Origin of the sequence: Lysinibacillus sp. GJ-1, from assembly GCF_021166035.1 — a bacterium.
GTDB lineage: Bacteria > Bacillota > Bacilli > Bacillales_A > Planococcaceae > Lysinibacillus > Lysinibacillus sphaericus.
This window is the reverse complement of sequence record NZ_CP088912.1, coordinates 2,249,185-2,364,527: the sequence shown is the minus strand read 5'-3', so window position 1 is coordinate 2,364,527 and position 115,343 is coordinate 2,249,185. Positions and strand designations below refer to the sequence as shown.

Below are 115,343 nucleotides of genomic sequence, written 5' to 3'. Positions count from 1 at the left end.
AAAAGGCGAAGCAGAATTCGCAAGTTTTACAAATGGGGTACCGTTTAAAGACGATTGGGTCTTTACTGAGTCTGAAGAGGACCTAGAGAAACTTCAGCGCTATGCATTACCAATTTCACCATATTCAGAACTGCAACCTAAAGAAACATATAAAAATAAATTGGAACTGGTAGACATGGGACTAAGTGATTTACGTTTTATGTTTGATCAATCTTTTAGTTTTGAACATTTTTTATTTGGTTCAGGCTATGATGATGCTTGGATTATTGAGCAGCCAGAATCACGTTTTCCTGTCGAGCAATATGAGACAGTTGAATTAACATATGAACAGGTTCAGGCATTAAAAGAAGCTGACCGTACAAGACCTCAAAATAAAATGCATAATTTCCGATTTGTAGATCGTACCTTCCCTGATAAAGTGAAAGAAATTAGGGGAGCACAATAAATTTAAAATTTATCATTTTTTACAAGGATTCACCAAAAACGGTGAGTCTTTTTTATTTTCATAGCTAAGGTTAGAAATAATGAAGGGAGGAGCCGATAATGGATGATAATGAAATTATTGAGAAGCATAAGATACTTGATTCAATCCTGCATCAAAGTGACGGCTTTCTTTGGCAAGATATATTTAGAGCTTTAGGAAGTGGCATCGTCATTACACTGGGTTGGTTGAATCAGTTACTAGAAGACATAGTAACGAAAATTATTACACTTAATGATTTTTACTCTACTGGTGCAGTAGGTGAATTTATGGATAAAGCGCGACCATTGATATGGGTCGTTTTTTTTATTGCTTTAATTATATTGGGCTTCCAGTTCATGACGAATAAAATTGAAAAACGTAATGAAGTACTACTGAATATTATTATGGCTGTTTGTTTTATTGTTGTGATTCCAGATTTAATGTCCAATATGGATGAAATCATAGATGTAGGGATCGAACAAATGAATCCTGAAAAGCAAACCCTTGCTAGTAATATGGTTAAAAGTAACGTAGCAGATATTCTTTATTATGCTGAACATGATTTTCAATTTTCGAGTAGTACACGTGGAGATGAAAATAGCCCTCCACGCCCTGCTAGTAAAGAAGATAGCTCGATTGGAACAACCGATTATACTTATGCAAACCGTTTTTCTAATACTTCAGCTTTACATGTACCTTTCATGCAAAAACTTGACCTACATGAAGATGACGGATGGCTCTTTAAAGAAGATTGGGTGAAGCAATTAAGCGATGACGCAAAAGAAGTTTTATCTACAAAATCTGTTCCAACAGGCGTTGGAGATGGCTATCAAGTAGAGGAGCTACAAAAGAATGCTGTACCAATGACGAAAATTGGCCGTGAAACCTACTATCGTTATCATGTAAATTGGTTGCCTTTAATTGTGTCATTGTTGGTTACTTCGATTGCTTTAGGGATCACAGTGATTAAAATTGGACGAGCTATTTTTGATTTAGCTTTTCATCAAATTTTTGGCATGTTCATTGCTGCTAGTGACATCACAGGTGGGCAGCGAACGAAGAAAGTTTTAGTGGAAATGCTTAATACCTTTGTTGTGATATTTATTATGACCATGTTACTCCAACTATTTATCTTATTTGTAAATTGGACAAATGGTTTGAAAGCTGAAATAGGGATGCTTGGTGTGATTCTATTAATGATTGCTGGAGCCTGGGCATTGATAGATGCCCCTGATATTGTACAGCGCATGCTTGGAATCGATGCAGGATTGCGTAATGGCTGGCAAGCTATGATGGGAACATATGCAGGAGGCAAGGCATTGAGTGCTGGCGCTGGCGCAGTTAAAAAAGGTTTAGAATCAGTTGGAGCTGCCACAGTAGGGGGTGCCAATATGATGAAGAGAGCTGTCGAAGGAGTGAGTTCAGAAACACCGGAAGAGCTAAGGAATAAGCAAGGAAGTCGAGTTGCTGTGCCAGAAATGCCTGGTAATACAAATGGAAATGATATTCAGAAAGCTGAAACACAGGGGCAAATTGGTGATTTAGGTGAATCGTTAGAGCCTTTACCGCCTTTCAATGAGGCATATTCGAATCAGGTAGCTGCAACAATGCAAGATTCTGAACCAATCCCATCTACCATTAGTGAACCTGCTTCAGAAGGTATAAATACAAGAGCAGGACAAGTAGAATCTCAACAAACAGGTATTCCAAGTCAAGGAAGTCATGGAACGAATCTAAATAGCAACCAACTTCAAAGGGGAGATTTATCGTCTCAAATGAATCCATCTGAAAAAGGTGCTACACAATCTCATGGAGATGTTCAATCAGGAGTAATTTCTCGTCAAGAAAGTAATCCTATAGCAGCAAATGGTGAACCTAGTCCATTGAGCAGCTCATCAACAAGTCAAAGTGGAAATGTTCAACAAGGAACAATACAACGACAAGAAAGTGAGTCAATTCCAGCTAGTGGTGCTCCTATTCAGTCAAGTACACCAGGAGTGATAACACCATCAAGTACAGGAAATGGTCAAACAAGACCGACACCGCGCCAAGAAAGCGAACGAATTTCAACAAGTGGAGTTCCAACTCGTGAAAGTACACCAGGGGTGACACCGCCATTAAATACAGAAAGTGTTCAGCAAAAAGGACCGGTACCACCGCCATTAAGTACAGGAAATGTTCAGACAGGTTCGACACCGCGCCAAGAAAGTGAACCAATTCCACCAGGGGTGACGCCGCCATTAAATACAGAAAGTGTTCAGCAAAAAGGACCGGCACCAGCGCCATCAAGTATAGGAAATGGTCAAACAGGGACGTCACAACGCCAAGTAAGTGAACCAGTTCCAACAAGTGGAGTTCCAAATCGGCAAGACAGTATAATCATTCCGTCAAATACTTCTGGAATGACGTCAGCAAGTCAAGAAAGTGTAACACAACGTCCTGGATCTGGATTGAATAGTTCTAGTGGACCAACAAGTGGTACAAATACAGTCCGACAAGAAGCGAGAGTGCCAGTAGCAACTGACGCAGGAGCCGTACAAGTTAATTCAACACCAAAAATTGAACGAGCTAGTTACGGACATAAACAAACGGTCCATCCAAATACAATTGTTGGTGGAAATCCATCTGTACAGCGGTTGAGAGAGCAAGTCACAAGAGCAGGTAATAGTGGTTTTACACTTGGGCAAAACATTAGACGTGTGGCTAACTCTGTTAAACCTTCTGATAAAAAAGAAAAAAGAAATAATCAAGGGAGTGATCATAAATAATGTATGAAATCCCAAAAGAGATAAAGTCAAAACCTCAAATTGTTGGATTAGAAATAAAGGAGTTAATCATTTTATTGGTTAGCTTCTTTCTTTTTTTTACGGTATTACGAGATTTAGTGCATGGCATTTTAGTAATTCCGTATTTACTGGTCGCTGGTAGTGCATTGTTTTGGATGGTAATGCCCTCTAGGAATAATCCACGCCTTAAAAATTACATGTCTCTTTATTTGTATTTTAAACAGAACAAATACACCTATCATGCGATAGATAGCAAAAAGATAATCAATGATTACTTATATAGAGAGGAGGAATAACGTGAGTAAAGAGGAGATTAAGCCTATTATTGTGCCCTCCTATACAGAGGAGAAAAAAAGTGAAAAAAGCCTTTTAGGAAAAGTACCCTTTCTTCAAAAGAAGAAAAAATCAAAGAAAAAAACTGTGAAAAAAGAACAGGTTTTACGCAAAACACCTATGGTTATGCCATTTATTGATATAACAGAGGATTATATAGTCCAAAAAAACTGCGTCATGGACATTCTTAAAATCACACCAAAAGATGAACATTCTTTAACAGATTTAGATTTACAGCGTCTAGTTTTAGAAAAAGTTCGCTTTTATCGAAGCTACTTTACAGCGCATAAAGTTGTAGGATTAAATTTCCCATCGAACACAGAAAAGCAAAGACGATATTGGATAACAAGAAAGGAAAAAACCACAGATCCACTGCGTCTACGCTTTATTAATCGAAAAATATTTGAACTAGAATTTGTGGAGCGTGAACGAGCGAATCGTGAGTTCTTCTTGTTTATTTATGCTGAATCCCCGCAAATTTTAGAGGATGAGAAAAAACAAGTAATAAGAGGGCTACGACAATCCTTCCCCTTAGAAAAATTATCAATTGAGAAGAGACAAGATATTTTATTTATAATGGCCAATCAAAATTCAAAATTATAAGTGAGAGGAGGAAATTTGATAATGAAGTTACTGGATCGTGTTAAGAGAGATAAACAGTCAGATACGCTGAAAATCAATAAGCAAGAAAAAAAATTTAATCCAGCCTTTTTAGCAGCTATACAGCCTCAAGGTGGTATTCAGTTCAAGGATAAATACATCCAAAAAGGAGATGGCTATGAAGCTTGTATCCACATTTGGGACTTCCCAACTTCTGTGTCAAAGCTATGGTTAGAAAAAATATTCTCCATGCGCGATGTAATTGTGATAATGGATACTGGAACAATGCCTAAAGATGAGACAGTGAGTGCCATCAATAAGAGTATGTTAGAGCAGACTGTCCGTTTTTCAAGTAGTAAGCAACAATCTCAGAAATTGGATGCACAAAATAGTTACCAAGAGCTAGAGAGACTCTATCAAGAAATTTCACAAATGGGTGAGGTTGTAAAGCTTGTTGACATTCGTTTGTTTGTACATGCAAAAACCATTCATGAGCTGGATCAAAAAGTACAGACAGTTCAAACAGATTTAATATCGTATGGATTTAAAGGGGGCTTTTTCCTAAACGAATCAAGTTGGGAGTGGCAATCCCTTTTTGTTTCTTATGAGGAGCAACAAACGTTTCCTAATAAGCGAGAAGGGAAAGGCATACCAGCGCTGACGTTAGCAGCTGGCCTTCCGTTTCATTTTTCTGAGCTAAATGATCCGAGAGGTAGTTATTTAGGGACAACATTTAGTGGGGGGAATGTGATTTTTGACATTTTTCATCATGATAAAAAACGTCGTTTTTACAATGCAGTAGTTGCTGGAACGATGGGGGCTGGGAAGTCAACATTACTTAAAAAGCTCACAATGGATAATGCTTGTCGAGCTAATTATATTCGAGGCTTTGATGTAACTGGTGAATTTAAAGTATTAGTGGATGAGGCTTTAAGTGGTCATTACATTAGCTTGGATGGCAGTCAAGGAATTATTAATCCATTGCAAATTTATCGTGTGAAGGATGGGGATGATCAAAAAAGTGAAGAGCTAAGTTTTATGCAACATCTTTCAAAAGTATCAATATTTTATCAATATTTAGCTGGTTATCCATCTAGTGAAGACCTTGAAGAATTTAAAAAAGTATTACGTTCATTTTATGTATCATTAGGATTTGAAGAAAAAATGGAAACGACAGGTGTTACACAATTGTCAAATGAAGAGTATCCAATCTTCAGTGATTTTTTACATTTTATACGAGAAGAATTGTATGAAAATATTCAAAAACGTATTATACGGTCAGAACTTTCCATGACTAGGGCCTATCGTTTAGAAAAAATTGAATTAGTAATTGATAACTTAGTTAACAGCTATGCCTATCTTTTTAATGGTCATACATCCATTCCATCATTCACAGATGAACAGGTTATCTTTTTCTCTGTACGTAACCTCATTGTATAGAAAAGAATATTTTTAATGCTCAGATGTACAGTGCATTAACATTAATTTGGGATAATTTAATTCAAATTGGAACACCACAGATGAAAGCACTTTATGATGACCCGAATTTCAATGAAGATGATGTATCAAATTTCTTTCTAGTATTAGATGAATCTCATACATTTATTAATTCTGAAAATTTATTAGCTGTAGATTTTATTACAAGGTATGAACGTGAAGCAAGAAAATATTTTGGTGGTATTGTACTTGCAAGTCAGTCTATACGTGATTATGTTCCAGAGCATGCTGATACAGAAACAGTTGCAAAGATTCGAACTTTATTTGAGTTGACACAATACAAGTTCATTATGCAGCAGGATGCTAACACATTAGATGCTTTACGAACAATTTTTGAAAAACAAATTAGTGAAAGCGAATTGGCAGAGATTCCGCAATTTGGACAAGGAGATTGTTTATTGTCCATCAATGGCGTTGGTAACTTAATGTTTACTGTCGAAGCATCAGATGAAGAAGTGGCCATGTTTAGAGGAGGAAGGTAACATGCAGCGTTCTACAAAATCGAAATTTGTTTTATTACTACTGGTTGGTTTGGTCATGTTAGCATTCATCATTAAAATGTTCTTACATGATGATAAGGATAAAGATGATCCTGGTTTTGAAGGAGATAAAGACTATATTTATACAAGCCCTATAGAGGGTGATAAGCCACAATCGGAGGCCGAAACGAACAAAGAGCAAAATGTACCGGTTGGGAATACAGAAGTGGATTACGAGGCCTAATACACGACAAAATTTGGAGAACAAAAGATAAATGAAGCAAAGCAATTAGCTGAAAAAGTGATGCGTGCTTGGCTAGAAAATAATACAGACATGGAGATGTGGGAGGAAATTTCTACAGCTCCATTTTTTATTGTAGCGAAAAATGAGTTGCTTGCCCCAAAGGATCAATTGACAAGAAAGGTGAATTCACAGGAAGTATCCGCGACAAAACCTTCAAGTAATAGTGACATGAAATTGATGATTTTTGTAACGTGGGATTTGCTATCGGATGGCAATAAAGTAAAAGAACAATCCAACATGTACGAATTAACATTAACTCTTTCGGAATCTGGAAAGTGGTTAATAAAAGAGTTGAATCGAGCATGAAGCAACTAATAAATTATTTTGGCAAGCAGGTTGGTAAAAAAATTTTAATATGGATAACAAGCTCATTAGGGCTTACTTTCTTTGTAGTTGTAGGTGTTATTTTGGTGGCAATTATCATGATAATTGGTGCCGTTGGCGGTTCAGTCAATCATTCATCGATAGGTGGAAATGGTTTATCTGCTTGTTCGGTGACAGGAGAAATTGATGAAGCTAGTTGGAATGCAGCCTTTGCTAATGCAGGGGCTTTTACTGGAAAAGGCGATTTATTTATTGAACTTGCACAACAAAATGGCATCGATCCTGTGCTTGCAGCTGCTATTGCATTTCATGAAACTGGTCGAGGAACTTCAAATGCAGTCGTTAATAAAAACAATCCTGGAGGCATTATGGACCCAAGTACAGGATGGTCAAGATTAATGCATTTCGCCACGCTAGAAGAAGGTTTGGCGTACACAATGGCTAATTTAAAGCGTCGTATCATTGATGATGGATTATCTACAATTGAAGATTTGGGCGCAGTCTATGCGCCTATAGGGGCTGCAAATGATCCAAATGGATTGAACGCACATTGGGTTCCTACCGTTATGAAATTTGCAAGTGAGCTTGGTGGATTAACAATGAATTGCTCTCCGGTAGGCTCACAAGTTGTAGGGAATGAAGTATTCAAAACGATATTAAATGAGATGTTAAAGTACGAAGGTTGGCCATATGTTTGGGGTGGTTACAATCCAAATATGGGCTTTGATTGTTCAGGATTAATGCAATGGGGATACGCAAAAGCAGGTATCAAATTGCCACGTACAGCGTACACACAATATAAATTTGCTCAACCAATTACTCGCAATCAATTACAACCAGGCGATTTAATTTTCTTTAAAAGTGCCTATTACGCTCCAGTAACTCACGTTGGTATATATGTAGGGAACGGAAAAATGTTTAACTCACAAAATGCAGGCGTACGTTATGACGACGCGTTAACTGGCTATTGGGGTTCAGTCATTGTTGGTTATGGGAGAGTAGCAGATTTCTCTGATACTAGCAAATAAGGGGGTATCAATTAAGGTGAAACTAAAAATAAATAAAGGTATGGAAAATAAATTTTATTTTAGCTTGATGCTCTTTTTGATCATCAGCTTTTTGTTTTTTTTCACATCTAAATGGTGGATGTATGATGACAATCCATTAAAACAAACTCCATTTTTTAAAGAGATAACCGGCTTAGATCAAACAACACTCATCCTAAATAAATGGAGTTACAATCCAAAAACGCAGTTAATGGAAGTGATGTTTGAGACAAATCATAAAGGTACAGATACGGTAAAACCTACATTTGCATTTGCAGCAAAAGCATCTAAGTCGTTAGAAAGTTATCCGGTGAAAATTGTTTACGAGCAGGATAATCAGTATGTCGTGCATATTCAGAATGTACCGGAAAAATATAAGGTTATTGGTCTGTTTGTTAAAGAAATACGTGATCAAAAGTTACTTGAAAGTGAAGCCAGGGACAAGTTGATTGCTGAAAAAGGAAGTCAAACTGCAACAGATAAACTAGATATACCTAAGCCGAAAGAGAAAATTTTAGTGGGTGATTATCGCAAAATCTCTGTTAATCGCTCATTAAAACAACAATCCAATGTAGACTATCAAATAGCATTTGTCGAACTGGAAATGAAGCAAATCGCGAAACAAATTATGACATTAGAGAAGGATCAATTACCACTCCAAGATGAAATCATCAAAAACATTCGAGGAGAAATACAGCAGTTAGAGAGTGAGCTTGTTTACAAAACGGAAGCCGAAAAGCAAGATGTTCGTCGTCAAATTGCACAAAAAGAAACCTCTATTGAAAAAATAAAAGAGAAGCAACAGCATTACAAAGAACGCATTCAGGAGTTGCAAACAAAGCAAGAAAAGTTAGTTGAAAAAATCACGAAAATTAAGCAAACGAAGCATTAACAGTACGTTTAAAATAAGATAATTTCATTTTTTTATTAAAAAGTGTTCATTTTTCGAAGAAAAAAATGTACGGCAAATGTATGACATATGTATGGCAAATGTACGGCAAACTACTTTTTTATGGGAACAACGAAATACTAGGCTCTGCCTAGTCTATCACCCCAAGTGATAGCAGATTTCCCTTATGCTCTTTCATTCAATAGCCTGCAGCTGCAGGCTATTTTCAGTTTCGTCTCTGAAAGAGACGAAACCTTTTGTACCCTGATGATTTGAAGTAAAGGAGAGATCTTGAAATGGCCGAGATAAAGGTTCGTGTAGATCCAGCAATGAAGAAAAAAATAACGAGCATGGCCAATAAAAAGAACATGACACAAAATGCTTTTATGAATCTTCATTTAGAACGTATAGCTAATCAAAATTTGTTTCAAGAAGAACGAAATCGATATGAGGAGATTCTAGGAATATATGCGAATGTGTTTGCAACTTTTGCTAGTTCGAATGATGAATTACTACAAAGGCTCATTGCTATTGAACAGTTGCTTCATCGTGAAATGAAAAAACTTTCGAGAAAGGAGACATGAATGATGGGAGATATTTTGATTCGTGACGTAGATGATTTAGCGATTGCTAAAATTGATAGCGCTGCTAAGAAAGCAAAAGAATCGCGCCAGGTGCACTTAAAATCAATGATTGAACGCTTGGCACATTATGACGTGTTTCTTGAAGAGAAAAACAATTTGAAAAAATACTGATCACATCTCAACAACAAACGGAAAGGTATTTACAACAACAACAATTGTTATTTGAAAAGTTGCAAAGAATTGAGATGTTGTTTCAACTATTCTTCGATGTAGATATTGACGAAGCTGAACATTTCTTAACAGTGTTTAGTAAAGGAGGTGTTGAAGAGTAACCATGACTAGAGAAAATAAGATTAAAAAACATATCGCTTGGCTCCAGATACTATTAAAAAAATTGAACAGTTAGCAGATGAAAAAGGCATGACTCTTGGAGGTGTAATTGATTATCTGGTTCTCCAACACTTTGAACATGAATCTACACAAAATCAAGCAATTTTAATAGCCATTGAAGGGGTGATGCAGCAATATTTACAAAGTATTTTTGAACCACTTACAGAGGGTTTAAATCGAGTGCGTGTGACATCTAATGTGATTGATCGTAATACTCAAATGTTGCTTGAATTTTGGAATCACTATTTTATTATGACAGATGCAAAAAAATTAGGTTCAACTCAACGTTATAAAACTATACCTTTTGAAGAGGCAGAGGCATTAGTGAAAGAACGTATTGCAAATAATCGCCAAAAGAAATTAGATTGGGAAGCTAAAAGAAAGCCTTCAGATAATCAGGATAAATAGGGGTGTTACATTTTAGTTAATCAACTCACAAAGATTATTGAGCAAAAATACTAGAAAAGATTCTCTACTTGTAGAATTGAAATAAAGTTGCGATGTTTATAAAAAAGGTACGATGTTTAAAATAACATTACGAAGAAACACTCCTTTAGATTATTTTGGGCAAAATGTATTTAAAGAAAAACTATGTTGAACAAGCAATTTAAAACAATATGATGCACATCGTCAAAAACGTATTCAAGATTTATATAAGCAGTGCTGGCAACCAAGAGATGAATAAAATTATCTGAAGCAATCGCCCCCTTGAAACCTAATAAGAGAGCAACATTTCAAATAATGTTCCATGATATATTTTTCTATGTAATATAACCATGTTTGAACAGGGAGATGGAAGCATGAGTAAGTTAGCAGGAAAAATCGCTTTAGTTACAGGATCAAGTCGAGGAATTGGACGCAGTATTGCATTGCGTCTAGCACAAGAGGGAGCCTTTGTAGTTGTTCATTACGGGAAAAGACGTAATGAGGCAGAAGCAGTTGTTCACCAGATCGAGCAAAGCGGAGGAAATGCTTGCGCGATTGGTGCTGACCTTAGTACTCTTGATGGGATTCAACATTTATTTACTACTTTGGATGATACTATTCGGGAATATATGGGCGGTGACGGATTCGATATTCTTGTCAACAATGCTGGAATTGGTCAAATTATCAGTTTAGAAGAGACGACGGAAGAATCATTTGACGAGGTAATGAAGATTAATGTCAAAGCATCACTTTTTGTTACTCAGCAAGCTTTGCCACGCTTAAAAGATGGAGGACGTATTATTAATATTTCATCTTTTGTGACACGTGCAGCTTCTCCAAGTGTCTTCACGTACAGTATGTCCAAAGGTGCTATCGACACATTTACGCGTCTTCTAGCCAAACAACTAGGGAGCCGTAATATTACGGTAAACGCCATCCAGCCTGGAATCATTAATACAGAGATGAATGCTGAGACTTTAGAAAACCTTGATGGACAAAAGTATGCGGCTGGTCTTTCAATCTTCAACAGATGGGGAGAACCCGAGGATGTGGCTGATATTGCCGCCTTTCTCGCTTCCTCAGACAGCCGTTGGGTAACTGGCCAATTGCTCGATGCAAGTGGCGGATCTCATCTATAGAACCTGTAAGGTCTTCCGCAATCGGGCGCGATTGTGAAGGAATACAGATAGAAAACGATCAAACTTTTTTATAAAACCAATATTTAAATCTTTGTATAAGTATTCATTTTGAACAATCTTTTTTCAAAATGGATACTTTTTATTTTCGTTAAATACTGTTTTATGAGGTATTTATAATCAAACTTTATTTCAAAGCAACACTACTTACAGGTGAGTTTTTTTCTTTAGAAGGAGCATGATGAAATTGGTTGGTTCTCCAGGAGTAGTTTTGAAAAGCCGATTTGTTATGCCGTCAAGCGATGAATATAAGGATTTTATTAATTATATTGATCGTGACGATGCGAAAGTGACAGAGAACATTATTGTTGATGAAAATGATTCTTTTTCTGTTTTTTATCAGTATATGGACTATATGGGAGATGAAAATAAACAAGGCGCTTTGTTTACGTGTACTGAAGATTTTGTCAATGTGGAACAAAAAAGTTCATTAAAGGATTTGTTTCAACAAGCGCAAGAAAATGGATCACCACTTTGGCAAGATGTCATTAGTTTTGATAATAGCTTTCTACAAAAGTATGGACTAATGGATGAAAAAAGTGGTCAAGTCAACGAAGTTAAAATGAAAAATGTCGTACGTGCTGCAGTGGACGAAATGTTAAAAGCAGAGAACATGATGGATAGTGCAGTATGGTCAGCAGCGATTCATTATAATACTGACAATATTCATGTCCATATTGCTACCGTAGAACCTATACCTTCAAGGGCTAAAAGGTGGTTTATGAATCAGGAAACTGGCAAGTGGGAAGAACAAGTCCGAGCGAAACGTAAACAAAGTTCATTGGATAAAATGAAGTCAAAAATAGCCAATCTTATTATGGATCGCACAATCGAACAAAATCTTATTACAGATTTGATTCGAGGTAGTGTGCAAATGAAAAAAGATAACGGCATTGATTTGTCTACACTTCGTCAATCTAAAAGGCTATTTCAAAAGGCACTTCAACGTTTACCACCAGATCGGTCACAGTGGCGATACGGCTATCAATCTATTGATGAAGCTAGGCCATATATCGATCAAATCGTAGAAATTTATTTAAATCGTTACTATAAAATTGAACTGACAGAGCTTCATAGACTACTTGATGAAGAAGTCGAAGTTATGAAGGAAAAGTACGGTGAAGGCAGCAAGTATCAAAATTACAAACAAACAAAATTAGATGATTTAAAAAAACGCATGGGTAATGCGGTCTTAACTGAAATGCGTGAGTATCAAAAAGAAGCTGATCATCGTTTATATGAATTATCTAAATCCAAAAAGAAGTACCAGGCTTCTATGTATCGTCAAAATTTACAGGCTTCTAGAGAATTAAATCGAGCACTAAATAATTTAAATTATCGGTTACGAAAAACGTACCATGACTTTAGAAAAGAACGTAACATGGAAGAGTTTGACCGCATGTTAGATGGATATGAATAGTAAATAATGCTCGATTCTAAGAAATTAATCTAACGTATAAAAAGAAGAAGGTTTGTTATATATGAACTATCAAGTTAAATGTAAAACATGCAATAAGGTACTTGATCAAGTGACAGAGCCTTATATAGAAGTAGAATGTATGTCATGTATTGAAAATAATCTAGATATAGAGGTAGTAACAGTACCTAAAGAAATTGGGTTCTTTACTATGGAAAATAAATGGACTGTTCCTCATAACTATCTCATTGAAAATTTAAATGGACAACAATTGCTCGTGTGTTATCCAGGGAAGAGGCTGAATCATTAATTAAGAACATTTGGAAATCTTTCAATGACACCAATAATAAAAAGGATGGTAATTAGGAATGGAGAATTTTACACAGGCATTTATCAAGGATCTAAAGGAAAACATGTTGTTATTACATGTAAATGGAAAGGATGTGGAAGTTGAATTGACAGCTGAAGAAGCTCAACAAATTTACATGGCCGTTGATCATGGAACCTTTATTGTTTTGTATGATTTGGGGCGTCAAGAAATTGTATCCAATATAACCGAAGCTCAACTTCTAAAGCAATTTCCAGAAACACAATTAGATGAATTCAAAGATGCACATATCACACCTGCGGACTGGCAATAAATGATGATAGGAGAAAAATCGAATGGCTATTAAACAAAAAAAATATACAGCAAAAACAGCAGAAGAAAAGCAGAAAGAGATTGAAGAATTATCAAATAAAATGACCAATCAACTAAGCTCCTATTTTGTATCGGAGGATGCACTAAAAGAGCATCTAGCTTTTATGTCAATTTTTTATAATTATTCCTTGCGTAACATGGCTTTAATTCAAAATCAATTCCGAGGTGCTCGTGCAGTTGGTTCATTTAAGTTTTGGCAGGACAAGGGCGCATCAGTTAAAAAAGGTGAAAAGGGGATTCAAATATTTGTTCCCACGCCTGTGACTTACTTTAATCGAGGTGGAGAGTGGATACAAGTTCAACACGCCGATCCAAGAGAGAAAATACAAATTAAAAATGGAGCGTTAGAAACTCAACAAAAGTTATTTTTCAAAATTGGGCACGTGTTTGAATATACTCAAACGGATGCAAGGGAGAAAGGGATGCCCGTCTCTGAAATTTTTGGGCAGTACTATCAGGATGGAGTAATAGAGAATCAGGATGAGATGTTAGCAGCTATGCATAAAGTTTCTAAAAACTTAGGATTTGAAATATTGTCTGAACCTCCACGTGAATTAGGAACAGCGAAAGGTGTTGCGTATCCAAATGAAAAAAAGATTGCTCTTAATCCACGAAATACAGCATATGAGAATGTCACTACATTACTTCATGAATTAGCGCATGCAAGATTACATACACCTGATGTTCGAGATAGTTTTACTAAAGCAGAACGTGAATTTCAAGCAGAAATGGTGTCCTATGTCGTGGCTAGTCGATACGGCATCGATACTGAGAATTTTAGTCTTTCCTATTTAGCTGGTTGGACACAACAGGGTAAAGAATTAAAAGATAAAGAAATACTACTTAATGGTGTCAGAACAGCAGCATGTGAATTTATCGAAATTATTGATACACATTTTCAAGAAATAGAGCATTCCAAAGATGTAAAAGAACCCACACAGTCAGCGCAAGAACAGGAAGCTACATCTTACCAGCATCTGCATCATGCTGAATATCATCAAAATGAAAACTTTAGTGATATGCATTTAAATGAAGTACTTCCCTTTAGCCATTGTTATGAACAAGGTAAAGGTCGAAGAAGAAAAATATCTAGTGAATATGAACGCTAAAAAAGCATAGTTAACGCAGTCAAAAGACTAGCGTTATTTTTTATGTCTAAAATACCAAGCGTTTGGGAATTTACCTCAAATAAAATGGATATTTATGTTACATTCAGAGATATTATGAAATGATAAACTTAAAGTAATCGGAAAAAAATTCAAAATTGAAGTGTCATAGTAGCACGCTCCCTTAATTTGATAGTTTAAGTTTACAAGTCCTTACTTTATCTGTCCAACTATGGTCTACCAAAGAAGTAGATGTAATAAGAAGGCTTAATTAAATATTCTGTTAATGAGGTGAAGAGGAGAAAAATTAAAAAAGGATATCAGTAGGACTAGCATTAAATAAATTGTTTCGGAAATTTATACATTTGTATCTATGTGATTTTTGATTAAATATATAATATTTCATATTTGGATATTTATGCTAATATATTATATAAAGATATGATGTTATACCTTAAACTAACAGCTACGATAGAGAAAGGGAATTGAATATGAATCAAATAGCGAAATTTTTAGAGGAAGTACATTTTGAAGGTTATCATAATTATGAATCTGAAATTCGAAAATTTCAAGATGCAGAAAACTATCACTATGAAACTATGGCATTTCAGTTTGCAATTAAACAGGATGTTGAAAATGGTTATGATTATGGCATCGGAAGTTATTTTAAACCATTTTATGAGTTTGCAGATACTATATATCCAAGTTTAACTGATATCACTTGTGAGACTCTTAAATATTGGCAGAAACGAAGTGAAGAATCAAGAAGCCAATATCTTATTGCCAGATATTCCGATTTAGTATGGAATTTTTCAAAATTACACAGAGACTGTATAAAAAATCCATTCACATATGCAATTAAGGCTATTGATAATTATTTATTATTCCAAAGTGAAAGTATTAATGATAGAACAGATTTAGATATTAAACATTCAATTATTAGAGCTTTAAATTTAGCTAAGACTTTAAATCAACGAGAAAAATTAGAGCAAATTGCTCGGAAAATGATTGAGATTGAAAATGTTATGGAAGATAAACTAATTGGATTGTGGGGATTTTCTTACGATGAAATAATTGAAGGTGGTTTAGATATTTCTTTAGAATTTGAAGAAGAAATAATTGAATCTATGCTTCAAAGAGTCAATAGACTTATCCAAGAGGAAATAGAAAATAAAACTGATAATTTTCATGCAATCGAGTACGGGATAAGTAAATTGACAAAATATTATTTTAAAAAAGATCAAATAACAGATGTAAGAAAATTACTCACAAAAATTGAAGGGGTCATTAATAATTCTAAACAATCGCAGTTGAAGGAATTTAGATATAATAAACTTTTAGATTTATATCATGCTGTTCAAATTCATGAAGCTGATAACAGAATAATTAGAAAGATATCTGAGACCGCACAAAACAATGTTGAGATAATGAAGGAAACTACTTTTACAAAGTCAATAGATAGAGAAAAATACGAAACTTATATAAATAGCTACTATACACAAAACTTAGAGTTTGATTTAAAAATGCTTGCAGGAAGATTTATTCCTGATATAGACGATAATTTAAAAATGATTGAAGAAAGAAGAAAAAAGGGAATTGGTTTATTAAGCGAGTTAATCTCGCATGTGAAAATTAATAAAGATGGTATGCCTATTACTTCTTTAGATTTATCGAATGAACAAGATTGTTTAGCAAATCAACTAGAAATCACTATAGGAGTACAATCTTCATTTTTCAATGATATATTCAAGAAATTAATTCAAAAATATGAGTTAGATGCAAAAAAACTAGGAGATATTTTATCTACGTCACCTATTTTAATTGAAGAAAATCATCCAATTCTATTTTCAGGTTTAGAAAGTTATTTTAATGAAAATTATATTGCGTTTATTCATATTATGGTGCCATATATTGAATCTACTTTAAGAAATGTAATACATCTCACAGGGGATAGTATTTATAAATTAAATAAAAGTGGAGGATATGATGCACTTTTACTAGGAGATATTTTAGCAAAAGATTATCTAGAAAACATAATGCATAAAAATATTGTATACTATTTGAAATTCCTATATAACGACAAAAAAGGATTTAATATTAGAAATGTCATTGCACATGGTCTAGCACATCCTAGTCTTTTTAATAAGGCAAATGCTGATTTAATAATGCATACTTTATTGATATTCTTCATATTTGAAAAACAAGTTAATGATTAAAAAAATAATATATTTTTTGTTTATAATAAAACAGCTTGCGATAATAAAAATGAACAAGCTGTTTTTATTCTTGCTTATACCTATTAAAGATTTCTTATAAATATTTAATAACATTTATATTTCTTCTTCATGATTTGTAATAGTTCTTCTCTTACATTTTAAGTATCTGAATCGAATCAGTTTTCCGAGATTAGTACACTTCCTGCATAAATTTAATGCATCTGATATTTTAGTTAAAGTTAGCAATAATGATGGTCATGTTTCAAATTTACCTTAAATTCCTGAAAATCCTTTTAAAGTAATGATTACTATTGCGTCTATATGTAAAAACAAGTAAGAAGTAATATAATTAAGTTATAGATTAAAATAAAAACAAACGCGGGGGTGTTTGCTTGAAATCAAGAACACTAGGATATGTACTTGCTCTTTTTTTAGGTGGGATTGGGGCACATGCATTTTACTATAGAAGATATGTAAGAGGAAGCTTATACCTCCTTTTTTGTTGGACCTATATCCCTGTTTTACTAGGATGGATTGATATTTTGTTCATAAATCGATGGCACAATAGAATTCAGGAAGATGGCTTTATCAACAAAATAGGAGAGGAAATACATACGAAAGGTACTAGCACTAAACAAACGAATCAAGAGAAGAAAATAAATATGAGTGGAATAGTGGAGGTGAAAAGTGAAAATTCGACACTCAGTTCAGAAGCAAAAATATTAAAAGAGGGTTCAAAAGATCTATTTTACAACGAAAAGAAGATCATTCTAACAAAATATAACCGTATCCAAACTCCAAAAGAGATTGTCAAAGAGATAGAAGAAATAAATAATCCAAAAACAAACTCAGTTGATGGAGTTAATATTACCATATCATTTTCCAATACAGGCACAATTTTAGCAAAGGATTCAATTAAGTACGCCAATAAAAAAGGAAGAAATGTGAGGCAGTTCCTTTGTTTGCTTATTGGACTACTTTTGAGAAATTAGATGGAAGTCAAAAAAAATGGTATTTCTACTGGAGAGAACAAGTATTAAATGGAAAGTATCCTGATACAGATTTAAGCTACGTTATTTTATTTATGTACGAACTAATGAATTATACCTTTAATCAAAGTAGCGCCTTTAATATCAGCATGATGGTTCGGTTACATGGGGCGTATCAAGAGAATCCCTAAATTAAGTAATTATTCAGTAAGATGGATTGCAGATATACTTTACGAAGTAAAAGAAGAAAAACTTGCCCATGAATGGGATGTTGAAAAGATTCATTTGCCAACCTTGTATCAGAAACTACAAGTACAAAAAGAAGAATTAGAGAAGATATCTATTACGGTATGGAAACCGTACATCCAAAGTAATAGGGAAACTGAGTTTTTTAAAAAGCATCGAGATAAAATATATAAGAAATTTAAAAGTAGCATCCCCTTATTGCAAGATATTTACCAAACAGAAAATATAGAATTGATAGATCGTTGGTTTATATTGGAGAAGAGTATGGAATCAAGATATTTATTTCAATCAGTTGTACTTGGGAGAAATAATCCTATAGTACAAGCAGAAGTCGTAAGAATTAAGCCAACTAAGGAATTGTATGAAGAAGTCACAGCATTATATAAACTTTCAGAAAATGTAGTGCGGATATTACATAATGAAAAAAGGGAAATAAAAACGAATGAAGAGGCTCTTCCGAAGGGGTTTAAAGAAACGATGCTAAATCATAAACGCTTTAAGGTTGTTCATCAGTCAAATCAACAGGAAAAGGGAGAACTTATTCCACCAGCACCACAAGAAGAACAGAAGAAAAAAACAAAATCAATGATTAATTTTGATGACGAAATCATAAAAGGACAAGAACAAGAAATGGAAGAAATTATCAAGCTTTTCAATGTTGATAATGATACTGAAGAAAAAATAAGATTATCAAAGGCAATAGTAGAGGTTACAGAACCAAAAGGGAAGACAGAAGAGAGAAGAGAAGGACTAGAATTTGAAACAATTGAGTATTCCTTTGTTGATATCCCTTTTCTCCAGAGTGGGATAAGTAAAAAAGGAGAGGAAAAGTTCTTAGAAACCTTGACTGATATACAAAAAGAGTTTTTAGCTCTATTTGAAAAGAGAAGCCTTTCAGAAATAATAGCCAACTCATTTGTAAAGAAAAAAGGCTTTATGTTAGGGACTTTTATGAGTGATTTAAATGAAAAAGCATACGAATATATAGGAGATAATTTGCTAGAACACCTAAATGGAGAAATTATGGTGTATGAAGAATACGAACAGATACTAACAAAAGTAAAGGAGATTAGCTTATGAATATAAAAAAGAGAGACTCATCCTCTATATTGAATTCGCTTTCAGGAGGGGTAGTACCAAATCGAGGGCTACAATACATTATGGTTGGACGGACAGAAGAAACTAAACAAATCCTAAGTGATCTTAATAATATTAAAAAAGGCTCCTCATTTATGAAATTATTTATTGGACCTTTCGGAAGTGGAAAGAGCTTTATCCAAGCTCTTATTCAGCAAGTAGCCTTTAGTGAAAAATTTGTTGTCGCAAAGGCGGATTTTACACCAGAAAGAAGATTATACGGTAGTGATGGAAAGGCAGTACTTTTTACGGAACTGATGAAGAACCTATCAACTGCTACGGTTCCAGATGGGGGCGTTACCAACCATTTTAGATAAATGGATTAGTGAAGTACAAATGAAGGTGGTGCGGGAGAAAGGATACGGTTCAGTAGAGTTTGATAATCCTGATTTTGTAAAAGATGTAGAACAGGAAATCAATTCTGTCGTTTCCAAAATGGATGAATTAGTTGGAGGTTATGACTTTGCACGGATTTTAACGCTCTACTTTAAAGGTTTTGTAGAAGATAATAATGAGTTGCAAAGATGTACCTTGAGATGGTTAAGAGGGGAATATAGCACAAAAACAGAGGCAAAACAAGATCTAGGGGTACGAGAGATAATATCCGATCAAAACTATTACGAATATATTAAGGTCTTGTCACAATTCGTTCGACAGATTGGGTATTCAGGTCTTGTCATTAACATGGATGAAGCCATTAATTTATATAAGATTACCCACCATCAAACAAGAGATAAGAACTATGAGACGATTTTAAAAGTCTACAACGATACCTTACAAGGAAATATAGAAGGGCTTTATATTACCGTTGGAGGTACACCTGAATTTCTAGTAGACGAAAGAAAGGGACTGTTTAGTTATGGGGCATTAAAAAGGCGATTGCAATCTAATCGTTTTGAAACCCATGAATTTAGAGATTTATCTCAACCTGTAATTAATTTAGCGCCTTTGAAACACAACGAGACCTTTGTATTGTTAAAAAAAATTCGGGACATTCATGCGATTCACTATGGGTATGATTCCATTGTACGGGATGAAGAGATAAAGAGTTTCATTCAAGAAGAGTACAGTCGCCCAGGGGCAGAAGAGAATCTAACAGTTGGAGACGTGATTCGTAATTTCATTGGAGCTTTGAATATTCTCCATCAAAACACAAGTTATGATCGCTCCAAATTATTTGGCCAACCAAACGAAAATGAGAGAAATGCAGAAACAATTATTAGTTCTCGTTTCTCTCGTTCAGAGGGATAGATGCATATGAGTTCATTTAATTTACTATCAAAATCCATGCAGAAAAAAGTTTGGGATATGAGATGGGAACGGTTAACGCTAATTCAAGAAAAAACCATACCTGTAGTGATAGGCACTACAAAAGATTTAATCTTGGCATCAGGAACTGCTTCTGGTAAAACAGAAGCAGCTTTTTTACCCATTTTGTCACGAATTGAAAATAGAGCAGAGAACCAATTAAAAGTGTTATATGTTTCGCCATTAAAAGCCTTAATTAACAATCAATTTGAGCGCATTGAAAAACTGTGTGAAAATAGTCGTATTCCTATTCATAAGTGGCATGGAGATGTAACCCAAAGTAAGAAAAAGAAATTCGTCCAGCATCCCTCAGGAATACTTCAAATTACACCTGAGTCCCTTGAAAGCTTATTTATTAATCGAACGGAACATATTAAAAACTTATTCAAAAGTCTTGATTTTATCGTCATTGATGAAATCCATTCTTTTATTAATACAGAAAGAGGTGTTCAATTACGTTCGCTTCTTTCTAGAATAGAAAACTATACAGAGGAACACCCTCGAATCGTTGGGTTATCTGCTACTATTGATAACTTTGACTTAGTAAAGAAATGGGTTAATTACCGTAAACCTGACCATGTAGAAATCCTTCAAGAGGAAGGTAGCGATAAAAATCTCTTGTATTATCTAATGCATTTTCAAACAGGAGAGGACCAAAAGAAACCGGTGGAATTATATGAGGATATATGGGAGTTGACCAAAGAACAAAAATCCATCATCTTTTGTAATAGCAGAGGAGAGGTAGAGGAGGCAACTGTCTTCCTTAATCGGTTAGCAGAAAAAAACATGGTAGGAGAAACTTATTATGCCCACCACTCATCCATCGATAAAAAAGAAAGAGAATATGTTGAAAAAACGATGATGGAATCGGATATGCCAAAAAGTGTAATTGCAACGAGTTCTTTAGAACTTGGAATTGATATAGGAGACGTAGATATTGTTATCCAAATTAACAATACTTTTACCGTTTCATCCTTAAAACAAAGGTTGGGGAGATCTGGCAGGAAAAGAAATTCAGATCAGATGTTACAGTTGTATTCCACTGAAGAGGATAGCTTAATCCAGTCACTAGCTGTTATGGAATTGATTCTTGAAAAATGGATTGAACCAGCAGAAGGATACTTGGCTCCATATGATGTTCTTTTTCATCAAACTATCTCGATTTGCCATGAAATGAACGGAATTACTAAAGATGCCTTAATGTCTCTAATAAAAGAAAACCATATCTTATTCATTTTAGATAGCAAGAAAGTAGAAATAATGATTGAGCATATGATAGAAAATGACCATTTAGAAAAGATAAAAGGCTCTAATGAAATAATTGTGGGCATTGAGGGAGAACGCATTCTTCGAAGTAAAGGCTTCTACGCTGTGTTTAAAACACCTGAAGAACTTACTGTACTAGAGGGAGTGAAAAAAATTGGAACACTGGATAAATCGCTTATGTTAAGTCAAGGGGATAACATCATTTTGGCAGGTAAGCTTTGGACAATCCACGATATTGATTTTTATAAGAATAAAGTCTATGTAAAGAAAGCAATAAATGGAAAACCTCCAAGATATACAGGAGGAAGAGTAAAAATTCATAAAAGAATCGGCGAAAAAATGATGGGAATTTTATTATCAAAGCAGGAATTTGAATATATTGATGAGACAGCTAAACAAACATTGTTGGATAAAAGAAAGCCTTATCATCAGTATGGCATTAAAGAGTCGGAACGGGTAATATGGGTGGAAAGAGAAGAGGCTGTTTTTGAAACATACACTAGCACGACCATAGCGAGAAATCTAAGTTGGGCTTTACGTACCTTAGGTGTTCAAATCAAACACATTGATGGAGCTGGGAGAATTATTATAGGTGGAGTTTCTGAAAAAGTAGAGAACATATTAAAGGAATTAAAAGAACGGGAATGGGACTCTAATGACTTACTGGAACATACTTTGGAGCAGGAATTTTTTAAGACCAAATATTCTCCTTATTTGCCTAAAGAGTTGCAAACAGAAATACATATTGCTCATGAAATAAATATTGAAGAAATGATGGAATATTTGAAAACATACTCTTTTAGAGTTATCAAATCAGATCGATAAAAAGAGTGTATTGATAATATTTTTTTAAAATTACTAATTATATTGATGAAATTTCAGTTCAAAATCGAAAAATGAACAAATCTCTTGTTCGTTAAAATATAGCCCTATACCGTTGGAAATATTAGATTCAGTAGGATAAAGCATATGCCTTCTAAGCATATGGTAAGGAGCGAATCCCCCTTGAGTACGGCTAATTAATTCAAAATAATTTCAACACATCTACAAAAAATGGTGTAAATCCAAAGGTGGATGGATAATTAGTCTTTCAGAAGTAATGGCGAAACATAAAAAACATAGGCTTTAATAAAACATAAGAAGGCCACTTCAAAATGGGTGGTCTCTAATAATGTTTAACAATGTGTTCATATCTAATCATATATTCTAAATAGAGGTGCAAAATGAGCGACGATTTGTTAAAAGAATTGATACAAGAGAATGATTATATTGAGTATTTACATGAATTTAGCAAAGAACTTGAAGGTCAAAGTGATAGGGGTGTTGTAGTTCTATCTGTTTCAATACTCGAGGAGGTTCTTAAGAAAGTATTAGAAGCAGCAGTCCTAGATGATAAAAGTCTATTTAAAAAATTGACGAATATAAATGGGGCATTTGGCAATTTTGATAATAATATTCATATTTGTAGAGCTTTTAATTTAATTTCAAAGACAGACTTTGAGTTGTTATTATCGACACAAAAAATAAGAAATAAATTTGCACATCAGGTACGTAGTATTTCTTTTGAAAATCAGGCTATTAGTCAATTGTGTAATAATATGAGTCTTCCGAAGAATGTATATCTACCAGATAATTTCAAAAAAGAATTAACATATGAATCTATTAATCCTATTACACAAAATACATCTAATCGAGAAAAATTTATTATGGTTTTTAAGTATCTATTTATTCAATTAGGTTTAAGAAGTATGATTCAAGAAATAAAAAAACTTTTCCCCGAACTATCTTATCTAGAAGGAATGGAGACTCTAGATTTAAACGTTTTAATAGATTGTTTTGAAAAGATTAATGATATATTTAGTTCCTTAAATAACGTAAATCAAATAGCCGATATTGAAGGAATAGAAGACTATAAAATTGTATTAAATCTCTTATTAGAACCAATTAAAGAAATGCAAAATAAAATTGACACAGTGAAAAATAGCTAATCAACATCCTATATATAAGATGAACTTTTTATGAGGATTTCCAAGCTTAAATAAATGCTTTTAATAGTGGATAGGCAATACTCCTGTAACTGCTTTCAAAGATGAAAAAGCAACTAAAAATTCAGAAGAGATACCAGCTGATAAACAAAACCAATTTTTGGAAATCTATATGAAGTGGCAAAATCGGAAAATTAAGAGCCAATTGATGGATTGAAATAATTTTAACTATGTAGAGTTCACTAAAGATGAAACTACCGGAAGAGCAGTTTTTTTTGGGTAGAAAATAAAAGTATTATTAATTCGTTTTAAGGAGCGATGATTATGAACGATTTAGAGGCTTTATTAGATAAAGTTTTGGACGCAGGTGCAAATACTATATGGGGAGAATTAAACAATTTAAAAGGAGCGTCTCCAGAAGAAATAGCAGCAGCTAGCAAAAGATGGATTTGGGAACTGATTCAAAATGCTTCAGATTGTGCTAGTAAAGATAAAAGTGTGAACATATTTATCAATTATAATAAGGTACCATTTTGGAGTTTGCTCATGATGGAGAAGTTTTTACATATAAAAATTTGTTAGATTTGATTACTCAGATTTCTTCGAAACAAAGTTCTGAAGAAGAAAAAACGGGGAAATTTGGGACTGGCTTTATTTCTACTCACTTATTATCAGAGAAAATTGTACTAAATAGTTTTTTCTCTAATGGAAGTGGTTACTGCACACCATTAGAAATAACTCTAGATAGAAGTGGTAAAACATATGAGGAAATAAAATTAAATATCGAAAAAGAGTTATCTTATATAGAAGAACTTAAAACAAAAGCACTAGATTTAAAAGAAGATGAGATTGCACGCATAACCCGCTTTAATTATGATTTAAAGGGTTCATTAGATTCACAATTAGCTGTAGATAGAGGAATAGATAATTTACTTGAAACTATCCCTTATTTACTATCATTTAATGCCAATATAAAATCTATAACATATAACGGAAATTGTTATAGAGTTAAGGATATTAAAGAAATAGGTGTGTATAAAGTAATTGAAATAGTTAATAGTAATAACGAAGAATTTCATATAATAATATTTAATAAAGGTAAAACTGAAGTAGCTTTCAAGGTACGTATGGGGCCAAAGTTTGAAATAGATAAGTTAAATAAAGGGGTATCTAAGATATTTTGTAAATTCCCATTAGTTGGTACTGAAAGTTTTAGTTTCCCTCTTATAATAAATAATCCTGAACTGGATGTTCTAAGAGATAGAAATGGAATACATGAGGGAGCAGACAAGAATATTCAAATATTAGAGGACGCTAAAGAGGTATATGCCTATATCTTAAACTTTGTAAGTAAAGAGGGTTGGAAACAACTATATAACTTATGTATTACACCAAATAATAAACAAACAAAATTGAATGAAAATTTATATGATCAAATAAAAAACTTATTTGAATATATCCCATTGATTGAAACAAACGTAAATGGTGTCTATTGTGGTTTGAAAAAGTACAAAGGTGATACAGAATCAGAAAATGTTGTAATCCCTTATCATGAAAATAAAGAATTAAGAGATGATTTATGGGTTTTAGCAAATGATATAGTCAAATTTCCAATTCCAACATTTGAGGAGTATAAAGAGTGGGCTAACATTTTAACAAGTAAAATTGATTTAAATGATTTAAATGAAAAATTGTTAAATGGCAACAAAAATATGGAAACACTTTTGCAAAAATACAATAAAACACAGGTAGAACTATTTGATTGGTTAAATAAATTTTACGATCTGTGGGATAGAAGTTACTATGAGATTGATAAAATTGAAAAAGTATATGTATTGAATCAAAATTTAGAGTTTAAGATAGCGAATAGTATTTTTAAAGATGCTAATTTAGATGAAAGATTAATAGAAGTTCTTACTGAATTAGGAACAGACATAAAAAATAAGTTATTAAGCAAAGATTTAATTATAAGTGAGAACATTATTAAGGAAGGTCTAGAAAATAAGGATATTGCAAAGAAAATAGAAAGATTAGTAGATGATATTTTAAGTGAGGAAAGTGTAAAGGATAATAAGAGAGATTCTGAAACGCAAATAAAGTTTAATAAATTAACTAATTGGTTTATAGAATATCCAGAAGAAAGTAAGCAATTATTTGAGAAGTTATATAATAGACGAACGTTACTATCATCACTAGAACAAACTATATATAGATTTAAAATTGCTGAAAAAGTAGAATCAAACAATATTGAAATTGAAGAATTAGATGCTATTATTAGCAATCACAAAAAAATTTCAGAAATTCTTAGTAATATTGGAGAAATTACTGATGTGGAAATTCTTAAAGAATTAAAACATCATTCTGTAAGCAATATCGATTACTACCGTTTTTTTGAAGAGAAATACGAGAGATCTAAGGAAAGAATTTATAGCTATTTGAAATCTAATCCGAAGTATGAAGTTCCTGATAGTATTGAAATTTGGGAAAACGAAAAGTATTCAAAAACAGTTTTTCCAGCAAAGAAAGATAATGTCGAAATTAATATTATTATACGACCTAGTGATGGGGACAAAATTATTATTCATGATGATGCAGAGTTTGACGTATTAGATAGCAGAAATTATGAGCTATGGACTGATAATGGAATAGATACGCCAAGGGATATTACGCTTGGAGATATTTTGAAAACAACAGGTATGAATGTTATTCCGCTAAGAAATATATTTGAAAAATATTGAGGATGATACAAATGGAACGTATAGTGCGACAACTGATAGAAAATAATACGAGAGATAATGTAATATACTATGACTCTGCTGTTAGTGCTGAAAAATTAGCTAAACTCATCGCAGGATTTGCAAATAATAATGGCGGATACATAATTTTAGGGGTATATGATGATGGTTTAAACTTATATATAAAAAATTATTTGTTTAATATCAATGAAGGTGCTATAGAGAATTTTCTATGCAAAAAATTATCTTATAAAATTGAATATATTAAACTTGATGATAAAAAACTAATATTCATTAGCATTGAAGCGAGTTCCAATCTAATAAAAATTGAGAATATAGCATATTTTATTAATGGGAATGGTGTACTAGATGAAATTGTAGAAAAAACTATTTTCTTATCTTATACACATAATGAATCAAATATTGCTTCTATTATAGAAAATGGATTAGTTGAGAAGTGTGGGATGTTTATAAAAATATCAAGGGATATAAATAGGTTAAGGTATAAAGATAGTATAAGAGAGTATATGGAAACTATAAAAAAACATGATTTTGTATTAACTATAATTAGTGATAAATATTTGAAATCTCGTGCTTGTATGTTTGAAGTACTTGAATTGATGAGAGATAGAGAATATTATGAAAAACTATTATTTACCATTGTTTCTGAAAAAGACGAACAAGATTATTTCACAGAAAACGAATTACCTGTAAAACCAGAGGTATATGGAACTGGTAGGTTTAATTATATTTCATACTGGCAATCAGAATTACAGAAGTTGAAAGAATTAGATAGTTCTATAATTAACCCCGCTCACAAAGCAGAGTTAGTTGATGAAATAAGGGAAACAGAATTAATTGCTATTCATATTGGAGAATTTCTTGAAAAATTAAAGGACGGAATAGGTACAAGTATTTCGAATTTAGTAGAGACTGAATTTCAAGAATTTTATGAGATAATAATAGATTTTTAATTGCATGAAGGCATTAATATTAAAACAATAACATAAAGAATAAATAATGTTCTTTGTTATTTAGTCAATCAATCTTAATTTATATAGTTATAAAAAAGGCTACTGAGTGTTTAATTACTACTTCGTAGCCTTTTAAGTCACATCTTCTATATTCAACCTTCTTATATTCAATTTATTGGTAATAATTTTCGGAATTTAGGAGGGAGTTCTCTATCTACACCAATTTTTATCGAACGCTGGAGGTAATTGTTTTTTCGAGTAAATGATAAACTTAATCAAAGTTATGGAAGATTAGTTTGTGAAACTAAAGCTACAATTATGGATGGAGCATAGGGCTAGCGAGAATTAAACATCATTATATTGAGAAAGCCGGAAGTACTTTAAATGTACCTTTCAAGCGTTTCATTAGAGCAACAGCTACCAAGTTATATAGTGAAGGCTTTTACCCAAGTATTGGGAAACTCAAAGAGCGACCAACACCACAAAATAGAGAACGAATATTCATTGTCGCACATCTTTAGAGGAACAAGTACCCGAAAAGTATTTCCTAACGGACGAGAAAGTGAAGGTTCTGATAGCAAATCAAAAATAATAATTTAATAATCTTTGGTGGTACACAAAAGAATCATCAAGCATAAAGTCAACGAGAATTAGTATATAATTCTAAAGCAATAATAGGTTCTCTATTAGCATCGGATGCAAAGAACCCAAAACAAATTGTAATTCGTACAGTAGGTAAGCTACCTGGTAAACATGAGCAAAACAATCGTGTGTATCACGTTAAAGGGTTTAGTCCAACCGATACCCAACCCCCTGTACAGAAAATATGTTTACCAATCCTTACACCAGATCGGGTAGAGAAAAGGGAAAATGGTAGACGTGTCAAAGGACCAGACGAACCTATGTTTACAATCACTGTCACAAGATCGTCATGGCGTAGCTATTGGAAGCTACTACAAAAGGATATGATATAGCTCACCCAGGAGATGGTGTAAATTACAGTGTACCTAACTCGAAAACTCGTAGAGGGCGTGTAGGAAAAGGGATTGCGAATACATTAGATACTAGTTGCCAACAAGGAGTGTTAACAGAAGAATTTCGAATTAGAAGGCTGGCACCGAAAGAGTGTTTAAGATTACAGGACTTTCCAGATGAAGCATTTGAGAAAGCTACAACTGTTAACTCATACTCGCAACTATACAAGCAAGCAGGAAATAGTGTAACCATTAATGTAATACAGGCAATTGCGAAAGAATTTTGCTGATCATATATTGCACGGAGAAGGACGAGAGATAATTAAAATGATAAATGAAGAAAAAATAAATTCTAGAATTATTTGGAGGTATAGGAGCACCGAGAAAAGCACTTATCAATTTATGAAGGACTTAATCAAGAAATAACAGATGAAAGCATGTTGTTACAGTATCAGAAACGGATATACGGAAGAGATACATTTACAGGCAACCTAGTTTATAAATCCCAAAAGTATCTTTCAACAATTGCTCGTGTGTCATCCAGGGAAGAGGCTGAATCAATAATTTAGAACATTTGGAAAGCTTTACTGACATGTAATCAATTTTATATGGTGCCTGTTTTATGTAATATCTAAACTAAACTATTAAAATTATCAACCCGAATTTAACACAAGAAGAGCATGTCTTGTTTATTTTTTTCAAAACATGCTCTTTTCTTTGGTTCATATATTCAGACTAATAACATTATTTCAATATACTTTATTTTTAAAATACATTATCTATTCCCATTTATACGCTGCCAAGCAATATTTTTAGCCCCAATTCAGCCCCAAATCGCCCCAAAACAAAGCATTAATATGCTATATCTTGCACAGTTCAAAAATATGAAAAAACCTGTAGAAGGTTGATGTTATGGGATTTCCGTCCTAGCTGTTGTTATACTTTGCATCGTTTTCACAGTATATCATGAAATATGTTCCATAGTCTATAAACATTATGACAGCAACGTTTATCGTTCATTGATTTAGTGATTAGCCCTGTTGCTGCCCCAACTACTTCTAAACTGTTACTAAATAAATATACATTCATACCTCGATTTAATAAGATTGTGCAATGAGTATGTCGTAAACTATGCAAAGTAATTTTGTGAAGTGAAGTTTAAGCAGAAAAGGAGATTTTACCTATTAACTGAGGAATTGGAACAACAAACGTTATCTCTGTTTTAAATGAATTGTAATGGAGGATATCACAGATTGTAACTTGATACACTTAATTAAACCAAAATTGGTGAGAATTATTGATAAAGTTAGTTATTTGGCAATTTGCCCTATAAGTAAATATAAAAAAGCCCCGTTTCTCGCATTAAAATTGAGAAATTAGGCTTTTCTCGTAACTCTAGAAAAGCGCACGATTGTGGAAAATCATAACCATATTTCTTCTTAAACTAAAGCCTTCGTTCGTTTAAAAAGAAAGGCAAATCTATAAAGAATAGTACATAATTATGATACGGTTCACCTTAATATAGTTAGTTTCCATTATATATATATATATGTGTTTACCAGCGATTCATCGCTATTTTCACCAAGACAATGTATAATAAGAAAAGCAGAAGAAGAATTCATTTTTCCTCTAGTGAAAAAAAGAGGTGCACTCACTTGAAACAATTTGAAACAGCATTACCTGAGCAGTATGAAACATTAAAAAAACAGGCCTATTATACGTCTAGCTGGCGAGAGCGTTTAGCCGCAGTCGAAATATTATCGGCTTATCAACATGACAAAATCATAGATATATTAAAAAATCGTATGGAACATGATACTGTCAACAAGGTCCAATTAGCAGCCTATGAAGCACTTGTGGCGCTTGGCGAGGACGTAGAGAAACCATCACCTGCACGTTTTGATATTATCAAAGGAACAGACAAAATTTTCCTACGGGTTAAAAAGAGCTTGCCAAAGGACCATACAGTGGCAGATTTTGCGGATAAACTAAAACGTATGCGTTTAGATGTCTTTGATGCGTATGAAGGCGACAAAGGTGCAGAATTTATGAACTGGTTAGAGGAACGTTGGGCAAAATTGTAACAATAGTTTTACGACTTATGAAAGCAAGTCATTCTCTCCGATTGTGGAGGGAATGGCTTTTTCTTATCTTACGCTGCGGTTCATCGAAACTAATATTAAATTGAATTACTTCTTCTATTGATTATCCTTCTTATTTAATGATAAAACAAACAACTTATTAACTTAACCTGCTCCTTTATTTTAAGTAAAAATCTGCACAATTTCTTAGCTCCATAACGATTTTCTTTAAATGTGTTACTCAAGAAAATGGCCCGATTGCAGAACAAGAACAATCCTGTCTATCAACCTCTGTTCCAAAACTTGTAATAATCGTTTACATAACAACTGAAAAAAGCATTAACAAGGGTAGGAACAATCCTTATAGTTAATGCATTTATGAATCATTTATAGCTAAACAATGACATGATTTGCATAGCGCACTGTTGCAACATAATCCATAATTAAACTAACATCTTTTCTTAAAAATAGATTTCTATGAATTTAAAGCTGAGCCCTGTGTTTTAATGAGTCAGCTTTTGCAGTATAAAGATTTGATTTTATTCTAATAATACATTATTGAACAATTAAATCGGTAGTGCTATACTTTAATTTGTAATTTCATACAATAATTGCTAGGAGAGCTGGTGTTGCCAGCTGAGAGTAGAGCCGTAAGCTCATGATCCTTTTACCTGATCTAGATTATGCTGGCGTAGGGAAGCAGATAGGATATTGTCTATTATACAAGTCCTTGTTTCCTTATTGTGGAAGCAAGGGCTTTTTTATCTTTCATTAACGGGCTGTATAACCCTCATCTAAAGATTGAGAGAAGCGAAGAAGAAAGATGGGGGATAACTGCCTGTAAGAGCCGATTGGTTCGACTAACCATCAAGTGGGGATGAAGAAGTCCCGCTTGATGGAAGTTTCACTTTATTTGCTATAACATTTTAATTGAATATTGAAAAGACCACTAGGGGTGCACGGATGTGCTGAGAGAGGAAACTCAACTCTTTGAACCTGATCTAGATCATACTAGCGAAGGGAAGTGGCTTACTTTTTGTACTTCAATGTACAAGATTTATAGCCACTTCTCTATGCTTGAGGGGTGGCTTTTTGTATGGAATTATAATGAAAGGAAGTGAACAACAACTTAATTTCTATTTTAGATATGAAAGAATAGGATGATTTAAGAAATGAATAAAAAAATAGCGCTCCATATCATTACAGATGGCCAGCATTCACTACATGAAGTGGTCCATTTTGTAACTAAGTTTGAACCCTATATAAGCTATTTGCATATTCGTGAGCCAAGTTGCACTGCTTCTGAACTCTTTGATTGTATAAGAAAATTAAAATATGCAGGCTTTCCATTACAAAAGATTGTGATTAATGATCGAATCGATGTTGCACTTGCTGCGGATGTTTCTCATGTGCAAATAGGTTATCGTAGTATTCCTGTAGCTATCGCAAGTGAGAAGTTCTCAAATCTTAAAATTGGTGCATCTATTCACTCTCTTGAAGAGGCTACAAATACAAAAGTAGATTGGTTACTCTATGGACATATTTTTGATACAGAAAGTAAGAAAGGAATCGCTTGTCGTGGAACAAAATTATTACAACAGCTTGTAAGCACTGTATCTATTCCTGTGATTGCTATCGGTGGAATCACTCCGCAAAATACAAAAGAAGTATGTGCGTCAGGAGTTTCAGGAATTGCAGTGATGTCAGGAATTTGGCAGGCAAATGACCCTATTGAAAAGGTAAAAGAATATGCTCGTCAACTTAAGGAGTGGGAAGATGAAAAGTTTCGATAGTATGATCATCATCGGTAGTACAATCGCACATTGACTTGCTGAACGCGTTTTACACGTAGTAATTCTTGAGAAAAAGGTAATTGCAGAGGGTGCTTCACATGTAGCTGCTGGATTACTAGGGGTTCAGCACAATGGGATGACGATCTTTTGTATGAAATGGTAAGAAAAAGTCGAACATTATTTCCAAAAGTAGCCGAAAAAATCCGTGCAAAAACAGGTATTGATATAGGGTACAAAGTGAAAGGAATATACAGGATTGCAAATTCAGAAGAAGAATTTGAACGTATCAACAAATTCGCTTTTGGCAAGTATCAGCTGGAGAAGAAACATTGTTGCTTTTTTCAGAAGAATTAAGAAATTTTGAACCAAATGGAAGTGATTTCCTTAAAAAGTAATTGCCCATTACTTAATGCTCCTATATTTTTAAAACGATTTTATATTGTATCAAAACGTTATAGTAAATACGTCACTGGTGCAACGATAGAGCCAAATTCATATCAAGAGATGTTAAAGCAATGAGTATTGTAGACATATTACAAAAGGCATTTTCTATTGTTTCAGCCCTACAAGATGCGAGTTGGGACCGAACATGGGCAGGATTTCGAAATGGAGGCAGAAGTTATATGGAAGTACATTCGACAATTCAAGGGCAATTTGTATCAACAGGACATTATCGTTATAGCATATTGCTAAGCCCATTCGTAGGAGAATATATGTCAGATTTAATGGTGAAACACTATGTTTATTAATGGAAATAGGATGGAAGTTCCAGACCATGTGAAAACAATTGAGAGCTTATTGATTCACTTAGGGCTTCAGGAAAAAATAGTTGTTGTCGAACAAAACGGCGTAATTTTGAAAAAAGAAAATTATTCGACAGTGGTTAAGTCTACTGATTCTATTGAGATTGTTACATTTGTCGGAGGGGGTTAACATGTATCAAATTGGACCATATACATTTACTTCAAGATTATTACTAGGAACAGGGAAATTTTCAGATTTTGATATTCAAAAAGGAGCAATAGAAGCATCAGAAGCTGAAATTTTAACATTTGCTGTGCGTCGTATGAATATTTTTGAACCATCCCAGCCTAATTTGCTAGATAAAATAGATTTATCAAACTATCGATTATTACCAAATACTGCTGGTGCGAAAACAGCTGAGGAAGCAGTACGTATTGCTAAACTAGCAAAAGCATCTGGGTTATGCGATATGGTGAAAGTTGAAATAATCGGGTGTGATGATACATTATTGCCTGATCCATTAGAAACATATCGTGCATGTGAAATGCTTTTAGCAAAAGGGTTTATTGTACTACCGTATACTTCAGATGATGTCGTTCTTACTCGGAAATTACAAGAACTTGGGGTTCATGCCATTATGCCAGGTGCGTCGCCAATTGGTTCAGGACAAGGAATTTTAAATCCATATAATTTACAAGTTATCATTGAACAAGCGACAGTACCTGTTATTGTAGACGCAGGTATAGGTACTCCGTCTGATGCAGCACTTGCTCTTGAACTAGGTGCGGATGCAGTCTTGCTAAATTCAGCAGTTTCTGGTGCGAAGAATCCAGTGCAGATGGCAGAAGCTATGAAACTAGCAATTCATGCAGGTAGACTAGGTTTTGAAGCAGGAATTATAGAGAAAAAAGAGCGGGCTCAAGCTAGTAGTCCTTCACAGGGGATGAGTATTATTGATTAATCGCTATTCAAGACAAGAACTATTTTCATTTATAGGACAAGTTGAAAAAAATTCAACAAAAACACGTACTTATTGTTGGAGCAGGAGCATTAGGTAGTAGCAATGCCGAAATACTTGTACGTGCTGGAATAGGTAAGTTATCCATAGTGGACCGAGATTATGTAGATTGGTCAAATTTACAACGCCAACAACTATACAGTGAAGAAGATGTGTTTCAACATTTGCCAAAAGCTGTTGCTGCAAAACAAAGATTAGAGAAAATTAATCGTGATGTGCTGATTGAAGCGTTTGTTCTAGACATTTCGTCATCTGAACTTTTTGCGTTTCAAGATGTAGATCTAATCATCGATGCAACAGATAATTTTGAAACACGTTTCTTACTAAATGATTTTGCAGTCAAGTATGAAATTCCATGGATTTACGGAGCATGTGTAGGTAGCTATGGTATTACATATACCATTTTGCCGCATGAAACACCTTGCCTACACTGTTTGATGGAAATCATTCCTTTATTCGGAGGGACAACTTGTGATACTGTAGGAATTATTGCACCTACAGTTACGCAAGTTGTGTCACATCAAATGGTAGAAGCATTGAAAATCTTAGTGGAAGATTGGGAAGCAATCCGAAAAGAATTATTGGCATTTGATTTGTGGAAAAACGAGCAAACAAAGATCAATGTAAAAAGTTTAAAAAAGTCTACATGTTTGACTTGTGGATTAAACCCAACCTATCCATATTTAACGAAAGAATCAATAACCAAGGTTGCAGTACTATGCGGTCGTAATACGGTTCAAATTCGTCCTGCAAAACCAAAGTTAGTTAATATTATTGAGTTTGAAAAGAACCTGGCTCCACATGTTCAACATTTGAAGTCAAATCCATTTTTAATTCATTTTCAAGTTAATCAAAATCAGATTATTCTTTTTCGGGATGGACGTGTATTAATTCATGGAACGAATGATATTGTAGAAGCGAAGAAAATCTATCATCAATATTTTGGATGAGGATAGGTATAAAATGTTCCATATTTCCGAGGGCAAGTACGATTTCGTGTAATGGACCTCATTTTCAAGATTTACCTGACCAAGAAAACTATCGTTTAATAGCAAAAGTAGATAATGCAATAATTGGTACGAACGTGAAAATTGTTGATGAGTTAGGCGATGAAGTATCACATGATAGCATATCTATTGGGGAAGTCATCGTCAGAGATAATATTGGGATGAAGGGCTATTGAAAAAACGAACAAGCAACAATATTGTCGATAAAAGATGAAAGACGGCGACCTTAGCCGTGTATTTAAGCTAGTTTAAATTATTTTTAATACCTCTTTTAAGTTAGTATAAAAATGAAAACTTAGAGGAGGTTTTTTTATGTACAATCAACACATTTTGTATTTCAACGTTTTCAACCTAATAATTTCGAACAGCTAGCGAGGGACAGGTCAATTGAACAAATGCTAATAAAGCATATCCATTTACTCTTTCAATCATATCAGCAGTATTGCTAAGGATAATAATCCAGCAAGCGAGAGAAGATACAAACATGGTAAACTTTTATATGTACTACCCGATAAAATATTTTTGAAGTGGTAGGGCGCAATTTAATGCTCGAGGAGCGAAAATCCATAACTTCGCTCTGAAGGAAGGTGAGTATTTGTATAAAATTATGATTGTTGAAGATGACAAGGCATTGTCAAATGGTATTGCTCTTGCTTTGCAAGGGAGTGAAATGGATGTTCTGCCATTTCACAGTATTCAATCGGCAAAAATGCAGTTATCTAATACTAACTTTGATTTGTTGATATTGGACATTAATTTGCCTGATGGGAACGGACTAGACTTGCTGTGCGAAGTGAAAAGAAACAGTACTATACCCGTAATCATGCTCACAGCAAACGATATGGAAACAGACATTGTGGCAGGACTTGAAATGGGAGCAGATGATTACATTACTAAACCATTTAGCCTTGCCGTGTTGCGTGCAAGAGTAAATACGCAGCTCAGAAAACAAGTGGTCACAAAAGGAAATCAATTTAAACAAGATCACTTTGTTTTTGACTTTGACCGCATGGAATATTTTAAAAACGGAAAGGTAGTTGAGCTGAGTAAAACCGAGCAAAAACTGCTAAAAATTTTAACAGCCAACAAAGGCGTTACTTTAGAACGCAGCGTATTGGTTGAACGTATTTGGAGCGATGGCGCACATTATGTGGACGAAAATGCTTTGTCTGTTACGCTAAAGAGATTACGGGACAAGCTTGAGGATAACCCTACAAAACCCGTATATATAAAAACAGTGTATGGTATAGGTTATTTATGGGCGGTGAAATAAATGGCGTTTTTTAAAGCAAATAAGGTCATTGATCGATTAAACAAAATGATTGATAATGCGATAGAGGGAAGACCAATTGAAAATGGATTTGATGAAAGCAAGCTGTCTGCGCTGGAAACTAAATTATCCCACTACCTTACAGCAAACAGTGCCACAAAAATACAGCTAGCTGACGAAAAATCACAAATCAATCAACTGATTTCCGATATATCTCATCAAACGAAAACGCCTCTTGCTAATATTCTGCTCTATACTCAACTTTTAGCGGAAAGTGAGCTGTCTGACTATGATCAAAACTGTGTGGCAGCTTTAACGCAGCAGGCAGAAAAATTAAACTTTCTTATTTCTTCTCTTGTAAAAGCATCTCGGCTTGAAACGGGAATTATTACAGTTACCCCTACAAACAACAACGTAGCGAACATGCTTGAAACGGTTATAGAGCAGGCTACACCGAAAGCTATAGGAAAAAACATTGCTTTAACGGTAGATAGTAGGGATGTAGAGGCAGTCTTTGATCCAAAATGGACAGTGGAGGCACTATACAACATCGTAGATAATGCCATTAAATATACACCAAGTGGCAGAAGTGTCCAGTTATCTGTCACTCCGTATCAGCTTTTTTGCAGGATTGATGTGGCCGATACAGGACTCGGTATTTCAGAGGATGAAACGGCAAAGATTTTTTCTCGTTTTTATCGTTCACAGGAGGTAACCGACAAAGAAGGCGTCGGCCTTGGTCTTTACCTTGCGAGAGAAATCATTACAGCCCAAGGCGGATATATAAAGGTCAAGTCTAGGTTGGGAGTTGGCTCTGTTTTCTCGGTGTTTCTTCCAATAAAAAATTGAATTCTTTCAGCACTGTTAGATTTGATTTTGCTTCAGAAAGATTCTCGAAAGATTCGAAGTTTATAATATGAATTGCAGAGATGGAAGACATATTTTTTTGGAGGAAATTTAAATGATTATACTTGAAACAAAGGATTTAATGAAAATTTACGGGAAAGGGGATACTGCCGTTCATGCATTGGATGGCGTCAGTATGAAAGTGGAGAACGGTGAGTTTGTTTCGATTGTAGGTACTTCCGGTAGCGGCAAATCCACATTGCTTCATATGCTTGGCGGTCTTGATCGCCCGACTAGCGGAAGGGTGATTGTGGATGGTCAAGAACTTTTTAAGTTAAAGGATGAAGAACTTACGATTTTCCGCCGCCGAAAAATCGGCTTCGTTTTTCAAAATTATAATCTTGTCCCTACTTTAAATGTCTATGAAAACATTGTTCTTCCTATTGGCTTAGATGGCAATACGCCTGATAAAGCATATGTGGATGCCATTATTCACACGCTTGGTCTTGAGCGTAAACTTCAAAATATGCCCAATAATTTATCTGGAGGGCAGCAGCAGCGCGTTGCTATTGCTAGAGCTTTGGCATCAAAGCCTGCCATTATTTTAGCCGATGAGCCAACGGGAAACTTGGATACTAAAACCAGTCAAGATGTTCTGTCTTTATTTAAAGTAACAAGTAGACAATTCAAGCAAACGATTGTCATGATTACCCATGATGAGGAAATCGCACAGCTTGCAGACAGAATTGTCCGTATAGAAGACGGACAGATTGTAGATGGTGGTATCCATGCTTAAAGTAAATAGTAAAAGAACCATTCATTTGCTTGCAAAAAGTTCGTTCAAAGCAAGTAGAATGAGAAACTTATTTGCTATCGTTGCAATTATTTTGACTTCGGTCATGTTTTCGGGGCTATTTACAGTAGCTACAAGCCTTGTTGCATCGATTGAGGAAAGTACTATGCGACAGGTGGGCGGCAGTGCACATGGTAGCTTTAAATATCTGTCAAAAGCGCAATATGACGCGCTGAAAACGCATCCTGATATTAAAGATATTTCTTTCTCTGTCGTTTTGGGCGTGGGTGAAAATAAGGAGCTAGCCAAACACCCTACTGAAATTCGATACACTAGCGGTGAAAACAATGCAAAGGGTATGTTTTCTATGCCGACAACAGGAAAACTTCCACAAAATGATGATGAAATTGCCACAGACACACTCGTTTTAAAGCAACTTGGTGTTTCTGCGAAGCTAGGTCAGAAGGTTACCTTAGACTATTCTTTAGCAGGGGAAAAAATAAGCAAAACCTTTACACTAGTAGGTTATTGGACAGGTGATAAGGTTATGCAGGCAAGTCAAGCATGGGTGAGCAAAAGCTATGTGGAGAAGCAACTTGCCAATTACAAACCAAGTAAGCAGGGCTATGATGTAGGTCTTATCAACGCTGATGTCAATTTCAAGAACAGTTTTCGTATTGAAAGCAAGCTGCAAAAAGTGATTGTAGACAGTGGGTTCAGTCTGGACGACATTGATTATGGCGTCAACTGGGCTTATACCGGAAACGGTGAATCTCTAGACATAAGTACCATCGTTGCGACTGTTGGTGCCATTTTAATGATTGCTTTTAGTGGTTATTTAATGATTGCTAATGTATTTACAATTAGTGTGGCAAATGATGTACGGTATTATGGACTGATTAAAACAATTGGTACAACTCCAAAGCAAATTCGTAAATTGATACGTAGACAGGCGATGTGGCTCTGTTTCATCGGTTTGCCAATTGGGTTGCTAGTTGGATATCTTGTGGGAATGATGCTAGTTCCGATTGTCTTGTCTATTATGAACACCGATGTCATTAAAATATCAGCTCATCCACTTATCTTTATTTTGTCTAGTATTTTTTCAGCAGTCACTGTTTTTGTCAGTGTTTCAAAGCCGTCAAAAATTGCGGCAAAAGTCAGTCCGATTGAAGCGCTTCGTGTTACAGATAACAGTGCAGGGAGTAAACGGAAGATAAAGAAAGGGACTAAAGTAAATTTGTGGACGATGGCCTATTCAAATCTTGCTCGCAATAAAAAGAAGGTCGTGCTTGTCTCCATCTCACTTTCTTTAGGGCTTGTGATTTTAAATGCTACCTATTCGATTGCAAATAGCTTTGATATGGATGAATATTTAAGCCGTTCTATCATGAACGATTTTGCAGTGGGAGACGTGTCTAACTTTAACGTCAATCTCAACTATAGCAACCAAGACACGTTAAGCGAAGGCTTTTTCTCTGAGCTGTCCTTACAAGAAGGCATCGAAAGCATCAATAACATCTATTTTACAGAATATGAAGTGCCAACAGGGCCGCGCTTTGTCGATATTCCTAAACAATTGGCGAAGGAATATGGCGCAGATAGTAAGAGAGTTGAAGCACTTAAACGCTATGCTCAAGAACCAAAACAACTATTGCACCTGTATGGTCTTGATGAGGGTGCTTTGCAAAAGTTAATCTTACTGCATGGCAAAATAGAGGAGCAAAAGCTTTATTCGGGAAAATATGTGATAGCTGCACCATTTGATGCACAAGGCAATATTTTATACTATGCAATCGGTGACAAAATTCAGCTTCCAGATCCAACCGGACAAATGCGGGAATATGAAGTGCTTGCTGTTGCGGACATTCCAGAAAGCATAAGCGCAAGACACTCGCATCCGTTAACGCCAACATTTTATTTGCCAAGCCAAGTCTTTTTAGAGCAAATTGAACAAAAAGCCCCAATGCTAAGCACGATTGATGTGCAAGATAGCGCAATGGAAAAAATGGAGCGTTTTTTAGCAAACTATAGTACTAACACCGACCAAAACATGGAATTTGAATCCAAGGCGTCTTTAGCGGCAGAATTTGAAAACTTGCAAAAAACGTTGAAAATCGTTGGGATTACCATCAGCATTCTAGTAGCTTTCATTGGCATTATGAATTTCATCAATTCTGTCATTACCTCCATCAATGCACGTCGACGAGAGCTTGCGATGCTACAAAGTATCGGTATGCTAAATAGACAGGTAATTAAAATGCTTATACTGGAAAGTACCATGTATATTCTGCTAACTATAGCTGCAACGCTTACTATTGGAAGTGCAATTTGCTATCTGGGTCTAAATGCATTTACAGCAGGGGCAGCCTATATGAAGCTATATTTTACAGTTGTTCCATCACTGCTATGCCTTCCAATACTTCTTGTCATAGCGATAATAGTTCCTGTCATGTGCCAAAAGGTCATTTCAAAAAGCAGTATTGTAGAGCGATTACGTAAAATAGAGTAGGTACCTATTACCATCAAACCATTGAGCTAGCTAATTATAGCTCCGAATTTACACGCAACAAGGCAACTCTCTTGGGGTTGCCTTTTGTGTATCTACTAAAGGGGTAGCGAAGAGAAGTGAATGCGAGATTGTTGTTTTGCAGCATAGGCATTCACGATGACTTATACAATTTATACATGGCCGTTTCGTTATCAATAGATTGAGCAATTTTAAAAGCTTCCTCTTGCGTTTTATGATTATTTATAATTTCATATAAAAACCTTATAACGAACATAAAATTAGCATTACCGTCTATGTAATCATCAGGGCCTATATATGAGTGACAACCACATGCAAGAAAAGCGTTTGCTAGCTGTTCCTTGCCTAATGTGCAACCAGAGCCTATCACTTTCACATCTTTTATATTCGTATATTGTTTAATCTCTTGCTGTCCAAAAAAATCACCTCTTGGCTCATTGCCTTCATAAACATCTTCACCAAGTTCAGGCATACATAATCTACCTTCATCTCCATGAAAATTTAAAATTAAATAATCTACTTTATTATCAAGTTCTTTACCGGATAGAACATCAATCAGATCATTGGGTCTACCTATCCAATGTATATTTACCCTTACGCCAAAATACTCTAGTGCTGATCGTATAGCATACGATTCCATATCACAATTCGGTCCTACGACTAAACTGACATACATTTCAGGTCTACTCAACTTACATTCTCCTTTTTACGTCAATTCACATGCTACAACTTTACAATTAAAGGGATATTGCAGGAAGTTGAACTGAACGAAACCGCCTGTATCCCTTTGACATGTCTTTTCAATTTCCGTTTGGTGAATCTATTCAATTTAGCTATCCGGAATAAATAGATTAGAGATTAAGCCATATTTTTGAGCTATTTGTAGTGCTTCAATTCTAGAATTTGCTTTTAATTTTGAAAAAATTTTAGTTAAGCTGTATTCGATTGTGCGTTGGCTGACATATAACTCTTCCGCAATCATTTTATTTGTGTATCCTTTGGAAATAAGCTCAAGGATATTTTGTTCCTTATTCGAAAGCGTGATAATACTATTCTCTTCAAAATTATTATTAGAAGAAATCGAATTTCTCCGGAGTTGGCGTAATAAAGATAGTGGAATGATTACTTCTTCATTCAATGCACAATAAATAGCATTTACGAGCTGTTCAGAGCTGGACATTTTGCTTACAAAACCAGCAATACCTGCATTAATTAATAAATCAAAATGGGTATTAATATCAAAACCTGTATAAATGACAATTTTCGCCTCAGGATTTACTTGTAAAATTCTTTTAGACAGTTCCAGTCCATTAATGTCAGGCATATACAAATCTACAAGAAAAATATCGAATGTTGGGTTAGAGGCAGCTTGGATAATTTCATCGATATTTTTTAATATCGTGACTTCCATACCTGCAGTTTCCAAAATAGCCTTTGTACCCGTTCGTACTGCAGGATGATCGTCCACAATTAAAACTCTAATCAAAAATCTCACCTCTATTTCAAATAATGATGCAAATGTGAAGTCCTTTGTTCAATGAAGAATTAATTTCTATCGTTCCATTTAAAATTCGAACACGTTCTTTAATGCTGAACATACCGATTTTATTCGTATCCATTTCAGATGACTCGAGTAATCCCACACCATCATCATCGTATAGCAGAATGATATGGCAATCATCGTAAAATATCGAAAGTTCTACTTCGTTTGCATTCGCATGCTTACGAGCATTGTTGAGTAGCTCTTGAACAATTCGATAAATATTAATTTCAAATTCATATGAAAGCCCTTCAAGCCGCCCATCATAATCAAAATAAATAGAAAAATCACAATGTTGTCGTGTTGATTCAATCATATGTCCTAAAGCTTGTTCTAGTCCTTCTTCTTTTAAAAAGGGAGGACGAAGTTCAATGCATGTTTCTCGTACTAAATGAGCTATGTCGATGATATCTTCTTTTAGACAGTCTAGCTCTTTACTTATTGATGATTTTTCAGCATGTTTAATAAGTCCTTCTATATTTCTTATTAATTGTAATAAGCCTTGTAAAACACTGTCATGTAAATCCATGGATAAATTAATACGTTCTTTTTCGGTCACATGCATGAGCAGTTTTGAATAGGAAGTAGGCATGATTACTTCATCAATATTATTTTTATAAGAGTCGAGTTGGCATTTCAACTCTTCAATTAGGTAATTATTTTCTAAAACAATACTTGAAAAATAAGATATCGACTCTAGCCACGCCTTTTCTTGTGGGTTCAGTTTTGCATTATTTTTCTTTTGTTCAAAATAGATAATTTCTTTACTAATGCCGTTACTACCGATAACCGTTGCGAAGCCTTTATGTACTTTAAGCAAGGAACCATTTGAATACTGCGCCCAATTAATTTTTTGAATGGCATTATTTACGAGGCTTTGGTGAGCCGTTTTAACAGTCCAATTGTCTACTGCGGGTCTTTTTTCAATTTGGATATAGTTTAAGTTATCAACAGAAAGTACATCTTTAATTTGCTTTTGAAGTGCGTCAATCAATGTAAAAGGATTGGTTTCAAATTTCACTTTTTGGAAAAAGCCATATAAGCTAATGTCTAACCGATTATTTTTAGAAAATAAATGAGGATTTAATTTATAGTCTAAATAATCTTTAATATAGAGCAAGATGCAAGAAAGATAGAATATAAAGATGCCCAGTATGAGAATTTCAATCGATAATAGATGTACTTCAGTCATAAAACTTATTATAAGCGTGGTTAGTATAGAAAATGGTAAAGATAATAACGTAAAGTATTTAATTTTATTTAAAAAGAAGTCAATATCTATTAATTCATAGGTCAATTGCAAATAAACTAAAATAATAGGAATAATGAAAATAAAGATTCCTGTTATTTCAGCAGAAATAATATAACGATCGTGGAAAATAATTGGTAGTGCATAAAACAATATAAATGGTGAGAAGGCAATAAAGTAACCTGAGAACATTATTTTTAGTTTAATGCGTACATTCGGTTCATGGTTAATATAATAGTACCTTATAAGTAAAAATAGTAAGAAAAATATTAAAGACGAAAAAAATTTTAATTGAATAGTCGTACTCGAAATTTCTAGGTCTTTATTAACAAACGAGACAAATGATATGGCCATAATAAGAAAATATAAAAGGTATAATACTTTAAGATAACAGGTTTTAATGAATGGAAGTTTAGAATAAGAAAAATGTAAATATAAAAAATGTATAAATAAAATAACGAATATTGGAAGCGTGATCGTATTGATGCTACGTCCAATTACATCTCCTCTTGCAGAAATCGGGGCGCTACTATAACAAAGCGCAATCGTTAATAAAAAATAAGTGAGAACCTGTGATGAACTTTTTCAGAATGTCGGGTATTCAATATGATTGCTAGCGCAATCGCAATGATGACAGATAAAATTTTAACGAAAAGTTGCACTTCAAGCATTAAACTTTTATTTCCGTTTTCAACGATAAATGTAACAGTTTCATTAGCAGCATTAAGAATAGTTAGAGACTCAGCTAACTCTATTCGTTGGAAATAAATGATAGAGTGATGAAGTGAAGGATGAGCGTTATTGACTTTTAAGATTTGGTCACCTGGTTGGATATTTTGATTTATTCCCCATGAATTTTCATAAATAGTATCTACAAAGTATTGTTTATCTTTATTTAATACCTCTATCCCAATTAAAGGATATTTCATTGTAAGATAAAAAAAATAAATGATTAATAGTGTAGTAATAAAAATGGGGAATCCCATCCAAATAAATTTTTGCTTTTTCATCATTTCCTCCTTAGAAGTAAGTGACAATCCATAGGAGTGACATATTAAAATAGAGGGAATTGGCTATTATGAATATTGGACGTAGAAATTAAGTTTTAGCGTATTCCCTTTTGTTGCCATTACAAATAAATGAAGAGTCGTAACCCTTAATTTATTTATGATGTATAGTTCCTTTCAAATGCAATAGGTAGGGATGGTGTGTGTATAGTGGTGATGTATTCAGCTTGCTTTTTAGTTTGCTCGTGCATTTTTTCGAGAAAAAGGCTACAAGTATTATCGTAGTTTCCTCTTCTGCTTATCGTGGTGATAATCCTGTTGTGTTATACTGTTACGTTGAAGTTATTTCCAGTAATAGGCTTGCAACTGCGGTTTTTTATTTAAAACAACGTCTATAAGAGCCTTATTCTCTTCTGGAGAGATACCTATAATACAAATTTTATTGTTTTTTAAGAGATGTAAAACTTCAGTGTCTTTCATTAGATAGTGAATGATGTTTTTCATATGAAGATCTCCTTTTAAATGTATTTAAGTAGTGCTTCTTTATATTTTTTAGTAATGGATAATGACATGATGCTGGATTCAGCCTTGTTTCGATACAGTTGTTGGGTGACTTTTGAATAAAGAAAAGCACCTGTTTCTTCTAACAGTGATTCAATCACTTTAGCTAGCTCCAATATTTCGTGTTTTTCTATACTTCCGTTGTAATAGTTTTGGATTTTTTCTATCACCGGATGATTTTGTTCCACGGCTAACAAATATAAAATGGGTAAAGTCCATTTTTTATTCAGCAAATCATTTTTCCCATCCCAACATTTCATACCTTCCATATCATTTTGAATCTGACCAATTACCCCGATGTGACTACCGTAAAATTGAACTTCAGTTGCTTTATCCGGATTCGCAAGAACAGTTCCTATTAAACAAGCTAACTCCGTTAAGGACCCAGACTTTAAAACAACCATGTCAATATAGCGATCTTCACAAGATATATTGTTTAATAAATCGATATGTTGTCCTTCAATAGCACGCAAAGCCTTTGTAATCAAGAGTTCTAATGCTATATATTTATGCTTAAAATCGGATTCTTTAATGATTAACTGACATAAAAAGAGTAAGTAACTTGAAATATTTAACGATAAATTTTGGTGTTGAACCCAAGGCGATGAAAGATTATCTTGGTCTTCAATATCATCTAAAATATCAAAAGATAAAATAAGAAGTTCAATTGCCGCTGCTACTTTAAAAATGTGATTTTCTATTTTATTGTTATAAATCACATAATGGAGTACGACTAACTCCCCAAATAAATAACCTTCCTCTTTCTTAAAGTCGATAAATTCATATAACTGCGTTTTCATATCCTTATTCGTTACATAAGTCTCTAAAATATCTACCATAGTTGAATACAATCGATTATTAACATCTAAACTCATCTATAACACCACCATCTCGTAAATAATACCACATATTAACATTATATTAAAATATATCCTAAACATTGTAAAATAAGGAACTGCTAATATAGGTTAAATAAAGGTGGCAATAAGCTTTTTCGTGCTTATTATCGCTGCCAAACTGAATGGATTGGTCGGTTTTTTCAAATTATTTTCGGTATACCGAAATGTGATTTTCGGTGAATTGCAACAGAAAATATGTGAAGATTTAAATGTCAGAATTATTTTAATACCGGTTAATTAAGTGATTTCTAGACTTTAAGTAATGATAGTAAGTAGTTTCATTTAGATTTGCTAATGAATCAAAAAATTCAAAGTATATTGGAGGCTTATATAATGAGCAATATTAATTTCGATACGATTATTGTAGGAAATGGAGCAATAGGATCTTCTATAGCATACGAACTTTCCTCTAGAGGTCAAAAGGTTGCACTTATAGGGAAGGAAGCACGTGAATCAGCAGCATCTACAGCTGCTGGCGCGATGAATGGCTGTTATGGAGAAGTGACTGAAAGTCTTATGAAAAGTGAGTTCGGTCGAAAAAAATTATTAATGGACATTAAGGCTAAAAATATGTGGAAAGGTTGGCTATCCAAACTGACGAAAGATTCAGGTGATGAAAGAGAAGTAATCATTGCCCACGGTACGGAAGTAATCCTTAACACGGCAGGAACAAGAGATGTAGATTCTGTTAACTTTATGAAAATTGAACAAGCGCTAAAAGAAAACTCGGAACGCTATGAAATAATAGATTCAGATAACCACGTATGGCTAAAGGCAGATGAACAAGTAAGACCTCTTAAAGCATTACTAATACCAGAAGAAAATGCAGTTGATCCTAACATTTTATTAGCTAAACTTTCCAAAGCCATTCATAATCTTGGAGGAACCCTTTTCAATGAACATGCACTATCAGTAATTACAGAAGGCAATCAAGTTTGTGGGATTGAACTGAGCGAACAGAAAATTTTTGCAAAAAATATTATTATCGCTGCAGGGGTTCATTCGTTAGATTTATTAGATTTCGATTTAGAATTGAAAAATAAAATACCGCCAATGTTTTCAGGGTACGGTGTGTCAATACTTTTAGAATTAGATGACATAGAAAATTATAACAGGGTCATTCGAACGCCAAATCGAGCATTTGCCTGCGGTTTACATTGCGTTCCTCGAAATGGGAAAGAGCTTTACATCGGTGCAACCAATATACTATCGGATATTCCAAGGAAAAATGCCTATGTATCGGATGTACAATTTTTATTAGATTGTGCAGTAGAACAATTACACTTAGATCTTTTTAATGCCGACATTAAAAAAATTCAAGTTGGAAATAGACCGATACCAGCTGATGGATTCCCGTTAATCGGTCAAATTAAATATGATGGTCTTTGGTTGGCTACAGGAACATATAGAGATGGGTTACACCAATCTCCTTTAATCGCTGAACACTTAGCTAACGAAATAAGTGGGATTGTAAACGATATTGACCTTTCTGATTTTCATCCAATTCGAAAGCCTCTCTATAATACACCAAGACATGAATTGATTGCTAAAACAACATCCGAAATGTTCGCCACTGGTTACGAATATCGTTGGGACGTGCAACCTTATTGGCATCCTATTTTAGAAAAAGGAATGCTTCATAGTTTTGAAGAAATTTTAGACGAGCTACATAAGGAATTTGCTCCACCACCTGAAATCCTTTCTCTTTACCTGACACATCCTAAATCTTCTAAAGAACAGCTAAGAACATACTACAATGCGTGGAGTGAATGATGAAGACAAAAGATGATTATATTAACCTGTTAAAAAACGCAGGAGTTTGGGACCCTGTGGGAGACTACGAAAAAATATACAGTCAATATTATTTTACAGAAGCGGGACAAAATGACCCAATAGCAGTAAAGGAATTTGAGGCAGACATTCATGAAAGATGTAATAGAATTCCGTTGGAGCATATTGTAGGCTACGCAGAACTGAACGCTAATAGATATGTTGTTGGAACAGGCGTTTTTATACCGAGAATTCAAAGTTTGGGGATCGTTGAGTGGCTGAAAGAAAATAAAGCAATCGCTCCGAGTTCTTTCGTATATGACTTATGTTCTGGTTCGGGTGCAATCGGGATAGAAATTTGGAAAATGACGAATGCAAACATTGTCTGTATAGAAAAATCAGATTTAGCTACTAAATATCTCAAGCGAAACATCTTGCGTCATCATGCCGAGAAGGTTGACGTTTATCAAGGAGACATCAAAGAATATTTTGATGATATGCCGCAAAAAGCAGTCGAAGCAGAGATTGTTATATCCAATCCCCCATATGTACCGAAAGAAATAGCGCAACCCCCTGAGTGGGGGGTGCATCATCCAGAAGAATCGGTCTATGCAGAGCAGGATGGCATAGATATTATCTATGCGTCAGCTATATTTGCCAATAGAGCATTAAAAAAAGACGGCGTTGTATTAATCGAACATGATGAAAATCAAGGAGAAAGCGTCAGTGCGATATTAGCAAGCAATAATTTTTATAACATCCAAACAATCGTAAGCGAGAAATATTCTGACGAGACAGGACTCTCCATCTTTACTATAGGTTATAAGCTATAAATAAATATCCAAGAAATATCTCAAATCATAAGGGTACAATCTTTTATCTTTATAAATCGTTCTCAATTTCAGATATTTGTCTACTATTTGCTATCACGCTATATCAAAGGCATTTTAAACAGATGCTCATTTTTAGCTAGAAATTTGTAGTAACGAAATTATTTCACTAGAGAAGGAGGATTAAATAATGAAAGAAGAGTTACTTGAAGAGTGGAGAGCAGAAATCGATACGATCAACACTAAAATTGTTGCACTGTTATCGGAAAGAATGGAAGTATGCACAGAAATAGCAAAATATAAATACAAATACAATGTGAATATGATGCAGCCAAAAAGGATTGAAGAAGTATTAAAGAAAACAAGCATCGTAGCAAAAGAAAACAATTTAAACCCAAAATATATTGAGGATGTATTTAAAATTATTATTAATGAAACGTGTGCGGTTGAAGATAAGTTAATCAAAGGAATGAAAGCAAACCAATGAAAACACTAATAATAGACAATTATGATTCTTTTACTAATAATATTGCCCAATATGTTTATAGAGTAACGAATGTTTCTCCTGTTGTCGTAACGAATGATTATCCTTTTCATAAAATTAATCTATCGGAATTTAATAATATCATTCTATCTCCTGGACCTGGAACGCCAGAAAAGGATGAAGATTTTGGTATATGTAAACGGATTATTAAAGAAGTGAATATGCCTATTTTAGGTATTTGTTTAGGGCATCAAGGGATTAATCATTGTTTTGGTGGCGAGGTTGGCAAAGCTCCAAAACCAGTTCATGGTTACAAAGAGCTTATTGTCAATAGTGGTGACAATCTATTTAAAGGCTTGCCAAATAGTTTTTTTGCAGTTAGATATCACTCTTTAATCTGTACTAAACTTGCGCCTTCCCTTGAAGCAACTGCTTATACTCAAGATGGTTTAATTATGGCGATTGCCCATAAAGAGTTACCTATTTATGGCGTCCAATTTCATCCTGAGTCCATTGATTCGGAGTTTGGCGTTGAATTAATTAAAAATTTTATTGATATTTCTGCGGAAAAATCCTACGGGGGGACATTACATGTACGAGATTTCGCTTAAAGAAAAGCTAGAGGGTGTAGGGTGCCCAATGCTTGTGGCGCCAAAGAATATTGAAATAGAGTGGGCGTCTTCTCCTATCGATATCTATGAAAAATTATTTTATGGTTCAAAAGATAGTTTTTGGTTAGATGGAGAGTTATCAAGTGAGTTTGGCAGCCGGTTTTCGATTATGGGAAATTGTGATATAGATGCTGCAATTTCCTTCATGTATTATGTTCAAGATTCAAGGTTGGATATAACTGGCTCTAAAGGACAAGAGTCGGTTTATGGAGATTTTTACGAAGTTATGGACTGCATATTTTCTTTAATAACCAATGAAATGCCTAAAGAGGTGTTACATCCATTTAATGGAGGAGTCATTGGCTATTTAGGATACGAGTTAAAAGCACTTCGAGGGATACCGAATAAACATAGTTCAGATTTGCCAGATGCTGTTCTTTATTTACCTAAAAATATCGTAGTGTTTGATCATCGAGATCAGAAGCGTTATGTGTGCAACTTGTGGGGTGAAATTTTAACTGTATCAGAAGCTCTACTGCAGAAAAGTGAAGAGTCTATACAAAGAAAAACGGTCCAATTTTTAATACCTCCAACAGAAGATGAGATTGACTTAGAGATATCGAGTGATGACTACAAGGACAAGATAAAACAGTGTCAAACATATATTACTGAAGGTGAATCTTACGAAATATGTTTAACAAACCGTGCTTCCCTGCCTTATAGCTTTGATCCATTGCTGCTATATAAAGAAATGAGACTTTTGAGCCCGGTAAGGTATAGCGCTTTTTTCAATACCGAACGTTTTTCAATCGTAAGTTCTTCTCCAGAAATGTTTATAAGCATTGACGAAAACGGAAAAATGGCATCGAAACCTATTAAGGGAACTAGAGCAAGAGGGACTACTGAAGAACAAGATCGTTTGGAGAAAGAAAGTTTAATGACTTCCTCAAAGGATAGAGCAGAGAATTTAATGATTGTCGACTTAGTAAGGCATGATTTTAATGAAGTTTGCCATCCTGATACGGTGAGTGTACCAGAAGCTTTTGTTGTAGAAACCTATTCATCTGTACATCAGTTAGTTTCCACAGTCGTTGGCGAATTAAATTGGGATAATGGTATTTTTAAATCGATAGGTAAATGCTTCCCTGGGGGTTCAATGACTGGAGCACCAAAACTAAGAACGATGAGAATAATAGATGAATTGGAAGAGTCTCCTCGAGGGATCTATTCTGGATCTATTGGTTGGATTGGCTTTAATGGTTATACAGATTTGAGTATTGTTATTAGAACGGTCGTCATTAAAGATCAAATTGCAACTTTTGGCGTAGGAGGAGCTATTATAGAGGCTTCAGATGCAGAGGAAGAGTTCCGTGAAACATTAATTAAGGCAAGTGTTCCGTTTCAAAGTATAAGGAGGGTTCAAAAGCACAATGAAACATGAGACAATAATAGTATTGGGGGGAAATGGGTTAATTGGGCAATTTTTATCATCATTATTAATGAAGTCAGGGCATCATCTAGTCATTATAGACAAAGAGCCGTGTGAAGGAGATTCCTTAAGAGCTGCGTGTGGCAATCTTTACTCGAACCTAGAAATTATCGTATCTGATGTACTATCTGATGATATAAATGATCTTTATTCTTCGGGGGATGCAATTATTTTTGCATTACCCGAATCCTCCTGTTTAGATGTATTAGCATCAAAAGCTCATTTAATGAAGAAAGAAGTAAAAATCATTAATACATGTTCTATACAAAGCTCTTTTTTCAAGCATGGTAAAACCTTTTTACCGAATAACCCTATGGTAGGGATTAATTTTATGTTTTCACCTACTTTGCCTTATCAAGGAAGAGCGGTAGCAATTGTAAAAGAGGAAGAGTCAGAGGCATATACGATGATGAAAACTCTAATTGAATACAATGATATGGTAGTATTTGAGTTTGACCCGCATGGCCATGATGAGAAAGTTTCACTTGTGCAAGCACTTCCTCATATTTTAACGCTTTCATTGATTAGTGTATTAGGGGAGAAACATGATTTTTCAATAAACGAAATGATGCAGCTTTCTCCACCGCCTATGCAGATGATGTTATGCTTATCAGCCAGGCTAACACAAAATTCACCCGATGTGTATTGGGACATTCAAAAGTATAATCCTTATTCCGAGAAAATTAGAAATGATGTCATCCATTCTATAACGAATCTCAATCACATCATCGAAGAGGATTGCTTCAAAGACTTTTCTGTTTTGTTGAAAAACCATGAAGAGGTTTTAGGGGAATCTTTAAATGAGCTGAAAGAAAAGTGGAACCGATATTTTAATAGCAATTAATCTTATGCTTACAGTAAAAGGAGGCATATTATGGAAGAGAAGTCTGTAAGTCCTTTTGTCACCATTGTTAAAAGTAAACCAAAACTATTGGCGCTTTTAATCATTTTATTGCCAGTTTTGAGTGTTACAATTGATAATACGATCCTGTCATTTGCCTTACCACAGCTTACATATGCATTATCACCGAGTGCTGCTCAACAGCTCTGGATAATTGATGCTTACGCTTTAGTGCTGGCAAGTCTACTTGTTACGATGGGTGGTATTGGTGACCGTAAAGGACACAAAAAAGTACTTTTTATCGGTAGTCTTGGATTTTCGATTATATCTTTTATTGTCATTTTTTCGCAAAATGCAGGCCAAATTATTGCTGGTAGAGCGGCGCTAGGTTTTTTTGGTGCAATGATTCTACCTGCTACATTAGCCTTAATACGTTCAACTTTTCTTGACCGAGAGGAGAGAAGATTAGTAGTAGCGGCTTGGGCTACTTGCTTAACAATTGGTTCTGTACTTGGACCAATTATTGGTGGTGTATTACTTACTTTCTTTTCTTGGCACGCAATCTTTTTAATTTCAATTCCTTTTTTTATTCCTGTCATATTCTTTATTCGCAATTTTATTACCGAATCACAAGAAAAGTTAACTGGCAGAGTAGATTTCTTCAGTATTGGCATGTCTTTCATTGCCATGTTTGGTATTATGTTTGGATTAAAACAAGTTGCTACTGGTGGAGAATGGCAAGTAAGCTTACTAAGCATAGGGATTGGCGCTATTTTTGCTGTGCTGTTTGTAAAACGACAGCTTGTATTACCTAATCCTTTGTTAGATATGAGTCTGTTTAGAAATAAAAGCTTTTCGTCGCTTGTCTTTATCAATATGGTCAGCTTAGGTTCATTAATAGGATTTATCTTCTTTGCAACACAATTACTTCAAATATCTCATAGAATATCGCCATTAATTAGTAGCTTTATCCTTGTACCAGGTGAAATATTAGCGATTATTTCTGGAATAGGTATCGTTGTCATCGCGCAAAAAGTTAAGCCTAATTTTATTATTAGTGTGTCTCTTATTCTTATTGCGATTTCTTTTTTAGCCGTCTATAGTTTAACACTGACACCTCTAATTATTGGTTTAGCTTTTCTGTTCATTAGTAGTGGTGTGGGCATCATTACTACAGTATCCAATGACCTTATTATTTCATCAGTTATTCCTGAAAAAGCGGGTGGAAGCTCGTCGGTAAGTGAAACGAGCCTATGAAGTTGGCGTTGTCCTTGGTACGACGTTAATTGGGGGAGCGATTACGTGGTGGTATAGACAATCGTTTTTACTACCAGATTATCTTCAGACCAAGATTTCAGAAGGTTCGACAGATACGCTTGCAGGTACTTTAGCCGTAAGTGAGTCGTTACCCAAAGATTTATCGACTGATTTGCTCAATATTGCAAACTCTGCCTTTCTAAAGGGCGTTGAATATACGAGCTTAGCAGCCTTTTGTTTCATTTTACTTACTGCTATTTTAACTTTCTTTTTTATTAAAGAAGAGCATCCCTCTAATCATTGAAATTAGGGGGATTTTTTAGTGGAGAACGAATTATTGGTAGGGTGACCAACATTAATTGCTAAAATCATGGCACTTGCTGAACAACTTAAAATGAAGGAATGATGATATATGAATAACAATATCGATAATATAATTGAAATAGAAGAGACAATGATGAACTTTATAAGAAAATTTTTATCAGATCAGCAAAATTTGCATAGCCAAAAAGTCATTGAATTCTCAAACGACAATGTATTTCAAATATTGGATGATTTAGCGATACCAAATGAAGGTAGACCGATGTGCGACGTTCTATCTGATGCAGTAGAATTTATTTATAAATATAGAGCTAAGCTAAATCATCCTCGTTATTTTGGTTTTGTACCAGGTCCTGCATCACTTATCTCTTGGGTAGCTGATGTTGTAACCAATGCTTACAATATGCATGCAGGAAGTTGGATGTCAACACCTACGGCTAGTTATATTGAAAAGGAACTGATCGCTTGGTTAAATAATAAAATTGGTTACACCGAACAATCTGGAGGAATTTTTGTATCAGGTGGTTCGATTGCAAATATTACTGCTTTAACAGTAGCGCGCGATAACAAATTAAATGGCGACCTTGCCAAAGGAATAGCCTATATTTCCGATCAAACACACTCATCCGTAAAGAAAGGTCTTAAAATAATTGGTGTAAGCGATCGTAATATTCGAATTATTCAAACGGATAATTTTAAATTAAATACAATGATGTTGAATGAACAAATAAAAGCAGACTTATCATTAGGCTTAAAGCCATTTATAGTAATTGCGAGTGCTGGTTCCACTAATACAGGAAGTATTGATCAGATGGAAGATATTCATCGCATTTGCCAAAAGTTTAATCTTTGGATGCATGTTGATGGGGCTTATGGTGCGACTGTCCTTTTGTCAAAAAAGCATAAAAGTAAATTAAAAGGGATTGAAAAAGCTGATAGCGTCAGTTGGGATGCCCATAAATGGTTATTTCAGACGTATGGTTGTGGTATGATTTTGGTTAAAAATAAAAACTTATTATTTCATAGTTTTCATACTAACCCTGAATATTTAAGAGATGCACAAATAAATAATGAAGAAATCAATTTTTGGGACTTCGGTATGGAACTGACACGCCCAGCTAGAGCGCTAAAGCTGTGGTTCACGTTGCAAGTTCTGGGGTCGGATAAGATGGAGGAATTTATTAATCATGGTATACGTCTAGCAGAATATGCAGAAAGTGAAGTATTAAAGTACAAGGATTGGAACATTATAACGAAAGCGAACTTGGCAATCGTCAATTTTCGATTTTCACCACCGCATTTTGACGATGAAATCATAAATAAAGTGAATACAGAAATTTCGAGAAAAATGGTTAGTAGTGCTTATGCCGGTGTCTTTACGACAATTTTAAACGGCCAAGTAGTTTTAAGAATTTGTACGATTAATCCTGAAACAACCGATATGGAAATAAAGAAGACGATTGCACTTTTGGATAAGTACGCAAGAGCCATTTCTGTCAAAATGCTTTCCGATGTCAATAAAAGCAAGGAGCTACAGACTGTCAAAAATTGAAGATGCTGTCTATTTGTTTTCGTATCATTTAGATGAAAGGTATTTATTTAATATAAAAAGAACATGTTTTGAAAATCAAAATATGTTCTTTTCTTATGGCCAAACGCATATAAACACCTTATTAGCTGTAGGTATTATACTTGTAAAAGTAGGTGTATTATTTTAATAATCAAACAAATAATGTTAACATAGAAAGATGTATATAATTGGTAATATTTACTTTGGTATAATCTAGGTGTAAAACGGTTACAAGCGAAAGAATACTTTCATTATAGGAGGATGAACAATGGAGACAAAAGAACAAATATTACACTTGTTATTGCAAAAGGGCTTTAAGTTTAGATTTTATGAAGATCAAAATTTACTTTTCTATACAAAAGAGATTACGGAACCTGTATTTGTTAAATGGTTTGCTGAAGAACACTGTCATTTGCCTGACTGTGATTTAACGCATGTGTCGATTTCCCTTGAAATTACGGATAATCTCGAACGTGCGCAATATACTTTCTTTAATGGAATTGATAAACAATATATTTTTAAAGACTTACTAGAGTTTAGAGAAGTATTGGAAAAGCTACCTAATTTAATTGAATTACGCTAATGGATAATTTTTTAATGAAAGAGTGAGCTTAATGTCAGAAGGAAAAATGCTTTCTGTCTTTACTAGAAACAGTTTGACATTGTCCATCGTTTTCTACTTAAACCAACTCAACGTTGACTTGAAGGATATAATCATGTAAAATATTCCAAAATTAATTAATAATTATACATTCTGTGAAAAAGATAGTAATTCATTTTGAGCTGCTAAGCGAGTTAGGGATGGTGTGAGCCTAATGCAGATCGTTTGAATGAAACGCACTTTGGAGAAGTTTCCCGAAATACTAGTAGGGAATACCGGGGCGTCACCCCGTTATCAATTGAAAGTGGTCATAATAATGGCAACTAGAGTGGTACCACGGGAATGCAATGCTCTCGTCTCTTATTTGAGACGGGGGCTTTTTTATTTGTAGAGGAGGGAATGGATATGATAACAGAAATTGCGAAAAGTTTAGCGATCGCATTACATCATCAAGTAACAGTAGAGGACATTAAAACATTACTTGAAAAACCTAAAAATAGAGCAATGGGTGATTTTGCCTTGCCATGTTTTAAACTGTCTAAACAGCTAAGTAAATCTCCACAAACCATTGCAGTTGAAATTCAAAAAAATGTAACGTGTGAATTAATTCAATCCGTCAAGCTAGTTGGCGGATATGTCAATTTATTTTTAAATCAACCTCACATCACGCAACAAATATTAAGTAAAATGATGATAGAGCAAAAATTATATGGAACAAGTCCGATAAGTAAAGGCAATGTTGTATTCGACTTTTCTTCCCCTAATATCGCCAAGCCTTTCTCAATGGGCCATTTACGTTCAACTGTTATAGGGAATGCGCTTGCCAATTTAGCAGAGAAAAATGGTTATAAGGCTATTCGTATCAATCATTTAGGCGATTGGGGTACTCAGTTTGGAAAGTTAATTGTCGCTTATCATCTATGGGGAAACCAACAAGCAATTGAAGCAGCACCAATTAAAGAATTATTGAAAATTTATGTAAAATTTCATGAAGAAGCACAACAAGATGCAACGTTAATTGTACAAGCGCGAGCGGCATTTAAAGCGTTAGAAGATCAAGATGAAGAGGCGCTTGCTCTTTGGCAATGGTTTAGAGAGGTATCATTAGAAGAATTCAAGGGACTATATCAGCTGTTAGGTATTCAATTTGATCGTTACGAAGGAGAAGCGTTCTATAATGATAAAATGGCAACGGTTGTAAGAGAATTACAAGCAAAAGAACTACTAACACTATCAGAAGGTGCATATGTGGTTGAACTTGAGGATATGCCTCCTTGTATCATCAAGAAAACAGACGGAGCTACACTGTATGCTACGCGTGATTTAGCAGCCGCCTTTTATCGACAGCAACAGTATAATCCTGAAAAAATTTATTATGTCGTGGGCAATGAACAAACATTACATTTCCAACAGTTATTTCACGTTATTGAAAAAATGGGTTACGCTTGGGCACAAGATTTATGTCATGTGGCTTTTGGAATGATGCTTCAAGAGGGAAAAAAGATGTCAACGCGAAAAGGGAAAATGGTTCTTCTACATGATGTATTGACAGAAGCGATTGAGACTGCAAAACAAAGTATTCAACTGAAAAATCCACATTTACAAAATAAAGAAGAAGTAGCGAGGCAGGTTGGTGTAGGTGCCGTTATTTTCAATGACTTAAAAAATAATCGCATCCATGATATTGAATTTTCTATAACCGACATGATGCAGTTTGAAGGGGAAACGGGCCCATATATCCAATATACGCATGCACGCATTCACTCCATTTTAGACAAAGCAGATGGTCCACTTGAGGAAGTGTCTTTCCAACCGTTAGGACAACAGGCTTGGCAGGTCTTGTTGTTACTTGAACAATTTCCTCGCGTAATTGCGAACGCGTATGAGCAAGTTGATCCTTCCATCATAGCTAAATATGCTTTACAATTAGCTCGTGCGTTTAATAAATACTATGCAACGAATAAAATTCTAGCAAAAGATCGCTTACAAGGTTGCCGTTTAACATTATGTCATTGTGTAGCTATGATTCTAAACGAAGCATTAGCTTTATTAGGAATCGAAGCACCGAAAAATATGTGATGATACTTCTCTAAGTTTATTGTGCCAAAAGCACAAATAAAGCAGGATGCATATAAAAATAATGAAATATTGACGGTAAGCACAGAAAATGCTAAAAGAAGACTAGAAGAAATCGGATGTCTGATAACACTATTTATCAAGGACAATGACATAGTAGTCAACTTGGCATTAGAAAGGTATTCAACGTTATGAATAATAAACAATGGACAGCTTCGACAATCGTCGTTGTTGTCAGTATTTTTTTCGTCGCCCTCAATATGCGACCAGCTGTAACTAGCATAGGGCCACTATTTAATGTGTTAATGGAGTCTCTTCAAGTATCCAATACGCAAATGAGTTTATTAACATCCATTCCTGTCTTTTGTATGGGGCTTTTTGCACCAGTGGCTGTTCCGTTACAGCGACGTCTTGGTACGAAGTTTGCGATTGCGCTACTATTAACAATTATTGCGTTAGCCAATGGACTCCGATTGTTACAAGAAAGCTATGTTTTGCTTGTGGTCACTAGTTTTGCTGCTGGTCTTGCGATCGCTATTATTGGGCCTATGTTAAATGCATTTATTAAAGAAAAATTTCCTAATCGTTTCGCAACGGTAGTTGGGGTATATTCTTTTGGCATCGGGACAGGTGCAACATTAAGTGCGGCATTAACGGTATCATTTTATAATGGGTTTCATAAAGATTGGACCATTGCCCTTGGTAGCTGGGCAGTGCTGGCTGTGCTTGCTCTTATAATTTGGTTGCTTGTTATCCCAAATCAGGTAGAGCAGTCGTCTGTACAAAAGGATGAGCGAACAAAGGAAACTGTACGTAATCCGTGGAAAAGCAGCCGTGCGTGGACGATTTTACTTTATTTTGGTTTTCAAACATCGTTATTTTTCTCGATGATGTCTTGGTTAACGCCTATTTTACAAGACAAAGGCTTAACACTCGTTGCTGCTAGTTCGATGTTAACTTTTCTGTCAATCGTTCAGATGATAGGGAATATTGTTGTCCCAATCCTAATGGAAAAATGGTCAAATCGTATTCGATGGCTATTGTCATTAGGAATCATCGGTGTCAGCGGGTTTGTACTTTTATGGTTCGGGACGGGCTGGCTATTATGGATTGGCGTTTTAATTATTGGGATTGTGCTAAGTGGGTTGTTTCCTATTGGTTTATTGTTACCATTGGATGAGGCACGCACGCATGAAGAGGCAAATAGCTGGTCATCAATGGTCATGTCTGGTGGATTTATGATGAGCGCAATTATTCCTACACTAATCGGTTATTGTTATGATGTAACAGGCAACCATTCGTTTACCTTCGTTATCTTTTTGTTATTAATGTCTGGGATTATTGCTACAGCACTTGTATTAAGGAAGCAATAACTAGTATGTCTTATGGATGATGCACAAAGATAGAATGAAAAAGGCAGTAACGGCAAGCAAGTCCCCATGTCGTTACTGCCTTTGCTCGTTTAAAGAGTGCTTCTTATAACACTTCGCAAAAATGTGACAAAATGCTATGTTTCTTTAAAATAAGTAGATAAATTATTATAAATACCTTTGATTTAATTAATATAAAACAATAATTATATTATGTAAACTTGAAACAAATGACGTCGTTGTTTATGATAGTAAAGAAAGAAGTTCGATAGAAAGTATTGGTGAACAAATGCGAAAAAAGATGCTTATCGTTGGAGCGGCAACCCTCCTGTTAACAGGCTGTGGCGATCAATCCGTTGCGGAAATGTTTAACAAGGAAAAAACAGCAATTAAATCTGACAAACCCGTAGAGAAACAGGAGGAAAAGCTCATTCCAGAGGTGAAGGTTATAGGGGAGAGCGCTATTGGTGCGGGTATTATTGTGAAGAAAGACCCTTCGATGCTCTATATTGTAACAAACGGAGCGTTGGTCGCATCAAAACCTACTGCCCTTGTGCAATTTAGTAACGATAAACTTGTAGAAGCTGATGTACGCTATATATCTACTGCTTATAATATTGCTATTTTACAAGTGAAGTATCCTGCGTCCGTCAATGTTCCAACTGTTTTCAATGGCAAGTTAGATCACTTAGCAGTGTATGTCGATGGCTTACCCCACACAATTAACAGATATAGTGACAAGGTAGCTGCTTATTATATAGATGTAGACCAAGCTTTACCACCCGGTAGCCCTGTGATGGAGGCAGAAAATGGTCAAATAGTGGGCATTTATTTTAATCGACAGCAACAGGGCGTTTCACAACCATACATATTGCCACTTCAAGATATAGTACAGTTACTTGATGAATGGATTACTGACGGCATGAAGGCAAAGGACCGTTTGTCTCAATCTAAAAATTTGTATGCTTATAGTGAAGTCGGTGACAAAGAAGCGGTGCAAAAAATGCTTGAAAAATACGGGAAGAATATTTTTGCCTATAATGAGGACGAGGTAAAAATATTTATTGATACATTTCATGAGCATTTAAAGGCGGCTGTGGCGATTAATGATGCCAGTGTGATGCAGTCTGTTACTGGTGCAGAGGATTTACAGCATACGCTTGAAGATATGGTTGCTTATTATGCGTCCAAGCAAGCCAAAATCCATTTTTCTAATACGACGATTAAACGGATAGAGAAAGTAGGGCAAAATATTATTGTGCGTGCAAAAACGGAATACGTGCTGACCAATTCAGCGGGACAGGAAGCACTTGCACATTCCATCATGACCTATGAGATTTTCAAAAATGATCAAGGCGATTACAAACTAATACGCCTTACAGCAGAGGAGTGAGAAAGAGAATGGAGCAAGCAAGACAAATGCTACAGCACCACTTTGGTTACGATTCGTTTCGCACCGGACAAGCGCAAATTATTGAACAAACATTAAGTGGACAGTCGAGCCTTTGCGTGATGCCGACAGGTGGAGGAAAATCGATATGCTATCAAATTCCGGCATTAATGCTTGAGGGTTTAACGATTGTGATTTCACCGTTAATTTCCCTTATGCAAGATCAAGTCGAGTCGTTGCGAGCAGCGAATATACCGGCAGCTTATATCAATAGTACATTATCAGCACAAGAAGTGGATGAAACGATGCAGCTAGCGAGTGGAGGTTATTTGAAGCTGCTCTATATTGCACCGGAAAGATTAGAAAGTGCTACCTTTTTACAAGCATTATCACAATTATATGTACCATTGCTAGCTGTAGATGAGGCGCATTGTATTTCGCAGTGGGGACATGATTTTCGCCCCAGCTATCGCGCCATTCAAAAACTGTTTACATTATGGGCTCAACAACCGACTGTGCTTGCCTTAACTGCTACAGCAACTCCTGCCGTCTGTGAGGATATCCGTCAATTATTATCGATTGACGAAAAGGCAACACTCATTACAGGCTTTGAACGTGAAAACTTAGCTTTTACGGTGTTAATCGGTGAAAATAAAGAGCGCTATATTAAAAATTATATTGAAAAAAATAAATCGGAAGTCGGCATTATTTATGCGGCGACACGTAAATCAGTCGACGCATTGTATGACTTACTGACACGTGCGGGTGTGTCGGTCGCAAAATATCATGCAGGACTGTCAGAGAACTTGCGTATGGCTGAACAAGAACGATTTTTAAAAGATGAGGCGCGCATTATGATTGCAACCAATGCGTTTGGTATGGGAATAGATAAAAGTAATGTTCGCTTTGTCATTCATTATCAAATGCCACGTAATATGGAAAGTTATTATCAAGAAGCGGGACGCGCAGGGCGTGATGGCCTGCCAAGTGCTTGTATTTTGCTCTACGCTTCAGGGGATGTACAAACACAACGTTTTTTAATTGAGCAGACACGTGATGAAGCGCGTATCGCACAGGAATTAGAAAAATTACAAACGATGGTCGATTACTGTCATACAGAGGGCTGCCTACAAAATGCGATACTAACATATTTCGGTGAACAGGCAGGTGCACCATGTAAACGTTGCAGTAATTGTCAAGATAACCGCGAAGTAAAAGATGTCACGGAAGACGCACAAAAGGTATTAGCTTGTGTTGTAAGAATGGGACAAAAATTTGGCAAAACAATGGTCGCGCAAGTATTAATTGGCTCCAAAAATCAAAAAGTCCTTGAATTTGGATTTTCTAGACTTTCAACCTATGGCATTTTAAAAGGGCAATCTTCGAAGGAGGTTTCTAACTTTATCGAATTTTTAATTGCGGAAGGATTATTAGCTGTTAAGCATGGCACATTTCCAACGATTTACGTATCGGAGGAAGGGAAATCTGTTTTGTTAGGCAAGCGAACAGTTATGCGAAAACAAGCCGTGACAGTTCGACTACTTGCAGACAATGATCCATTATTTGAACACTTACGCATATTACGCAAAGAGATTGCCGATGAAGAAAAGGTACCACCATTCGTCGTGTTCTCTGATAAAACATTGCGTGAATTATGCGATAAAAAGCCTTCAGAGCTGGAAGGGCTCAGACAAGTGAGTGGTATTGGTGAAGTGAAATTCGAGAAGTATGGCAAGCGTTTCTTTGATGCAATGCAGTCATTTAGCTTAAAGTAATGAGAAAAGAATCCATCTAGTGTTTTTCACACGATGGATTCTTTTTGTCTGATTTAGGAAACTGTATTTTGAGAATCTATTATTTTTTCCAATGTTGCGCAATAAATTCATCACGTCCTGATACTGCTCGATCTTGTTTATAATGGTCTGGTTCTTTTTTGTAATAGTCTTGATGGTAATCTTCTGCTGGATAAAAGTGTTGAGCATCACGAATTGTGGTTACAATAGGTTTATCGAAGCGCCCGCTATTTGCAAGCTTTTCTTTTGATGCCTGCGCAATTCTTTTTTGTTCTTCGGAATAAGTAAAAATGGCCGTTGCATAGGATTCGCCTCTGTCGTGAAACTGACCGAAGGCATCTGTAGGGTCGATTTGCATCCAATAAATATCAAGTAACTGTTCATAACTAAAAATAGAGGAATCAAATTCAATTTCGACTACTTCTAAATGGCCTGAGTTGCCTTTTTTAACGTCTTCATATGTTGGATTTTCTAAATGGCCACCCATATAGCCAGATGTAACCTTATGTATGCCGTCCCATTCTACAAATGGCTTCACCATACACCAAAAACAGCCGCCTGCAAACGTCGCTTTTTCAATCATATTCATCATCCTTTCTTTTGTGAAAATATTATAGCATTATTTTGTTCATTACTGGCAAATAGGGTGTAAAATAACGAATAGATAGATGCTGATGAGGATAGTAGGAGAAAAATGAAACTTTCCTTACTTTCAATCGTTACATTAACTATAAAAAAATAGAGGAGTTATTTTGTTATGGAAGAGCAAGACTATACAAGACGCTCGCAACGTCCTAAGAAACGTCGATTGCGTAAAGGGAGAGCACTGTTTACGTTCTTATTACTCTGTGTCATTGTCATTGCTGGATACAGCATTATGCAATATCGAAGTGGCTTGCAATTAGCTACAGACACGTTGGTACCCCAAGAAGACTTTAGTGGAGACGAAGTAAAGGACGATATTGAGAACTATTTATTATTAGGAATCGATACACGCGGTGAAGAGAAATCGCGAACAGATACAATGATGGTATTATCTTGGAATAAGAAAACAAACGATGTGAAACTCGTATCATTTATGCGGGATATTTATGCAGACATTCCAGGCTATCAATCCTATAAACTAAACACGGCGTATTATTTAGGTGGTGTTCAACTGTTAAAAGACACATTAAGTAATATGTTTGGTTTACCAATTCATCATTACGCACTTGTCGATTTTAAAAATTTTGAATCACTTGTAGACATTTTAGCACCTAATGGTGTGGAAATGGATGTAGAAAAGGATATGTCTGAAAAAATTGGTGTTACCCTTACAAAAGGTACGCATAATCTAAATGGACAGGAATTGCTTGGCTATGCAAGATTCCGCCATGATGCTGAAGGAGATTTTGGGCGTGTTGCTCGTCAGCAAAAAGTAATTGAAGCATTAAAAAATGAACTATTAGCACCGCAAAATCTATTGAATTTACCTAAATTCATCGGTGCCGCACAAGGCTATGTGACGACTGATTATTCGTCAGCAGGAGAAATCCAACAAGTTTTAAAAATGGTGTCTAAAGGGAAAGTATCGATAGAGAAAGCGACAATACCCATTGAAGGTAGCTATGATTTTCAAAACTTTAGCCATGCAGGATCTGCTATTGTGATTGATGAAAAGGCAAACAAAGCTTTTTTAAGTAAATTTTTAGGAATTTCCTTGGAGTGATACTTCGCAAAAGCTAACATTATCCTGTAAAATATAGGTGAGCATTCGGATTGGGGTGAGTAGATGAGTGAAAAAAGACCGAAGGAGCATTCAAACTTCTTTTCGACGAAGTTTATCCGCTTTTTAGGTGGTAAAAATTTATTATTTACGTTAATTATTTTATTATTACTCGCATGTGTAATTTACATGTTTGGAAAAGTTTCCTTTATATTTACCCCGCTACAAGTATTATTTGAGGTTGTTATTTTACCAGGGGTACTAGCCGTAATCGGGTATTATTTATTACGACCATTATTAGGAATACTTGAAAAGTGGCGTATCCCAAGAATTTGGGGCATTTTAATTTTATATATTGGTGTAGTGGGCGTCATTACTTTACTTGTCGTGCTGGTCTATCCATTTTTACGAGATCAATTTACGAATTTAGCGCAGGAATTCCCTGTCTATTTTATGGCCCTAACACAAAATATAGTGGAATACTTAAATAACTCACGTGTTAATGAGTATTTAGCCAATATGGATTTTAATTATGAAAAAGTCGTGATGAATTTTACAACAGATATTATTGAAACAGTAAAAGATACAGCGGCCAATTTAGCACAAGGTGTTGCAACAGGAATAACAGGTTTTCTTTCAACCTTAACAGGCATTATTTTATCGCTTGTTACGGTACCATTTATATTATTTTATTTATTAAAAGATGGCGAGAAATTACCGAAATTTGTTATGAAAATATGTCCGCCTCGCATGCGTCCAGGTTTACATGATGTTTTACATGATATGGACAAGCAAATTAGTTCTTACATACAAGGGCAAATTTTAGTGTCAATGTGTATTGGGGCAATGGTCACAATTGGCTTCTTAATTATCGGCATGAAGTATGCATTGCTACTTGGTTTTTTAGCTATGATAACAAGTGTGGTCCCTTATTTAGGACCAGTCATTGCAATTACACCAGCAGCTATTATTGCGCTTGTTAATTCGCCATTTATGCTTGTTAAACTAGCCATCGTCTGGACGATAGTACAGTTAATAGAAGGGAAGTTCATTTCGCCACAAATTATGGGGAAATCTTTGAGCATCCATCCCATTTCGATTATTTTCGTATTGCTAACAGCAGGTTCATTATTTGGTGTACCAGGTGTAATTTTAGGGATTCCAGGCTATGCGATTTTAAAAGTACTTGTCACACATTTATTTAAGCTATTTAAGCAACGATATAATCGCTACGAAGATGAAGTAGTACAAAAATATGATGTGTAACCAAAAACAGCTACTGCGAGCATTCAGTAGCTGTTTTTTTAATGGTATAAACAAAGCATGTAATAAGGATGCCCCCTGTTCACATGCTTTGTTAAATGTTAGGAGATGGAAACGTTTTTTAGACGATCTACTGCTTCTTGTAAAACCTCTTTTGGCTGAACAAGTGCTAGTCGTAGGTAGCCTTGTCCTGCAGTGCCAAACACTGTTCCCGGTACTGTTACAACACCAATTTGTTCAATTAGCTTAAATGCTAAATCTGTACAGTCAATATCGTACGGATATTTTGCCCACACGAACATACCACCATCTGAAGGGGCTGCATCCCAACCAAGCTCACGTAAGCCATTCATTAACGTTTTGTGACGTACTGAGAATGTTGCACGTAAGTTCTCTGTAATTTCTTCCGCGTGGTCTAAAGCAACTACCGCTGCATCTTGAATTGGTTCAAAAATACCGAAGTCTAAATTCGATTTAAGTTGTTTTAAGACAGCAATCATGTCAGCATTACCAGCAATATAGGCAATTCGTGTTCCAGCTAGGCTGAAGCTTTTTGATAAAGAATTGATCTCCATCCCTACTTCTTTTGCACCTGGTGCCGCTAAAAAGCTTATCGGACCGTCACCAGTAAAGTAAAACTCTGAATACGCCGCATCATGAAGCACAATCACGTTATATTTTTTAGCAAAAGCAATGACCTTTTCGAAATAGGCAAGAGAAGGCATAGCTGGTACAGGATTACCTGGTAGATTTAAGATAAGTAGCTTTGCCTTTTGTGCAACTTCTTCTGGCACTGCATCTAAATCAGGCAAATAATCGTTTTCTGCTGTTTGCGGCATATAGTAGGGTGTAGCACCCGCTAGATGAATGCCTGCATCGTAAGCGACGTAAGCTGGATTTGTTGAGAGAACGATGTCTCCTGGATCACAAAAGGCGATTGGTAAATGAACTAAGCCTTCTTGAGAGCCGATTGTTTGAATGATTTCAGTTGTAGGGTCTAAATCGACATTGCTACGACGTTTATAATAACGGCTAACTGCATCATAAAAACGTTGTGTGCCAGTTAATGTGTAGCCATATGATTCTGCCAAGCCCGCTCTGTATGATAAATGCTCACGGATTTTTGCATGTGGTGGAAGGTCAGGGCTCCCTAAACTTAAATCGATTAAAGACATACCTTTTGCTTGTTGTTGTTTAGCAAAGTGCTTTAAATCTCCGAAAATTGCTGGGGTAAATAGAGACATTTTTTTTGATGGTACGATTTTCAAACTAGTACACTCCTTATAGTTGTATAACAGAATAGTAGTACACATTTTATCATACTAAAGCACAGAAAGGGGAAGTTATTCTGAAAAAAGAATATATTCTTGTAATGGAGAAGATGCTTGCATAGGCTAGCGGAAAAAATTAAGCTTAAATGAATGTTTTTGCACAAAATAATTACGGGTAACGATGTTAAATGATAGTAGCGATACATTTCTGCTATTATTAAGCAAGGAGGGTGGTTTTTTAGATGAAGGTATGTTCTTTAAGTGGACCAAGTGGAACAGGAAAAAGTACAAGCGCGCTCGTTTTTGCACATAAAATAGGAGTGGAAGCCATTATCGATGACGGTTTACTCATTGTCAATGGCGTGAAAGTAGCAGGGATTTCTGCGAAGTTTGAAAAAAATACGATAACTGCTGTTCGACGCGCGATTTTTTCAGAAGAAGCGCATCGTGAAGAAGTCGTCAAAGCTCTTGATACATATCATGTTCAATCTATATTACTGATTGGTACGTCTGATAAAATGACCAATAATATTGCCAAGCGCTTGGAACTAGGGCCTATTGAGACGTATTATTATGTTGAGGATATTCGCTCTCAAAAGGAAATCCAAAAGGCGCGATTTATTCGCCAAACGCAAGGAAAACATGTTATGCCAATACCGTACCGACAAGTAGAGCAAAATTTCTTTAAACGACTGGTGCAAAAAGGGAAGGAAATTTTCACACCTAAACGTGAAAAAATCGGTGAAACAACCATTGTGCGTCCTGACTTCCAACAGGAATATATTGAAATAGAGAAGCAAGTCTATGTGCAATTACTAACCTATATTTGTAAACAGCAAGATATTGTGCAAAAAGTAGAACAAATACAGTTTAGCCTTGGAGAGCAGGCAAAGGTCATCATTTTTTTGCAATTAAAGATGCCGATAGATTATTCATTACCTCGCCGCTTATATCAGTTACAAGAAGACGTACAACATTCTTTTTACCAGCATTTTGGCTACGAACTAGATGCTATCAATGTTCAAGTGCACTCTGTTGTACAAAAACGAAAATAAAAAACAGGTACTCTAGTCGCAATAGGGCGAGTGAGTACCTGTTTTCTATTTTGATGCGCGTGTAAATTGAGGTTGACGCTTTTCAACAAAGGCACGACAGCCTTCTGTAAAATCACTGCCTACAAATGGTGTAGAACCTTGCCATAATGTTGGTACACTATCGACACATTCTTGTACAGATTGCTTTACAGCAAGTAAAGATTCTGGAGACATACCGGCTACCAGCTTGCCCATTCGAATCATAAATTTATTTAAATCTTTCTCAGTTACTAAATAGTTCAGCATACCCAGTTTAAAGGCTTCATCGGCTTTAAACATACGACCTGTAAATACCAAATCTTTCGTTGTAGATGGGCCAACAAGTTGAACAAGACGCTGGGCAAATTTATTGTTTAATGTGATGCCCAATTTGCCTACAGGAATGCCTAATTTTGCTTTTTCAGAGCCAATGCGAATATCACATGCTAAAGCAAGTTCTAACCCTGCTCCCATTGCAGGACCGTTAATAACACCAATTGTTGGAATCGGCAAACGTTCAATCGTTGATATTGTTTTTTCCATATGTAGAAAAGCTTCTTCTGCCTTTTCTAAAGAAATAGCGTTGAATTCTTTAATATCAGAGCCTGCTGTAAAATTCTCACCAGATCCTCGTAAAATGAGCACTTTATTTTTAGGATTATCTAACACTTTTAGTGCAATTTTAGCTAATTCATCCCACATATTTGCGGTAAGCGCATTTTTCGCCTGTGGTCGATGGATCGTAATAATTGCGAGTCCAGCCGTTTCTTGATAAATAATTTTCGCATCCTCAGCCTCAAGACGAGTTGTTCTTACTTGCATAATTGAAAAGCCCCCTACATTTAAATTGATACTTATATTATATAACACAAAGAGCAATAAACACTAAATAATACGAATTTTCATGTTTTTTCAACCTGTTACACAAGATTAATGGCATTTTATAGAGATTGTACTACAACAGATTATTGCTATTGTAATAAAGCAAAAGATATGAGAAACTACTATAAGAACATTTGTTTCTTTATTTCTTAAGGAGCATCGTCTACAGAAAGATAAGTCTAATTGATAATTACAGATTATCCGACACTACTATTTTTAAAGATAAATAATAACTTACGCACCATAAATAGTATAAAATAAAACTATCACACGCACAGTAAACAAGGAGGGCGCATGATGGTACCATTAAAGGAAGCATGGCAAAGTTATTTATTACTATTAAATTCTTTAAAGAAAAGTACTGCTACAAAGAAACAATACAACCTTGATGGACAGCAGTTTTTAGCTTTTGCAAGTGAGCAAAATGTACAAATGCTGGATAAACAATTGAAAGAATTATTATTTATGTATAGTAATTATCTAAAAGAAAATTATGAAAATGTTAATACTTTTAATCGGAAAATAGCGTCACTCCGTAGTTTTGTAGACTTTGTATTTTTGCGAGAATGGGTTGAACCGTTTGATTATGAAAGCATTTTACAGCCAAAAAAGAGGGGCAAGGATTCCTTAAAAGTGCTGACAAAAGAGCAATTGTTAAACATTTTAGAAGTATGGCCGACCTATTTTCAATATGCTAAAACACCTGAGCATGCGTGGCTTGCAAGACGGAATGGTTGTATTGTACAAATGTTTATCGAAACTGGTTGCAAGCCTGCTGAACTTGTCCGTATGAAATGGGGACATCTTGAGATTCCATCATCACATATTTCGATTTCAAACCAGAATGGCAGAAGGGAGATGAGACTTTCACCTATTTTGATGGAAATGTTACAGCATTATAAAAATGCGACGGAGGATATACATCAAGGGAATGTAGGGGAGTGGCTTTGGGTCAGTGAAACAAGTCTTACTAAATCGATCACGACAAAAACAATTGAACGGATTTTTCAAACACTATCAAAAGATATTGGCACAAATGTACGAGCGACAGATGTTCGTTACACGGTGCTACAAAGGGCGTTACAAAGTGAGGAAACGGTTGAAAACATACAACAAAAAATGGGATATGTTCGAAAATGGGTATTAACAGAACGAGGAGAACGTTTTAAGTAAGTGTGCAGCAATTGTCTCTCAAGCACAAATTGCTGCACTTCTTATTAAAAATGCGTTAACGCTTTTACTTGAACTTTTACCGTTAAATCATGTTTACCACCTGTATAGACGCCTTCGACAGGGCTAATATCGGTATAGTCACGTCCGATACATAAAATAATGTGATTTTCTAGTACTTCCACATTATTAGTTGGGTCTAACCCAATCCAACCAATACCAGGAATCATCACTTCAACCCAGGCGTGTGTTGCTATATCTCCGATTAAACCTGAATTTTCATCGACATATAAATAACCGCTTACATAGCGAGCAGGTATTCCTTTAGCGCGTAGTATAGCGAGCATAACGTGGGTGAAATCTTGACAAACTCCTCGTTTTAAGTCAAAGGCTTGGCTTGCAGTTGTCGTAACATTTGTTGCTGTTGGATCATACTCAAATGTTGAATATAAATATTGCATTAAATTAAGCGAAAACAGCACTGGATTTTCTGCGTGACCAATCGCATGAAACACTTCTTCTATCTGAACATCTGTCATATACGTAAAGTTTGTTGATTTTAAATAGGGCAAATAATGTTCATAAAAGAGTTGGGAATGAAAAATCGTCTGCATTTCGGGTGAATATTGAATGCGATGAATAAATGGTGCACGCTGTATACTAACGATGGATGTTGTTTCTATTTCTAGTACTTGATGTTGCTCCGGGATATAAAATGTACCGACTGTATTCCCCCAAATATCTGCATGCTCACGCGTTAGTGAAGATGGTGAAATCGCGATACGGTAAGACAGCAAGCGTTGACGCTCATCACCCCGAGGTTTCAAGCGGATAGTATTCAAGCTTTGATCGACTTCAGATTCATATTGAAAAATATTTGTATGTTGAATTTCAAATTTCATCGTGTCCGCTTCCTTTTGATTACTGACTTGCGTGTTGAAAGGGAGCTGTAAGTGGTTCCTTTCAAGCTTGTAGGCTGGGTTCATATAAATGATAAATTGCTGAAAATGTATGACCAAAATCAATACATTGACACAATCTTTCCTCCATTGAAAATATAGCTTCCTCTAAGGAAGATGTTGATAAATTGAGCTCGCTAATGGACGTTAACAAAGCTCGTAACGGTGTATTAAGTGCTACAAATCGAGCAGTGAGATGGTCTTTTTCAATATGCATAAATGCTTCCTCTAATTTTTTTAAACAGACCTTCACGGAGCGTGGAAAATGCGCATCCTGTAATAAATATTGCATAACACATAGTAAATTTGTTTGATGGTGCTTACGTTTATAAGATTCTGTTGCTTTTGATAAATCAAGCAAAAATATCCCATCGGCTTCTTCTATATTGCTAGTCATTGGTTGTTGCTCTAGCATTATTAATATCATACGGATCGTCTTTTCTGCACGTTCAATCCATTTGCCGACTTGCATAAAATAAAAAGGTAAATCTCGTTCCATTGAGTCTTCAACTAGTCCTGTAACCGTTAAAGATGTCTTACGTACATTGTGTAAAAAATAATTTAGGGATATTAACGGAAATGGCCGTTTCTGCACCGTTACTTCTTGTTGCATATATAAATAAAAGGCATTGTGTAATTCCCAAAGCTCAATAGGGATACTATCCCGTGTTATTCGTGCATTTTCTCGAACGGCGCGCAAAGTTGCATGCAAAGCGTTGCTATTGTTCTCAGAGAACAACAAGTACTCAATAAGAGGATTCACTCGAATGACTTCATAGCATGCTAGAAATTCTTCTTTCGAAGCACAAATATCTAAAATAGCTTCCCAATGGTCGAGATAATCATGTTCCTTACCAGATTGCTCCAGCATATTCAACAGCTGTACTTGTAATATATGTGCATTCGTTTCTGTGCGTTCACTATATCTTGCCATCCAATATAGTGCGTCTGCTACTCGACTTAGCATGCGGCAATTCCTCCTTTAATATCCACGTATCTTTTGCTCCGCCTCCTTGTGAGGAATTTACGACTAACGATCCTTCTTTTAGCGCAACACGAGATAACCCACCTGGAAGGACAAATATCTCATCACCTGTAATGACATATACACGCAAATCGACATGACAAGGATAGAATTTACCATTCTGATAGGCAGGTGCACGTGATAACTGAATGGTCGGTTGTGCTATATATTGATTTGGTTGGTTTACTATTTTTTGTCGGAAGCTAGCGATTTCTTCAGCACTGGCATGTGGACCAATCAGCATATCGTAGCCACCTGAGGCACTTACATTTTTTATAACAAGCTCGTGTAAATGTTTTAGTACCCATGCCCGCTGGTTTTCATCATCAAGATGGTAGGTTGTGACATTTTCTAATATAGGATCTTCATTTAAATAAAAACGAATCATATCTGGGACATAGGCATACATCGCTTTATCATCTGCGACACCGTTGCCCACTGCATTTAGTATTGCAATATTTCCTGCCTTATAAGCCTCGATTAAATAGGGCACGCCAAGTAAAGAATCTTCTCGAAAAGCAGTAGGATCTAAAAAGTCATCATCAATGCGGCGATAGATAATATCGATTTGCTCTAATCCGTAAATGGTTTTTTTATAAACTTTTAAATTTTGCACAATTAAATCGCGTCCTTCTACAAGCTGAATATTTAGTTGTTGCGCTAAAAAGACATGGTCGTAATAGGCTGAATTATACATACCGGCTGTTAAAAGGACTGCTTTCGGTTCAACATGAGCCTTTAAATTTCGTGGTCGATGTGAAAGTAGCGCTTTTTTCATATGGGTCATTTGTTTTTCAAGGGATTGAATCGTATGTTTGGAAAAAAATTCAGGATACACTTCCTTCATAACATAACGATTTTGGAATACATATGAAATGCCAGAAGGATTACGTAAATTATCTTCCAATACGCGGTAAACACCGTTTTGATCACGAATTACATCAATGCCAGCTAAAAAATATGATTATTTATTGGCACTTGAACACCCAACATTTCTCGACAATAATATGGATTTTGTTCGATAAGATTTTTGGGAATAATTCCGGCCGTTACAATTAACTGTTCATGATAAATATCATGTAAAAAACAATTTAACGCTTTGACACGTTGTTTCATACCGGTCTCAATCATCTTCCATTGTGCATGTGGGATAATAATCGGTACAAAATCAAAAGGCATTGTCCGTTCTGTCCCCCCTTGGGCACCATATACAGTAAATGTAATACCTTGTCTAAGGAAGCTCGATTGTGCTTGCTGGTATTTTTCTTCTAGCTGTTCTTGAGAAAAAGCACTTAGTTTACGATGGAAGGAGCGATAATGCGGTTTCGGCTGGTCACCATCTATCATTTCATCAAAAAAAGAACCCGAATCATATAATTTCATCATGTGAACCGCCTCCGAATTTAAGGAATAGTCAAAACATGTTACACTAAAAAGAATACATAAAAGGAGCTAGTAAAAAATGATAAACATTAACTTATTGCAAGCTTACGAGTTAGACAAGCTATCGAAACTAGGTATATCTGACGAGGAAATCTTACAGACATTGCGAACTGGGGAAGTATCGTCATGGCGTACAAAGGAACCCAATTATGAATTTCAAGAAACACTGGCTCTTTATCAAGAAGGGGAGCAACAATTTTTAGACGCGCTGCATGGTAATTATCGAATAAAATATGTAACATTACCTGGCATTCAGCGTTTACTATATCTTCGCTTTCAATTAGAAGAAACGAAGGACTTTCAATTGGCAGAAACAGGTATTAAGAATTTGGTGTGCGACGAAGCCATAATCTCGAAGCTTCTTAGCATGTTATCGACGAACTGGAAAATTACACAACAAATGGATGGCACATATAGCATTTTCGCTAATTAACTACAAATAACCAAAAAATCCCACGCGCATTGTGAGACGAATCGACTCGTATCATTACCCATGGAATCATTTTTCGATTCGTCTCAGCGTATAGTAGTATACTAGAGTTTAATATTCATTTTGAGACGCGTTTATGCATAAATAAATAGACCTTGCAAAAAAAATTTCAAAAAAAGATGATTTTTCATACGTAGAAAATCATCTTTTTTAATTACTAAAAATAAGAACATATGTTCAAGAAAGGGGAAAAGGGCATTTTTTTATCAATAACGTTCCCAAATTTATATTTGGGAACGTTTTTTATGGTAAAATAGAGAAAATAGAGGTGATTTTATGCAAAAGAATCCACAACCTAAAATAATGAAAGACTTCTTAGTGTACTTAACAACAATCAAAGGAAAGTCCCAACGCACTCGAAAAGAATATGAATACGATCTCACTTTATTCTTTCGTTTTCATTTAGCTATGCAAAATGATATAGATATCGCGCAATTAAACGAAGTCGATATTGCTACTATTACAATAGAAGAAATCCGTGACATCACTTTGGAAGATCTCTATTTATTTATGGAGTATTGTGAAGTACAACGTAAAAATTCTGCTTCCGCAAGAGCCCGAAAAGTCGCTACCTTAAAATCATTTTTCAAATACATTAAAGGAAAAAGACGCCTTATAGAAGAAAATCCAGCGGAGGAGTTGGAAACACCAAAGATTGGACGCAGAAAACCGATATACATGAATATGGATGAGGCGACCCAGTTTATTGAGGGTATTCAACTGCATCGCGCATCACCACGGAATTATTGCATGATGATGTTTTTCTTAAATCTTGGTATTCGCGTATCTGAACTGTGCCAACTGAATACTTCATCCTTACAAGGTCGTTATTTGACCGTAATCGGAAAAGGAAATAAAGAGCGTACGGTTTACTTAAATGATAGTTGCATGCAAGCGCTAAATAATTATGAACAGAGTGGGAAAACACCATACAAAGGGGAAGGGGAAGAGCCTCTTTTTGTTTCGCAAAAAGGAACACGTTTTACACGACAAACCGTCGCTAAAATTGTTAAGCAAATCAATAAACAATCGGGTCTACAAAAGGACAGACTTACACCACATAAATTGCGTCATACATCGGCGACAATGATGTATAAAGCCGGGGCAGATATTCGTAGCTTACAGCATATACTAGGACACTCCAGTGTCGCTACAACCCAAATCTATACCCATATTGAAGATGAGCAATTGCAACATGTTTTGGAGAATAATCCTTTTAATATTGTTGATTAATAACTAGCGTAAAAGCATACGAACAAGTAAGATGCATATATACAGAGTAGGGTCAAAACTGAAGGGGGAAAATATATGATTTCAACATATCTTGAACAATTAAGTACTACGAGAGAACAACTATTAAAGGAAATAGAAGTATTAAACGATGCACAATTTAATCAAAAACCTGATGCAAACAGTTGGAGCATTGCTCAAATATGTCATCATTTAGTGCTAGTAGAAACTTCAACAATGAAGGACATTTCATGGGGGTTAGCCTCTCAAGAAAATACCAAACCTGAACCGATCAATGTTAAACTAATGAAAGATAGAACAAAGAAGCTCGCAGCACCAAAAATTGTGGAACCGGCAGAGGAAGCATTTGCTGTCCAGCAAATGGTGACATTATTATATGAAACAAGAGCGAAACTAACGACATTTTTGCTTCAACTAGAAGAGCCATCCTTACTTGCTAAAAAAGCTGTGAATCACCCAGCCTTCGGACCATTGCCACTCAATCAATGGATTGAGCAAGTGTATTTGCATGAACAACGACACATTGAACAAATACATGAAATGAAAGGAATTGTCATTTAACTTGGACTAGGAGTTACGATGAAGAAAAGAAAACTAAAGCAGATTATGAAAAACAATTTGAAAGAACTAAGAAATTGTGCGTTTATAGAAATTATTTGGAATATCATTCTATGGATTCCGAGACAAATTTTTCGTTTACTAAAAAATATACTATAAAATTGTATCGAAACCCGAGTTCTGACGTTGATTACGCAGAAGTCGGGTTTTTTATTTTACAATTCGTTATGAATATTTACTTGACGAACAACATAATCTGTTATATATTAAATAAAAATAAAAACAACTGTTATAAAACAGTTTGTGCAGGAGGAATTGTATATGTCAAAGTATCGAGATGGTTATGAGTTTTATTGTGAAATGTGTGAACGTTATGGGCTAGAGCCAATTTCATTCCGTTATTACATTATCCAATTATCACAGCAACAACTTTCAGCTTATAATATGCAAGCAAAACAACTTGGAATTTAAAATAATCGCTACAAAGGATGTGGTTATAACGGACGCCAAAGTGAATAGTTTATGAAAAGCCCAGCCATACTAAATACATGGACTGGGCTTTGATTAATATGAAAGAAATTTCAGAAATATTATTGACTTGAGTTGATATCTGTTATATATTATTTATACAAATAAACAACTGTTATAGTACAAAGAGAAGAGGAAAATGGATGGCACATTATAGAGAAGGTTATGAGTTATATTGTAAAAAATGCGAGCAGTTTAATTTAGAGCCTATTAATTTTTATTATTATATGAATAAGTTATCTCAGGAGCAATTAGCGTGCTACAATGAAGCAGCACACGAAAGGAAGTTATTGGCATGACGGACTATCGACAAGGCTATGAATTTTACAGACAGATTTGTGATCAACATGGATTAGAACCAATAAACTTTCACTACTATATATTAAACTTATCACAAGAACAACTAGATGCTTACAATGAACAAGCAAAAATTGTGGGAGGTCAAATTGAATATGAAGTGTCTTAACATGTAAAAATGCCTTGCTGCCAGCTGTGACAGTAAGGCTTTTTTAATTTTTTATAAGAATCTATTTTATTGTTTTAAAGGTAAATAGTATAACGATAGTTTTAATAGTAGGACAAATGTAATTATTGAGATTGGTAAATTGTCGAATGAAGTGCGTTTAAAGTCATTCTTTTTTGTCTAATTTATTGAAATCTATAAAATTAGATAATTGTAGATTTTATATTTGGGTTGAATTAACTGCTTTTCTAAGACTATAATATAATTACATAAAAAAGGGCCAGCTACCACAACTTTATACCTCACTATTATGTAAAGAAAAAGTACTAAACCCTCTTATTTTAATGAACGGAGAATGAAAAATGATGAATATCACGCCTGGTAGTATTAATCAAGTTAACTACAGCCTGAAAGAATTACAAGATATTTTTCAGCAATGAATAGTTCGATCATTGTTGCTATTACAGATCGGACCGGAAAAATAACATTTGTTAATGATCATTTTTGTAAAATCTCGAAATATAAGCGTGAAGAATTAATTGGACAAGATCACCGTTTACTAAACTCAGGTTTCCATCCTAAATCTTTTTTAGAGAAATGTGGAAATCAATTGGTAAAGGAGATATGTGGAATGGTGAGGTGTGCAATCGCGCCAAAGATGGTAGCTTATACTGGGTGAAAACAACAATCATTCCTTTCCTCGATGATAATAACAAACCTTATCAATATATTGCCATTCGAGTAGATATTACTGCACAAAAGGATATTAAGAAAATTACCCATATTGCTTATCATGATGAATTAACAGGGTTACCAAACCGTCGTAAGTTAGAACAACGTTTAGAAAATGAATTCCATCAATCTCGACGTACAGGTGAGAAGTTTGCGTTATTTTTCATTGATGTGAATCGTTTTAAAAACATAAATGATGGACTTGGCCACATCATCGGTGATATGTTCCTTGTGGAAATGGCAAATCGTATTCGTAATGTAGACTACACATCTAACTCTTTCTATCGCCACAATAGTGATGAATTCGTTATGATATTAAATGATGTTTCACGAATTGAAGAAATGGCAAAAGAAATAATTGGGGTTTTCGATGATAGCTTCATCGTAGACGCTTACGAATTTTATGCAAGTATAAGCATTGGTATTAGTGTTTTTCCGGATCATGCCAATACAATAGAAGATTTATTAAAAAATGCTGATATAGCGATGTATGCTGCAAAATCAACTCGAGGCAATCAATATCGACTTTATAGACATAATATGGATGAGGCAAATGATAAGTGGTTACTACTTGAAACCAAACTACACCAAGCATTAAAAAAAGATATACTAGAACTACATTACCAGCCAAAAATTGATTTAAAAACAGATCGAGTTGTTGGGATGGAAGCTTTACTGCGTTGGTACGATCCTGAATTAGGACAAATGCCACCAGATCGTTTTATTCCGTTTGCTGAAGAATGTGGACTTATCAATGATATTGGTGTTTGGGTATTACATAAAGCTTGTGCACAAGTATGTGCATGGAACAAAACATTTCATTCAAATTTAAGCGTTGCTGTCAATATATCACCCATTCATATTAGCACACCTGGTTTTGTTGAAATGGTACGTGATGTCATTGCAGCTACAAAAATCGATCCGCATTTATTAGAAATCGAAATTACAGAGATGAGTATGCTAGACTATACGGAAGATTTAATTAATACTATTGAACAGTTAAGAGCATTAGGGATTACTATTGCGTTAGACGATTTCGGAACAGGCTATTCATCCTTAAATTATTTAAAAAAATTCCCAGTAGATGTGTTAAAAATCGATCGCGCGTTTGTTCGTGATATTTTACCAGAGAAAACAGGGATTGCAATGATTTCCGCAATGATTTCCTTGGCTCATGCATTAAATCTCCAAGTAGTAGCAGAAGGAGTCGAAGAAGAGGCTGAATTAAATGTACTGCGAGAGCATGGCTGTGATTTCGTACAAGGCTATTACTTTAGCAAACCACTATCGGTGAAAGATTTTACCACAATCATCTTAAATCAATCGCCAACAAGTAAATCTAACTCCTAAATGGGGCTAGATTTATTTTCTTAAATATAGTTTACATAATAATATTATTGTATGAATTGTGGCTGCAAGAAATTCATGGTATAATTTGGTTCTAACAAGTTGCATTCAGGGAAATTGCTTAAACACTTAATCAATTTGCCTTTGCTCTTGCTAAAAGAACGATAGGCGTGCAAACAGCAAGCTGTTATCAGCGAAGATTGCTTGCATTAAATCTAAACAATAATGAAATGGGAGTAGCTGCCAATAATATATACCTATTTTTAAATTTTTGTCTAATAAAGATGTCAAAAATGATAATAGGAGAATCATGATGATTGAATTAAAAACAGCAAGATTAAGAATACTACCGCTAAGTGCAGATAATCTAAAACTACTTATTGAGAATCCAAAGAAGTTAGACCTACAATTTTCTTTCATTGAATCAAGTAGTTCTCTAAGTATGGAACTTCAACAAGCTATGGAAATTCGACTTTCTAAGTTACTACGTGATAAGGATAATTATATTTGGTATACCAATTGGTTCATCGTCTCGCATAGTCAAAATTGTAGTGTTGGAGGGATTATGGTAAAAGGACTTCCAAACAACAATGGAGAAGTCATAATTGGGTATTACACTTTACCTGAATATCAAGGAAACGGCTATATGACAGAAGCACTTGAAACAATGAAAAATTGGTTGTTAAATCAACCCAATGTGAAGTGTGTTATTGCGGATACGGAAAAAGACAATATCGCATCCCATAGAGTATTAGAAAAGTCCGGTGCGAAACTGTATAAAGAAACAGCTGCATTATATTATTGGAAATTTACCCAAAAATAGTGACTTAAAAAAGAGCCTTCATATCAAAAAATGAAGACTCTTTTTGCTATAGCAAAATATGAAATGAATTATAAAAATAATAATGAGGTGAGCTAATGGGCAAATTTTTTGTACCGTCAAAAGGCATACTGTCGTGGAAAGAATACCTTGCAGATCCTCTAAAGCAATGGAAAAAAGGATGCTCTGCTTTTGAATTAGCTGTTAGTTGGGAAAATGCGAATAATTTGCCATACACCGTGGACAATGTATTTAAAAATAGTAACATTACTTTATTTCACAATATTGAAGTATTATTTGGGTTTCCTGAATACAAGGTAGCTTTACCTGGAGGAAATGCAAGTTCACAAACGGACCTTTATATACTCGCAAAAGCGCATAATGAACTTATCCCGATGATGATAGAAGGGAAGGTAGCAGAACCTTTTGGAAAAACTGTTGATAGCTGGTTAGGAGATAACCCAAGTGAAGGAAAAAGGAAAAGATTAGCTTATCTACTCCAATTATTTGCTTTAGAAGAAGCGTCGGTAAAAAAGATAAGGTATCAGTTATTACATCGAGCAGCATCCGCTTTAATAGAAGCAAACCGAGTAAATGCTCATAATGCCCTAATACTAGTCCATTCTTTTAGCAATACTGCCGCATGGTTTGAAGATTTCGTAGCATTTGTTGAGCTGTTTCATATATCCCCGAAGCAAAATACGATTGTTGGTCCAATACAGTTTAATCACGTAAATTTGTATTTTAGTTGGATAACAGATGTAAAAAGTATTTAAATGGGCGCTTTTGCGGACATATCATTAGCCACAACCCTCCACTCCTATCAATTCGAAACGGCATCGGATTTTTCGAGCCATTTTGCCTACACCCGAAGACCTCTTTATTTTTAAAGAGGTCTTTTCGTTTTTAATAGATACATAGTTACTTTAACACTATCCAAAATATAAATATAGAATATTCTGTTAATAGGTGTTAAAATGACCATTATACACATATAGTACAAGTTATAAGTCATCTGGGTTCGCATTTTTTCAAGGAGGTATTCATGATAAATAAAAATGATTACGACAATGTTGCCTTTAACCAATTGGAAATGCTACGAAATGAGATTAATCGGACTACAATGAATCGAAAGTTGGTCAATAAAATTGATAACTATTATGTACTTTGTATCTACGAACAACAAAAAATAGCGTGTAATGATCAAGCGACGAAAGAGATTACGTTGACAAAAAATGTGATGTCCAACTCGTTTGTTATTTGGGATCGTACCTATAAAGAGAGTGAACAGCTATTTATGAACTTACGAATTTCTTCTAGAAATCGTGTTATCACTGAAATTGCCAAAAACATCGTTTCGTTTTTACTGCAAAAATATGAGGACCAACTAAATGAAACGCAGAAGCGGACGTCAATGCATAATAACGGACTTCATTACGAGAGATATATTCATCGAATGGAGCAAATGATTAAGGCGAACACATTTCTAGGTGAAGATAATGCGTGGGAAGAGTTTTGCTCATGGTTTCAAGTCTACTTAACAGAGTGGGTACTGGAAGAACTAGAAAGTACGTTAGGCTCTGAAAAGGTGCATCAGTTGAGCAGTCAGGAATTAAATCACGTATTTTTTCAGCAAATAACGAAAAATCTAGCATCTAATGCATCGTTTATTTCAAAATATACAAATATCGTCAATCATTATATGGCGCAATGGTTTCATACTATTATTGCATTAATGAAGCTCACGGATTTAAACGCTCAAGAAATTGCTTCCATGCTTCAAATCGCAAACTCGAGTAACGAGGATACCTTACCACATAGTAAAAATTTAATTTTTTCATTAGGGGTAGAACAGCACCTCCATGTCATGAATAATGCACCGTATCAGTATGTCCGAGAAGCATTATATAAAAATAGTTTTCAATCCATCGACACTACACCTTGGCCGACTACACCATTAGTCAAAGGACATGTAGAAGGCTTAATCCAATTACGCCCGTTTCAATATAATGACGGCTCTATCGACACACATACAGAGATTGAACAAGCCCAAAATCTAGCACAAAGCTTAACGGATTTAGACGTTGATATGTTTGATGCCTTATGTAGTATCTTTCTATCTAAAGCAAGGTATGTTGAAGATATTATTGAAATCCACTTTAATGATTTATTGAGGATTCGTGGTTTAAAGCCGAAATTAGGAGGCGAAGGGCGAAGAGGTGGGTATGAGCAACAACAAAAAGACAAAGTTTTGCAATCGCTTACAAAAATTCAGAGCTTATGGCTCGAATTAAATAAAGCAACGATTTATGAAAAAGGCAAGCCTGTTCAAACACAACTACAAGGACGAACATTTCTTTTTGTCGATGAAAACCGAAATGAATATAATATTGCTCGTATAGACAATCAAAAAACATTTACGGTCACAGTCGATAAAATTTTTACAAAGTATCTTTATGGCTCTGGAAGACAAATTGCCTTGTTACCGATTCAAACGTTGCATTATAACCCCTACAGTCAAAAATGGGAAAAAAGATTGGCACGCTATTTGAGTTGGCGTTGGCGAACGCAAGCAAGAAAGGGCGATTTCTTACAACCAAATAAAATCCGAACGTTGCTAGAAGCAATTGGAGAAAATATCAATGAACGTACACCTTCTCGCACGAGAGATCGCTTAGAAAAAGCGCTAGACCAATTACTCGAAGATGGCGTTCTTGCTGCATGGCATTATCATAAATGGGATGAATCCATCGCCAATCATAAAGGATGGGTGCGCTTATGGTTAGATGCTACGATTCTTGTTGAACCACCTGAACTTATAAAAGAACAATACCGGTCCATTGAAAAGACAAAAAATACAACACATTCTATAAGTTATATCCAAAATAGCGTACAACATAAAGACAAGGAGGCTACTATCGGCAATCAATTGCGAGCCATACGCAAACAATTTAATCTATCGCTTTTACAAGTTTCTGAAGAACTTGAAATTTCATCTTCATATATAAGTAATATCGAGCGAGGCATCAAAACCCCTTCTGTCAAAATTCAAAACAACATAAAGCGATGGCTTCAAAAATTTCATTAAAAGAATATTGTATTAGCATAAAGCGACCTATCTATCGTTTGAATACGGTATATAGGTCGCTTTTTTTATTCCCACCTATATCCGCTTCTAATCTTCATTTATAGTTAGCTCCTATTGCCATTTTTACCGTTATCCTACCCTTAAGTCGAGGTCATCGTGTGTAGAAGTCGTGGTTAATGTGTGCATTAAAGAAAATAAAAATATTTTACCCCTTGCCTTGCCTATGCTATTTACTTATTTTTCTTTTTTTCACTCCCTAATAATTAAATTATTTTACAGCTTCTTTTTTTCATTGTCTCTAAAACGTGTTCGATACAATGGACAACATAATCAAGTGTTTTCTATTATTTGAAACCGAGGTGAAATAATGAAGAAAGAATTAAAGGCTTATGAAACGTTAGAACCTTTGTTTAATCCAAAGTCTGTGGCAGTACTAGGCGCCTCTACCAATCCATATAAAATTGGCTACATTCAATTGAAAGCGCTAATCGATGGTGGATTTAAAGGAGACATTTATCCAATTAATCCGAAAGCTAGTGAAATAGAAGGTCTGCCATGCTACCCTTCGATCACAGCTGTACCCGATGAAGTAGATTTAGCTATATTTTGTGTAGGGGCAGAGCAAATTCAGGATAATCTCCAAGTATGTGCCAAAAAGAAGGTGAAAGCTGCCATTATTTTCGCATCTGGTTTCGCTGAAATTGGTGAAGAAGGTGTCATGTTACAACAAGATTTAGCGACCATTGCGAAAGAACATGGCATTCGTATTATTGGCCCGAACTGTGTAGGGCTAGTGAACACAACGAATGGTATGATTGGCACATTTTCACCAGCGATTTTGGCAGTGCCATTGCATGAAGAAAAAGCAGTAGGCTACGTTTCGCAAAGTGGAGCATTTGGCGTTTTAACATATATGGCCGCTGCACAAAAAGGGCTAAGCTTTAATTATTTTGCAAGTGTCGGCAACGAAATGGAAACAGAATTTTCGGATGTAGTGGAATATATGATTCATGATCCCAAGACAAAAGTGATTACAGGCTACCTAGAAGGGGCCAAAGATATTAAGAAGCTTCGACGTTTAGCAAAAGAAGCGCTGAATCGCAAAAAGCCAATCGCGTTAATGAAAACGGGCAGAAGTACAGCTGGCAGTAGAGCAGCCGCTTCACATACAGGCTCTTTAGCTGGTTCAGATTTAATTTATGATGCATTTTTTAGACAAAGTGGCATTGTCAGAGTCGATGATTATGAAGATATTATTACTTTTTCAAAATTATTTTTATCCAATCGACTACCACAAGGAAAAAATACGGTGTTAATTACTAGTTCTGGTGGACGGGGCATTAACGAAGCAGATCGCTGTGAAGGTTTAGGCTTAAACATTCTACCACTAAGTGAAAAGACGAAGAATGAGATTAAAAAGCACATTCCTTCTTTCGGAAGTGCCAGCAATCCAATCGACTTAACGGCAGCCGCTTCAGTAACCAATCCCGAGCTGTATATAGCGCCATTACGAGCACTCATTGCTGATCCAGAAGTGCATAATATTATTTTAACGGAATTTCCATTGTACTGGGAGGCGGATAATCCATACCTTCAGGAGTTTATTGAGCTATGTAAAAACTCCGATAAATTCGTTTTTATTACAACATTCCCATTGGACGGTATGTCTGTTCCTAAAGGGAAAGAGACGCTTGAGAAAAATGGCATTCCCGTTATACCAGGTGATTTAAATCCAATTAAAGGTTTAGCGAAGCTTGTGGAATATAGCGAAAGTTATCGAAAGCATCAGCAAAAAACGCGCCAACAAGAGGACACGACAATCAAGCGAATAGACATTTCACATATTCGTGGAACAACACTAAGCGAAGCACAAGCTACGGACATACTCGATGTCTATGGCATTCCCACAACGAAACGTACGGTGGCTACTACGGCAGAGGAAGCGGTTCAATTTGCCAATGCTATTGGATATCCTGTTGTCTTAAAAGTCGATTCAGCAGATATCCCTCATAAAACTGAAGCCGATGCTATTCGTCTTAATGTGCAATCAGCGAACGAAGTAATGAAAGCGTTTACTGAAATTTATCACAATGCGAAAACCTATAAAGCCGATGCGCAAATCAATGGTATTGCCGTACAAGAAATGCTACCAGAAGGAACAGAGGTGATTATTGGCGCGACAAAAGATCCGAATTTCGGTCCTGTCGTTATGTTTGGATTAGGCGGTATTTTTGTTGAAGTCTTTAAAGATATTTCATTTAGGGTCGCACCACTAACGAGAGCTGATGCCGTTGAAATGATAGAAGAAGTAAAAGGGAAAGCGCTTTTAAAAGGAGCACGTGGCAAAGCACAGAGTGATATCGAAGCCATTATTGATGTCTTACTCAAGGTATCGCAGCTTGTTACGGAAAATGAAGCGGTGATAGAAGAATTAGACATCAATCCTTTAATTGTTTACGAAGACGGTGTAAAGGCGGCAGACGCGATGATTGTCATCAATAAAGATGTAATAGAAAAGTCAGTAGTCGGGAGGTAAATAGATGGAACTAGATCAACGTTTAATTGGCTTAACAGGACCCCACTATGTTTTTGAAGTAGAGAAAAGGCATATTCGACAGTTTGCACAAGCAATCGGCGATCCAAATCCATTATATGTGGATGAAGCCTTTGCTAAATCAACCAGTTACGGTGGTATTATTGCCCCGCCGAGCTTTCCAGTTGCGATAGGTGCTGACAGTGGACAAGGCATTAACTTGCCATTGGATTACAGTCGCATGCTACATGGTGAACAAGAGTTTATTTATCAACGTCCAATTCGCTCTGGGGATCGTTTGCATTGTCAGATGAAGGTAACAAATGTCTATGAGAAAGAAGGCAAAAATGGAACAATGCAGTTTTTAGTAATGGATACAGAAATGAAAGATGAAAACGGGGAGCTTGTCGTAATTAGTCGCACCAATATCATTTATCGCGCATTAGCCAGTGCTAAAGCGTAACGATACTGTTGAACGAAGATTTACGCTCTTCGTTCAGCTTTCACTCGATAACTAAGGGGGAAAAATCATGCTTCAATTGAAAGAATTACAACAAGGGCAAAAGCTGGCACCACTGGTGAAGCCTGCTGTTACGAAAGTTCAGCTTGTCAAGTATGCGGGTGCATCAGGGGATTTTAATCCTTTACATACGGATGATGCATTTGCTCAAAGTATTGGAATGCCTGGCGTAATTGCACATGGAATGCTTGTCATGGGCTTTCTAGGTCAATACGTTATGGAACTTGCTGGTACATCTGCTACGCTTACGAATTTTAAAATGCGTTTTGGTGCGATGACGAGACCTGGTGATGAAATTACCTGCTTGGCTATCGTCAAAAAAATTTACCAAGAACAAGCAAAACAATTCGTTGATTTGGATTTGTATGCGGAGAAAGCACCAGGGAAAATTGTAGGGTTTGGTGAAGCGACATTACAACTGATTGAACTATAGGAAACAAGGAGGTTAGCAATATGGCTACTATTAAAGATCGCTATGCCATTGTGGGGGTAGGCGAAAGTGAACGTTCAAAAAATTCGGGTACAACACCTTTACATTTAGCATTAGATGCTGCCCGAACTGCATTAAAAGATGCAGGTTTAGAAGCGCGAGAAATTGATGGTTTTATGAGCTACTCGGAAAATGATTCTTGTACATCACATCAACTAGCAACCTATTTAGGAGTACGACCAAAATATGTAAAAGATATTATGGGCGGCGGCAGTAGTACAGAGATGTTAATTGCGGATGCCATTGGCTTAATCGAAACAGGTCAGGTCAATACCGTACTTATTTACCGTTCAATGAATGGCCGTTCTGGCGTTCGAATGGGCGGAGGTGGCTGGGATGTCAATATGCTACAAGGTGCGATGGATGGCGGAAGCTTTTTTATTCCGTATGGAGCTGGTGGACCAGGGCAATGGTTCGGTTTATTTGCAACGCGTCATATGCAACAAACTGGACTGACACATGAGCATTTAGGACATGTTTGTGTCAGTTTTTATGAGCACGCACAACGGAATCCGAAAGCCTTTTTCTATGGTAAACCACTTACGATGGAAGAGTATTTAAAGACACCACCTTTAAGCTACCCATTCTCTAAGCATGATTTTTGCCTAGAATCAGATGAAGCCAATGCGATTATCGTCACATCCGCTGAAAAAGCAAAGGATTGCAAGTCAAAGCCTGTCTATATTATGGGCATTGAAGCGAGACGCACGGTATCACATGCGCATTATTGGACGAATTTAGATGAAGTGGCATCTGACTTTGTAGCGCCTTCTCTTTATAAAAAAGCGGGGGTGACACCACAAGATATTCAGGTCGCTTCAATTTATGATTGCTTTAGTTGGGTTGTATTACGGCAGTTAGAAGCATATGGCTTTGCAGCACGTGGCGAAGTAGGTGATTTCGTTGCGAGTGGCAACCTAAAAATGGGAGGAAAGCTACCAACGAATACAGCAGGTGGCATGCTTTCAGAAGGCTATACACATGGTATGAACAATGTGCTGGAAATTGTTCGTCAAATTCGTCATGACTATCAAGGAACAGATCGACAGGTGAAAAATTGTGAAATCGGTATTTGTACGGGTTGGTCTGGCTCTGATATTGCAGGTGCAATGATTTTAAGAAATTAGGAGGGAAAGTCATGTATCAAAAACCAATTCCACTGAAAACACAAGATAATCAACCATATTGGGATGCGGCGGATCGCCATGAGTTAATGCTACAAAAATGTCAAACATGCCATGCCTATAACCACCCGCCAGGTCCGGCTTGTGCAAAATGCGGGTCCACAGAACTGAACTGGGAAAGTCAAGGTTGTCATATTACAGGAACTATTTATTCCTATGTGGTGTCCTATAGACCTTTCTTACCGGGCTTTCAAGACGAGTTGCCGACGATTATTGTGGTCGTACAGTTAGACCATTTACAAGAGGTAAAGATTATCGGCAATGTGCTGGAGTGTCCACCAGAGGAAATAAAAATCGGCATGCCTGTGAAAATGATATGGCAAGATATTACGGAAGATCGTGCGCTTCCTCAATGGATACAGGCTTAAGTAAATCTTAAATATTCATAGAAAGGGATGATTCGATGGATTTTTCATTTACGGAAAAGGAAGAACAATTTCGCCAAGAGTTAAGAACGTGGTTGGAAGCGAACTTACCTGATGGATGGTTGCAAGGAGACGTGCAACTTGATAAAGAATCGAAAGCATACGAGTTATTTTTACGAGATTGGCAAAAGAAACTATATGCAGGTGGTTGGGCAGCGATTGCATGGCCTAAACAATACGGTGGCCGCAATGCAACGTTGATGGAAGAAATTATTTATCAACAAGAAATGGTACGGGTGAAAGCGCCACCGTTAATTAATTATGTGGGACTCCATATGGTTGCACCGACTTTAATGCAAATCGGTTCACAAGCACAAAAAGATAAATACATTGAAAAGATTATTACGGGGGAAGAAGTTTGGTGCCAAGGTTATTCAGAGCCAAATGCAGGTTCAGATGTAGCCGCTATTCAAACGACTGCAGTAAAAGATGGGGATCGTTGGATTATTAATGGACAAAAGGTATGGACGAGTTTCGGTCATGTGGCAGATCGTTGCTTTTTAATTACAAGAACGAGCCGATTGGAGAAAAAACATAAAGGTATTACGGTGTTTTTGTTAGATATGCATCAGCCAGGAGTAGAAACGCGACCAATTGTTTCAATGGATGGTCAAAAAGATTTTAATGAAGTGTATTTAAATGATGCTGTCGCTTACGATGCCGAAATTATCGGTCAAGTAGATGAAGGCTGGAACGTTATCATTGCACTCTTGATGCATGAAAGAACGGGAATTGGTGGTCAAGTATTTACGTTAGAACAACAATTTCATGATTTAGTTACATTAGCGAAGGACGTAAGTGATGATAATGAACCACTGATCAAAAATCCATTTATTCGAAAAACAATGGTGGATCTGTATACTCGTTCTCGGGGTTCCCTGTTAAATTATTATCGTAATTTAACGAAGCAATTAAAAAATGGTCATCCTGGTGCAGAAAGCTCGATGGATAAGCTGCTTGTAAGTGAATTGACGAAAGAACTGTTTGCTCAAGCCATTTCGATGCAAGGTCACCATGGCATCTTATGGAAAGAACATGCATTGATTGATTGCTCCTATTGGCAGGACAATTATTTATACTCTTTTGGTCAGACGATTGGTGGGGGCACAAGTGAAATACAAAAGAATACCATTGCTGAGAGAATACTAGGTTTACCAAAGGATATGGGTCGATAAAATAGCGGGGGTGGCTGATATGGATTTTTCGTTAAATCAAGAACAAGAAATGTTTCGAAGTTATGTACGCAAATATTTAGATGATGTCGGTCAAACAAAAGTGGCACGTGAGTTTACCGAAGGCAACACTAGCTCATTTCAGAAGCTGTATGCTGGCTTAGCTGAGCTTGGCTGTACGAGTGTCAATGTATCTGAAGCGCATGGCGGTATGGGGCTAGGTCAGTTAGATTTAGTGCCTATTCTAGAAGAGATGGGTCGCGCATTGCTACCAGGGTTATTTTTAGAAACGAACGCTTTAGTTGTACCATTATTGGAGCAATTCGGTACAGCGCAGCAAAAAGCGAAATATTTATCAGCGATCGCGAGTGGCAACCATACATTTACGGTGGCATGGTTGGAGCCTGGCGGTAACTACAAGCCTTCTAATGTGCAAGTACATGGCACATTAGAAGGAGACGTTCTTACGTTGAATGGGGTGAAAGCGTTAGTGCCTGATGTAGAGCTAGCAAATAGCTTACTTGTTGTCGTGCGAACGGCAGAAGGGCAAGACAAGCAAGGAATATCACTTGTAATTGTTGATTGTGATGCAGCGTCTTTGCAAGTGCAAGGTCAAAAAAATATGGATGAAACACGTTTGCTTGCAGAAGTGACGTTTCATAATGTGCAAGTATCAAGTCAGCAAATTGTGGGCACTGTTCATCAAGGGTGGGACGCGTTGCAAGAAGCTTTATTATCGTTTAATGCAGCGCTTTGCTCTTCAATTGTTGGCAGTGTAGAAAAAATTGTAGAAACGGCAGTTGAATATGCCACGATTCGTGAGCAGTTTAATCAACCAATCGGCAGATTTCAAGCGATTAAACATCGTTTAGTCGATATGAAAATGGATTTAGAAACAGCTCGTTCATTAGCTTATTATGCAAACTGGGCGATTGAAAGTGATGCGGAAGATAAAGTTGAAGCGGTTTCAAGTGCTCGCTTATTTGCAACGGAAGCATTTATAAAAGTTGCATCTCAAAGCATTCAAATTCATGGTGGCATCGGCTTTACAGAAGAAATTGATTGTCATCTTTATGTGAAAAGAGCGCGTTTCTATGAAAATTATCTTGGCACTACACAGCAATATTATGAGCAGACAGCAGTGGCATTAGGTTGGTAGCATCAAACCAATTTTCTTGCGTCTTAACCGTTGGCAACGGCATCGTTTTCCTAATAGAAAGTAAGTCATCTTGTATTTGAAAGGGTGGGAAAAACATTGAAAACAATGCATACTTTGAAAGACTATCAAAATGTCATTAATGGGAAAGTCATTCCATCATCTTCAGGTCATAAAATGGATAGCTATAATCCAGCAACAGGCAAGGTTTGGGCAACCATTCCTTGTAGCACGGTTGAAGATGTAGACGCGACAGTGCATGCCGCACGAACAGCCCTGTCAGATTGGTCAGCTCTTCCTGCTAGTGAAAGAGCGGGTTATTTACGACGTATTGGTGATGCCATAGCCCAATATGGAGATGAATTGGCTGAACTAGAAACAATAGATAATGGCTGGGTAATACGGGAAACGAAGTACGGACTTATTCCGGTACTTGCAAATATGTGGTATGATGCGGCCGCGGCTGCTATCCATGTAGGGAGTAAAGGTGAAACCGTGCAACTTGGGCCTAATACAATAGGGTTTACAACACGGGAACCTTTTGGCGTTGTCGTGGGCATTATTCCTTGGAATTCAGCTTTATGGACATTTACAGTGAAAGCAGCGGCTGCCCTTGCAGGTGGAAACACGGTTATTATTAAACCATCAGAGTTGGCAGCAGCCCCGCTTCGCTACGGTGAAATTCTTCAAAGTATCTTACCACCAGGCATCTTAAATGTTATTTCGGGTACAGGTGCGGAAGTAGGCGATGCGCTTGTAAAACATCCAAACGTGAACAAAGTGAGTTTAACAGGATCAGGAAGAACGGCGCAGGCAATTGCGCAGTCCACTGCACAAAACCCTAAGTCGATGGTATTAGAATTGGGTGGGAAGTCACCTAATATTGTTTTCGAGGATGCAGATTTAGCGAAAGCTGCCAATGGTGTCACGGTCAATGGGATTTTTACTGGTAATGCAGGGCAACTGTGCGTTGGCGGTTCTCGTATTTTAATTCAACGTTCTGTTTTAAATCAAATGATTGCTTTGATGAAAGAGGAAATTGCTACGCATATTCAGTTGGGGGATACTTTAAACATCCAAACACCTATGGGACCCGTTGCCAATGAGATGCAATATAAAAAAGTTTGTTCGTATATTGAGCTTGGGCAACAAGAAGGCGGAGAAATCCTGATTGGTGGACGCTTCGGCGGTGCTAACTTATTACCAGGTCAAGATACATTGGCTGAAGGCTATTGGATTGAACCGACCTTAATCAAATTAGAAGGTAATAATTTACAAGTATGCCAAGAAGAAATTTTCGGACCCGTTGCCGTGGTAATCCCATTTGATACGGAAGAAGAAGCACTGGCGATTGCAAATGATACAGAATACGGATTAGGAGCTGGTATTTGGACATCCGATTTAAATCGTGCACATCGCATGATTCGCGCAATCGAATCATGCAATGTTTGGGTCAATACGTATCGAATCGTTGGCACAGAATTACCATTTGGCGGTCAAAAAGCGAGCGGTTTTGGGACAGACTCTGTACGCGAATTTACACGTGAAAAAACGTGCTATATCCAAATTGGCTAATAGGAAGCCAACACAAAAATAGACAAGAAAATATAATCCGTAGAACAAGAAAAATGAAATGGGGACGAGTATGCCACAACGGAATAATGGGCTATTTTATGGCTGGTATATTGTTTTAACGAGCTTCTTGATTATGTTTTCGGCATTTTCGATTGTCAATTCTCTACACAGTTTATTTCTTGTGCCCGTAACAACAGAATTAGGCTTAACGAGGACAACGTTTTCGATTGTTCTATCAGTAGGAGGTCTAGGTGTCGCCATCGCTTCTCCCTTTATGGGCAAGCTACTTGCAAATGGCAATATGAAGTTAATCATGTCTGTCTGCGTAATTCTTGCAGGGTGCGGCTTTATGTTATATTCTCTCGCACAATCGGCCGTTTATTTTGCCGTCATTGCCTTTTGTATCGGGATATGTGTTGCTGGATTTTCGAATATTCCTATTTCCATCATGCTAACGAATTGGTTTTATGAGAAAAAAGGGCTAGCTATGGGATTAGCATTTGCAGGTTCAGGCATTGGAACAGCTGCACTTAGCCCGATTTTAACTATGCTCATTTCAAATTATGGCTGGAGAACAACTTATATTATTGCTGGGGTGCTAATTATAGTAATCTCACTGCCATTAATCTTATTTTTCACAAAGAAAAGTCCTGCTGAAAAAGGGACGATTGCGCTTGGGGCCTATCGTGTAGAAATCGCACAGGCAAATACGGAACAATCCGGTGTCACGTTAGCACAGGCAAAGAGATCGGGTATATTTTGGTTATTTATTTTCGGTGTCATCTGCTTTGCACTTGTTGCAGGTGGCGTACAAATGCATATACCCGCTTATTTAATAGATATTAGTAATCCAGCGCTATTTGCAGGAACAATTTTCGGGCTTTTATCTTTATCCAATACCGTTGGCAAGCTTATTCTTGGTGCTATTTTTGATAAGTTTAGAACAACCGGAGGCATTCTTTTTGTAGGCAGTTGTATGACGATCGCGATGGTGTCACTGCTGCTGGCAAACGCGAAGAGTTTTGCGTTCGTATTTGCTATCGCTTACGGTTTCAGTATTGTTATTGCGACAATTGGCTCTCCATTTATGACAGATGATTTATTCGGCAAAAAAGATTTTGGAGCTATTTTCGGTGTTGTCCAAATATTCTTCGTAGCAACGAGTTCACTTGGTGTTATCGTTTCCGGTCTTATCTATGATCTTACACAAAGTTACAAAGTAGCATGGTTCATATTTTTAGGTTTATTTATACTAAGTATGTTTTGTATCTTAATAGCAAATGGTATGAAAAAGAAAAAGCACTCAACTGTTGAAGAAATGGCTATAGAAGAAAGTATGGAAGGTATTTGATTAAGGTTAACTTTAATGAAGAGAGATTCCTCCATTTAAAATAAGTAGTCAATTTACTTAATTTGTTCCAAGGGGGGACTCTCTTTTTATTGTGCATGTATTTCTTACAGAGGAGCAACTTTGAGCTTTCTAAAAAAAGAAATATCGAACTATTTTTATATAAACATTCATTAAAGTTCGTCTTTCAAACTAAGAAATGCGCTTTGTTCAGCGGCTGGACAGATGGGGTGTGCACTAAAATACGAACATTTAAAAGAATTGACTCATTTAGGTATGTAGAAAAGACAGAAAATTGTAGCCTACTCGTAATAGACTTCGGTAGAAAAAATTGCTGGAATTAATGCAAGAAGCGGTGGTAGCCGAGTAATAACAAGTTCGGGAATAGAAAAACCGGCAAACAAAGATTGCCGGCAAGAGATGATGATTATTTTGAATTGTTTTCGTTTGCAAAACGACCAGAAGCAAATTTTTTATTTGCTTCTGCTTGTTGGATTTGTTGTTTAATTTGATTTATGTCCATTTCATTTCCAAATTCTACATCCATTGCATTCGCTGAACCAGAAGCTTGTAATTTGTTCGCTTCTGCTTGTTGAATTTGCTGCTTTACTTGATTAACATCAGTTTTATTTTGATTGTTCATTAAAAATCACCTCCTGACATTAGTTTGTACAGAAGGTGATAATCTATCCTTTATTTTTTAGTTACTTACATTTTGGTGAGTATTTGTTTTTTGGCTCTTATAATTAAAAACGAAGGTCGCCGAAATTCTCTGTTTAAATTTTGTAAATTACTTACTGCATCTTTAGTTGGTATTGGCTCCACCATTTTTTCGATTTGTAAGCCATGTTCAATAAGTGTATTTACAATAGTTGATAGTGTACGGTGATATTTCACAACATTGTCAACTAACCAATGTTGCGTACGTAAGCCTTCCAATTGATAATTATCTATTGCAAAATAGAGTAAGTTTCCTTCTGCAGTGGTTATCCAATTGTCTTTTTCCATATTAGCACTTACAATCGGATGCTCTATTGAAAATAACAACACTCCACCTTCACATAACGCGGTACTAATCTTTTTTATAAGTAACTGAAAGTCTGCAATATAGTGAAAAGCTAAAGAACTTCCTATAAAATCAATGGTTTCCGCAGGCACTGTCATCTCTTCAAATGCAACCTGTTCAAAAAATAGATTGTCATGAACATGATGCTTTTTTGCATGCGCAATCATGTTGGAAGAAATATCAATTCCTGTAACGTATTTTGCACCGAGCTCAAGACAATAAACTGCAAAATCTCCTACACCACATCCGATATCTAATACGATTTTATTTTTAAGTGTCGGTAGTAATGCCAAAAAATTGGGTTGTTCCAATAAATTGTTATAATTATGCTCTCGTGCTCGTATTTCTTGATATTTTCTAAAGAACGTATTGTTATCATATATATTCTGTTTCATTTTACCCTTCTATTCATCACAACGTTATGAAGTATTTGCGCAACCTCATTATCACACGCACTATCTAAAATAAATAGACTTATATTTCATTTTTTGTTAGGATGTAGATAGAGGCATGTCTTCTTTACTAAATCTATAAAAACTTATGGAAAGGCAGAAATCCACATCGATTTCTGCCTTTTATTATTCCCTTATCCAATGGATAGTTGTTGCAATGACCTTCTATATTCGTCAAATTGGATTGTTTCATCACTATAATTTTGGACGTTTTTATTCCATCCAAACGTTGATAAGATTACATAATACTACAAGTAGGAGGGATATCAATGGTTGAGGTACGTTACAAAGTAAGAGAAGTATTAGATCAAAACAAAATTGATATATTTTTGAAGCAAGCTCGAATTGGGTATCTGGGAATGGCTGACGGTCATTTGCCTTATGTTGTTCCACTTAATTTTGTTTGGACAAATGGGCTGCTGTATTTCCACGGAGCTACTGGCGGAAGACGCAATCAAGTTATGGATGAAAATCAGGAAGTCTGCTTTACAGTATGTGAAGAATATGGAACGATTACTGATCCAGTGCCCGCAAAGACGGACACTGCGTATATGAGTGTTATCGTTTTTGGGAAGGCTCAACCCATCACAGATTTGGATGAAGCTACACATATGTTGCAAGAGATGCTAAATAAATATGTGCCTGGTTATTATAATCGTCCTTTATCTGAGCAACATGTGGACAAATATCGATCAGCCGTTTTCGGTGGTCCAGTTCAAGTTTATCGGATTGATCCACAACAAATGACCGCGAAAGAAAATCCAATTGAAGTAGGGAAAATGTTTAAAAGTTAAAAACATGTTTCGTACACTATATTAAATAATCCATTTAAACGCCACTTCCTATATCCCATAGGTAAGTGGTCTTTTTGATTTAACGAAAACGAGCCGTGCTATTCATGAAATACAATCATAAGAAGTAGTGAATGATCAACATTTATGGACTGGTGAAAATGGTGTTTTTGGATGTTTTATTACAGTCCGTTATTCGTTATGCTAAGAGCGTTCATTTTAATAAAACTAACAAAAGAGGGCATAGCAATGAAGTATCTAACTGAACAATTACCTCTATTTGAAACATTACATATAAAAGACCTAATGACGGCATTGGAAAGTCTGATACACAAATAATAGCAAATCCCCGATGTATGGAATGGACATTCTGACAGGTAAGAATCACTGGAGTTTTCAAATTTGGTTTTAAAGAATGAACGCTATTTTTATGAGTAGAGAGAAAGTGTTTGACCACTATTGGAATGAAAGGTAGGGAAAGTGTATGAATACAACATCCGTTTCACTGCGTTTGCGTGATTTGCTATCACCCACCATAGCTGCTTTTATATCTGTGTTAGTAAACTATGGAGGTACTTTTATCTTGGTGTTTCAGGCTGCCAAGGTTGCTGGCCTGAGTCCTGAAATGACTGCTTCATGGATATGGTCGATTTCCATCGGTGTGGGAGTAACTGGTATTTGGTTAAGTTATCGATACCGCGAACCGATTATTACAGCTTGGTCAACACCAGGTGTGGCATTTCTTGTTTCCGCTTTGGCGGTCACTTCTTATCCTGAAGCAATTGGCGCATATATTATATCTGCTGTAGCATTTGTTTTTTTAGGATTATCTGGAATGTTCGAACGTTTTGTCCAGCTTATTCCACCAGGCATCGCTTCAGGGCTTTTAGCAGGTATTTTATTGCAGTTTGGTATTTCGGCCTTTGGTGGTGCGAAAGTTGATCCTTTACTTGTAATTGTCCTATTTACCGCGTATATCCTACTAAGACGATTTACATCTCGCTATGCAATTGTCGGTATCTTAGTAATTGGATTGATTTATTTGATAAGTATGGGCAAGGTAGATTTCAGCAATGTCGAATTGGTCATTGCTTCTCCAGTATTTGTTGTTCCAGCGTTTTCTCTTCATGCCTTATTAGGCGTTGCTTTGCCGCTTTTTATTATTACCTTGACGGGACAATATATGCCAGGAATGTTAGTGTTGCGAAATGATGGATTTAAAACGAGTGCGAATCCGATTTTAATTGTAACAGGATTGGGTTCGCTCCTAACAGCACCATTTGGATCACATGCGTTTAACATTGCCGCAATTACAGCCGCAATTTGTACTGGAAAAGACGCTCATGAAGATTCAACGAAACGCTATATTGCAGGTATTGTCTGTGGTATTTTTTATATAATTGTTGGAATTTTTGGGGTAACATTGGCTGCATTGTTTTTAATTCTTCCTGCAACGTTTATTGCCACATTAGCTGGATTAGCATTGCTCGGTACAATTGGTAGTAGCCTTGCTAATGCTTTAACAAATCCAAATGGACGCGAAATTGCCCTCATTACTTTTTTGGCAACTGCCGCAAATGTTACATTACTTGGTGTAGGAGGGGCATTTTGGGGGCTTGTAGCTGGTTTAGCAGCACATTTATTAATTAATGTTCCATTTCTTAAAAAACCACAAAATATGAATGGGATACCACAAAAATAGTTTCATGTGAAAACTAAGTACATGTAACGTGACAAGTTTTAAAAAGCAAAATAATGAAGTCTTGTTTGTAGAAAAAAGGGGACAGTTGTTACAGAGATGTTTAAATAGAAAACGAATCAATTGATCCTCTAGATGAGCATATAGCTAATAGTTTTCTCTAATATGAAAGGTGGTTTTTAAAATCAATACACAGCAATCGACAGAAGCATTCGAAATAGCAAAACAACTAATGCCTGGTGGTGTAAACAGTCCAGTAAGAGCATTTAAATCCGTTGGAATCGATCCTATTTTTATTAGTCATGGAATCGGGTCAGAAATATATGATATTGATGGGAATAGGTATATAGATTATATCCTTTCTTGGGGACCATTAATTCATGGACATGCAGATAAAGATGTTGCGAGTGCATTACTCGAAGCAATAAAAAAGGGGACAAGTTTTGGATTGCCCACTTTGCAAGAAAATAAGCTAGCACAATTAATCACTACTCGGATTCCCTCCATAGAGAAGATTAGAATGGTTAACTCTGGTACAGAGGCAACAATGAGTGCCATTCGGCTAGCTAGAGGTTTTACAGGCAAAAACATAATTGTTAAATTTGAAGGAAACTATCACGGACACAGTGACCATCTATTAGTAAAAGCTGGTTCAGGCATAGCAACATTAGGCCTTCCAGATTGTCCAGGTGTACCGTTAGAAATCACAAAAAACACTTTATCCGTTCCGTATAACGATATTGAAGCACTTTATAGTGTATTTGATACATTTGGTTCAGAAATTGCAGCAGTGATTGTAGAACCATTTGCTGGTAATATGGCTGGCATACCTGCTGACCCCGAATTTCTTCAAGCTATACGTTTGTTCACTACAAAATATGGGGCGCTATTTATTCTTGATGAGGTAATGACGGGTTTTCGTATTGATTACCATTCAGCTCAAGGGCTTTATAACATACAGCCTGACTTAACTTGCTTAGGGAAGATAATCGGTGGCGGGATGCCCGTTGGCGCATATGGTGGCAAAAAAGAGATTATGAATCTAATTGCACCGGAAGGGAATATTTATCAAGCTGGCACTTTATCGGGTAATCCAATCGCGATGGTAGCCGGATATACTACAATAAATAAATTAACCTCTGATAGTTACAACTATATTGAAGAACTATCAGACAGACTAATTCAAGGATTAAAAACAGTAGCCCGTAAATCGAATATAGCGCTGATGACAACTAAAGCTGGGACAATGATTGGGTTGTCCTTTACTGATAATCCTTTACAAAATTTTGATGATGCACGCAAAATAGACTCAGAGATGTTTCGGCGTTTCTATGTCGAAATGCTAAAACAAGGGATCCTTTTACCCCCATCGCAATATGAAAGCATCTTTTTATCGACTGCCCATTCAATACATGATATTGATGAAACAATTCATGCTGCAGATGTAGCTTTTCAACGAATGTCATCGTTTCTTTAGAAAATATTTTAACCATCTTAAATAATGGGTGCGTCATAACAACTATAATGATGATGAACTGTATTAATGTTCGCATCATTTAACTGGAAGTGAATGAAAATGTTAAAAATAAACCGAGAAGATAAAATTCCGATTTGGCAGCAGTTGCTTGATCAGGCTATCCACCATATAACAACAGGAAAATGGCCACCAGGTGAATTACTTCCTCCATCTCGAGAGCTTGCCTTATTAGTCGGTGTTTCACGCTCAACAATACAAATTGTTTATGAGGAATTATTTAGTCGAGGCTATACCGTTACTAATTGGCGTGGGGGAACAAGGGTAAGTGATTGGGGATTGAAAGCCAACTTAGCAGAAGAAACTACTCCTTATGGACCATCTACGCCAGCATTACCTTTATTAAACGCGGCAGTTGATGAATTAAACAGTTGGTTTGGAGGCGCCGAAAATCGAAACGTAGAAATCGATTTCTGTCCTCATGAGCCTTATTTGGACGAACATTTCCAAAAAAATTGGAGACAATCTTTTTTACAGGCTTCATCCGAAGCAGATTTGACCACTTGGGGTTATGGCAACCCATATGGTTTTACTCCGCTCCGTGAACAGATTCAACGTTATTTAACATTTGAAAGAGGTGTTCATGTAGATATTGACCAAATCATTTTAACTTCTGGTGCACAGCATAGCATTGATCTTATTGCGCAAGCACTGTTAACGGAAGGAGAAACGGTTTCTGTTGAAGATCCTGGATTCCCCGCTGCCTGGACGACCATGCAATATCGACGGATGAATGTCGTTTCCGTACCGGTTGATAACTATGGAATACAAGTAAATCGTATTCATCCGCAAAGCAAGCTTATTTTTGTTACGCCTTCTCACCAATGTGCAGTTGGTGTGATTATGTCTGAACCACGTAGACAACAGTTGCTCCAAAAGTCAGCGCAAGAGCAATTTTGGATAGTAGAAGATGATTATGATGGTGAATTTAGGTACCGTGGAGGTCCACTTCCTACTTTGTTCAGCCAACAACCACAGAATACATTGTATATGATGAGTTTTTCCAAAATGGTGGCGCCTGGCATACGCATTTCGGCAGTGATTGGGCCAAAGGATGCCATTCGTCAGCTTGCTCAAGTACAAGCCCTAACCTATCGACATCTGCCGATAATGGAACAACTAACGCTTAGTCATTTTATTGAGCACGGTCATTTTATGCGTCATATGAGGAGAGCAAGAAATGTTTATCGACGAAGACATGAAGCGATGACCAAGGCCATCATGGCAACTGGATTAGCTGAACGTTTTAAACTAAGTGGCATTGAAACAGGCTTGCATATGCTTCTTGAAGCTGAAGAATCGTTTGATGAAGAGGCTATGACAAACCTAGCGCTCGAAAAAGGAATTCGTGTATATCCACTTAGTAAGTATTGTTTGGAAACGAATCGAAAAGGATGGGTACTGGGATTTGCTAAAATGGATGAAAGCGCAATTGAAGAAGGCATTAACCGCCTTGCCAAGATACTTTTATAATCGAATAATACTATTAGGTTTTAACGTCAAGCCCATGAGGAGCAAACTTTTAGGCGACCATAGCGTTGCCAAGGGCATAGCCAACGATAAAAGTCGATGCCTTCAGTATCTAATGCGAAAAGAGGGAGGGGCATTCCAACATTGGCTCTCTTGATTTTCACCATTAACAATCGATTTATGAAGATATGCAAGTTTTTTTCATATCATGTATTTAACTGTTGCATTTCAAAACATAAAATCATAATATAAGAATATAGTTATATATAGTTAAAATCACCTTTTACTCAAGGTGATTTTATTTACAATAATATATAAGCAAATGATTATATAAGGAGGGCAAATAAATGGATTATATGCTAATTGAAAAACAATTAAAGGCAGCAGCAGATTTGAATCGCATGAAATTACTTGCGTGTATGAAAAATGGAGAGGTATGTGTTTGTGATTTTGTAGAGGTTCTAGGCATTTCACAACCAGCCGTTAGTCAGCATCTACGAAAATTAAAGGAGGCAGGTATTATTACAGAACGAAAAGTAGGGACTTGGAAACATTATCGTTTAGTAGAGGAACAAACGCCACTGATGAAGGGGATTTTAGAGCATATTCAGCCTTTAACTGGGTGCAACTGTGGCACAAATGGCTGCCATGTAGGGGGAACTGATAGTGAGTAATGAGTCTTTAACGAAACAGCTGTCTTTTTTAGATCGTTACCTTACTCTTTGGATATTTGTTGCCATGGGGCTAGGTGTCGTATTCAGTATCACAATGCCCAATATTGGAGAATCGTTAGAGTCCATGTCTCTTGGTACAACGTCCATACCGATTGCCATAGGTTTAATTGTTATGTTGTACCCACCATTAGCGAAAGTAAAGTATGAGGAAATGTGGCGAGTGTTTAAAGATTGGAAAGTGCTTTTACTATCCCTTTTTCAAAACTGGTTACTTGGACCATTCTTAATGTTCTTTTTAGCCATCATCTTCTTGCGCGATTATCCCGAATATATGGCAGGTCTTATTATGATTGGTTTAGCGCGTTGTATTGCAATGGTGATTGTGTGGAATGATTTAGCACGTGGAGATCGTGAATATGTAGCAGGTTTAGTTGCCTTTAACTCGATTTTTCAAATCTTAACGTATTCGATTTTTGCATACTTTTTCTTAAATGTATTACCTGGTTGGTTTGGTTTAGAGAATTTCAATGTTTCCATCTCCATGTGGGAAATTACAAAAAGCGTACTTATTTACTTAGGTATCCCATTTGCGGCAGGGTTCCTGACACGATGGATTGGGATTCAAACAAAAGGAAAACAGTGGTATGAGGAAAAATTCTTACCGAAAATTTCTCCACTTACTTTAATTGCACTTTTATTTACGATTGTTATGATGTTTGCTTTAAAAGGTGAGCAATTGGTTGAACTGCCACTTGATGTCGTACGAATTGCTATTCCATTATTTATTTACTTTGTCGTGATGTTTGCTGTTTCATTTTTCTCTTCCCGTAAAGCTGGCGCATCTTATCCGGTTACAGCTGCTCTTTCTTTTACAGCGGCAAGTAATAACTTTGAGTTAGCGATTGCGGTAGCAGTTGGTGTGTTTGGTCTTCATAGTGGCGTAGCATTTGCGGCAGTTATATCTTGTAGAAGTACCAGTTCTCATAGGACTTGTATGGGTTGCTTTACGTTGGCAGAAAAAATACTTTAAAACGATTAAATTATAAGGAGCAAACACTTATGACTAACACACTTTATTTCTTATGTACAGGGAACTCATGCCGTAGTCAAATGGCTGAAGGATGGGCTAAAAAATTGTTACCTACTAATTGGACTGTGAAAAGTGCTGGGATTGAGGCTCATGGCGTAAATCCAAATGCCATTAAAGCAATGGAGGAGGTAGGGATTGATATTTCAAATCATACATCTGATTTAATTGATTTTAAGACATTAAACAATGCCACATTAGTTGTGACGTTATGCGGGGATGCCGCTGCTAAATGTCCGATGACGCCTCCGCATATTCGCCGTGAGCATTGGGGATTTGAAGATCCAGCGAAAGCAACAGGTACAGATAAGGACAAATGGACTGTCTTCCAAAATGTACGCGATGCTATAGGACAACGTATTGAAAAATTTGTAGGCGAGGAGCTGAAGTAAATTGAAAAAAATTCATATCTATGAGCCAGCCATGTGCTGTTCTACAGGCTTATGTGGCCCTTCTATAGACCCAGAATTATTACGTATGTCGTTTATAATGAATAATTTAAAAAATAAAAACATTGAAGCTGTAAGATTTAATCTCACGAATGATCCAAATGCTTTTATAGAAAATGAAGCAATCAATCAACTTTTAATGGCACAAGGAATGGATGCCTTGCCTGCAACGTTTGTTGATGGGGAGTTACTTTGTAAAGGGATATATCCCACTAATGAGCAATTTTCACAGTGGTCAGGGCTTTCAGAAGAAAACTTACTACAAAAGCCAAAAGTACGCTTGTCACTAAAAGGAGATGCGTAAAATGGAACGCTTTACAAGAAGTCATTTCCCTGACACCCCATTTTTGTTTTTTACGGGGAAGGGGGGCGTTGGGAAAACGTCTGTTGCTTGTGCCCTATCAATAGCCATTGCAAACAAAGGGAAAAAGGTACTTTTAATTAGTACAGATCCCGCATCTAACTTACAAGATATTTTTGGTCAAACGCTTTCGAATAGTCCAACAAAAATTGAAGGCATAAACAATCTATTTGCGATAAATTTAGACCCTGAACAAGCAGCACAACATTACAAAGAACGAATGGTTGGTCCGTACCGTGGAAAACTACCTGATGTGGTCATTCAAAATATGGAGGAGCAACTTTCGGGGGCTTGTACAGTTGAAATTGCTGCTTTTAATGAATTCGCAACACTATTGACTGATACTTCAGTGATTGAAAATTTTGACACTGTCGTGTTTGATACAGCACCAACAGGTCATACATTACGCTTATTACAACTACCTTCTGCATGGTCTACATTTCTAGATGAAAATACGACTGGCACTTCATGTTTAGGTCCTTTAAAAGGGTTAGAACCACAACGTGAAGTCTATAAAGAGGCTGTTCATCGTTTAAAAGATGCGAATCAAACAACGTTAATGATAGTGACACGCCCTGAAGAAAACCCTTTAAAAGAAGCCGCTCGTGCTTCTAACGAGTTGTATGAAATTGGTATTCAAAATCAGACGTTATTAATCAATGGCTATATGCGTAATGTCAATTCTACTGATTGTACAGAAGAAGCATTCATTGCACGTCAATCGGATGCATTAGCCAGAATTCCAAAAGAACTAAATCGATTTGAACATTTCTACTTACCGTTTGTACCGTACTCATTATCAAGTATGGAACGTTTGCAAGCATGGATGACCAATCAGGAAATGTCACATACAAATGCATCAACCGAAGAAATTAAGATTCCAGAAGTCGAGGAAATGATTGCTGATTATTTAGAACGTAAACCAAAATTGATTTTTACAATGGGTAAAGGTGGGGTTGGTAAAACTACGATTGCTTCTTATATTGCCTTACGCTTAGCCGAAGAAGGTATTCCTGTACATTTAACTACAACAGACCCTGCTGCGCATTTAAATTGGACATTTGGAAACGAACAAGTCAAAAATTTAACGATAAGTCGAATAGATCCGAAAGAAGAAGTTGCAAATTATGAAGCTGAAGTGCTGGCAAAGGCAAGTGAAACAATGAACGAAGAAGGTTTAGCGTTTGTGAAGGAAGATTTAGCTTCCCCCTGTACCGAGGAAATTGCAGTATTTCGTGCATTTGCAAATGTGGTAGAAAATCATCAAGATGAGGTCATTGTTATTGATACAGCACCAACAGGGCATACGTTACTTTTACTAGATGCAACAGAAGCTTATCATCGCGAAATAAGCCGTTCACAAGGGGATATTCCTCCAGCTGTTTCTAACCTGTTACCAAGGTTGCGTGATGCTTCTTATACCAGTGTTGCCATTGTAACACTTCCTGAAGCAACACCTGTTTATGAAGCGACACGCTTACAGGAAGATTTACAGCGTGCTGGATTATCTGTTGATTGGTGGGTTGTCAATCAAACCTTTTCTTCAATCCACACAACAAGTGCCATATTAATTCAAAAACAACAAGCAGAAACAAAATGGCTGAATGCAGTACAATCCATCAGCAACAATCAATTCGTAGCCATTCCATGGGTAAAAACACCACCAATCGGAACAAAAGGCTTACATGAACTAAAAGGAGAGAAAATCAAATGAAAATGAGTCCAGAAGGCAAACATTATTTAGAACAGGTAATAGCTGATTCGGAGGTTAAAACACTTCGTTTCTTTGGTATTGCAGGCTGCTGTGGGGTTAATTTAGGTGTAGGCTTAGAAGCACCAGCAGCAGAAGATACTATTCAAACAATCGAAGGTATCCAAGTCGCAATCCATCCTGATATTGCACCACAATTAACAGATGTAACAATCCATGCCGAAGAAGAGAATGGTGAACTTGGTTTAGTATTGGAAGGATATTCTCCGACCTCTTGCTAATTAAAAGCCGACAGGAGTAGAGGCTACAAAAGTTTGCTTATGTTACAAAGCATAACTATATTAGGTCTAGCTAACTGCTAGACGTAAAAAATATCTTTTATATAAGTAATTACTTATGTAAATGACTAAAAAGGAGAAGTAAGATGAACACGCTAAATGTAATGAAACAAAATACATCTTGTTGCACCCCTGCAAAGAGCATTGAAATTCAACAGATTAATCCCAATGCCAATAAAAATTTACCCGTCGTAATAATTGGCGCAGGTCCAATTGGTTTAGCTGCTGCTGCTCATTTAGTGGCACAAAAACAAGCCTTTATTGTACTAGAGGCAGGGCATGAAATAGCACACAATATGCGTAGTTGGGGGCATGTGACGTTATTTTCTCCATGGCGTTATAACATCAATAAAGCTGCTAAAGCATTATTAGAAACCTCCGATTGGGTAGAACCTAATTTAGATACATTACCAACAGGAAATGAATTAATTGATCTCTATTTAAAACCTTTGGCTGAGTTAGTACAAATAAAACCTAACATTCAATTGAACGCAAAAGTAGTGGGTATTTCACGACAATTTAATGATAAGATGAAGACGAAAAATCGAGTAGACCAATCATTTACTATTTATGTTGAACAAGAGAATGATATCAATACCATTGAGGCGAGAGCTGTTATTGATGCGACGGGTACATGGGGAAATCCAAATCCGGCGAATTCTACAGGTGTTTGGCTACAAAATGAAAAAGCATTAGCAAATCACATTGAGTATGGTATTCCTGATATAAATTCAAATGCTAAGAGATATGCAAATAAGAAGATTGCTGTTATTGGTGGTGGCCATTCAGCGATTAATACCTTATTGACACTTGCGGCACTACAAGAAGATAATCCTGCAACAAAATTAGTATGGATAATGCGGAAAAAATCTGTAGAAGAAGCCTATGGTGGTGAGGAAAAAGATGCATTAGCTGCACGAGGCGCACTGGGAATACGTATTCACGAATTAGTTGAGACAGGTAAGGTTGAGGTCGTTACACCTTTCTATATCTCACAGTTGCGTCAAGATGAGAACATCCAAATTATTGGTACTATTAACGGGGAAACAAAAGTATTAACAGGATTTGAAGAGCTAATTGTTAACGCAGGTAATCGACCTGATTTTACGATTAACAGCGAACTACGCCTTTCCATTGATGCAGCAACAGAAAGTGTGCAAGCATTGGCGCCTTTAATTGACCCGAATGAGCATAGTTGTGGAACAGTAAGAGCGCATGGAGAAGAAATACTGAGACAACCAGAAAAAGACTTCTATATTGTCGGTGCTAAAAGCTATGGTCGCGCACCAACATTTTTAATGGCAACAGGTTATGAACAAGTCCGTTCCATAACGGCATACTTATGTGGTGATACAGAAGCTTCAAAACGTGTGGAATTAGAGTTACCTGAAACAGGTGTATGTAGTGCTCAACTTGGTCAACCATCCAATACGTGTTGTTAAAAAATTGACTGTTAGCGAAAGCTAGCAGTCTTTTGCACTAGTATTAATTCCTATTGTGCAAGTTGCTGGAACCGTCTTCGGAATCCTATGTTGACGAAAAATAATGGCATAAATATAATTGACAACCAATAATGCAAAATGGTATTTTTGTTTAAGAAATTTTTAATTGAATAAGGCGACATGACTTTGGATGTCATGTTAGCGAATTGACAAAGAAAATGTTTTAATGCAGCGCCTCCTAAACTGGGGGCGCTGCTTTTTGTATTTTTTTAGAGGAGTGAAATGATGGATAAAAGAATTTACCTATTATCGACGATTGCCTTTATAGTTGGTCTAGTTGAATTAGTAATTGGAGGGTTGCTTCCACTGATTGCGGAAGATTTAAAGATTTCGTATGGCAAAGTAGGAATGTTAATCTCCATGTTTTCATTAAGTTTTGCCATATCAGGCCCTATTTTATTATCTTTAACCTCAAAGATGGAGCGCAAAAGATTATTTCTCATTGTTTTGTTTATTTTCTTTGTCACGAATATGATTATTGTGTTGAGTGATATGTATACTGTTCTTTTGGCTGCTAGAATATTATCAGCTATGTGTGCGTCGCTTCTTGTTTCGTTATGTATCACCATCGCTTCTCAAATAAGCGATGATGCATATACAGCAAGAGCAATCTACTTTGTATTAATGGGGGTTAGTGCTTCCCTGGTGTTTGGTGTTCCGTTTAGTTTATGGTTAGGTAGCGAATTAGGTTGGCGGGCCCCATTTCTATTTATTGCTATTTTGACATTATTGCTTATGTTAATTGTATTTTTTGCATTGGGAAAAATCGAGCCAAAGAAGAAGTTACCTTTAAAAGCACAAGTAAAGGCGTTAAAGGAACGAAAGATTTTACTTATTCATTCGATTTCCATCATATTTTTTACAGGGCATATGACTTTGTATGCATACTTAACACCATTTCTTCAGTCAACGCTACATTTGTCAGAGAAGTCTCTTAGCCTAATGTATTTAATCATTGGTATATTCTCCATATGCGGAAGTTTATTAGGTGGATATTTTACTGATCGTATTAGTGCAAAACGAACAATTTTCTCCGTACTATCCTTATTTTCATTAACGATTGTTGCGATACCGTTCTTAAAATTTTCCGTCGTGCTGTTCGTTGGAGCAATATTATTATGGAGTTTACTAAGTTGGTCACTACAACCTGCGATTCAAAGTTATATTGTTTCTTCTGCATCGACTACATCAGATATCCATCAAAGTTTAAATAATTCTAGTGCCCATATTGGTATGGCATTAGGCTCCACGATAGGGGGCATAACCATTGACGCATATACTGCTGAAATAAATGCGATAATCGGTGGCACAATTGCCTGTATCGCATTGATAGTAGCCATACTAACCTTTAAATGGCAAAGAAACTAAATAAATATATGGTCAATTTTTGTCCAATCAAGCCTAAAGGATTAATACAATAAATAGAAAATATATCATATATTTGTAAAATAGATTAAAATAAAACTAGCCCCGTAACATTGCAGGCTAGTTTTATTTTGATTGTATGAAAGAAGAACTAAAGCACCATAAGTCAGTTAGACATTTTCACATTTTCATTTGAATATATTTAAGTAATAGCTAATATGAATAGATTAAATATAATGGTGAGGGAGATTGGATGGACACTTCGACAAATACGCATCAAGAGGATGTAATCATTTCTATTATTATACCCGCCCATAATGAAGAAAAGTACATTGGAAAATGTTTAGAATCCATTTCAAAAGCGTCAAAATTACTTCAAAATCAAGTTGAAATCATTGTTGTGCTAAATCGCTGTACAGACAAAACGGAAGAAATTGCAAAATCTTATAATTGTATTACAGTAAACAATGACGATAAAAACCTTTCTAAAATTAGAAACACAGGCGTTGAAAGAGCTAGGGGCGAAATCATCGTAACGATAGATGCAGATACACAGATGAATGAGCATATGCTTACAAAGGTAGTACAAAACTTGAGCTCGGGAAAGTATATTGGCGGAGGAGTTACAGGGAAATTTGAAAGAATGTCTTTAGGGATTTTCGTTTCAACTATGTTATTAATAGGACCTTTACTTTTTAAATATGGCGCCATATCCGTGGGGATTTTTTGGTGCTACAAAGAGGATTTTAAGTCCATTAACGGATTTAATGAAGCCATGCTTATGGCGGAAGATGCTGATTTTGCCAAACGCTTAAAAGTGTGGGGAAAAAAGAAAGGAAAAAAATACGGAACAATTCAAAATGGTATGATAACTTCCAGCCGAAAGTTTGATAAACACGGAGACTGGGTGTTACTTAAACGTCCGAAATTAATTTTAGCTTATCTGAAAGGAACAGATAAACAATATGCAGATGAAGCCTATTATGAAAATCATGATCGATAATCTATCAAGTTGAGGGAAAAATAAAGATTCTAATTGTCAAGCATCTATTAAAATTTACAGAGACGTTAATCGAAGCAGGATTAACGCTTTTTTTATTGAAATTATTTGTTTATAGCTAAAAGAGAGGGGCAACAGATATGAGTAAACAATTAATCATCGGCGACGTAACGCAAGAACTAGCTTCTACACGTCGCATATTGGAACGCTTACCCGAGGAGCATATGTCATGGCGACCACATGATAAATCAATGACCCTCGGTGGACTAGCCACACATCTAATCAATCTGCTAAACTGGCAAATCACAATTATTCAGCACACGGAGTTGGATCTTTCAACAGTATCACTTCGACGAGAAGCAATAGAAAAACAATCTGACATTCTAGAAGAATTTGACGCCAACGTCTCCAAACTCGATAAGTTGCTTGCCGAATGTGACGACAAAGCGCTCGGCGATGAATGGACACTTCGCCATGGCCAGCATATTATTCGCCAAGAGCCGAGAGCACTTGCGTTACGTACTTTTGGAATTAGTCATATGGTTCACCACCGTGCACAACTGGGCGTATACTTACGCCTTCTTGATATTGCGGTGCCAGGCTTTTATGGACCATCAGCCGATGAAGAAATCTAATTAAATATCTTGGTGCAAGGGTGATCAAGATTAAAGAGTTGCATAATGCAGCTCTTTTTTCATTTTCTGTAGGCTGATTACTATTAAAAGGCTTTTGGGCGAGGTTTTTTTAAAATCATCCTACAGCTTTCGATTTATTTAATTTTAAAAATATTCTATTTATTTAAAATAATAGTATTTTTCTATGAGGGTAGACTCATTTTTTATGAATCGTCCTAAAAATAATTGAATTCAAATAAAATCCTTTATAAAATGAAAGCGAATTCACACTTTAGTGCATGCACGCTTGTTAATTACAATGATTTCTTACATTTAAGGAGGCATGTTAATTATGATAGCAGCAGTCGTAACGAAAGACAAAAAAGTAAGTGTAGAGGAGAAGCAACTAAGACCATTAAAACATGGTGAAGCATTAGTACAAACAGAATTTTGTGGTGTTTGTCATACGGATCTACATGTCAAAAATGCAGATTTCGGTGATGTTACAGGGATTGTATTAGGTCATGAGGGTATTGGTAAAGTGATTGAAGTTGCAGAAGGGGTTACGTCACTAAAAGTTGGTGACCGAGTATCTATTGCTTGGATGTATGAGAGTTGCGGACACTGTGAATATTGTACGACAGGTCGTGAAACACTTTGTCGCGATGTTAAAAATGCAGGGTATACAGTAGATGGTGCTATGGCCGAGCAAGTGATTGTATCAGCTGATTATGCAGTTAAGGTTCCAGCTAATTTAGATCCAGCCGCCGCTTCTTCTGTCACTTGTGCAGGTGTGACAACTTACAAGGCTGTGAAAGTGTCAAATATCCGTCCAGGACAATGGATTGGGATATTTGGTATTGGTGGTCTCGGCAACTTAGCTGTGCAGTACGCTAAACATGTTTATGGTGCAAACGTTGTGGCGTTCGATATTAATGATGAGAAGCTAGCATTTGCTAAAGAGGTAGGGGCAGATGCTATTGTCAATTTATTAAATGAAGACCCAATTGCTAAAGCGAAAGAACTGACGAATGGGAAAGGCTTAGATGCAACTGTGGTTACAGCTGTAGCTAAAACGCCGTTCAATCAAGCGATTGATGTGGTAAAAGCAGGCGCACGAGTAGTAGCAGTTGGTTTACCTGTAGATAAAATGGATTTAGATATCCCTCGTTTAGTACTGGATGGCATCCAAGTGATTGGTACATTAGTAGGTACACGCCAAGACTTACAAGAAGCATTCCAATTTGCTGCAGAAGGTAAGGTAGTGCCGAAAGTAACATTGCGAAAAATCGAAGAAATTAACGAGATTATGGAAGAGATGGAACAAGGTAAAATAACAGGACGTATGGTAATTGACTTTACAAATTAATAGCTTGTTATCTATTAATTTATAAATAACTAAACTAGGCACTTCCGCTACAAAGGAGGTGCCTTTCTTTTATCTTTACAAATACCTGTGTTTTTTAGTGAAAGGAAGCAACTGACTTTCATCTAGATTCATATTTTTTATGCACAAAGGCGTTTCTAAGTTAATTGAATTAGAAAATTGCTTCTGTCATAGTTACTTAATTTTCATAACTTCAATATATCTATACATTCCTTTTAACATAACAGGATCATCCTTTATAATTTTAAGCCTTTGTTTTTGTTGGCTAAACATTTCCTCAAAACTTCGACCAATATCAGTACCTAATAGGCTTATAAAGGGCCTTAACAGCTTTTTGGTTACAGTTATTCGTTGATGTTTAGCAGCAAATTTATCAAAAATTAGTATTTTTCCATTCAGCTTTAAAACACGAATCATTTCTTCAAAGCATTTATGTTCATCAGGCACGACAGAAAGAATTAAACTCGCCACAATATAGTCAAATGATTCATCTTCAAAAGTCATTGTTTGCGCATCCATTTCGATAAATTGGATAGCAGAGTGCTCGAATTTACTTTTAGCGATAGCTAACATATCAGGCGAATAATCAATGGCTGTAATATCATAATTCATAAAGTCAATGTATTCTAAATCAGCTCCAGTACCGATCCCAACAAATAAGATTTTCTGCTTGCTTTGAAAAGGGACTTGTTGAAAAATCTTTTTTCTCGTCTTCAAAAAAACACCAGTATTAAAAAATCTATCATAGAAAGAAGAGCCCACTTTGTAGACAATCTTATTCCACTTATTATTCAATCGGTCATCCCATCTTTCATCCGTAAAATTAAAGGAAAGTCATTTAAAATTGCTTAAGGAAGGTAACTCCGTACAAAGCAAGCATTATTACTAATGTTCTTTAAAATATTATACTAAACTACAGCTTCGAACATATCCTCTTTCAGCATTCTATGAGTAGCGACAAAAGAGGCGAATCCATTTTCCGTATACTGCAACCCAATCATACATTGAAAGAAAAAAGACCGAAGACAATTCTTTGACTTCAGTCTGAAACTAGCAAAAAGCAAGTTATTATTCATTATATGTATATTTAGTGACCACTGGATTAGTAAATTGTTGCACGACGTTTGTTATTTAAGTATTTCATTCATCTATCATAGAGAGAATGAAGTAATTGATTGTCGTCTTTAACTGTTGAAAAATCATTTTCTTTCCAACGTTTTAATATATCTAAATATAGTTCACTATGAAAAAAGACGGCTTTCTCTTCCTCAGATATCTGCATCAAATTATCAATTCGTTCCGGTGTTATCTCTATTGAACCTTCTTTTTCTTGTGTATCAAGCTTTTGATACGTCATCTTTAGCATCACTTCTTGTACTAGACGCTCATCAAACGTTTTATCCCCACTTTTCCAATCATCAAGCATATCGGCATGAACACCATCTACCCAAGATAAATCCCTTTTCTTTGGTACAATCGATTCTTCCATTTTCTCTTCAGCAATGTCAAATTCTTTCTCTTTATCATTTTTATTTATAATCCAAAACGCTCCACTCACACTTAATACGACAACTACAAAAAGAACACGCCATAAATAACGTTTATTCAATTTTACATCACCTCTATTAACAAGTGTCTCATAATAATTATCTCAAATTTATTACGCTCAAACAACAAAAAAGTCTCCCACTTTCGCAGGAGACAGAGACATTATTAATTAGTTTCATTAACGCTCGAAAGCATTTGTGGATGCTATATCAATTAGATATTTGTAGTTTGCATCAGCATAGATTTTTGCAATAACTCGCACAAGTATCCCATTCTTATTACGATAAAGACGACCATTCATGCCACTAATCCTCGAATCTGCCCATAAGCCTGGACGGTGAGCAGCAACTTCAACCCAAGCATCATTATTATTTGCTTCTTCTAAGAACAATTCAACATAACCTCGAATCATTATATCTTCTCCTGGTTGTCCCCTTAGTGATACGGCAACGTAGTTTCCTATGTTTCTTGCACAAACAAAAAGCTTTGCTCTTTTGCCCTGTGATGTGTTAACACTATTTTCGTAACATGTCATAATTTATTCCCTCCTAGATTTTTAAATTGTTTGTTGTTCAATTGAACAATCTATAAAGGAAAAATCGTTTTAAAAAAACAACCTATGTACGAAAAAATTTTTAAAGCATGTAAATAAGGTAGATACAGTTGGTTGCTTAAGCCTAATCTTCAATGGCGTTTACTGATGCTTTTCCATAGTCAGTTCGAATAGCTTTTAATCAATCTTATAAACAAATCAGCCATATACAAATAAAAAATCATAATTTAACCTGTAGTTCCACATGCGCAACAATTGCTTTGACAAATGAAAAAGTTCTGTCATAATTACAAGCCTTTTTATGATTAAGTGAACGTGGGCTAGGGATAGTGTCATGTTGAAGTGCATTATGTGCCACCATAGTAAAGCACTATCAAATCGGATTATATACAACTTTATAAGCGACAAGGTGAAAAAATAGATGATTCCGTATCTGATACGAAACTATAATCAGAATTTTTCAGTATAGAACACGCCATAAATAAAAGGTAGCGTATGATTCCCAATTTTTCCAGTTGACTGATAGTGCTAAAATTTCATCTTTTGTAGGCTTTTGCGTCATATTACGTAATACTTTTATCGAATTAATCAGACCAACATCATCAATTGGAAAAGCTGTTTGGAATCTCAGGCAGCGCATCAGCACGTAATTGGCTGTCCATGGACCGATGCCGCGTATTTGAATTAAGCTTTTTTCGGCATCTTTAAAGTTCATTGCTAGTAATTTTTCCTTCGATAATGTACCATTTTCCATCAATTTGGCAATACCAATGATATATTCACTTTTTTTTGCCGTCATTTTGATATCTGCTAGGTCGGATGGTGTTAACTGTGCAATGCGCTCGTACGTTGGGAACACCCAATACTTTTTACCTCTCCATTCGATAAAATCGCCAAAGCTTTCTACAAATTGTTTCTTTAAGGAGTAAGCAAAGGCTAAATTAATTTGTTGCCCTATAACGCCCCAGCATAAAGCTTCAAATAAATGAGGAATGCCGACTACACGCAATCCATAAAATTTTCGGGCGGGCATTTCAAGTAATGGGTCTGTAGTTGCCATGTCGTAAAATGGCGTTAAATCGTTCTCAAGGTCAAACCATTCATAAATATAGTGTACAATTTGTTGTCGTATCCGCTTATCATTCGGTCTAGAATCATTTAGGAATTGAACAATCATTTGGTTATGTTGGCTTACGCTAATCTGCACTAAGGAGCGCATTTCTTCTATCGCAAAAACCTTTGTAATAACATTGTTCTCAACCTCATACATACATTCATTTTTTTCTCGTAATAGATAGTTTAGATTTGCATTTATATCGAAATGGTTAGGTAATGGAATGACCATCTCATCATTATTTTCATGCCATCTCACTTTTGCATTCTCCTCTACAAACTTATTATTAGGGAACATATACGATTAAAATTTACTTTACCATATCATAATCGAGATGAATTTTGTTATCTTGCTATTACATTCTAAACACCTTATGTTTTTCTACTGATGCGGTTATAGTGTTAGTTATCAAGAATGCGAATAGGAGGGCGTAACAATGGTTCAAGATATTAAAACAAGAGTGGAAAACTTAGATTGGGACACCATTCAAAATGAATTAGATGCACAAGGGTTTGCAAAGCTTCCAGTGATTTTAACAAAGGCGGAATGTAAATTTCTAAAAGCGTTGTATCTTGAGAAAGAGCCGTACAGAACAACAATCAATATGAAACGCTATCGCTTTGGCCATGGGGAGTACAAATACTTTTCCTATCCACTACCTGATATCGTCCAAAGTTTAAGAGAGGTCTTCTATGTAGAATTGTCAAAAACAGCGAATCGTTGGTTGGGGTATTTACGAAAAACAGCACAGTTTCCCAACAACCTTCAAGATTTTTTGACCATCTGTAAAGAAAATGAGCAAACAAGACCAACACCTTTACTATTAAAGTATGAAACAGGGGGCTTTAATTGTTTGCATCAAGATTTATACGGCGATATATTTTTCCCATTTCAAGTAGTCTTTGTCTTAAATCAACGTGAAAAAGACTTTTGCGGTGGAGAATCGCTATTAGTGGAACAAATTCCTCGTGCTCAAAGTAGAGGACATGTTATTACTTTAGCTCAAGGCAGTGCGCTCATTTTCCCTACGAACTATAGAGTTGTTCTTGGTCAAAAAGGGTATTACAAAAATAAGGTTCGTCACGGAGTAAGTACAGTTACTTTCGGGGAACGTTTTGGTCTTGGAATCATTTTTCATGATGCGACATAAAAACTACTTCAATATCTTGCTATTCTATTTCAAGCATTGTACATTGGAAATTTCTAAGGAGTATAGTGTAAAGAGAGGTGAGCGTAATGCTAGATAGGTTCAATCACGAGTGTCATGATAAAACTTCAAATGATATGGAACAGATAACAGATGAAAAGTGGCAAGCAATAATAAATAATGATCCAACGTATAATCATCAATTTTTCTATGCTGTCAAATCAACAGGGATCTTCTGTAAACCATCTTGTAAATCGCGCGTCCCGAAAAAAGAAAATGTCTGTATTTTTCAAAACGCAGAACAAGCTCTACGCGCAAATTTCCGGCCTTGTAAACGTTGCAAGCCAACTAATGAAAAATTACCTGATAGCGAATGGGTCGAGCTAATTAGTGCCTACATTGATAAAAATTACACAGAAAAATTAACCCTAGAATCGTTAGCTACAATTTGCCATGGGAGTCCCTATCATATGCATCGCACATTTAAAAAAATTAAGGGTATAACACCGGTTGAGTATATACAACGAGTTCGCGTACATGAGGCTAAACAATTATTAATGCAAACAAATAAAGCCATCGGAGATATCGCCATCTGTGTAGGAATGATGAATACGCCTTATTTTATTACGTTATTTAAAAAGAAAACTGGATTGACACCAGCACAATTTCGACAAATGCATATAACTGGAGGAAAAGATAGTGGTAACAAACAATAAAACAACGCTCTATTGGGCTTTACTAACATTTGAAGATTGGCATTTTTATATTGCTTCCACTTCTAAAGGGTTAGTGTATGTAAGTTCACAGAACAGCGCATTCGAGGAGTTAATCGAATGGGCCAAGAAGCGCTTTCCAGGAAGTCCACTAATTGAAGATAATAAAAAGCTAGAACCCTATATG

At 35.9% G+C, this 115,343-nt stretch carries 109 protein-coding genes, 5 pseudogenes, 2 riboswitches and 1 other annotated feature (2 of these 117 only partly in view); of the genes and pseudogenes, 96 read left to right on the top strand and 18 right to left on the bottom strand.

Annotation, left to right across the window (positions count from 1 at the left end):
* The 40 genes and pseudogenes from LO754_RS11250 to LO754_RS11060 form a co-directional block, all read left to right on the top strand.
* Nucleotides 1-445, top strand: partial view of a hypothetical protein gene (locus tag LO754_RS11250; RefSeq protein ID WP_229386704.1) — the 3' portion only. The gene continues 185 nt to the left of window position 1, outside the view; 445 of the gene's 630 nt are visible here — the last part of the coding sequence; its start codon lies beyond the left edge, outside the window; it ends in the stop codon at nucleotides 443-445.
* A gap of 98 nt (nucleotides 446-543) precedes the next feature.
* Complete coding sequence (locus LO754_RS11245; protein ID WP_231784315.1) at nucleotides 544-3,231, top strand: pLS20_p028 family conjugation system transmembrane protein; 2,688 nt, start codon at nucleotides 544-546, stop codon at nucleotides 3,229-3,231.
* Entirely contained in the window at nucleotides 3,231-3,545 is a 315-nt protein-coding gene (locus LO754_RS11240) for a DUF5592 family protein (protein ID WP_231784314.1), read from the top strand. Before LO754_RS11245 ends, LO754_RS11240 begins: the two co-directional genes overlap by 1 nt.
* 1 nt (nucleotide 3,546) lies before the next feature.
* Nucleotides 3,547-4,185, top strand: coding sequence for a hypothetical protein (locus LO754_RS11235; RefSeq protein ID WP_231784313.1), 639 nt, complete (start codon nucleotides 3,547-3,549; stop codon nucleotides 4,183-4,185).
* 21 nt (nucleotides 4,186-4,206) lie between these two features.
* Nucleotides 4,207-5,622, top strand: a complete 1,416-nt coding sequence (locus tag LO754_RS11230; RefSeq protein ID WP_435892026.1) for a type IV secretion system protein VirB4 — start codon at nucleotides 4,207-4,209, stop codon at nucleotides 5,620-5,622.
* Between the two features lie 23 nt (nucleotides 5,623-5,645).
* Nucleotides 5,646-6,161 carry a hypothetical protein gene (locus LO754_RS23760; RefSeq protein ID WP_435892025.1) on the top strand — a complete coding sequence of 172 codons (516 nt, stop codon included), beginning with the start codon at nucleotides 5,646-5,648 and terminating at the stop codon, nucleotides 6,159-6,161.
* 1 nt (nucleotide 6,162) lies between these two features.
* Nucleotides 6,163-6,402, top strand: a complete 240-nt coding sequence (locus tag LO754_RS11225) for a hypothetical protein (RefSeq protein ID WP_231784312.1) — start codon at nucleotides 6,163-6,165, stop codon at nucleotides 6,400-6,402.
* 60 nt (nucleotides 6,403-6,462) lie between these two features.
* Nucleotides 6,463-6,768 (top strand): hypothetical protein, encoded by a 306-nt coding sequence (locus LO754_RS11220; RefSeq protein ID WP_231784311.1) that lies wholly within the window; start codon nucleotides 6,463-6,465, stop codon nucleotides 6,766-6,768.
* The gene (locus tag LO754_RS11215; protein ID WP_231784310.1) at nucleotides 6,765-7,814 is read left to right on the top strand and encodes an NlpC/P60 family protein; all 1,050 of its coding nucleotides are present in this window, start codon (nucleotides 6,765-6,767) and stop codon (nucleotides 7,812-7,814) included. Before LO754_RS11220 ends, LO754_RS11215 begins: the two co-directional genes overlap by 4 nt.
* Nucleotides 7,815-7,830: 16 nt before the next feature.
* Entirely contained in the window at nucleotides 7,831-8,724 is an 894-nt protein-coding gene (locus LO754_RS11210; RefSeq protein WP_231784309.1) for a coiled-coil domain-containing protein, read from the top strand.
* Nucleotides 8,725-9,017: 293 nt separating this feature from the next.
* Nucleotides 9,018-9,305 carry a hypothetical protein gene (locus LO754_RS11205; RefSeq protein WP_231784308.1) on the top strand — a complete coding sequence of 96 codons (288 nt, stop codon included), beginning with the start codon at nucleotides 9,018-9,020 and terminating at the stop codon, nucleotides 9,303-9,305.
* Nucleotides 9,306-9,476 (top strand): hypothetical protein, encoded by a 171-nt coding sequence (locus LO754_RS11200; RefSeq protein ID WP_231784307.1) that lies wholly within the window; start codon nucleotides 9,306-9,308, stop codon nucleotides 9,474-9,476.
* Nucleotides 9,477-9,674: 198 nt separating this feature from the next.
* Nucleotides 9,675-10,103 (top strand): hypothetical protein, encoded by a 429-nt coding sequence (locus LO754_RS11195; protein WP_231784306.1) that lies wholly within the window; start codon nucleotides 9,675-9,677, stop codon nucleotides 10,101-10,103.
* 392 nt (nucleotides 10,104-10,495) lie between these two features.
* Nucleotides 10,496-11,260, top strand: a complete 765-nt coding sequence (locus LO754_RS11190; RefSeq protein WP_231784305.1) for an SDR family oxidoreductase — start codon at nucleotides 10,496-10,498, stop codon at nucleotides 11,258-11,260.
* Between the two features lie 235 nt (nucleotides 11,261-11,495).
* Nucleotides 11,496-12,737: a MobP2 family relaxase gene (gene mobP2, locus LO754_RS11185; protein WP_231784304.1), complete on the top strand. Its 1,242-nt coding sequence runs from the start codon at nucleotides 11,496-11,498 to the stop codon at nucleotides 12,735-12,737.
* A 61-nt stretch (nucleotides 12,738-12,798) separates the two neighbouring features.
* The gene (locus tag LO754_RS11180) at nucleotides 12,799-13,044 is read left to right on the top strand and encodes a hypothetical protein (RefSeq protein WP_231784303.1); all 246 of its coding nucleotides are present in this window, start codon (nucleotides 12,799-12,801) and stop codon (nucleotides 13,042-13,044) included.
* Nucleotides 13,045-13,102: 58 nt separating this feature from the next.
* Nucleotides 13,103-13,375 carry a hypothetical protein gene (locus tag LO754_RS11175; RefSeq protein WP_231784302.1) on the top strand — a complete coding sequence of 91 codons (273 nt, stop codon included), beginning with the start codon at nucleotides 13,103-13,105 and terminating at the stop codon, nucleotides 13,373-13,375.
* A gap of 22 nt (nucleotides 13,376-13,397) precedes the next feature.
* Nucleotides 13,398-14,543: an ArdC-like ssDNA-binding domain-containing protein gene (locus LO754_RS11170; protein WP_231784301.1), complete on the top strand. Its 1,146-nt coding sequence runs from the start codon at nucleotides 13,398-13,400 to the stop codon at nucleotides 14,541-14,543.
* Nucleotides 14,544-15,031: 488 nt separating this feature from the next.
* On the top strand, nucleotides 15,032-16,756 hold the full coding sequence (locus LO754_RS11165) for a DUF4209 domain-containing protein (RefSeq protein WP_231784300.1): 1,725 nt from the start codon (nucleotides 15,032-15,034) through the stop codon (nucleotides 16,754-16,756).
* Nucleotides 16,757-17,148: 392 nt separating this feature from the next.
* Nucleotides 17,149-17,748, top strand: coding sequence for a TM2 domain-containing protein (locus LO754_RS11160; protein ID WP_231784299.1), 600 nt, complete (start codon nucleotides 17,149-17,151; stop codon nucleotides 17,746-17,748).
* Nucleotides 17,715-17,936, top strand: coding sequence for a TerB N-terminal domain-containing protein (locus tag LO754_RS23755; RefSeq protein WP_435892024.1), 222 nt, complete (start codon nucleotides 17,715-17,717; stop codon nucleotides 17,934-17,936). Before LO754_RS11160 ends, LO754_RS23755 begins: the two co-directional genes overlap by 34 nt.
* Nucleotides 17,911-19,071 (top strand): tellurite resistance TerB C-terminal domain-containing protein, encoded by a 1,161-nt coding sequence (locus tag LO754_RS11155; RefSeq protein WP_231786271.1) that lies wholly within the window; start codon nucleotides 17,911-17,913, stop codon nucleotides 19,069-19,071. The genes LO754_RS23755 and LO754_RS11155 overlap by 26 nt, the downstream gene beginning before the upstream one ends.
* Nucleotides 19,068-20,379: pseudogene (locus tag LO754_RS11145) on the top strand (ATP-binding protein). Before LO754_RS11155 ends, LO754_RS11145 begins: the two are co-directional and overlap by 4 nt.
* A gap of 6 nt (nucleotides 20,380-20,385) precedes the next feature.
* On the top strand, nucleotides 20,386-22,527 hold the full coding sequence (locus tag LO754_RS11140; protein ID WP_231786268.1) for a DEAD/DEAH box helicase: 2,142 nt from the start codon (nucleotides 20,386-20,388) through the stop codon (nucleotides 22,525-22,527).
* Nucleotides 22,528-22,925: 398 nt separating this feature from the next.
* Nucleotides 22,926-23,690 carry a hypothetical protein gene (locus LO754_RS11135; RefSeq protein WP_231786267.1) on the top strand — a complete coding sequence of 255 codons (765 nt, stop codon included), beginning with the start codon at nucleotides 22,926-22,928 and terminating at the stop codon, nucleotides 23,688-23,690.
* A 321-nt stretch (nucleotides 23,691-24,011) separates the two neighbouring features.
* Nucleotides 24,012-24,269 carry a hypothetical protein gene (locus LO754_RS11130; protein ID WP_231786266.1) on the top strand — a complete coding sequence of 86 codons (258 nt, stop codon included), beginning with the start codon at nucleotides 24,012-24,014 and terminating at the stop codon, nucleotides 24,267-24,269.
* Entirely contained in the window at nucleotides 24,221-26,425 is a 2,205-nt protein-coding gene (locus LO754_RS11125; protein ID WP_231786265.1) for a MutS family DNA mismatch repair protein, read from the top strand. The genes LO754_RS11130 and LO754_RS11125 overlap by 49 nt, the downstream gene beginning before the upstream one ends.
* A gap of 11 nt (nucleotides 26,426-26,436) precedes the next feature.
* Nucleotides 26,437-27,396, top strand: coding sequence for an RNA-binding domain-containing protein (locus tag LO754_RS11120; RefSeq protein ID WP_231786264.1), 960 nt, complete (start codon nucleotides 26,437-26,439; stop codon nucleotides 27,394-27,396).
* Nucleotides 27,397-28,339: 943 nt separating this feature from the next.
* On the top strand, nucleotides 28,340-28,660 hold the full coding sequence (locus LO754_RS11115) for a DNA cytosine methyltransferase (RefSeq protein WP_231786263.1): 321 nt from the start codon (nucleotides 28,340-28,342) through the stop codon (nucleotides 28,658-28,660).
* A gap of 1,365 nt (nucleotides 28,661-30,025) precedes the next feature.
* Entirely contained in the window at nucleotides 30,026-30,454 is a 429-nt protein-coding gene (locus LO754_RS11110) for a HEAT repeat domain-containing protein (protein WP_231786262.1), read from the top strand.
* Between the two features lie 603 nt (nucleotides 30,455-31,057).
* Nucleotides 31,058-31,166, top strand: a riboswitch (TPP riboswitch).
* A gap of 226 nt (nucleotides 31,167-31,392) precedes the next feature.
* Nucleotides 31,393-31,491: riboswitch (TPP riboswitch) on the top strand.
* Nucleotides 31,492-31,623: 132 nt separating this feature from the next.
* Nucleotides 31,624-32,244, top strand: coding sequence for a thiamine phosphate synthase (locus LO754_RS11105; RefSeq protein WP_231786261.1), 621 nt, complete (start codon nucleotides 31,624-31,626; stop codon nucleotides 32,242-32,244).
* Nucleotides 32,228-32,993: pseudogene (locus LO754_RS11100) on the top strand (FAD-dependent oxidoreductase). Before LO754_RS11105 ends, LO754_RS11100 begins: the two are co-directional and overlap by 17 nt.
* Nucleotides 32,983-33,177 carry a sulfur carrier protein ThiS gene (gene thiS, locus LO754_RS11095; RefSeq protein ID WP_024361659.1) on the top strand — a complete coding sequence of 65 codons (195 nt, stop codon included), beginning with the start codon at nucleotides 32,983-32,985 and terminating at the stop codon, nucleotides 33,175-33,177. The pseudogene LO754_RS11100 and the gene thiS overlap by 11 nt, the downstream one beginning before the upstream one ends.
* A gap of 1 nt (nucleotide 33,178) precedes the next feature.
* Complete coding sequence (locus LO754_RS11090) at nucleotides 33,179-33,949, top strand: thiazole synthase (RefSeq protein WP_025219542.1); 771 nt, start codon at nucleotides 33,179-33,181, stop codon at nucleotides 33,947-33,949.
* Nucleotides 33,942-34,956 (top strand): annotated as a pseudogene (locus LO754_RS11085) (ThiF family adenylyltransferase). The gene LO754_RS11090 and the pseudogene LO754_RS11085 overlap by 8 nt, the downstream one beginning before the upstream one ends.
* A complete protein-coding gene (locus LO754_RS11080; RefSeq protein ID WP_231786260.1) occupies nucleotides 34,953-35,189 on the top strand; it encodes an acyl-CoA synthetase family protein in 237 nt (78 codons plus the stop codon). Before LO754_RS11085 ends, LO754_RS11080 begins: the two are co-directional and overlap by 4 nt.
* Nucleotides 35,190-35,608: 419 nt before the next feature.
* On the top strand, nucleotides 35,609-36,286 hold the full coding sequence (locus tag LO754_RS11075) for a response regulator transcription factor (protein WP_024361663.1): 678 nt from the start codon (nucleotides 35,609-35,611) through the stop codon (nucleotides 36,284-36,286).
* Nucleotides 36,287-37,132, top strand: coding sequence for a sensor histidine kinase (locus tag LO754_RS11070; protein WP_231786259.1), 846 nt, complete (start codon nucleotides 36,287-36,289; stop codon nucleotides 37,130-37,132). It begins immediately after the preceding gene.
* A 112-nt stretch (nucleotides 37,133-37,244) separates the two neighbouring features.
* A complete protein-coding gene (locus LO754_RS11065) occupies nucleotides 37,245-37,925 on the top strand; it encodes an ABC transporter ATP-binding protein (RefSeq protein WP_024361665.1) in 681 nt (226 codons plus the stop codon).
* On the top strand, nucleotides 37,918-40,434 hold the full coding sequence (locus tag LO754_RS11060) for an ABC transporter permease (protein WP_231786258.1): 2,517 nt from the start codon (nucleotides 37,918-37,920) through the stop codon (nucleotides 40,432-40,434). The genes LO754_RS11065 and LO754_RS11060 overlap by 8 nt, the downstream gene beginning before the upstream one ends.
* A 151-nt stretch (nucleotides 40,435-40,585) precedes the next feature.
* On the opposite strand, the gene LO754_RS11055 is transcribed toward LO754_RS11060, so the two are convergent.
* From LO754_RS11055 to LO754_RS11030, 6 genes are all read right to left on the bottom strand, one after another.
* The gene (locus LO754_RS11055; RefSeq protein ID WP_024361667.1) at nucleotides 40,586-41,143 is read right to left on the bottom strand and encodes a hypothetical protein; all 558 of its coding nucleotides are present in this window, start codon (nucleotides 41,141-41,143) and stop codon (nucleotides 40,586-40,588) included.
* Between the two features lie 138 nt (nucleotides 41,144-41,281).
* Nucleotides 41,282-41,938 carry a response regulator transcription factor gene (locus LO754_RS11050; protein WP_024361668.1) on the bottom strand — a complete coding sequence of 219 codons (657 nt, stop codon included), beginning with the start codon at nucleotides 41,936-41,938 and terminating at the stop codon, nucleotides 41,282-41,284.
* A gap of 16 nt (nucleotides 41,939-41,954) precedes the next feature.
* Nucleotides 41,955-43,433 carry an ATP-binding protein gene (locus LO754_RS11045; protein WP_231786257.1) on the bottom strand — a complete coding sequence of 493 codons (1,479 nt, stop codon included), beginning with the start codon at nucleotides 43,431-43,433 and terminating at the stop codon, nucleotides 41,955-41,957.
* Nucleotides 43,434-43,789: 356 nt separating this feature from the next.
* Nucleotides 43,790-44,254 (bottom strand): hypothetical protein, encoded by a 465-nt coding sequence (locus LO754_RS11040; protein WP_231786256.1) that lies wholly within the window; start codon nucleotides 44,252-44,254, stop codon nucleotides 43,790-43,792.
* Nucleotides 44,255-44,590: 336 nt separating this feature from the next.
* Entirely contained in the window at nucleotides 44,591-44,752 is a 162-nt protein-coding gene (gene comX / locus LO754_RS11035) for a competence pheromone ComX (RefSeq protein WP_081769888.1), read from the bottom strand.
* 14 nt (nucleotides 44,753-44,766) lie between these two features.
* On the bottom strand, nucleotides 44,767-45,684 hold the full coding sequence (locus LO754_RS11030) for a polyprenyl synthetase family protein (RefSeq protein ID WP_025219537.1): 918 nt from the start codon (nucleotides 45,682-45,684) through the stop codon (nucleotides 44,767-44,769).
* Nucleotides 45,685-46,041: 357 nt separating this feature from the next.
* Between LO754_RS11030 and LO754_RS11025 the strand changes: the two genes are divergently transcribed.
* The 14 genes from LO754_RS11025 to recQ all read left to right on the top strand — a co-directional run bounded on the left by LO754_RS11025 (nucleotide 46,042) and on the right by recQ (nucleotide 62,093).
* Nucleotides 46,042-47,481: an FAD-dependent oxidoreductase gene (locus LO754_RS11025; RefSeq protein WP_231786255.1), complete on the top strand. Its 1,440-nt coding sequence runs from the start codon at nucleotides 46,042-46,044 to the stop codon at nucleotides 47,479-47,481.
* Nucleotides 47,478-48,311 (top strand): HemK/PrmC family methyltransferase, encoded by an 834-nt coding sequence (locus tag LO754_RS11020; protein WP_231786254.1) that lies wholly within the window; start codon nucleotides 47,478-47,480, stop codon nucleotides 48,309-48,311. The genes LO754_RS11025 and LO754_RS11020 overlap by 4 nt, the downstream gene beginning before the upstream one ends.
* A 187-nt stretch (nucleotides 48,312-48,498) precedes the next feature.
* Nucleotides 48,499-48,795, top strand: a complete 297-nt coding sequence (locus tag LO754_RS11015) for a chorismate mutase (protein WP_024361673.1) — start codon at nucleotides 48,499-48,501, stop codon at nucleotides 48,793-48,795.
* Entirely contained in the window at nucleotides 48,792-49,403 is a 612-nt protein-coding gene (locus LO754_RS11010; protein WP_231786253.1) for an aminodeoxychorismate/anthranilate synthase component II, read from the top strand. The genes LO754_RS11015 and LO754_RS11010 overlap by 4 nt, the downstream gene beginning before the upstream one ends.
* Complete coding sequence (gene pabB, locus LO754_RS11005) at nucleotides 49,384-50,844, top strand: aminodeoxychorismate synthase component I (RefSeq protein ID WP_231786252.1); 1,461 nt, start codon at nucleotides 49,384-49,386, stop codon at nucleotides 50,842-50,844. The genes LO754_RS11010 and pabB overlap by 20 nt, the downstream gene beginning before the upstream one ends.
* Nucleotides 50,834-51,736 (top strand): prephenate dehydrogenase dimerization domain-containing protein, encoded by a 903-nt coding sequence (locus LO754_RS11000; RefSeq protein ID WP_231786251.1) that lies wholly within the window; start codon nucleotides 50,834-50,836, stop codon nucleotides 51,734-51,736. Before pabB ends, LO754_RS11000 begins: the two co-directional genes overlap by 11 nt.
* A 30-nt stretch (nucleotides 51,737-51,766) precedes the next feature.
* Nucleotides 51,767-52,990: an MFS transporter gene (locus LO754_RS10995; RefSeq protein ID WP_231786250.1), complete on the top strand. Its 1,224-nt coding sequence runs from the start codon at nucleotides 51,767-51,769 to the stop codon at nucleotides 52,988-52,990.
* Nucleotides 52,974-53,294 (top strand): MFS transporter, encoded by a 321-nt coding sequence (locus LO754_RS10990; RefSeq protein ID WP_231786249.1) that lies wholly within the window; start codon nucleotides 52,974-52,976, stop codon nucleotides 53,292-53,294. The genes LO754_RS10995 and LO754_RS10990 overlap by 17 nt, the downstream gene beginning before the upstream one ends.
* A 108-nt stretch (nucleotides 53,295-53,402) precedes the next feature.
* Nucleotides 53,403-54,863 (top strand): pyridoxal phosphate-dependent decarboxylase family protein, encoded by a 1,461-nt coding sequence (locus LO754_RS10985; protein ID WP_025219533.1) that lies wholly within the window; start codon nucleotides 53,403-53,405, stop codon nucleotides 54,861-54,863.
* Between the two features lie 286 nt (nucleotides 54,864-55,149).
* Complete coding sequence (locus tag LO754_RS10980; protein WP_025219532.1) at nucleotides 55,150-55,464, top strand: hypothetical protein; 315 nt, start codon at nucleotides 55,150-55,152, stop codon at nucleotides 55,462-55,464.
* A 164-nt stretch (nucleotides 55,465-55,628) separates the two neighbouring features.
* Nucleotides 55,629-55,846, top strand: a binding site (T-box leader).
* Between the two features lie 35 nt (nucleotides 55,847-55,881).
* Nucleotides 55,882-57,561 (top strand): arginine--tRNA ligase, encoded by a 1,680-nt coding sequence (gene argS / locus LO754_RS10975; RefSeq protein ID WP_231786248.1) that lies wholly within the window; start codon nucleotides 55,882-55,884, stop codon nucleotides 57,559-57,561.
* Nucleotides 57,562-57,749: 188 nt separating this feature from the next.
* Nucleotides 57,750-58,931 carry an MFS transporter gene (locus tag LO754_RS10970; protein ID WP_024361681.1) on the top strand — a complete coding sequence of 394 codons (1,182 nt, stop codon included), beginning with the start codon at nucleotides 57,750-57,752 and terminating at the stop codon, nucleotides 58,929-58,931.
* A 286-nt stretch (nucleotides 58,932-59,217) separates the two neighbouring features.
* A complete protein-coding gene (locus LO754_RS10965) occupies nucleotides 59,218-60,321 on the top strand; it encodes a TcaA NTF2-like domain-containing protein (protein WP_231786247.1) in 1,104 nt (367 codons plus the stop codon).
* Nucleotides 60,322-60,329: 8 nt separating this feature from the next.
* Nucleotides 60,330-62,093: a DNA helicase RecQ gene (recQ, locus tag LO754_RS10960; protein ID WP_024361683.1), complete on the top strand. Its 1,764-nt coding sequence runs from the start codon at nucleotides 60,330-60,332 to the stop codon at nucleotides 62,091-62,093.
* A 79-nt stretch (nucleotides 62,094-62,172) separates the two neighbouring features.
* Here the strand turns inward: recQ and msrA are convergent, their stop codons facing one another.
* Nucleotides 62,173-62,694 carry a peptide-methionine (S)-S-oxide reductase MsrA gene (gene msrA, locus LO754_RS10955; protein WP_108030327.1) on the bottom strand — a complete coding sequence of 174 codons (522 nt, stop codon included), beginning with the start codon at nucleotides 62,692-62,694 and terminating at the stop codon, nucleotides 62,173-62,175.
* A 174-nt stretch (nucleotides 62,695-62,868) separates the two neighbouring features.
* Here msrA and LO754_RS10950 point away from each other — a divergent pair, with 174 nt between their 5' ends.
* Together LO754_RS10950 and LO754_RS10945 are read left to right on the top strand one after the other, a co-directional pair.
* On the top strand, nucleotides 62,869-63,819 hold the full coding sequence (locus tag LO754_RS10950) for an LCP family protein (protein WP_231786246.1): 951 nt from the start codon (nucleotides 62,869-62,871) through the stop codon (nucleotides 63,817-63,819).
* A 63-nt stretch (nucleotides 63,820-63,882) separates the two neighbouring features.
* Nucleotides 63,883-65,082, top strand: a complete 1,200-nt coding sequence (locus LO754_RS10945) for an AI-2E family transporter (RefSeq protein WP_024361686.1) — start codon at nucleotides 63,883-63,885, stop codon at nucleotides 65,080-65,082.
* Nucleotides 65,083-65,180: 98 nt separating this feature from the next.
* Here the strand turns inward: LO754_RS10945 and LO754_RS10940 are convergent, their stop codons facing one another.
* Nucleotides 65,181-66,347, bottom strand: a complete 1,167-nt coding sequence (locus tag LO754_RS10940; protein ID WP_024361687.1) for an aminotransferase class I/II-fold pyridoxal phosphate-dependent enzyme — start codon at nucleotides 66,345-66,347, stop codon at nucleotides 65,181-65,183.
* 245 nt (nucleotides 66,348-66,592) lie between these two features.
* On the opposite strand from LO754_RS10940, the gene LO754_RS10935 reads away from it, so the two are divergent.
* Complete coding sequence (locus tag LO754_RS10935) at nucleotides 66,593-67,405, top strand: hypothetical protein (RefSeq protein WP_231786245.1); 813 nt, start codon at nucleotides 66,593-66,595, stop codon at nucleotides 67,403-67,405.
* A gap of 45 nt (nucleotides 67,406-67,450) precedes the next feature.
* On the opposite strand, the gene LO754_RS10930 is transcribed toward LO754_RS10935, so the two are convergent.
* A complete protein-coding gene (locus LO754_RS10930; RefSeq protein ID WP_025219523.1) occupies nucleotides 67,451-68,245 on the bottom strand; it encodes an enoyl-CoA hydratase/isomerase family protein in 795 nt (264 codons plus the stop codon).
* 354 nt (nucleotides 68,246-68,599) lie between these two features.
* Here LO754_RS10930 and LO754_RS10925 point away from each other — a divergent pair, with 354 nt between their 5' ends.
* Nucleotides 68,600-69,478, top strand: coding sequence for a tyrosine-type recombinase/integrase (locus LO754_RS10925; protein WP_231786244.1), 879 nt, complete (start codon nucleotides 68,600-68,602; stop codon nucleotides 69,476-69,478).
* Nucleotides 69,479-69,522: 44 nt separating this feature from the next.
* On the opposite strand, the gene LO754_RS10920 is transcribed toward LO754_RS10925, so the two are convergent.
* From LO754_RS10920 to LO754_RS10910, 3 genes and pseudogenes are all read right to left on the bottom strand, one after another.
* Entirely contained in the window at nucleotides 69,523-70,377 is an 855-nt protein-coding gene (locus tag LO754_RS10920) for a transglutaminase family protein (RefSeq protein ID WP_025219522.1), read from the bottom strand.
* A 61-nt stretch (nucleotides 70,378-70,438) separates the two neighbouring features.
* The gene (locus tag LO754_RS10915; protein ID WP_231786243.1) at nucleotides 70,439-71,401 is read right to left on the bottom strand and encodes an alpha-E domain-containing protein; all 963 of its coding nucleotides are present in this window, start codon (nucleotides 71,399-71,401) and stop codon (nucleotides 70,439-70,441) included.
* Nucleotides 71,355-72,844: pseudogene (locus LO754_RS10910) on the bottom strand (circularly permuted type 2 ATP-grasp protein). The gene LO754_RS10915 and the pseudogene LO754_RS10910 overlap by 47 nt, the downstream one beginning before the upstream one ends.
* A gap of 76 nt (nucleotides 72,845-72,920) precedes the next feature.
* On the opposite strand from LO754_RS10910, the gene LO754_RS10905 reads away from it, so the two are divergent.
* The 20 genes from LO754_RS10905 (at nucleotide 72,921) to LO754_RS10810 (ending at nucleotide 92,584) form a co-directional block, all read left to right on the top strand.
* Nucleotides 72,921-73,334 (top strand): hypothetical protein, encoded by a 414-nt coding sequence (locus LO754_RS10905; RefSeq protein ID WP_231786242.1) that lies wholly within the window; start codon nucleotides 72,921-72,923, stop codon nucleotides 73,332-73,334.
* Between the two features lie 333 nt (nucleotides 73,335-73,667).
* Nucleotides 73,668-74,624, top strand: a complete 957-nt coding sequence (locus LO754_RS10900; RefSeq protein ID WP_024361695.1) for a tyrosine recombinase XerC — start codon at nucleotides 73,668-73,670, stop codon at nucleotides 74,622-74,624.
* Between the two features lie 75 nt (nucleotides 74,625-74,699).
* Nucleotides 74,700-75,203, top strand: a complete 504-nt coding sequence (locus LO754_RS10895; RefSeq protein WP_231786241.1) for a DinB family protein — start codon at nucleotides 74,700-74,702, stop codon at nucleotides 75,201-75,203.
* A 318-nt stretch (nucleotides 75,204-75,521) separates the two neighbouring features.
* Nucleotides 75,522-75,671 carry a hypothetical protein gene (locus LO754_RS10890; RefSeq protein ID WP_024361697.1) on the top strand — a complete coding sequence of 50 codons (150 nt, stop codon included), beginning with the start codon at nucleotides 75,522-75,524 and terminating at the stop codon, nucleotides 75,669-75,671.
* A 200-nt stretch (nucleotides 75,672-75,871) separates the two neighbouring features.
* Nucleotides 75,872-76,027: a hypothetical protein gene (locus LO754_RS10885; RefSeq protein WP_024361698.1), complete on the top strand. Its 156-nt coding sequence runs from the start codon at nucleotides 75,872-75,874 to the stop codon at nucleotides 76,025-76,027.
* Nucleotides 76,024-76,194, top strand: coding sequence for a hypothetical protein (locus LO754_RS10880; RefSeq protein ID WP_024361699.1), 171 nt, complete (start codon nucleotides 76,024-76,026; stop codon nucleotides 76,192-76,194). Before LO754_RS10885 ends, LO754_RS10880 begins: the two co-directional genes overlap by 4 nt.
* Before the next feature lie 433 nt (nucleotides 76,195-76,627).
* Nucleotides 76,628-76,870, top strand: coding sequence for a PAS domain-containing protein (locus tag LO754_RS10875; protein ID WP_231786240.1), 243 nt, complete (start codon nucleotides 76,628-76,630; stop codon nucleotides 76,868-76,870).
* Complete coding sequence (locus LO754_RS10870) at nucleotides 76,816-78,273, top strand: GGDEF domain-containing protein (RefSeq protein WP_231786239.1); 1,458 nt, start codon at nucleotides 76,816-76,818, stop codon at nucleotides 78,271-78,273. The genes LO754_RS10875 and LO754_RS10870 overlap by 55 nt, the downstream gene beginning before the upstream one ends.
* A 307-nt stretch (nucleotides 78,274-78,580) precedes the next feature.
* Complete coding sequence (locus tag LO754_RS10865; protein ID WP_231786238.1) at nucleotides 78,581-79,093, top strand: GNAT family N-acetyltransferase; 513 nt, start codon at nucleotides 78,581-78,583, stop codon at nucleotides 79,091-79,093.
* 95 nt (nucleotides 79,094-79,188) lie between these two features.
* The gene (locus tag LO754_RS10860; protein WP_231786237.1) at nucleotides 79,189-79,866 is read left to right on the top strand and encodes a DUF6946 family protein; all 678 of its coding nucleotides are present in this window, start codon (nucleotides 79,189-79,191) and stop codon (nucleotides 79,864-79,866) included.
* Nucleotides 79,867-80,135: 269 nt separating this feature from the next.
* Nucleotides 80,136-82,178 carry a helix-turn-helix domain-containing protein gene (locus LO754_RS10855; RefSeq protein WP_231786236.1) on the top strand — a complete coding sequence of 681 codons (2,043 nt, stop codon included), beginning with the start codon at nucleotides 80,136-80,138 and terminating at the stop codon, nucleotides 82,176-82,178.
* A gap of 367 nt (nucleotides 82,179-82,545) precedes the next feature.
* Nucleotides 82,546-84,714: an acetate--CoA ligase family protein gene (locus LO754_RS10850; RefSeq protein ID WP_231786235.1), complete on the top strand. Its 2,169-nt coding sequence runs from the start codon at nucleotides 82,546-82,548 to the stop codon at nucleotides 84,712-84,714.
* Between the two features lie 4 nt (nucleotides 84,715-84,718).
* The gene (locus tag LO754_RS10845; RefSeq protein WP_024361705.1) at nucleotides 84,719-85,174 is read left to right on the top strand and encodes a MaoC family dehydratase N-terminal domain-containing protein; all 456 of its coding nucleotides are present in this window, start codon (nucleotides 84,719-84,721) and stop codon (nucleotides 85,172-85,174) included.
* Nucleotides 85,175-85,241: 67 nt separating this feature from the next.
* A complete protein-coding gene (locus tag LO754_RS10840; RefSeq protein WP_024361706.1) occupies nucleotides 85,242-85,664 on the top strand; it encodes a MaoC/PaaZ C-terminal domain-containing protein in 423 nt (140 codons plus the stop codon).
* A gap of 20 nt (nucleotides 85,665-85,684) precedes the next feature.
* On the top strand, nucleotides 85,685-86,848 hold the full coding sequence (locus LO754_RS10835) for a thiolase C-terminal domain-containing protein (protein ID WP_231786234.1): 1,164 nt from the start codon (nucleotides 85,685-85,687) through the stop codon (nucleotides 86,846-86,848).
* An 11-nt stretch (nucleotides 86,849-86,859) separates the two neighbouring features.
* Nucleotides 86,860-87,273, top strand: a complete 414-nt coding sequence (locus LO754_RS10830; RefSeq protein WP_108030337.1) for a Zn-ribbon domain-containing OB-fold protein — start codon at nucleotides 86,860-86,862, stop codon at nucleotides 87,271-87,273.
* 35 nt (nucleotides 87,274-87,308) lie between these two features.
* Complete coding sequence (locus LO754_RS10825) at nucleotides 87,309-88,505, top strand: acyl-CoA dehydrogenase family protein (protein ID WP_231786233.1); 1,197 nt, start codon at nucleotides 87,309-87,311, stop codon at nucleotides 88,503-88,505.
* Between the two features lie 19 nt (nucleotides 88,506-88,524).
* A complete protein-coding gene (locus LO754_RS10820) occupies nucleotides 88,525-89,661 on the top strand; it encodes an acyl-CoA dehydrogenase family protein (RefSeq protein ID WP_108030339.1) in 1,137 nt (378 codons plus the stop codon).
* A 105-nt stretch (nucleotides 89,662-89,766) separates the two neighbouring features.
* On the top strand, nucleotides 89,767-91,233 hold the full coding sequence (locus LO754_RS10815; RefSeq protein ID WP_231786313.1) for an aldehyde dehydrogenase family protein: 1,467 nt from the start codon (nucleotides 89,767-89,769) through the stop codon (nucleotides 91,231-91,233).
* Between the two features lie 70 nt (nucleotides 91,234-91,303).
* The gene (locus tag LO754_RS10810; protein WP_231786232.1) at nucleotides 91,304-92,584 is read left to right on the top strand and encodes an MFS transporter; all 1,281 of its coding nucleotides are present in this window, start codon (nucleotides 91,304-91,306) and stop codon (nucleotides 92,582-92,584) included.
* Nucleotides 92,585-93,008: 424 nt separating this feature from the next.
* Here LO754_RS10810 and LO754_RS10805 read toward each other — a convergent pair whose 3' ends face one another.
* Both LO754_RS10805 and LO754_RS10800 read right to left on the bottom strand, forming a co-directional pair.
* Nucleotides 93,009-93,224: a gamma-type small acid-soluble spore protein gene (locus LO754_RS10805; RefSeq protein WP_024361713.1), complete on the bottom strand. Its 216-nt coding sequence runs from the start codon at nucleotides 93,222-93,224 to the stop codon at nucleotides 93,009-93,011.
* Between the two features lie 65 nt (nucleotides 93,225-93,289).
* On the bottom strand, nucleotides 93,290-94,042 hold the full coding sequence (locus tag LO754_RS10800) for a class I SAM-dependent methyltransferase (protein WP_231786231.1): 753 nt from the start codon (nucleotides 94,040-94,042) through the stop codon (nucleotides 93,290-93,292).
* 326 nt (nucleotides 94,043-94,368) lie between these two features.
* Between LO754_RS10800 and LO754_RS10795 the strand changes: the two genes are divergently transcribed.
* The 15 genes and pseudogenes from LO754_RS10795 to adhP all read left to right on the top strand — a co-directional run bounded on the left by LO754_RS10795 (nucleotide 94,369) and on the right by adhP (nucleotide 110,063).
* On the top strand, nucleotides 94,369-94,893 hold the full coding sequence (locus LO754_RS10795) for a pyridoxamine 5'-phosphate oxidase family protein (RefSeq protein WP_038509643.1): 525 nt from the start codon (nucleotides 94,369-94,371) through the stop codon (nucleotides 94,891-94,893).
* Nucleotides 94,894-95,374: 481 nt separating this feature from the next.
* Nucleotides 95,375-96,592 (top strand): benzoate/H(+) symporter BenE family transporter, encoded by a 1,218-nt coding sequence (locus LO754_RS10790; RefSeq protein WP_231786230.1) that lies wholly within the window; start codon nucleotides 95,375-95,377, stop codon nucleotides 96,590-96,592.
* A gap of 181 nt (nucleotides 96,593-96,773) precedes the next feature.
* The gene (hemL, locus tag LO754_RS10785; RefSeq protein WP_229389813.1) at nucleotides 96,774-98,066 is read left to right on the top strand and encodes a glutamate-1-semialdehyde 2,1-aminomutase; all 1,293 of its coding nucleotides are present in this window, start codon (nucleotides 96,774-96,776) and stop codon (nucleotides 98,064-98,066) included.
* A 99-nt stretch (nucleotides 98,067-98,165) separates the two neighbouring features.
* The gene (gene pdxR / locus LO754_RS10780) at nucleotides 98,166-99,596 is read left to right on the top strand and encodes a MocR-like pyridoxine biosynthesis transcription factor PdxR (RefSeq protein ID WP_108030346.1); all 1,431 of its coding nucleotides are present in this window, start codon (nucleotides 98,166-98,168) and stop codon (nucleotides 99,594-99,596) included.
* Between the two features lie 344 nt (nucleotides 99,597-99,940).
* Nucleotides 99,941-100,267 carry an ArsR/SmtB family transcription factor gene (locus LO754_RS10775; RefSeq protein ID WP_024361718.1) on the top strand — a complete coding sequence of 109 codons (327 nt, stop codon included), beginning with the start codon at nucleotides 99,941-99,943 and terminating at the stop codon, nucleotides 100,265-100,267.
* Nucleotides 100,260-101,313: pseudogene (arsB, locus tag LO754_RS10770) on the top strand (ACR3 family arsenite efflux transporter). Before LO754_RS10775 ends, arsB begins: the two are co-directional and overlap by 8 nt.
* Before the next feature lie 13 nt (nucleotides 101,314-101,326).
* Entirely contained in the window at nucleotides 101,327-101,746 is a 420-nt protein-coding gene (gene arsC, locus LO754_RS10765; RefSeq protein WP_231786229.1) for an arsenate reductase (thioredoxin), read from the top strand.
* 1 nt (nucleotide 101,747) lies between these two features.
* On the top strand, nucleotides 101,748-102,107 hold the full coding sequence (gene arsD, locus LO754_RS10760; RefSeq protein ID WP_231786228.1) for an arsenite efflux transporter metallochaperone ArsD: 360 nt from the start codon (nucleotides 101,748-101,750) through the stop codon (nucleotides 102,105-102,107).
* Nucleotide 102,108: 1 nt separating this feature from the next.
* Complete coding sequence (arsA, locus tag LO754_RS10755) at nucleotides 102,109-103,878, top strand: arsenical pump-driving ATPase (RefSeq protein WP_231786227.1); 1,770 nt, start codon at nucleotides 102,109-102,111, stop codon at nucleotides 103,876-103,878.
* Entirely contained in the window at nucleotides 103,875-104,156 is a 282-nt protein-coding gene (locus tag LO754_RS10750; RefSeq protein WP_024361723.1) for a Fe-S cluster assembly protein HesB, read from the top strand. Before arsA ends, LO754_RS10750 begins: the two co-directional genes overlap by 4 nt.
* 143 nt (nucleotides 104,157-104,299) lie before the next feature.
* A complete protein-coding gene (locus tag LO754_RS10745) occupies nucleotides 104,300-105,655 on the top strand; it encodes an NAD(P)-binding domain-containing protein (RefSeq protein WP_231786226.1) in 1,356 nt (451 codons plus the stop codon).
* A 282-nt stretch (nucleotides 105,656-105,937) separates the two neighbouring features.
* Nucleotides 105,938-107,083 (top strand): MFS transporter, encoded by a 1,146-nt coding sequence (locus LO754_RS10740; protein ID WP_231786225.1) that lies wholly within the window; start codon nucleotides 105,938-105,940, stop codon nucleotides 107,081-107,083.
* Nucleotides 107,084-107,333: 250 nt separating this feature from the next.
* Nucleotides 107,334-108,083, top strand: a complete 750-nt coding sequence (locus tag LO754_RS10735; RefSeq protein ID WP_024361725.1) for a glycosyltransferase — start codon at nucleotides 107,334-107,336, stop codon at nucleotides 108,081-108,083.
* A 137-nt stretch (nucleotides 108,084-108,220) separates the two neighbouring features.
* A complete protein-coding gene (locus tag LO754_RS10730) occupies nucleotides 108,221-108,715 on the top strand; it encodes a DinB family protein (protein WP_024361726.1) in 495 nt (164 codons plus the stop codon).
* 331 nt (nucleotides 108,716-109,046) lie between these two features.
* Nucleotides 109,047-110,063, top strand: a complete 1,017-nt coding sequence (gene adhP, locus LO754_RS10725; protein ID WP_024361727.1) for an alcohol dehydrogenase AdhP — start codon at nucleotides 109,047-109,049, stop codon at nucleotides 110,061-110,063.
* 192 nt (nucleotides 110,064-110,255) lie between these two features.
* Here adhP and LO754_RS10720 read toward each other — a convergent pair whose 3' ends face one another.
* The 4 genes from LO754_RS10720 to LO754_RS10705 form a co-directional block, all read right to left on the bottom strand.
* Nucleotides 110,256-110,876, bottom strand: a complete 621-nt coding sequence (locus LO754_RS10720) for a class I SAM-dependent methyltransferase (protein ID WP_024361728.1) — start codon at nucleotides 110,874-110,876, stop codon at nucleotides 110,256-110,258.
* A 349-nt stretch (nucleotides 110,877-111,225) separates the two neighbouring features.
* A complete protein-coding gene (locus tag LO754_RS10715) occupies nucleotides 111,226-111,690 on the bottom strand; it encodes a DUF6241 domain-containing protein (RefSeq protein ID WP_231786224.1) in 465 nt (154 codons plus the stop codon).
* A gap of 117 nt (nucleotides 111,691-111,807) precedes the next feature.
* On the bottom strand, nucleotides 111,808-112,164 hold the full coding sequence (locus LO754_RS10710; protein WP_231786223.1) for a hypothetical protein: 357 nt from the start codon (nucleotides 112,162-112,164) through the stop codon (nucleotides 111,808-111,810).
* 478 nt (nucleotides 112,165-112,642) lie between these two features.
* Nucleotides 112,643-113,554, bottom strand: a complete 912-nt coding sequence (locus LO754_RS10705; protein WP_231786222.1) for a DNA-3-methyladenine glycosylase family protein — start codon at nucleotides 113,552-113,554, stop codon at nucleotides 112,643-112,645.
* Between the two features lie 178 nt (nucleotides 113,555-113,732).
* Here LO754_RS10705 and LO754_RS10700 point away from each other — a divergent pair, with 178 nt between their 5' ends.
* The 3 genes from LO754_RS10700 to LO754_RS10690 form a co-directional block, all read left to right on the top strand.
* A complete protein-coding gene (locus LO754_RS10700) occupies nucleotides 113,733-114,446 on the top strand; it encodes a 2OG-Fe(II) oxygenase (protein WP_231786221.1) in 714 nt (237 codons plus the stop codon).
* An 86-nt stretch (nucleotides 114,447-114,532) separates the two neighbouring features.
* Nucleotides 114,533-115,159 carry a bifunctional transcriptional activator/DNA repair enzyme AdaA gene (locus tag LO754_RS10695; RefSeq protein ID WP_231786220.1) on the top strand — a complete coding sequence of 209 codons (627 nt, stop codon included), beginning with the start codon at nucleotides 114,533-114,535 and terminating at the stop codon, nucleotides 115,157-115,159.
* A protein-coding gene (locus LO754_RS10690) for a methylated-DNA--[protein]-cysteine S-methyltransferase (protein WP_231786219.1) crosses the window boundary here: on the top strand, nucleotides 115,143-115,343 show its 5' portion. It continues 333 nt past the right edge of the window; the window shows 201 of its 534 coding nt (coding positions 1-201); its start codon is at nucleotides 115,143-115,145; its stop codon lies beyond the right edge, outside the window. Before LO754_RS10695 ends, LO754_RS10690 begins: the two co-directional genes overlap by 17 nt.

Coding starts and splice junctions, on each gene's coding strand:
- arsC (WP_231786229.1), top strand. CDS start 101,327: ATGACTAACACACTTTATTTCTTATGTACAGGGAACTCATGCCGTAGT.
- LO754_RS10895 (WP_231786241.1), top strand. CDS start 74,700: ATGATTTCAACATATCTTGAACAATTAAGTACTACGAGAGAACAACTA.
- LO754_RS11030 (WP_025219537.1), bottom strand. CDS start 45,684: ATGAGTTTAGATGTTAATAATCGATTGTATTCAACTATGGTAGATATT.
- arsA (WP_231786227.1), top strand. CDS start 102,109: ATGGAACGCTTTACAAGAAGTCATTTCCCTGACACCCCATTTTTGTTT.
- LO754_RS10920 (WP_025219522.1), bottom strand. CDS start 70,377: ATGAAATTTGAAATTCAACATACAAATATTTTTCAATATGAATCTGAA.
- LO754_RS11205 (WP_231784308.1), top strand. CDS start 9,018: ATGGCCGAGATAAAGGTTCGTGTAGATCCAGCAATGAAGAAAAAAATA.
- LO754_RS11015 (WP_024361673.1), top strand. CDS start 48,499: ATGAAAGAAGAGTTACTTGAAGAGTGGAGAGCAGAAATCGATACGATC.
- LO754_RS10900 (WP_024361695.1), top strand. CDS start 73,668: ATGCAAAAGAATCCACAACCTAAAATAATGAAAGACTTCTTAGTGTAC.
- LO754_RS11245 (WP_231784315.1), top strand. CDS start 544: ATGGATGATAATGAAATTATTGAGAAGCATAAGATACTTGATTCAATC.
- LO754_RS10745 (WP_231786226.1), top strand. CDS start 104,300: ATGAACACGCTAAATGTAATGAAACAAAATACATCTTGTTGCACCCCT.
- LO754_RS10925 (WP_231786244.1), top strand. CDS start 68,600: ATGATGGTACCATTAAAGGAAGCATGGCAAAGTTATTTATTACTATTA.
- mobP2 (WP_231784304.1), top strand. CDS start 11,496: ATGATGAAATTGGTTGGTTCTCCAGGAGTAGTTTTGAAAAGCCGATTT.
- LO754_RS10875 (WP_231786240.1), top strand. CDS start 76,628: ATGAATAGTTCGATCATTGTTGCTATTACAGATCGGACCGGAAAAATA.
- pabB (WP_231786252.1), top strand. CDS start 49,384: ATGTACGAGATTTCGCTTAAAGAAAAGCTAGAGGGTGTAGGGTGCCCA.
- LO754_RS11025 (WP_231786255.1), top strand. CDS start 46,042: ATGAGCAATATTAATTTCGATACGATTATTGTAGGAAATGGAGCAATA.
- LO754_RS11140 (WP_231786268.1), top strand. CDS start 20,386: ATGAGTTCATTTAATTTACTATCAAAATCCATGCAGAAAAAAGTTTGG.
- LO754_RS10775 (WP_024361718.1), top strand. CDS start 99,941: ATGGATTATATGCTAATTGAAAAACAATTAAAGGCAGCAGCAGATTTG.
- thiS (WP_024361659.1), top strand. CDS start 32,983: ATGTTTATTAATGGAAATAGGATGGAAGTTCCAGACCATGTGAAAACA.
- LO754_RS11065 (WP_024361665.1), top strand. CDS start 37,245: ATGATTATACTTGAAACAAAGGATTTAATGAAAATTTACGGGAAAGGG.
- LO754_RS11130 (WP_231786266.1), top strand. CDS start 24,012: ATGAACGATTTAGAGGCTTTATTAGATAAAGTTTTGGACGCAGGTGCA.
- LO754_RS10935 (WP_231786245.1), top strand. CDS start 66,593: ATGAAGGTATGTTCTTTAAGTGGACCAAGTGGAACAGGAAAAAGTACA.
- LO754_RS10865 (WP_231786238.1), top strand. CDS start 78,581: ATGATGATTGAATTAAAAACAGCAAGATTAAGAATACTACCGCTAAGT.
- LO754_RS11220 (WP_231784311.1), top strand. CDS start 6,463: ATGCGTGCTTGGCTAGAAAATAATACAGACATGGAGATGTGGGAGGAA.
- LO754_RS11155 (WP_231786271.1), top strand. CDS start 17,911: ATGGGGCGTATCAAGAGAATCCCTAAATTAAGTAATTATTCAGTAAGA.
- LO754_RS10980 (WP_025219532.1), top strand. CDS start 55,150: ATGGAGACAAAAGAACAAATATTACACTTGTTATTGCAAAAGGGCTTT.
- LO754_RS10820 (WP_108030339.1), top strand. CDS start 88,525: ATGGATTTTTCGTTAAATCAAGAACAAGAAATGTTTCGAAGTTATGTA.
- adhP (WP_024361727.1), top strand. CDS start 109,047: ATGATAGCAGCAGTCGTAACGAAAGACAAAAAAGTAAGTGTAGAGGAG.
- LO754_RS10800 (WP_231786231.1), bottom strand. CDS start 94,042: ATGAAACAGAATATATATGATAACAATACGTTCTTTAGAAAATATCAA.
- LO754_RS10695 (WP_231786220.1), top strand. CDS start 114,533: ATGCTAGATAGGTTCAATCACGAGTGTCATGATAAAACTTCAAATGAT.
- LO754_RS10855 (WP_231786236.1), top strand. CDS start 80,136: ATGATAAATAAAAATGATTACGACAATGTTGCCTTTAACCAATTGGAA.
- LO754_RS10885 (WP_024361698.1), top strand. CDS start 75,872: ATGGCACATTATAGAGAAGGTTATGAGTTATATTGTAAAAAATGCGAG.
- LO754_RS11045 (WP_231786257.1), bottom strand. CDS start 43,433: ATGTTCTCAGGTTACTTTATTGCCTTCTCACCATTTATATTGTTTTAT.
- LO754_RS10850 (WP_231786235.1), top strand. CDS start 82,546: ATGAAGAAAGAATTAAAGGCTTATGAAACGTTAGAACCTTTGTTTAAT.
- pdxR (WP_108030346.1), top strand. CDS start 98,166: ATGTTAAAAATAAACCGAGAAGATAAAATTCCGATTTGGCAGCAGTTG.
- LO754_RS11135 (WP_231786267.1), top strand. CDS start 22,926: ATGAGCGACGATTTGTTAAAAGAATTGATACAAGAGAATGATTATATT.
- LO754_RS10825 (WP_231786233.1), top strand. CDS start 87,309: ATGGATTTTTCATTTACGGAAAAGGAAGAACAATTTCGCCAAGAGTTA.
- LO754_RS10970 (WP_024361681.1), top strand. CDS start 57,750: ATGAATAATAAACAATGGACAGCTTCGACAATCGTCGTTGTTGTCAGT.
- LO754_RS10840 (WP_024361706.1), top strand. CDS start 85,242: ATGCTTCAATTGAAAGAATTACAACAAGGGCAAAAGCTGGCACCACTG.
- LO754_RS11175 (WP_231784302.1), top strand. CDS start 13,103: ATGGAGAATTTTACACAGGCATTTATCAAGGATCTAAAGGAAAACATG.
- LO754_RS10860 (WP_231786237.1), top strand. CDS start 79,189: ATGGGCAAATTTTTTGTACCGTCAAAAGGCATACTGTCGTGGAAAGAA.
- LO754_RS11010 (WP_231786253.1), top strand. CDS start 48,792: ATGAAAACACTAATAATAGACAATTATGATTCTTTTACTAATAATATT.
- LO754_RS10735 (WP_024361725.1), top strand. CDS start 107,334: ATGGACACTTCGACAAATACGCATCAAGAGGATGTAATCATTTCTATT.
- LO754_RS11230 (WP_435892026.1), top strand. CDS start 4,207: ATGAAGTTACTGGATCGTGTTAAGAGAGATAAACAGTCAGATACGCTG.
- LO754_RS10845 (WP_024361705.1), top strand. CDS start 84,719: ATGGAACTAGATCAACGTTTAATTGGCTTAACAGGACCCCACTATGTT.
- LO754_RS10890 (WP_024361697.1), top strand. CDS start 75,522: ATGTCAAAGTATCGAGATGGTTATGAGTTTTATTGTGAAATGTGTGAA.
- LO754_RS11040 (WP_231786256.1), bottom strand. CDS start 44,254: ATGATGAAAAAGCAAAAATTTATTTGGATGGGATTCCCCATTTTTATT.
- LO754_RS10835 (WP_231786234.1), top strand. CDS start 85,685: ATGGCTACTATTAAAGATCGCTATGCCATTGTGGGGGTAGGCGAAAGT.
- LO754_RS10810 (WP_231786232.1), top strand. CDS start 91,304: ATGCCACAACGGAATAATGGGCTATTTTATGGCTGGTATATTGTTTTA.
- LO754_RS11060 (WP_231786258.1), top strand. CDS start 37,918: ATGCTTAAAGTAAATAGTAAAAGAACCATTCATTTGCTTGCAAAAAGT.
- LO754_RS11090 (WP_025219542.1), top strand. CDS start 33,179: ATGTATCAAATTGGACCATATACATTTACTTCAAGATTATTACTAGGA.
- LO754_RS11080 (WP_231786260.1), top strand. CDS start 34,953: ATGAGGATAGGTATAAAATGTTCCATATTTCCGAGGGCAAGTACGATT.
- LO754_RS10750 (WP_024361723.1), top strand. CDS start 103,875: ATGAAAATGAGTCCAGAAGGCAAACATTATTTAGAACAGGTAATAGCT.
- LO754_RS11200 (WP_231784307.1), top strand. CDS start 9,306: ATGATGGGAGATATTTTGATTCGTGACGTAGATGATTTAGCGATTGCT.
- LO754_RS11120 (WP_231786264.1), top strand. CDS start 26,437: ATGGAACGTATAGTGCGACAACTGATAGAAAATAATACGAGAGATAAT.
- LO754_RS11070 (WP_231786259.1), top strand. CDS start 36,287: ATGGCGTTTTTTAAAGCAAATAAGGTCATTGATCGATTAAACAAAATG.
- LO754_RS10930 (WP_025219523.1), bottom strand. CDS start 68,245: ATGCAAGTAAGAACAACTCGTCTTGAGGCTGAGGATGCGAAAATTATT.
- msrA (WP_108030327.1), bottom strand. CDS start 62,694: ATGATTGAAAAAGCGACGTTTGCAGGCGGCTGTTTTTGGTGTATGGTG.
- LO754_RS23760 (WP_435892025.1), top strand. CDS start 5,646: ATGTACAGTGCATTAACATTAATTTGGGATAATTTAATTCAAATTGGA.
- LO754_RS10815 (WP_231786313.1), top strand. CDS start 89,767: ATGCATACTTTGAAAGACTATCAAAATGTCATTAATGGGAAAGTCATT.
- comX (WP_081769888.1), bottom strand. CDS start 44,752: ATGAAAAACATCATTCACTATCTAATGAAAGACACTGAAGTTTTACAT.
- LO754_RS11020 (WP_231786254.1), top strand. CDS start 47,478: ATGATGAAGACAAAAGATGATTATATTAACCTGTTAAAAAACGCAGGA.
- LO754_RS10700 (WP_231786221.1), top strand. CDS start 113,733: ATGGTTCAAGATATTAAAACAAGAGTGGAAAACTTAGATTGGGACACC.
- LO754_RS10905 (WP_231786242.1), top strand. CDS start 72,921: ATGATAAACATTAACTTATTGCAAGCTTACGAGTTAGACAAGCTATCG.
- LO754_RS11105 (WP_231786261.1), top strand. CDS start 31,624: ATGAATAAAAAAATAGCGCTCCATATCATTACAGATGGCCAGCATTCA.
- LO754_RS10730 (WP_024361726.1), top strand. CDS start 108,221: ATGAGTAAACAATTAATCATCGGCGACGTAACGCAAGAACTAGCTTCT.
- LO754_RS10790 (WP_231786230.1), top strand. CDS start 95,375: ATGAATACAACATCCGTTTCACTGCGTTTGCGTGATTTGCTATCACCC.
- LO754_RS10795 (WP_038509643.1), top strand. CDS start 94,369: ATGGTTGAGGTACGTTACAAAGTAAGAGAAGTATTAGATCAAAACAAA.
- LO754_RS11240 (WP_231784314.1), top strand. CDS start 3,231: ATGTATGAAATCCCAAAAGAGATAAAGTCAAAACCTCAAATTGTTGGA.
- LO754_RS10915 (WP_231786243.1), bottom strand. CDS start 71,401: ATGCTAAGTCGAGTAGCAGACGCACTATATTGGATGGCAAGATATAGT.
- LO754_RS10740 (WP_231786225.1), top strand. CDS start 105,938: ATGATGGATAAAAGAATTTACCTATTATCGACGATTGCCTTTATAGTT.
- LO754_RS10945 (WP_024361686.1), top strand. CDS start 63,883: ATGAGTGAAAAAAGACCGAAGGAGCATTCAAACTTCTTTTCGACGAAG.
- LO754_RS11225 (WP_231784312.1), top strand. CDS start 6,163: ATGCAGCGTTCTACAAAATCGAAATTTGTTTTATTACTACTGGTTGGT.
- recQ (WP_024361683.1), top strand. CDS start 60,330: ATGGAGCAAGCAAGACAAATGCTACAGCACCACTTTGGTTACGATTCG.
- LO754_RS10965 (WP_231786247.1), top strand. CDS start 59,218: ATGCGAAAAAAGATGCTTATCGTTGGAGCGGCAACCCTCCTGTTAACA.
- LO754_RS11190 (WP_231784305.1), top strand. CDS start 10,496: ATGAGTAAGTTAGCAGGAAAAATCGCTTTAGTTACAGGATCAAGTCGA.
- LO754_RS10830 (WP_108030337.1), top strand. CDS start 86,860: ATGTATCAAAAACCAATTCCACTGAAAACACAAGATAATCAACCATAT.
- LO754_RS10950 (WP_231786246.1), top strand. CDS start 62,869: ATGGAAGAGCAAGACTATACAAGACGCTCGCAACGTCCTAAGAAACGT.
- argS (WP_231786248.1), top strand. CDS start 55,882: ATGGATATGATAACAGAAATTGCGAAAAGTTTAGCGATCGCATTACAT.
- LO754_RS10985 (WP_025219533.1), top strand. CDS start 53,403: ATGAATAACAATATCGATAATATAATTGAAATAGAAGAGACAATGATG.
- LO754_RS10870 (WP_231786239.1), top strand. CDS start 76,816: ATGTGGAATGGTGAGGTGTGCAATCGCGCCAAAGATGGTAGCTTATAC.
- LO754_RS11170 (WP_231784301.1), top strand. CDS start 13,398: ATGGCTATTAAACAAAAAAAATATACAGCAAAAACAGCAGAAGAAAAG.
- LO754_RS11215 (WP_231784310.1), top strand. CDS start 6,765: ATGAAGCAACTAATAAATTATTTTGGCAAGCAGGTTGGTAAAAAAATT.
- LO754_RS10995 (WP_231786250.1), top strand. CDS start 51,767: ATGGAAGAGAAGTCTGTAAGTCCTTTTGTCACCATTGTTAAAAGTAAA.
- LO754_RS11165 (WP_231784300.1), top strand. CDS start 15,032: ATGAATCAAATAGCGAAATTTTTAGAGGAAGTACATTTTGAAGGTTAT.
- LO754_RS10880 (WP_024361699.1), top strand. CDS start 76,024: ATGACGGACTATCGACAAGGCTATGAATTTTACAGACAGATTTGTGAT.
- LO754_RS10805 (WP_024361713.1), bottom strand. CDS start 93,224: ATGAACAATCAAAATAAAACTGATGTTAATCAAGTAAAGCAGCAAATT.
- LO754_RS11180 (WP_231784303.1), top strand. CDS start 12,799: ATGAACTATCAAGTTAAATGTAAAACATGCAATAAGGTACTTGATCAA.
- LO754_RS10710 (WP_231786223.1), bottom strand. CDS start 112,164: ATGACATGTTACGAAAATAGTGTTAACACATCACAGGGCAAAAGAGCA.
- LO754_RS11000 (WP_231786251.1), top strand. CDS start 50,834: ATGAAACATGAGACAATAATAGTATTGGGGGGAAATGGGTTAATTGGG.